Here is a 115,343-nt window from a genome sequence, read left to right on the forward strand (position 1 = left end):
AGGTAGTCCGCCTCCCCGAGGGTGTGGAACAGGCGGTCCGCCGCCGAGGCCGGCGTGCGGGTGCCCGCCTCGACCTCCTCGCACAGCGCACGGGTCAGCGGCCCCAGCGCGTTGAAGTGGGCGCTGCCGGGGAACGGCGAGCCGGGGTGGCGGGTCTGCTCCTGGTCGCGGAACACGGAGTCGTCACCGCTCCTGCCGTACGCGGCGCACAGGTTCTCCACAGCGAGCGCGCCGAACACGGTGCTCACCGTCCAGGTGCGGACCACCGCGTTGAACAGATCGAAGTCGCGGAAGGCGACGAAGGAGGAGTACGCGAGGTCGTCGTGGGCGGCGAGCAGACCGCGCTGCAGGTCCTCCACGTACCGGAACCGCTCGGTCGACCAGTCGCCGTCACGCGCGGCGTCGATCAGCCGTCCGGCGAGCGCGCCCACGATCTCGAGGCTGTGGCCCAGGCCCCGCGAGTAGAGCGGGTCGACGAACCCGGCGGCGTGCGAGGCCAGGCAGTACCGCTCCCCCACGATGTGCCGCGAGGAGTACTGGAGGCGCCCGGCCGAGGTCCACGGGCGCACCGCCTCGGCGTGGCGGAACTGCGGGGCGATGTCGGGGAAGCGGGCGAGGAACGCCTCGAACTCCTGCTGCGGCGGCAGGCCGCCGGCCGGGTGCCGGCGCGGGTCGAGGACCAGGCCGACGCTGCACCGGCGGTTGGCGGACCGGGGCTGGTTGCCGAAGGGGACGACCCAGAGCCAGCCGCCGTCGAAGACGTGGTGCAGGGTGCCCTGGTGCCAGGGGCTCGGCCGGTCGTGGTGGCGCCCGGCCGGCGTCTCGTCGTACGGGGTCACGCCCGTCATGTGGGTGAACAGGCCGCGCGAGCGGTGGCGCAGCCCGGGCGGGTCCTCCCGCAGTCCCAGCGCGCGGGCGACCGGCGCGTCGCGGCCCGCGGCGTCGACCACGTACCGCGCGCCGAACTCCTCGCCGCCGCCGGTGCCCAGGGTCACCCCGGCGCCGGGGTCGACGCGCACCGCGCCGACGCGTGCCCCGCTCCCGATGCGCACCTCGGCCCCGTACCGCCGGGCCAGCTCCAGCAGGTGGGCGTCGATGTCCTCCCGGAAGAGGTGCGGGCCGTCGGGGACGACGGAGGGGTTGACCACCTGGTAGATCTCGCCGGGGTGCTGGCGCAGGCCCTCGCGGTGGTAGACGAAGCCGAGGTTGCGCAGCACACCGCAGTGCGGCGAGACCTCGCGCTGGATGTCCTTGAGGCTGGTCAGGGACTCGAGTTCGGGGATGTCGTAGCGCCGGGCGACGAGACGCAGCAGCGCCGACGCGTACGGGACCATCGACTCGCCCACGGCGAACCCGGGCCGCTGCCTCGCCTCCAGGAGAAGGGTGCGCACGCCGTTGCGGGCCAGCACCGCCGCGAGCAGCGAGCCCGCGAAGCCTCCTCCGACCACGGCGACGTCGTACGCGTACGCCGCGCTCGGGCTGTCCTTGCCGGTCACCTTCACATGCCTCACCGCCGCTGGGCACAAGGAATTCCCTACGTGTTTAATTCTACACACGTTGAGTTTGCCGTAAAGGGGGCGCGAGGGAGGGTGGGGCGGCTCCCGGGCGGGCGGGTGGGAGGCGGAGAGATCGCCGAGGTCAGCCCCGTGGACGGGGCGCGCCCCGGCGGGCGGAGCGGTCGCAGCAGCGCTCGCGGCCCGTCTCGCCCCGTGAGACGATCAGAAGGTGTCTGCGGCAGGCATATCGCGATCACTCTCCTGCGGGTTCGTCACCGGCCACGCGCCGGACGGGCCCCGACGCGAAGGACGATCGTCATGCCCGACGACACAGACGCTGAAGTCGTGATCCGCGCCCTCGCCGAGGTCGGGGTCGACTTCAGCATCCCGAAATCAGCCCTCGTCGACTTCCTGGGGAACGCCGAGTTCACGCCGTATCCGGCGATGTCCGCGGCCCTGCTCAGGACGCTCGACAGCCGCAAGCTGAAGCGCCCGGTCTTCCTCGACGTCATCGTGTTCAACTACGAGCACTCGCCGGGCGAACCCTCGCCCCGCCGGATCGAGGACGTCGACACCGACACCCTGGAAGCCGCGGTCCTCGAAGGCTTCAACAACCGTTACGCGCAGCAGGAATCCGCTTTCTCCGGGCTGCTGAAACCGCTGGACGTGCCACAGCCGCCGGTGCAGCCTCCCCAGACGCTCGCCATGGCCGCCGAGGGCACCGTGAGGACCCAGGAGGGCGTCACCCTCGTCGACACGGACAACCCCCGGGTCGAGGTCACGGCCAGGCTGATCACGGTGAACTCGGAGGCGGCGCACGCGATGGTGCCGCAGGAACTGCTCCGGCAGAACAACGGCTGGCGGTTCACCAACGGGGATGTCCGGCTCTCCGTCAGCAACGGCGAAGCGGACGCCGGTCCGCGGCCCGTCCGGGCCGGATCCCTGAGTGACGGCGCCCTCGCCTGGCCCACCGTGGACGGAACCTTCAGCGGCGCCACCGGGGCGGAGGTCAGGCTGCAGTCCCGGATCCGGGTCGGCTACCGGCCGGTCGACGTCAAACTGCTCATCGAGGGCCCCAAGGGCTTCGCCGCCAACTCGGCCGCGCAGGGCCACATCGCGCTCGACCCGGAGGTGCTCCTCGTCCCCGTCGAGGTCGCGCGCTTCTTCTCCGACGCCGTCCCGGTGTCGAACATCTCGATGACCGGCCAGATGGCGCTGTGGGACCAGGTGCCCGTCATCAACGAGACGACGAACTTCCGGAGCCTCGACGGCAGCACGGGCGAGCTGAGGCTCGCCGAACGCAAGTGGGACGTCTGGCCCGTGCTCGACGGCGAGGGCCTCTACACGCACCTCGGCTGGGTGTCGCCCGACAGCATCTGGGGAAGGGCGAAGATCAGGTTCCGGCTGGTCAACTACATCGACATCAAGACCGACAACGTGCACGCCGCTCCGGTGGCCGGAGAAGGCAAGGACGACAGGCGCCTGCGAGAGAACGACGACACTCTCTCCGCCCACCCGCAGCACATCTCGGACAAGCGGGTGGTCAAGGTGATCTTCATGCACCGGATAGCGCCCCCGGACGCCCCGCAGATCGGCCAGGCCCTCATCGGAACCGGCTGCGTCGGCATCGCCGCCGGAGCGTCGGACAAGTTCGCCGACATCGCCCACGAGATCGGCCATCTGATCACGGGCTCCCAGACGCACACCGACAACATCACGCAGCCGGACAACGTCATGAACGATCCGGGTCCGGGCACCACGATCACGGACACACAGGTCGGGCAGGCACGGGAGTGGGCGAAGAGCTTCGCCGACTTCTGGGCGCACTGACACTCCAGCCATAGATGTGGATCTCCATGGGTGGAGGGCGGCTCGGCGTCGGTGGTGGCCGGCATGTCGTCAGTCCACTCCAGGCCCTAGTCACCGTGGCCGTGATCCGGACGTGGAGTGTGATCGAGTCGTCGGGAAGCTGACGGCGTGAGGCCGGCGGCAGCGCGAGCCGATGGCCGTCGGGATCCATCCGCTCAGCCGCCCACGCCGCCTCCTCCCGGGGCGGCGCGGCGACGGCCGACGGCAGCCGAACCTCGGGATCAACTACTGGCGGCTTCCGGGCCACCTCGGCGTCACCCGTACGGCGGGCGCTGGGCAGACCCCGGACGGGTGGCGGGCGCCGTGAGACGGGCGCGAAGCGGGCGCGAAGCAGACCTTGAGCAGACGCGAAGCCGCTATACACTACATGTATACATGCTGTGTATAGTCCGCCTATGCCTTCATCGACAAGGAAGAGGGGAAAGGCGGCGGCCGGGTTCCGTGCCGCCGTTCTTCTCGCCGCGGCGGCCACACTCCTGCTGCCGCTCACGGGCTGCTCGTCCCTCGACACGACCGCGCCGAGCACCGCCCGCGCCCACGCCGCGACCGACGCCGGTGCCGGCGCCGGTGCCGGTGCCGACGCCAAGAACGCCTTCGGCACCGTCGACTGCCGCCGCGCCAAGTGCGTCGCGCTGACCTTCGACGCCGGACCGAGCGAGAACTCGGCACGGCTGCTCGACATCCTCAAGGAGGAGAAGGTCCCCGCGACCTTCTTCCTGCTCGGCAAACGGCACATCGAGAAGTACCCCGAGCTGGTCACCCGGATGGCCGACGAGGGACACGAGGTCGCGAGCCACACCTGGGACCACAGGATCCTCACCCGGATCGAGCCGGACGAGATACGCGAGGAGCTGAGGCGTCCGAACGACGCGATCGAGCGGCTCACGGGCCGGCGTCCCACCCTCATGCGCCCGCCGCAGGGACGCACGAACGAGACGGTGCACGGGATCTGCCGGGAGATGGGCCTCTCGGAGATCCTCTGGAGCGTGACCGCCAAGGACTACACGACGGACGACTCCGCCCTGATAGAGAAGCGGGTCCTGCAACAGGTCTCGCGGGACGGCATCATCCTGCTGCACGACATCTATCCGGGCACCGTGCCCGCGGTGCCCGGCATCATCGAGGCGCTGAAGGAGCGGGGGTACGTTCTCGTCACGGTCCCGCAGCTGCTGGCCCCGGGCAAGGCCGAACCGGGGAAGGTGTACCGGCCCTGAGCGCGCGCGGGCGCGTCCGTGCCTACGATCGGCCCGTGGCCCACATCCTGCTGGAACGCGCGACGCACCATCCTGTCGAACAGGCCTGGCTGCGCATCACCGACTGGGAGCGGCACGCCGACACGGTCCCGCTGACCTCGACGACCGTCCTCACACCACCGCCGACCCGGGTGGGGACGGTGTTCGTGGCGCGCTCGGGGGTGGGGCGGGCCGGGTTCGACGACCCGATGGAGGTCACCGTGTGGGAGCCGCCGCGGGACGGACGCCCGGGCAGATGCCGGCTCGTCAAGCGCGGCAGGGCGGTGACGGGCTGGGCGGAGCTCACCGCGCACCCGGCCGCCGGAGGGGGCTCACGGGTGGTCTGGTCGGAGGAGCTGCGGGTGCGGTGGCTGCCGGCGTTCTTCGACGGGCCGCTCGCGTGGGCGGCCCGGAGGATGTTCGGACGCGCTGCGGACGACCTCCTGAGCGGCCCCTCGCATCCGTCGTGACCGCTCCCCACCGCCTCGCCCCGCCTCCGCCGTGACGCCCCGGCTCGCCCGGCTCAGGCCACCGAACCGATCCGTCGCGCCCTGCCCTCGGCCGTCCCGTCGTGGTGGATCGGGGTGTGGGCGCCGGTGAGGGAGACACCGCTGCCGCCGCGCCGGTCGGCGACGATCTCCGCCGCGATGGACAGGGCGGTCTCCTCGGGCGTACGGGCACCCAGGTCGAGGCCGATCGGGGACCTCAGCCGGGTCAGCTCCAGCTCGCTCACGCCGACCTCGCGCAGCCGCTCGACGCGGTCCAGGTGGGTCCGGCGGGAGCCCATCGCCCCGACGTAGGCGACGGGCAGGGTGAGCGCGAGCCGCAGCAGCGGGACGTCGAACTTGGCGTCGTGCGTCAGGACGCACAGCACGGTCCGGGCGTCGACCTCCGTGCGCTCCAGGTACGTGTGCGGCCACTCGACGACGATCTCGTCGGCGTCCGGGAAGCGGGCCCGGGTCGCGAAGACCGGACGGGCGTCGCAGACCGTGACGTGGTAGCCGAGGAACGCGCCGACCCTGACCAGCGCCGACGCGAAGTCGATCGCGCCGAAGACGATCATCCGGGGCGGCGGGACCGACGACTCGACCAGCACCGTGAGCGGTGCTCCGCAACGAGAGCCCTGCTCTCCGATCTCCAGGGTCCCGGTGCGCCCAGCGTCCAGGAAGGCACCCGCCTCGCCCACCACCGTCCGGTCCAGCTCGGGATGGCCGCCGAATCCGCCCTCGTACGAGCCGTCGGGGCGGACGAGGAGCGCGCGCCCGAGCAGTTCGGCGGGCCCGGAGACGATCCGGGCGACGGCGGCCGTCTCCCCCGCCGCCGCGGCGGCCAGCGCGGCCGCGGCCACCGGCCGTCCGGGGTCCGAGGCCCGTACCGGGACGACGAGGATGTCGATGACGCCGCCGCAGGTCAGGCCCACCGCGAAGGCGTCCTCGTCGCTGTATCCGAAGCGCTCCGTGACGGCTCTGCCGTCCTGGAGGGCCTGCTCGCACAGCGCGTACACCGCGCCCTCCACGCAGCCGCCGGAGACCGAGCCGATCGCCGTGCCGTCGGCGTCGACGGCCAGGGCGGCGCCCGGCCGGCGGGGCGCGCTGCCTCCGACGGCCACCACGGTGGCCACGGCGAAGTCGCGTCCCTGCCCGACCCACCGGTGCAGCTCCTCGGCGATGTCCAGCATGTCCCGCTCTCCCGTTCTTCCTGTCTTCATTGTGTTCCCCGCCGGCCGCGGAGGAGGCGTCCCGGGCACCCCCGGGGTCACTCCGGGGGCACCCGCGCCCCCGGATCGCTCCCGGAGGCGTCCGCGCGGCTCTAGTGGACGCCCATCCAGCTCTCGATCGGGTTCAGGGCGAAGTACACGAGGAAGACCACCGTGAGGCCCCACATGAACGCCCCGATCTCCCGTGCCTTGCCCTGGGCGACCCTGATGGCGACGTAGCTGATGACGCCGGCCGCGACGCCCGCGGTGATGGAGTACGTGAACGGCATGATCACCACGGTCAGGAAGACCGGTATCGCCGTCGCGCGGTCGGCCCAGTCGACGTGCCGTGCGTTCATCATCATCATGGCGCCGATGACGACGAGCGCGGCGGCGGCCACCTCTCCCGGCACGATCGCCGTGAGCGGGGTGAAGAACAGGCAGGCCGCGAAGAACAGTCCGGTGACGACCGAGGACAGGCCGGTGCGCGCGCCCTCCCCGACACCCGTCGCCGACTCGACGAAGACGGTCTGACCCGACGCCCCGGCGACGCCGCCCACGGCACCGCCCGCCCCGTCGATGAACAGCGCCTTGGACAGCCCCGGCATCCGGCCCTGCCTGTCGGCGAGCCCGGCCTCCGTGCCGACGCCGATGATGGTGGCCATCGCGTCGAAGAACCCGGCGAGGACCAGCGTGAAGACGATCATGCCGACGGTCATCGCGCCCACGTCGCCCCAGCCTCCGAACTCGACGTCCCCGAAGAGCGAGAAGTCCGGCATGGAGACGGCGCCGCCGTGCAGTTCGGGGGCGCCGCTCGCCCACTGGGCGGGGTCGATGACGTCCAGTGCGTTCAGGACGACCGCGAGGACCGTGCCGGAGACGATGCCGATGAGGATGGCGCCGGGGACGTTGCGGGCCTGCAGCATGAAGATCAGCAGCAGGGTCGCCGCGAAGAGCAGGACGGGCCAGCCGGCGAGTTCCCCGGCCGGGCCGAGGCTGACCGGGGTGGCCTTGCCCTGGTGGACGAAGCCCGCCTTGTAGAAGCCGATCAGGGCGACGAACAGGCCGATGCCCATGGTGATGGCGTGTTTCAGGGCCAGCGGGATGGCGTTCATGATCATCTCGCGTAGCCCGGTGACGACGAGCAGCATGATGACGACGCCGTAGAGCACGCACATGCCCATGGCCTGCGGCCAGGTCATGGCCGGTGCCACCTGCGAGGACAGCACCCCGGAGACGGAGAGCCCGGCGGCGAGGGCCAGCGGCACCTTGCCGAAGAAGCCCATGAGGAGCGTGCTGAAGGCGGCGGCGAACGCCGTCGCGGTGATCAGGGCCTGCCGCCCGAGTGTGTCCCCCGCGACGTCCTTGCCGGACAGGATCAGGGGGTTGAGCAGCAGGATGTACGCCATCGCCATGAAGGTCGTGACGCCGCCGCGCACCTCACGCGCGAGCGACGATCCCCGCCGGCTGATGTGGAAGTACCGGTCGAGCCAGGACCGGCCGGCCGGGACACGGCTGCCCGTGCCCGCGTCCTCCGCCGCGGCCTTCGGCTCTAGTGACTGCTGGGTCATGTGGGGCCTACTCCCAAGGTTCAAAGGGACACCCGCGTCGAACCGCCGTGGCGGTAACGGGATTTGGGAAGGTGCTGTGGCCGCACGACCCGGGGGACGGCCCGAGGCGAACGAGGGGATCGACGGTGACACATGGGCGTCGCGTCGGTCATGGTGGTGCTGTGGTGGTGGTGGTGCGTTGGAGCGGTGGTGCTGTGCTGGTGGTGCGGTCGGGCCGGCGCCGGGCTCCCGTATGGACGACGGGGGGGGCCTGCGCCGTGGGTGCCGTCGCCGTGTCCGCGCGGCCCCGCGTCGGCGGGGACGGGCGGGCACGGCCACGGCGGTCCGTCACGCCGTGCCGGTGAGGTGTTCCGGCCGTACCGGCGTCCGGTCGAGCTCCAGACCCGTCGCGTTCCGGATCGCCGCGAGGACGGCCGGGGTGGACGACAGGGTCGGGGCCTCGCCGATGCCGCGCAGCCCGTACGGGGCGTGGTGGTCGGCGAGTTCGAGCACGTCGACGGGGATGGTCGGCGTGTCGAGGATGGTGGGGATCAGGTAGTCGGTGAAGGAGGGGTTGCGCACCTTGGCGGTCTTCGGGTCGACGACGATCTCCTCCATGACCGCGATGCCCAGGCCCTGGGTCGTGCCGCCCTGGATCTGGCCGATCACGGACAGCGGGTTGAGCGCCTTGCCGACGTCCTGGGCGCAGGCCAGTTCGACGACCTTGACGAGCCCCAGTTCGGTGTCCACCTCGACGACGGCGCGGTGCGCGGCGAACGAGTACTGGACGTGGCCGTTGCCCTGGCCGGTCCGCAGGTCGAAGGGTTCCGTGGGGCGGTGCCGCCACTCGGCCTCGATCTCGACGCTCTCGTCCCCCAGGACGTCCGCCAGGCCGGCGAGGACCTCGCCGCCGTCGGTGACGACCTTGCCGCCCTCCAGCAGCAGTTCCGCCGTCGCCCACGCCGGGTGGTAGGTGCCGAACTTGCGGCGGCCGATCTCCAGGACCTTCTCGCGGACCAGCTCGCAGCTGTTCCTCACGGCGCCGCCGGTGACGTACGTCTGGCGTGACGCGGACGTCGAACCGGCGCTGCCCACCCGGGTGTCGGCCGGCTGGATGGTCACCTGGGCGACGCCGAGCTCGGTGCGGGCGATCTGCGCGTGCACGGTGACGCCGCCCTGGCCGACCTCCGCCATCGCGGTGTGCACGGTGGCGACCGGCTCGCCGCCGACGACCTCCATGCGGACCTTGGCGGTCGAGTAGTCGTCGAAGCCCTCGGAGAAGCCGACGTTCTTGATGCCGACCGCGTATCCGACGCCGCGGACGACGCCCTCGCCGTGCGTGGTGTTGGAGAGGCCGCCGGGGAGCTGGCGGACGTCGGCGCCCTCGGAGCTCTCCCACTGCCGCTCCGGTGGCATCGGCATCGCCTTGACGCGGCGCAGGAGTTCGGCGACCGGGGCCGGGGAGTCGACCGGCTGTCCGGTCGGCAGCAGGGTGCCCTGCTCCATGGCGTTGATCCTGCGGAACTCGACCCGGTCCATGCCGACCGCGTCGGCGAGCTTGTCCATCTGCGCCTCGTAGGCGAAGCACGCCTGAACCGCGCCGAAGCCGCGCATGGCGCCGCAGGGCGGGTTGTTGGTGTAGAGGGCGATGGCCTCGATGTCGACGTCGTCGATGACGTACGGTCCCGCCGACAGGGAGGAGGCGTTGCCGACGACCGCGGGGGACGCCGACGCGTAGGCGCCGCCGTCGAGCACGATGCGGCACTTCATGTGGGTCAGCTTGCCGTCGCGGGTGGCGCCGTGCTCGTAGTGGAGTTTCGCGGGGTGGCGGTGGACGTGACCGAAGAACGACTCGAAGCGGTTGTAGACGATCTTGACGGGCTTGCCGGTGCGCAGCGCCAGCAGGCAGGCGTGGATCTGCATCGACAGGTCCTCGCGGCCGCCGAACGCGCCGCCGACCCCGGAGAGCGTCATCCTGATCTTGTCCTCGGGCAGTCCGAGGACGGGCGCGATCTGGCGCAGGTCGGAGTGGAGCCACTGGGTGGCGATGTAGAGGTCGACGCCGCCGTCCTCGGCGGGTACGGCGAGACCGGACTCGGGGCCGAGGAAGGCCTGGTCCTGCATGCCGAAGGTGTAGTCGCCGCGGACGACGAAGTCGGCCCTCGCGGCCGCCTTCCGGGCATCGCCGCGCACGATCGGCTGGCGGTGCACGATGTTGGGGTGCGGGACGTGGTCGATGTGGTGGTCGGTGCGGTTCTCGTGGAGGAGGACCGCGTCGGGCGCGGTCGCGGAGGCCTCGTCGGTGATGACCGGAAGCTCGCGGTACTCCACCCTGATGCGGGCAGCGGCGCGGCGGGCGGTCTCCGGGTGGTCCGCGGCGACGATGGCGACGGGCTCGCCGTGGTGGCGGACCCTGCCGTGCGCGAGGACCGGGGTGTCCTGGATCTCCAGGCCGTAGTGCCGCACCCCGGTCGGCAGGTCGTCGTAGGTCATGACGGCGTGGACGCCGGGCAGGGCGAGGGCCTCGGAGGTGTCGATGGACACGATCTCCGCGTGGGCGACGGTGGAGCGCAGGATCTGGCCCCAGAGCATGTCCTCGTGCCACATGTCGGACGAGTACGCGAACTCGCCGGTGACCTTGAGGGTGCCGTCGGGGCGGAGCGTGGACTCGCCGATGCCGCCCTTGGTCGTGCTGCCCTGCGTGATCCTGGTGGGGGTTCCGGTGGTTGCCATGTCAGACCGCCTCGGACTGCCGGGCGGCCGCGAGGCGGACCGCGTCCATGATCTTCTCGTAGCCGGTGCAGCGGCACAGGTTGCCCGAGAGCGCCTCGCGGATGTCCGCGTCGGTCGGCGTCGGGTTGTGCTCCAGCATCTCGTCGGCGGCGACGAGCAGGCCGGGGGTGCAGAAGCCGCACTGGACGGCGCCGGCGTCGATGAACGCCTGCTGGATGGGCGCCAGTTCGGTGCCCCCACCGGTCTGCGAGTCGGAGCCGCCCTTGGCCTGCCACCGCTGGGCCTCGTCGAGCGAGGTGCCCGCGGAGCCGCAGGCGCCCGTGGCGCAGGAGCGCTGCTGGGCGAAGTCCGCCAGGCCCTCCACCGTGACGACCTCACGCCCCTCGGCCTGGCCGGCCGCGACGAGGCAGGAGCACACCGGGACGCCGTCGAGGCGGACGGTGCAGGAGCCGCACTCGCCCTGCTCGCAGGCGTTCTTGGAGCCGGGCAGGCCCAGGCGCTCGCGCAGGACGTACAGCAGGCTCTCGCCCTCCCACACGTCGTCGGCTTCCTGCGGACGCCCGTTGACCGTGAAATTGACGCGCATCAGGCGACTCCCTCCGTACGGGCGGCCGTGCCGCGGTAGGACTCCCAGGTCCAGGTCAGGGTGCGGCGGGCCATGATGCCGACGGCGTGCCGGCGGTAGCTCGCGGTGCCGCGGACGTCGTCGATCGGGTTGCAGGCGGCGGCGCAGAGGTCCGCGAACTGCCCCGCGACCGACGGGGTGATGATCCGCCCGTTGTCCCAGAAGCCGCCTTCGTCGAGCGCGGCGTTCAGGAAGTCCTCGGCGGCCCTGGCGCGGACGGGGGTCGGCGCGGCGGATCCGATGCCGGTGCGGACCGTACGGGTCCCGGGATGCAGCGCGAGACCGAACGCGCAGACGGCGATGACCATCGCGTTGCGGGTGCCGACCTTGGAGTACTGCTGCGGTCCGTCGGCCTTCTTGATGTGGACGGCCCTGATGAGTTCGTCGGGGGCGAGGGCGTTGCGCTTCACGCCGGTGTAGAACGCGTCGATCGGGATGCGCCGCGAGCCCCGTACGGACTCCACCTCGACCTCGGCGCCTGCCGCGAGGAGCGCCGGGTGGGCGTCGCCCGCCGGGGACGCGGTGCCGAGGTTGCCGCCGACGCCGCCGCGGTTGCGGATCTGCGGGGAGGCCACGGTGTGGGAGGCGAGGGCGAGGCCCGGAAGCTCGGCCCGCAGGTGTTCCATGATCGCGCTGTACGGGACGGAGGCGCCGAGCCGGACGGTGTCCTCGCCGACCTCCCACTCGCTCAGTTCGCCGACGCGGTTCAGGTCGAGGAGGTACTCGGGCCGGCGGTGGTCGAAGTTGATCTCGACCATCACATCGGTGCCACCCGCAATCGGCACAGCGGTGGGGTGCTCGGCCTTCGCGGCGAGCGCCTCCTCCCAGCCGGCTGGGCGAAGGAAGTCCATGATCGGCTCTCTTCTTCGTATGGTGAGTCGCTTCGTTCAAGCCAGATCGTGTGCGGCGGGCCCGGCTCGTTCATGAGTTGTTCACGCGGAACGCCGTCAGTACACAGGGCTGTCCGGCAGCCGAGTCAGTCACTGAAACCATGAAGGAGTTGGCTGGCCAGGGAGGCCATCTTGTAGATTCGTATGAACGGAGGACATCAGTAACCTCCTGGTCTTCCTCCGGGAACGGGCGCCACAGCCGCGTGACCTGGAACACTTCGAGACAAAGAACGGCGGCGACGAGAATGCGGCTGCGCGCACTGCTGGACACCGACGCGCTGGGCCTGCGGCTGCTCGGCGGCGAGGACGAGCTCGACCGCACCGTGCGCGGTGTGATGACCACGGACCTCAAGGACCCGAGCCGCTATCTGTCGGGCGGCGAACTGGTGCTCACGGGCCTGGCCTGGCGGCACGACACCCGCGCGTTCGAACCCTTCGTACGCATTCTCGCAGGCGCGGGGGTCGCCGCGCTCGCCGCCGGTGAGGCGGAGCTGGGCGACATCCCGGAGGATCTGGTCCTGGCCTGCGCCCGGCACCGGCTGCCGCTGTTCGCCGTCAACGAATCGGTGGCGTTCGCGACGATCACCGAGCACGTCGTCCGGCAGGTGTCGGGCGAGCGCGCCGGGGATCTGGCGGCCGTGGTGGACCGGCACCGCCGGATGATGACCTCGGGCCCGGCGGGCGGCGGTCCGGACGTGGTCCTCGACCTGCTCGGATCCGACCTGGACCTGCGTGCCTGGGTCGTCTCCCCCACCGGGCGCCCGATCGCGGGCTCGAAGCTCGCCGGCCCCGCGCTGCCCGAGCCGGTGCGGGCCGAGCTGGCCGCCGAGCACCTCGCGGCGACCCGCTCGGGCCGCCGCGCGCCGCACCGGGTGACGGTGGGAGCCACCACGTACTCGCTGTTCCCGGTCCGCGGCTGGGGGCACCGCCCGCCGGCGGCGGGTGCGGGACGCGCGGCGGAGCCGGTACGGGACATCCGCGAGAGCGTGCTGTCCGACTGGCTGCTGGCCGTGGAGGCGGACGCGGGCGACTGGCCCGAGGAGCGGCTCGACCTGCTGCAGGGCGTCACCCAGCTGATCGCCGTCGAACGGGACCGGCGGGACGCGGCGCGCACGGTGCGCCGGCGGCTGGCCCAGGAGGTGCTGGAGCTGGTACAGACGGGCGCCGCGCCCGCGGAGATCGCGGCCCGGCTGCGGGTCGCCGCGCCGGTGCTGCTGCCGGGGCTGGGCGCCGCGCCGCACTGGCAGGTCGTGGTGGCCGAGGTCGAGTGGGACGGCGGCGGTGTCGAGGGCGGGCCGGTCGCCCAGTCGCTGCTGGAGGAGATCCTCGTCGATCCGACGGCCGCCGGTCCCGAGCCCTCGGACCGGATCGCCGTCGCCCACACGGGTGGCGAGGCGATCGCGCTCGTGCCCCTGCCCGCCGTCTCCTCCGAGCACGACGGCTCGGAGACCGGGCTGCTCGCCGACGCGCTGCTGGCCTCCGTGCGCGCCCCGCTGTCGGCGGGTCTGGACGGCGACGGGCGCCTCACGCTCGGCGTCAGCGCCGCCGTGCACTCCGCGGAGGGGCTGCGCGGCGCCCTGGAGGAGGCCCGGCACGCCCGGCGGGTGGCGGCGGCGCGCCCCGGCCGGGTGTGCGCGGCCGGGCATCAGGAGCTGGCCTCGCACGTGCTGCTGCTGCCGTTCGTGCCCGACGACGTCCGGCGGGCCTTCACCGCGCGGCTCCTTGACCCGCTGCGCGACTACGACCGGCGACACCGCGCGGAGCTGATCCCCACCCTCGGTGCGTTCCTCGACTGCGACGGCTCGTGGACCCGCTGCGCGGCCCGGCTGCATCTGCACGTCAACACGCTGCGCTACCGGGTGGGCCGTATCGAGCAGCTGACGGGCCGCGATCTGTCGCGGCTGGAGGACAAGCTGGACTTCTTCCTGGCCCTGCGGATGAGCTGACGGGCCGCCCGCCGTGCACCGCCCGGAGCGCACGCCCCGGCCCCGCCGGGGAGGTGCCGCGCCGGGGAAGCGGTCACGCGTGAACCGATGATCATGACCGGGCGGGAACGGTCGAACAACCATGACTTTGTGAAATCTTTCACCCAGCCTCTTGGCCGGGCGCCGTGATCCATGCTGAGATGCCAGCACTCAACAGCTCGATGGCGTGCTCGGGGAGGGCAACGTGGCGCATCCCGCCATGTCTGGTACGGGAACGACTGCAGGGGACGATCCACTCCAGACCGCGGTATGGCGGCTGCGCTCACGGGCCTGCTGGGCCGACGCGGCCGCACTGCTCGCGCCACGGGCCGCCGCCGGTGACACCGGCGCGGCGCTGCAGCGCGTGTCGCTGCTCGTCGAACGGTGCCTCTACACCGAACAGGGCTGGGCCGAGGCCGAGGACGCGCTGCGCACGGCCGAGGCGCTGGCCCGGAGCGACGACGAGCGGGGCGCGGCGGCCTGCGAACGCGGGCACCTCGCGTACGCGTCCACGCTGCTGGGCGTGCGCGACCGGGCCGACGAGGCGCGTTCCGCGCTCGGCCGGGCGGCGGCGCTCATCGCGCCGGGAGCGCGAGGACGGGCGCTGCTCGACTTCCGTCGCGGCCTGCTCGCCGAGAACCTGACGCACGCCCCGCAGGCGGCCCGCGCCGCCTACCGCCGGGCCCACGCGGGCGCCACCGCACACGACGACCCGCTGCTGCTCTCCTTCACCTGGCGGCATCTCGCGGGGCTCGCCCTGCGCGACGGCGAACTGGCGGAGGCCCGGCACGGCTTCGCCGAGTCGCTGCGGATCCGCGAGGAGCTGGGTTATCTCGTCGGTACGGCACCGGCGCTGGCCTCCCTCGCCGACGCCGAGACCGACCCGGAGGCGTCCCGGCTGCGCGCCGAGGCGGCCCGGCTGTTCCGGCTCCTGGGCGGCGTGCCGACCTGGCTGGCCCGGCAGGTGACGCCGCCGGCGGCGACGGTGCAGCCCTGAAGGCGGTACGGACACGTGAAGGCGGTACGGCCCCGAAGGCGCGGGCGGCCCGGCCGAGGGCGCGGGTTCACCCACCCGTCCGCGAGGGTAAGGTAAGGCTTACCTGCTACCGATCGTGAAGCGGTGGTCCCGGCATGTCCGTTCCCGTCCTGGCGCAGAGCACCCCGGCGAGTGCGCCCGTGCTCCCCGCCGGCTCACCCCTCGCCGGCGCGTACGCCCGGCTGACCGGGGCGTTCGAGGGTTTGGTCGTCACGGAACTGGGAGCGGCGGCGCCCCTGCCCCGGGGCGAGGGATGGTTCACCGCCGCCGGCCTCGCGGCGGGCGGGGCCGAGCTGGACGCGTTCCTGGCCTGGGACGACGCGCAGGTCGTACGGGACTACGGGCAGCGGGCCCGGCCTGACGTCGTCGCGAGCTTCGGGCTGCACCGGTACGCCTGGCCCGCCTGCCTGCTGATCACGGTGCCGTGGTTCCTGCACCGCCGGGTGCCCCGGTTCCCCGTGGAGCACGTCGCCTTCCAGCGCACGGCCGGCCGGATGGCCGTACGGACCGGCGCGTTCGCCTGCCTGCCGGACGATCCGGCGGCCGCCCTGCCCGGCGCCCGCGTCGTCCCCGGCGAGGAGGCGCTGCGCACCGAGGTGCGGGCAGCCGTGGCCGAGCACCTGGAGCCGGTGCTCGGCGGCTTCGCCCCGCGCATGCGACGACGGGGACGGGCCCTGTGGGGCATGGCGACCGACGAGATCGTCGAGGGCCTCTGGTACGTCGCCCACCTCCTCGGCGAACAGACGCGGGCCAGGCGTGAGCTGGAGCTGCTGCTGCCGGGGGCGACCCGGCCGTACGTGGGCTCGGCGGCGTTCCGCGAGCTGACCGGGCCGGACGGCGGGTCCCTGCCCACCCGCGACCGGGCCAGCTGCTGCCTCTTCTACACCGTGCGCCCCGAGGACACCTGCGCCACCTGCCCCCGCACCTGCGACGCCGACCGGGTCGCCAGGTCGGTGGCGACCGCGGCGGGCTGACCCGCACGGGCGGCCGACCGGGGCGTGCGGGCGGCCGACCGGGCACGCGGACATCACAGGTGACGCACAATTTCCCCACGCGTCGCAGAACGTGTCCGCGCGACCACCCGTACGGGTAGCCTTGTTCGTACTCAACTCTCGTCCCTCGCGCGGCAGTTCGAGCAGATCGTCGCCCTGCGCGCCCCCGTGCACCCACTTGGCGGCCTCTTGCCCCGAAACCCCCTGAGGGCCGACGGGATTGGGCCACTATGGCGGGCGTTACGCCCTATCCCAATGCAAGGGACCCCAGATGAGATTGACCGACATATCGCTGAACTGGCTGCTCCCGGGCGCCGTTCTGCTCCTGGGCATGCTGGCGGCGGTGGCGGTGCTCGCGCGCGGCAAGCGGTCCGGGGAGAGCGCCGCGAGTGCCGACGACTCGTGGGAGCGCAGCGAGGAGCGTCGCAGGCGCAAGGAGGCCGTCTACGGCATCGCCTCCTATGTGCTGCTGTTCTGCTGTGCGGCGGTCGCCGCCGCGCTCTCCTTCCACGGTCTGGTCGGCTTCGGACAGCAGAACCTGGGCCTGACCGGCGGCTGGGAGTACCTGGTCCCGTTCGGTCTGGACGGCGCGGCCATGTTCTGTTCCGTGCTCGCGGTCCGCGAGGCCAGCCACGGTGACGCCGCGCTCGGTTCCCGCATACTCGTGTGGACCTTCGCCGGTGCCGCCGCCTGGTTCAACTGGGTGCACGCGCCCCGGGGCATCGACCACGCGGGCGCCCCGCACTTCTTCGCCGGGATGTCCCTGTCGGCCGCCGTGCTGTTCGACCGCGCGCTGAAGCAGACCCGTCGTGCGGCGCTGCGTGAACAGGGCCTGGTCCCGCGCCCGTTGCCGCAGATCCGCATGGTCCGCTGGCTGCGGGCGCCCCGCGAGACGTACAGCGCCTGGTCGCTGATGCTCCTGGAGAACGTCCGCACCCTCGACGAGGCCGTGGACGAGGTGCGCGAGGACCGGCGCCAGAAGGAGCAGAACCGGCTGCGCCGCCGGGAGCAGGAGCGGGTCGAGCGCGCTCACCTGAAGGCGCTCAGCCGGGGCCACCGGGGCCTGGTCGGCCGCGGCGGGGGACGGCGGATCGAGGTGGAGCGCGCGGACGTCGAGCGCGCGGCCGTGGAGCGCGCCCCGGCCCAGGCCGCCGCGGAGCCTGCCATATCCGCGTCGGCGGAGTCCCTGCCCGTACGCGCCCGGCCCTCCCTGCAGCCGGTCCGCACCGGTACTGAGCCGCTCACCGTCGACCTGACCGCCGAGGACGACACGATGGCTCTGCCCCGGCTCGACTCCCTGGAGCGCAAGCTCAAGGACCTGGAGCAGCAGTTCGGCTAGAACATCCGCCGGTCCCGGCCGCTCAGGGGCGGCCGGGACCGGTGGCGGCCACCGGGCTCCGCCCCGCGGCCGGGGCGGGCGTGCCGTCAGGACGCTTCGGCGGAGAGCTCGAACCAGACCGCCTTGCCCACGGCGTGCGGCCGCACGCCCCAGGCGTCCGCCAGGGACTGCACCAGGACCAGGCCTCTGCCGTGCGTACCGCCGTCGGCGTCCGGTACCCGCAGGATCGGTCTGCGTCCCACGAAGTCCCGCACCTCCACGTGGAGTCCGTGCGGTGAGACGGTCGCCGTCAGGACCGCGTCGTGGTCGGTGTGGATCAGCGCGTTGGTGACGAGCTCGCTGGTCAGCAGCTCGGCCGTGTCGGATTCCCCAGGCTCCCCCCAGTCCCGCAGCAGTTCTCTCATGGCCTTTCTGGCCTCGGCCACGGCCCGCAGGTCGGCCGTGGCGAACCTCTGTCTGAGCTCCCCCTCGCCCGGCCGGTCCGCCGGACTCTCGGCCGCTTCCCGCGCGGTCCGCGCCGTCTGCGCCGAGGAGGCCCCTATGGCCACGGGACCACCTCCTCGTGCCTGCCTGTTCATGTCCCCCGTCCGCACCCCGATGTCGGTTCCCCTTCTGGTCCCTTTGCTCGAACACGTTCACGTTCGCGGTCACGGGATGCATTCCCCGCTTGCACCGCGGCAGTCATCCCGGCTCCGGGTCGGCGCACGGAGAGTCAGGGGCGGGGTACGTTGCGCAGGTTGGAGCGCGCCATCTGCACCATCCGCCCCACGCCCCCGTCCAGCACGATCTTCGACGCGGACAGCGCGAACCCGGTGACCATCTCGGCGCTGATCTTCGGCGGGATGGACAGCGCGTTGGGATCGGTGACGACGTCGACGAGGGCCGGCCCCTTGTGCCTGAACGCCGCCTTCAGCGCGCCCGGGAGGTCCTTGGGCTTCTCCACCCGCACCCCGTAGGCCCCGCAGGCCCGGGCGACGGCGGAGAAGTCAGGGTTCTTGTTCGCGGTCCCATAGGAGGGAAGACCGGCGACGAGCATCTCCAACTCGACCATGCCGAGCGAGGAGTTGTTGAACAGGATCACCTTCACCGGCAGTTCGTACTGCACGAGGGTGAGGAAGTCCCCCATCATCATCGTGAACCCGCCGTCGCCGGACATGGAGACGATCTGCCGCCCCCGGTCGCTGAACTGGGCACCGATCGCCATCGGCAGCGCGTTCGCCATCGAGCCGTGGGAGAACGAGCCGATGATCCGGCGGCGCCCGTTCGGCGAGATGTAGCGGGCCGCCCAGACGTTGCACATACCGGTGTCGACCGTGAACACGGCGTCGTCGTCGGCCATGTCGTCGAGCACCGAGGCGACGTACTCGGGATGGATCGGGACGTGCTTGTCGACCTTCTTCGTGTACGCCTTGACGACGCCCTCGAGCGCGTCGGCGTGCTTCTTCAGCATCCTGTCGAGGAAGCGGCGGTTCTCCTTGGTCCGCACGCGGGGGATCAGACAGCGCAGCGTCTCGCGCGCGTCGCCCCAGACCGCCAGGTCCAGCCTGGAGCGACGGCCCAGGTTCTCGGGCCGCACGTCGATCTGCGCGATCTTCACGTCGTCGGGCAGGAAGGCGTTGTACGGGAAGTCGGTGCCGAGCAGGATCAGCAGATCGCACTCATGGGTGGCCTCGTAGGCGGCACCGTAACCGAGCAGACCGCTCATGCCGACGTCGAATGGATTGTCGTACTGGATCCACTCCTTGCCGCGCAGCGCGTGGCCCACCGGAGCCTTGACCTTCTGGGCGAACTCCATCACCTCGGCGTGCGCTCCGGCCGTGCCGCTTCCGCAGAACAGGGTGACCTTCCCGGCCGCGTCGATCATGTCGACGAGGCGGTCGATCTCGGCGTCGCCGGGCCTGACGGTGGGGCGGGAGGTGACCAGGGCGGTCTCGGCGGCCTTCTCGGGGGCGGGCTCGTCGGCGATGTCGCCGGGGAGGGTGACGACGCTGACCCCGCTGCGGCCCACGGCGTTCTGGATCGCCGTCTGGAGCAGCCTGGGCATCTGCTTCGGGCTGGAGATCATCTCGCTGTAGTGACTGCACTCGGCGAACAGCCGCTCCGGGTGCGTCTCCTGGAAGTACCCGAGGCCGATCTCGCTCGACGGGATGTGCGAGGCGAGCGCGAGGACCGGCGCCATGGAGCGGTGGGCGTCGTACAGGCCGTTGATCAGGTGCAGGTTTCCCGGTCCGCACGAACCCGCGCACGCCGTCAGCCTGCCGGTGATCTGGGCCTCCGCTCCGGCGGCGAAGGCCGCGGTCTCCTCGTGCCGCACGGAGACCCAGTCGATCGCGGAGTTGCGGCGGATGGCGTCGACGACCGGGTTCAGGCTGTCCCCGACGACTCCGTACAGGCGCTTGACGCCGGCCCGGGCGAGGATGTCGACGAACTGCTCCGCTACGTTCTGCTTGGCCATGGCCCGCACTGCCCTTCGGTCTCCGGAGATCCCTTCGGGTTCCATGAATTCACAGCGCGCGCCGTTACGCCTCCCATACGGCCGCAGCCGTGCGGTCGTCCGCGTATCCCTTCACCCGCACCTGGGTGTCCGCCAGGAACGCGGCGAGACCCGGCGGCTCCCCCGTCGACCACCGCCGTGTCAGATGTCCGGCGAGAGCGGGTTCGCCGCGCAGCGGACCGGCCAGACCGCCCGTGCACAGCAGGAGCGTGTCGCCCGGACGGGCCACGGAGGCGCGGAAGCGGAACGGCTCCCGCGGCGGCTCGGGGGCGGGCTCGTACGGGCTCGGTGGCGTCGTGATCTGCAGGTCCATGGTGAGCCGGTCGCCCTCGGGGGTCTCGTGGGGCGGCGAGCCGAAGCCGACCACCGCCGCCCCGGCGACGTCCGCGACGCGTGGCTCGATGTCCTGCCACTCCCCGTCCCGCAGCCGGAACAGGCCACCGGCGCCGACGCCGAAGAAGACCCGGGTACGGCAGTCGGGGTCCGCGGGCAGCAGCAGGCAGCGCAGACCGGCCGCGTACTCCTCGGGGCCGACGCCCCGGTCGGCGGCCCCGGCGCGGAGCTTGCCGAGGCTGCGGTCGGTGAGCCGCTGCAGTCCCGACTTGAGTTCGCCCCGGCGCGCCGCGCGGATGTCGGCGGCCAGCCGGGCGTGGCTGCGGCCCACGGCCCTGCCGATCGACCGGCAGGCCTCGTCGGCCGCCCGGTGCGCGGCGGGAGTGGTCCTGGCCCCGGTCGCCATGGCGACGAGGACCAGCGCGCTGTCCCCGGTGCCGAACCGGGCGGTCAGCAGGGAGTCGCGGCGCGGCTCGCCCCGGTAGCGCGCGGAGTCCCCGCGCACGGAGGCGGCCCGCAGCGTGCAGGCTCCGTAGCGCGCCCCGTCCAGCACGGTGTCGGCGACCAGGTCGCCCAGTCCGTCCGGGTCCGCGGCGGGCAGCGCGGTGGGCTCGGGGTCGTAGGTGGGCGGTCCGCTGCCGACGTGGGCGACGGAGGGCGGGGGCGTCGGCGGCGTGTCCCCCGGCTCCGGTGCCGGCGACGAGGTCCCGGGCGCCTCCTCGGGAGCGGGCGGTGCCTCCTGGGCCGGTGACACGGGCCCCGGCTCCGGCGACCGCCCCCGGAAACCCGGCGGCTTGGGACCGGGCGGGAAGCTCGCGGGCCGCGGCGCCCCGGCGGACGGCGGCTCCCACGGGGCGGCGCGCCGTTCCGGTCCGGCGGCCCGCTGCCCCGGCACGGGCGGGGGCGCGGGCGCGGGCGCGGGCGGGGCAGCGGGCGGGTTCGGGGCTCCCGGCGGCGGAGCCTGCGAAGGTCCCGGCCCGGACGGTCCCGGTGCCGGTGGCCCGGACGGTCCCGGTATCGGTATCGGTGGCGCGGGTGTCCCCGGCGGTGTGCGAGGGGTCTCGCGCGGCGGCGGAGCGGGCTCCCCGCCCACCGTGCCCGCCGCCGACGCGAACCGGTCGTCGAGAGAATCGGCCGCGGCCGCGGGTCCCGTGTCCTCGGTGGAGTCGTCGTACAACTGCCGCCACCAGTCGTCCCCTTGACCGGTGGGCCTCTCCCCCTGCTGGCTCATGTCCCCGATTGTCCACCGCCGGGGCGTCAGGGGAACGGGGCATCGCCAAATTCGCGTCCGCCGGCCGGGCGAACCGGACCACCGGGCGGTCCCACCCCCCACGGGAGAACCGCCCGGCGGCGCCGGAGTGTCCCGGGCCCGGCCCCTGGCACGGGCCCCGGGACACGGTCCGAACGGCCGGCACGCCTGGGCGCCGGCCGGTTCGGCCCGAGGGTGACCGGGTTTCCGGGAACTCCCCTTCGAATCCCGTGAATCCGGCCTGTCGTCGACGGCGCGCCTCGGCACGCCGCCCGTCCGCCGCCCGTCCGCCGACGGGGCGTCATGGACGGGGCGGGAGACGCGTTCCGGCCACCTTGGCAGAGAAGCCGGTGGTGCGGCGATGATGTGCCGAGGCGGGTTCACGCCGTGGCCGTTTCCCGCCACGGCCCGGCCCGGACGGATCCTTCGGGGAGGGGCGTGACCGGGTGCTGGCGGCGATAGGACTGGACGGGACGCACGAGTCGGCCTACCGGGCGCTGGTGTCCGCGGGCGCCGCCGATCTGCCCGACCTGGCGAGACGGCTGGCCCTCGGCGAGGACGACACCGAGCGCGCCCTGCGCCGGCTGGAGCGGGAGGGGCTGGCGGCCCAGTCGACGGCCCGTCCGGGCCGGTGGGTCGCGGCGCCGCCCGGGGTGGCGCTCGGCGCCCTGCTGACCCGTCGGCGGCACGAGCTGGAGCAGGCGGAGCTGGGTGCCGCGCTGCTGGCCGAGGAGTACCGGGCGCGGGCCGTCGAACCGGCCGTGCACGACCTGGTCGAGGTCGTGATCGGAGCGGGCGCGGTCGCCCAGCGCTTCCTGCAGCTCCAGCTCGGCGCGAGCGACGAGGTGTGCGCGCTGGTCACGGGGGACCCGCTGGTGGTCTCCGGGACGGAGAACGACGCGGAGGAGCAGGCGGCGGACCGCGGTGTCCGCTACCGCGTGGTGGTCGAGCGGGCGGTCCTCGGCCTGCCGACCGGGATCACCGAGCTGTCCGCCGCGCTGGGCCGGGACGAGAAGGTGCGCGTCGTGGACACCGTGCCGACCAAGCTGGTGATCGCCGACCGGACGCTCGCGATGGTGCCGCTCACCTCGCACACCGCCGAACCCGCCGCCCTCGTGGTGCACGCGAGCGGGCTGCTGGAGCTGCTGTCCGGACTGTTCGAGTCGGTGTGGCGCGACGCGCTGCCGTTGCGCCTCGCCACCGGGGGCACCGTCCTCGAACAGGGGCCCGACGGTCCCGACGGCACCGACCTGGAGATCCTCTCCCTGCTGCTCGCCGGAATGACCGACGTCAGCGTCGCCAAACAGCTCGGCCTGGGGCTGCGGACCGTACAGCGCCGGGTGAGGCGGCTGATGGAGCTCGCGGGGGTGACGACACGGCTCCAGCTCGGCTGGCACGCGTACGAGAGGGGCTGGGTGGCACGGGAGCGGGCGGACCGCCCGCGGGGGACCGGCCCGTCCGCCTGAACTGCGGTTCCCGCCGCGCTCCTGCACTCTGGGCAGATGGGAGTGTCGGAGCTCCTGCTGGTCGGTCTGGTGATGCTGCTCGGCCTGTGCGGGGTGCTGGTACCCGGCGTACCGGGGTCGTGGCTGGTGTGGGCCGGGGTCCTGTGGTGGGCGCTGACGGACCCGGACCCCCTCTCCTTGGCCCTGCTCGCCGCCACGGCCCTGGTGCTGCTGCTGGCCGGGGCCGTCTGCCGCCGGCTGCCGGCCTGGAACCCGCTGGAGCACGGCGTCCCGTCCCACCTGACCGCGTACGCGGGCTGGGGCGCGCTGCTCGGCTTCTTCGTGCTCCCCGTGATCGGCGCGGTCCCCGGCTTCCTGGGCGGGCTGTACCTCGCCGCCCGGCTGCGTCCGGCCGGTCACCCGGAGGCGATGGACGTGGTGCGGGCCATGATGCGGACCGGAGGCGCGCGGGTGCTGACGGAGCTGTTCGCCTGTCTGCTGGTCCTGGGGGCGTGGCTGGGGGCGACGATCTGGGGCTGACCCGTCACCCGCGGCCGAGGACGCCCTCCAGGGCGAGCAGGGTCTGCTTGCGGTCCAGGCCGCCCGCGTACCCGGTGAGGGAACCGTCCGCGCCGATGACACGGTGGCAGGGGCGCACCACGAGCAGGGGGTTCGCGCCGATCGCGCCGCCGATGGCCCTCACCGCCGCGCGCGGGGCCCCGATCCGGGCGGCCACGGCGCCGTACGTCGTGGTCGCGCCGTACGGCACCTCGTCGAGCGCGGCCCACACCCGCTCCCGGAAGGCGGTGCCTTCGGTGCGCAGCGGGAGCCGGAACTCCTCGAGGTCTCCGGCGAAGTAGGCGGCCAGCTGCTCCCGTGCCTCGCTGAACAGCTCCGGTGCGGGCCGCCAGCCGGGCAGGACCGTACGGCCGCCCTTCTGGCCGGGTACCGACAGGGAGGTCAGCGCGCCGGACTCGTCGGCGGTGAGCAGGAGGCGGCCGACGGGGCTGTCGAGGTGGGTGAAACAGACCGTGGTCTGCGGGCTGGGCGTGGTCATGATCGGTGGGCTTCCCGTTCGGAGTCGCTGTGGACGCTGATGTGGTGGAGGGCGTAGGAGCGCCAGGGGCGCCAGGTGTCCGGTACGTCGTCGCCGGGCGGCGCCGCGTCGGGGTCGCCGAGGGCCCGGGTGCGGATGACGGCGGCGGTGCGCGCGTCCATGCCGGGCAGCGCGAGGAGCGCCGCGTGCGCGGCGTCGCGGTCGGCGCCCGCGTCGAGCCGCAGGGCGCCGTCGGCGAGGGCGGCGGTGAGACGGCCGGCGGTGCCGTCGGGTTCGGCCTCCGCGAGCACGGCCGGTTCGGGGAAGACGTGGGTGAGCGTGCCGCAGGGCGCGTCCAGCGCCTTTCCGTACCGCCGCACCAGCCGTCCGGCCTCCGCACGCCCCACGAGCGCCCGTACGGCCGACTCGTCCGGGTCGGCGGCGCCCGGCGAGCGCAGGCCCGGCCGGGCCGCGACGAGCGGGGCGAGCCGTGGGTCGGCTCCCAGCCGCTCGTCGATCGCGTACGGGTCGGCGTCCAGGTCGAACAGGCGCCGCAGCCGCTGGACGGCGGTGGTCAGGTCGCGCAGGTCGGTGAGGTGGAGCCGCGCCTCCAGCCAGCCGCCGTGATGTCCGGCCGCGGGCCGCCTCGGCGAGCGGACCGGCCCGCCCGGCCGTTCCCCGACCGCGGCGACACCGGTGCCGTACGGGAGGCGCAGGGTGCGCCGGTAGGTGCGGGAGCCGGGCGTGCCGGTCAGCTCCTCCACGCCCGCGACGGCCTCGCGGGCGAGCAGGTCGAAGACGGCGCCGGACTGGTAGGGGCCGCGGTGCGCGAGGCGGAGCGGGATCCCGGCCTCCGGTCCGCCGGCGCGCGGGGCGTCCCGGGCGCCGTCCCGGGGCGCGGCGGCGCGCAGCCCGCTGGGGGTGGCGGCGTAGACCGCCCGGACGGTGTCGTTGAACTGGCGCACGCTGGAGAAACCGGCGGCGAAGGCGATCTCGGTGACCGGCAGGTCCGTGGTCTGCAGCAGGACGCGCGCGGTGTGGGCCCGCTGGGCGCGGGCCAGGGCGACGGGGCCGGCGCCGACCTCGGCGGTGAGCTGGCGCTGCACCTGCCGGGCGCTGTAGCCGAGGCGCACGGCGAGGCCGGCGACGCCCTCGCGGTCGACGACGCCGTCCCCGATCAGACGCATGGCCCGGCCGACGACGTCGGCGCGTACGTTCCACGAGGCGGAGCCGGGCACGGCGTCCGGACGGCACCGCCGGCAGGCCCGGAATCCCGAGGTCTGCGCGGCGGCGGCGGTCGCGTAGTAGCGCACGTTCTGCCGTTTCGGTGTCACGGCGGGGCAGCTGGGGCGGCAGTAGATCCCGGTCGTCTCGACGGCGAAGAAGAACGCGCCGTCGAACCGCCCGTCCCGGCTGCGCACCGCCTCGTACCTGGTCTCTTCGTCATCCACACCCACCAGTGTCCGCCACGCCCGGCGCCCCGGCTGGCGGGTTTCGGACACGGCGCTGCCGCCCCGCCGGTCCGCGGGGCGGCAGGCCATGACCCGGCACCCGCCGGGGCGCGCAGGAGGGACGCCGGGTGGGGACGCCGGGTGGGGTGTCCCCGGCGCGCTCAGCTCCAGCGCCCCCGCTTCACCTCCATCGCCGCGCGGCCCTCCGCGCCCTTGCGCTTCCAGTCGCGGCGGATCTCGGCGCGCAGCCGGGCGTCCGTCTTGGCGACGATCCGCTGGTTCTCGCGCAGCAGCTTGCGGTAGCTGTCGAGGCGGCGTTCGGGCAGGGTGCCGGACTCGACGGCGGCGAGGACCGCGCAGCCGGGTTCCGCGAGATGCGCGCAGTCGTGGAAGCGGCAGCCCCCGGCCAGTTCCTCGATCTCGGCGAAGACCTGTCCCACGCCGCTTCCGGCGTCCCAGAGACCCACCCCTCGCAGACCCGGCGTGTCGATGAGGACACCGCCCCCGGGCAGCACGAGGAGGTTGCGGGTGGTCGTGGTGTGGCGGCCCTTGCCGTCCACGTCACGGATGGCCTGGACGTCCATGACGTCCTCGCCGAGCAGCGCGTTGGCGAGCGTCGACTTGCCCGCGCCGGACTGCCCGAGCAGCACGGACGTGCTCCCGGACAGGACCGCCGCGAGGACGTCGAGGCCCTCCCCCGCGTTGGAGCTGACGGCGAGCACCGGCACTCCGGGTGCCGACGTCTCCACGTCCTGGACGAGATGCCCGAGGGTCGCCGCGTCGGGCACGAGGTCGGCCTTGGTCAGCACGACCACGGGCTGCGCGCCGGACTCCCAGGCCAGGGCGAGGAAGCGTTCGACGCGGCCGAGGTCGAGCTCGGCGGCGAGGGAGACGGCGACGACCGCGTGGTCGACGTTGGCGGCGAGGATCTGCCCCTCGGAGCGCTTGGAGGAGGTGGAGCGCACGAAGGCGGTACGGCGCGGCAGATACGTCCGTACGTACCGCGGGTTCCCGGTGGGCTCGACGGCGACCCAGTCACCGGTGCAGACGACGCGGAGCGGGTCGTGGGGTGTCACGAACGCGGTGTCGGCGCGCACGGCCCTGTCGGCGGTGACGACGTCGCACTGCCCGCGGTCGACCCGCACCACCCGGCCGGCCAGCAGCCCCTCGGCTTCGTAGGGGGCGAACTCGTCGGCCCACGCGTCGTCCCAGCCGTACGGGGCGAGCGGGTGTGCGGAGGTGGGAGTGGTGGGGAAAGCTGAGGAAGTCAAGGGAGACCCTTCACAGGGTGGCCTCGGCGGGCGCGCGCAGGCGCGGAGGAAAGCGGGAAGAGGTCAGCCGGCGGCCACGGAGGTGGACTTGATGAGCTTCGGGATGCGGGCAGCGCCCAGCACAGTGACAGCCATCGGTCAACACCTCCTGATACACGCGCGGCCGGAAGACGGCGCCTCACGGCCACCGCTCGAACGGGTCTCACCCTAGCGGGGGGCGGGGGAAGGGTGTCAAAGCATTTTCCGGGAGACCGCGGGGGGCCGCCTCCCGGCAGGGAAGCGGCCCCTCCCCGGACCCCTGAACAGGCCTCCTCGGGCGGCTACCGGGGGGCCGGCTCGTTCGCCGGGAGGCTGTCCATGAAGGAACTCACCGAGAAGACCGCGTTGCCGGGTCCGGGCGGGCCGTAGCCGGGCGGGGAGGACAGGCCGAAGTCCTCCATCGTGGAGCGGTAGGCCTCCAGCAGCCGGATGTGGTACTCCAGCGGCGCCCCCTGGGGGTTGGCCTTGCCGAGCGGTGTCGTGGGCTCCGGGCACCAGGTGGTGAAGCGGGGTGTGATGCCGTGCGACATGAAGAAGCGCAGGCCCTCGGTGGTGGAGGCGATGGCCTCGTCGACGGTCTTGAAGCCGAAGGGCTCGGCCATCTCGACGCCCGCGACGAAGTTGGGGATGACGTTGCGCGCGCCGAAGACGTCGGCGGAGTCGAGGATGCGCTTGTGCCACTCGTCGCGGCCGACGTACCGCTCCTTGCCGGGGCAGTACATCTTGAACAGGTACTCGTCCCACACCTCGAAGTTGGGGTGGTAGATCTGCACGCCGTAGTCCTTGAAGCGCTGGACGTCCGGCTTGGGCAGGGCCTGGGCGACGACCTTGCCGATCCAGCGGCCGGGGAAGCGCTCCTCGATGGCCTTGGCGTAGTGGCCGTAGAAGTCCGCCTCGTCGCGGCCGGAGACCGTCTTGGTGATCGCGCCGCCGGTGAGGGTGTAGGCGGTGGAGGCCTTCGCCGTGTCGTACCGGTCGATGATCTCCAGGGCCTCCAGCACCTCCTCCACGTCCTTGACGCCCGTGTAGGGCCGCCCGGCCGCCTTGTGCTGGCGCCAGTTGTGGTTGATGTCGCAGTACTGGCACTCCTCCTTGGCGCCGAAGTACTGGCAGACCCGGAAGACCGTGAGGTAGATCAGGTAACCCCACTGGATGGTGGGGGCCACCTCCATCACGGACTTCCCGTTGGAGAGCGTGTGCCGGTAGTACTCGGGCATCGGCGGGACGCCGACGTCGGAGATCCGCTTCCCGTCCAGGTAGAGCCCGAGCATGCCGTCCTCGTCGGAGGCGACGCGGTAGGGCGAGGACGGGTTCACCCGCACGGAGACGACGGTACGCCGCAGGTCGTACGGGCCTCCGGTGAGGATGATCTCCTCGGGCGGGCGGCGCAGCGCGGCCTCGCCCAGTTCGGGCAGGGTGCCGTGGTCGAAGGAGAAGATGAAGTACGACTTCGGCTTGACGTCCCCGCTCTCGTTGTCGCTGAGCGCGGACGCGTCGAAGGCGACCCCGCCCCTGAGCAGGTCCTCCTTGAAGACGGCCTCCCGCGGTACGTGCGGGAAGCGCTCCATCAGATCCTCGACCAGCGCGGTGCGGCTGCCCATCCCGTTCTCCTCGCTCCCACGGCACCGGCCGTCTTCGGGGGACGGCCGGAGCCCGGCTTGTGGGTCCTGTGCTCGACTCCTCACGGTATGCCCCGCCGGGCGGACCGGCCGCGCCGGGCCCCCGCACGGCCGGCTCCCGCGACCGGCTGCCCGCGGCCGGCCCGGGGAAACGCCAGGCCACGCCACCCCTTCCGCTGCGCGGACCTATCCATGAGCATGGAAATGTCGGGTTCGTTCGGGATCACCACAGTCCGGGAACCCGGCTCGGGCGCTGTCGCGCCCGGTGGCACGCGGTGGGTTCTTTCCTCGGAGTGGACATGACGAGCACAGTGTCGATGCAGGGTGTGGAATGGCTCGCCGCGGCGGCGCCGGACCCCCGGGCGTGCAAGCGGGAGTGGGACCGCGGCCACGGCACCGTGCTCCTGGAGGCCGGACGCTACTGGGACGTGCTCAGCGTGCCCGCCCAGCTCGGGCTGCTCACCCTGGACATCCTCTGGCGGGTCCCTGTCGACGTGCCCGGTCCGACACTGATGGACTCCGCCGCGCAGAGAGTGGGCTTCTTCCTGCCTCCCGACCCGGTGAGCCGCTGGGTCGGCTCCGGGATCCGGCACGCCGGGCGGGGCTCCTGGGTCTCGGTGCCGCCGCCCTACCGCCCCGCGGGACTGCTGGAGTGGATCGTCCCGCCCGACGGGACGGGCGCGCTGCACATCCCCGCCACCCTGGAGGGGGCGCTGCGCCGGGCGAACGGCACCCTCGCCGTGCTGGAGCCGGTCATCTGCGAGTAGGCCCGGCCCACGGGCCGCCCAGCATCCGAACGCGACAGCCGACCCGATCACCAGTGCGGTTATGGTCGTCGGCACGCCCCCTCCGCACCGACGGCCGGGGACGGCCGGGCCGCGGTCCGGTGGTCCCCGGCGCGACGACAGCCGGCGGCGGACGGGCGGCACGGGCTTCTCACTTCCAGCGGAGGGACGACAGGGATGACGACCGGGACCCTGACCAACTGGGCGGGCAACATCACCTACTCCGCGCGGGAACTGCACAGCCCGGCGTCGGTCGACGCGGTGCGCGAACTGGTCGCCGACAGCGCGAGGGTCCGGGTGCTGGGCAGCGGGCACTCGTTCAACACGATCGCGGAGCCGGGCCCGGACGGAATACTGCTCTCGCTGGCCGCACTGCCCCCGGCCACGGACGTGGACACCACCGCCCGTACCGTCCGGGTGGCCGGAGGCGTCCGGTACGCGGAGCTCGCCGCCCGTGTCCACCGTCACGGCCTCGCGCTGCACAACATGGCCTCCCTTCCGCACATCTCGGTCGCGGGCTCGGTGGCGACCGGCACCCACGGCTCGGGCACGGCGAACGGCTCACTCGCCTCGGCCGTGCGCGAGGTGGAACTGGTCACGGCCGACGGCTCGCTCCTGACGATCGGCCGGGGCGACGAGCGCTTCGACGGCGCCGTGACCGCACTCGGTGCCCTCGGCGTCGTCACCGCGCTCACCCTCGACCTGGAGCCCGGATACGAGGTCAGCCAGCACGTCTTCACCGAACTGCCGCTGGAGGGGCTCGACTTCGAGACGGTGGCGGCGAGCGCGTACAGCGTCAGCCTGTTCACCGACTGGCGGCGGCCGGGCTTCCGGCAGGTGTGGCTCAAGCGCCGCACCGACCAGCCCCTGCCCGTGTCCCCGTGGGCGGCGCCCGCCACCGAGGCGATGCACCCGGTGCCGGGGATGCCCGCGGTCAACTGCACGGAGCAGTTCGGCGTGCCGGGACCCTGGCACGAGCGGCTTCCGCACTTCCGGGCGGAGTTCACCCCGAGCAGCGGGGCGGAGCTGCAGTCCGAGTACCTGCTGCCGCGTGCGCACGCCCTGGCCGCGCTGCACGCCGTCGACGCGATCCGCGGGGCGATCGCCCCCGTGCTGCGGATCTGCGAGGTGCGGACCGTCGCCGCCGACCGGCAGTGGCTGAGCCCCGCGTACGGACAGGACACCGTCGCCCTCCACTTCACCTGGATCGAGGACACCGAGGCCGTACTGCCCGTGGTGCGGCGGTTGGAGGAGGCGCTGGACCCGTTCGCTCCGAGGCCGCACTGGGGCAAGGTCTTCACCACCCGGCCCGAGGCCGTGCGGGAGCGGTACCCCCGCCTCGGGGACTTCGCGGCGCTGGCCGGGACCCTGGACCCGGCGGGCACGTTCGCCAACGCCTTCGTGCGGGACGCCCTCGGCGCCCCGCGCGGCTGAGTCCCGCCCCACCGGGCCGGGGGACTTCCTCCAGCCCCTTTCCTAAGCCCTTGTCGAAAGGCGGGGCAGGCCATAGCCTTGCGCCGCGCCGTGACCGCTGTGCCCCGGCGCGGGCCGAAGGGGACCGAGGGGGAGTGACGATGAGGCGCGGCACATCACGCGACATCCGCACCGCGAACCGCTACGAGGTGCTGCGCCAGATCATCGCCCGCTCGCCCACGTCGCGGCAGGAACTGGCGGCCGCGACCGGGCTCAGCCTCGCCACGGTCGCCACGCTCGTCGGCGAACTGCTCGACCTCGGCATGCTGACGGAGGTCGGCTTCGAGGACTCGGCGGGCGGGCGGCCGCGCGGCCTGGTCGCGGTCAGCGCCGGGGGCGGCGCCCTGATCGGGGTCGACATCGCGGAGACGTACGTCCGCGTGGAGCTGTTCGACCTCGCGCTGGGCGTGCTGGCCCGCGCCTCACAGGACATGCGCCCGGGCGAGAACCGCCCGGAGCAGGTCGTCGCGCAGGTCGCCGCGGCGATCGGCTCGGTGGTGGCGCAGGCCGGCGTGGAGGGCGCGCGCGTCCTCGGTGTCGGCGTCAGCGTGCCGGGGCAGGTCGACCGGGAACGCGGGGTCTGCGAGTACGCGCCCAACTGGGACTGGCACGACGTCCCGCTGCTCACCCTGCTCTCCGAGCACATCGCCTACCCCCTGCACCTGGACAACCCGCTGCGCGCCTGCGCGGTCGCCGAGCTGTGGTTCGGCGCGGCGCGCGGGCGCGGGGACGCGGTCGTGGTCAACCTCGGCACCGGCGTCGGCGCCGGGCTCGCGCTGGGCGGCGGACTGCACCGCGGGGTCAGCAACAGCGCCGGCGAGTGGGGCCACACCACGCTGGTGCTCGACGGCCGGCCCTGCCACTGCGGCAACCACGGGTGCGTGGAGACGTACGTCGGCGCGCCCGGGATCATGCGGAACCTGCGGGAGTCGAGCCCCGCAAGCCCGCTGCTGCACCCCGAGGACCAGACGGCCACGATCGACGCAATGGCACGCGGGCTGGCCGACCGGGACCCGGTGGCCGTGGCCGTCGTCCGGGAGACGGCGCGCTACCTGGGTGCCGGGATCGCCGACCTGGTGAACCTGCTCAACCCCGAGGTGGTCGTGCTCAGCAGCTGGGTCGCGGCCACGCTCGGCGAGCCGCTGCTGCGCGAGGTGCGCGAGGCCGTCGCCCGGCACGCGCTGCCGCGGCCGCTGGCCGCCACCGAGATCGTCCTCTCCCCCATCCCCACCGACCCGGTGTGCCTGGGAGCCGCCACCTTCGCCCTGGAGGGCGCCCTCCGGTCGGTCGGCCAGCGGCCCGCCGCCAGGCCCGCCGCCCCGGCGCGGGGCCGCACCGCGCCTCCGGCGTGACGCCTCCGGCGCCGCCGGCCCCGTGACGGGACACGCGCACCGTCCCTGCCGTCGTCCCCCGTCCACCGTCCACCGTCCCTCGTCCACCGTCTCCCGGCGCGCTCCCGCGACCCCTTGCCGCGTCCGGCGACGTCCGGCATCCCGAACGCGCGGCAACGCTTCGGACCGGCTTCGTCCAACCCCTTGCCGAAGCATTGTCCGAAGGTTAACGTCCCGCACCGCGACGCCATTTCGGACCACCCGCTCGACGACCGCACCGCAGCCGTACTCGAGACAAGGACGTCAGCATGCCGGCACTGAGCAGCAGCAACTGGGACCGCCGATCCGTACTGCGGGCCACCGCGGGCCTGGCCGCACTGGGCCCGCTGGCCGCCTGCGGCAGCAACAACGGCCGCTCGGGCGGCGGCGGTTCGGGCAAGAGCCTGGTGCAGTACTTCCACGCGTACGGCGAGGCCGGCACCGAGGCGGCCGTGAAGCGCTACGCGAAGGCCTACGACAAGGCGGACGTGACCACGCAGTGGATCACGGGCACCAACTTCGAGAGCAAGCTGTTCGCCTCCCTGCTCACCGGGAACGCCCCCGACGTCTTCGAGTTCCACCCGCAGATCCAGCTCGTCAGAAGCGGCCAGGTGGCCCCGCTGAACGACATCATCGACCCGGTCAAGGACGACTTCAATCCGGCCGACATCGCCTCGCACACCGTCGACGGGAAGACGTACGGCGTCCGGATGATCGACGACCCGCAGTTCTTCTTCTACCGCAGGTCGCTCCTGGAGAAGGCGGGGCTCGAACCGCCGGCCACCCTCGACGAGCTGATCGAGGCCGCCGCCAAGCTCACCACCGGCAAGGTCAAGGGACTGTTCCTCGGCAACGACCTGCACGCGGTCATCAACCCCATGATCTGGTCGGCGGGCGCCGACACCCTCGACGGCAAGAACCGGATCGCCTACCACACGGACGGGGTCAAGGAGGGCCTCACCAAGCTGCGGAAGCTGTTCACCAGCGGCCACCTGCTCCTCGACGCCCCCGCCGACTACTGGGACCCCTCCGCGCTCGACCAGGGCCTGTGCGCCGTCCAGTTCTGCGGCATGTGGGCCATGCCCGTCATGCAGAAGGCACTCGGCGACGACCTCGGCGTCTTCCCCTTCCCCAAGGTCACCGACGCGGGCAGGCCGTCCGTCTACAACGGCGGCTGGTCGATGTTCGTCAACGCCAAGGGCAGACACGTCGACCTGGCCAAGGAATACGTGAAGTGGCTCTGGATCGACCGGAAGAAGTACCAGGAGGACTGGTCGCTCTCGTACGGCTTCCACATACCCCCGCGCACCTCGCTCGCGCGGTCCGCCGACAAGCTCAGGACCGGCCTGCCGGCCGAGGGTGTCCGCCTCTTCGACGAGTTCGGGCACTTCGACAACATCGGCTGGACCCAGACCATGATCACCGCTCTGGAGGACGTCTTCGCCGACTGCGTCCGCAAGGACGGGGACCCGGAGGCCGCGCTCGACAAGGCCGACAAGAAGGTCGGGCGCGAACTCAAGAAGCTGTTCGGATAGACCGGCGGACGGGCAGCCACGACATGTCGACGACCACCTCCCGCGAGGCCGCGCGCACCGCCCCGGCAGGGTCCGCCGCCGCACCTCCGCGGCGGAGGCTGCGGGGCAGCAGCACCCTCGCCTTCTGGCTCTTCACCGGGCCGTTCCTCATCGGACTGGCGATCTTCGTCTACATCCCGATCGGCTGGAGCCTCTGGCTGAGCTTCTTCGAGGCCCGCTTCACGGTCACCCCGAGCAAGTTCGTCGGCCTCGACAACTACCGGCAGATGCTGACGAACGGCAACTTCACCGGCTCCCTCGGCACGTTCACCGTCTTCGCCGCGATCATCGTGCCCGTCACCTGGGCCCTCTCCCTCGGCCTGGCGCTGATGGTGAACCGGCTGCGCTTCATGCGGGCGTTCTTCCGCTCCGTCTTCTTCCTTCCCACCGCCTGCAGCTACGTCGCCGCCTCGCTGATCTGGAAGATGTCCGTCTTCAGCGGGGTCCGGTTCGGCCTGATGAACACCGTCCTCGGCTGGTTCGGAGTCGGGAACATCGCCTGGCTGGCCGACCCCGACCCGCCCTGGTACTGGCTGGTCATCGTCACGGCACGGCTCTGGCTGCAGGCCGGCTTCTACATGATCCTCTTCCTCGCGGCCCTGCAGAACATCCCGCGGGAGCTGTACGAGGCCGCCGCGATCGACGGCGCCCGGCCCGGCTGGCAGACCTTCCGTCACATCACCCTGCCCCAGCTGCGCGCGACCTCGACCGCCGTGATCCTGCTCCTGCTGGTCGCGGCCTACCAGGCCTTCGACGAGTTCTACAACCTCCTGCAGAAGACCACCTGGGGCCGCCCGCCCCTCGTCGAGCTGTACTACACGGCCCTGGGCCAGAACCAGGACTACGGCGCGGGCAGCGCCGGCGCCGTGATCCTGACCCTGCTGATCTGCCTGGTGACCCTGCTCCAGGGCAGGTTCCTGGGCTTCGGCCGGGGGGAGGAGTCCGCATGACGACCGTCGCCGACGACACGAAGACCGGCACCGCGGGGCGCCGAAGGCGCGGGCACGGGCGAGCGGGGCGGGGGCGGCGGCACGGGACCATCGGCTCCGCCGGCCTCTACGTGGCCACCGGCGTCGCGACGCTGCTCTTCCTGGTCCCCTTCTACCTGCTCGTCCGCAACTCCCTGTCCACCGACGCCGAGATCACCGGCGAGGACTGGACGTTCTTCCCCGCCCACCTCCGGTGGGGCAACATCGGCGAACTCTTCGACGACCCTGCCGTGCCGTTCGCCCGGTCCCTGTGGAACTCCGCGGTCGTCGGCGTCCTGCACACCCTCGGCACGCTGCTGGTCTGCTCGCTCGCCGGGTACGGGCTGGCCCGCATCCCGTACAGGCACGCCGACAAGGTGTTCTACGGGGTCCTGGTGACCCTGATGGTGCCCTCAGCCGTCACCTTCGTACCGAGCTTCGTGCTGGTGTCGTCGCTCGGCTGGGTGGACAGCCTCCGCGGTCTCGTCGTCCCCGGCCTCTTCAGCGGTTTCACGTGCTTCCTTTTCCGGCAGTACTTCCTGGGGTTCCCGAAGGAACTGGAGGAGGCGGCACGCGTGGACGGGCTCGGCCACTGGGGCGCGTACTGGCGCATCGTCGTCCCCAACTCGCTGAACTTCTTCGCCGCGATCGCGACGATCACCTTCATCAGCGGCTGGAACGCCTTCCTGTGGCCGCTGGTGATCGGCCAGGACCCGAAGGCGTGGACGGTCCAGGTCGCGCTCTCCTCGTACATGACCAACCAGACCGTCAACTTCCATCTGATCTTCATGGCGACCGCCATCTCCATCCTGCCCCTGGTGTTCGTCTTCCTCTTCCTCCAGCGCTGGCTGGTGCAGGGGATCGCGAAGACGGGCGTCAAGGGCTGAGGCGGGGCCAGAGGCCACCCCGGCTCCGCACGCCCCGTGGCCTCCGCCGCGAGACGACATACGACCTCACTACCTCACGACCTCACGACCCGACCGGGAGACCGATGTCCTTGCGCACCGCCGCCGCCTCCGCCGCTTCCACCCCCGCCTCCACCGCCGCCCCCGCATCCACCTCCGCGACCGACTACGTCGAGGACGTCTCTCCGGGCAGCGGCGCGCTGCCCCCGCGCGCCTGGTACGCGTCCTCGGACGCCGCCTCCCTCTCCCTGAACGGCCGGTGGCGGCTGCGGGTGTCCCCGACCGCCGACGCCGAGGACGACTCCTTCGCCGAGGAGGGGTACGACGCGGGCGACTGGGCCGTGGTGGCCGTGCCCGGCCACTGGGTGCTCCAGGGCGGCGGGGCCTTCGGCTCGCCCGCGTACACCAACCACCTCTATCCGTTCCCCGTCGATCCGCCGCGGGTGCCGACCGAGAATCCGACCGGTGACCATCTGCGGGTCTTCGACCTGCCCGCCGACTGGCCCGCCGACGGCGGCTGCGTGCTCCGCTTCGACGGCGTCGAGTCCTGCGCCCGGGTCTGGCTGAACGGCACGGACGTCGGCGAGTTCAAGGGTTCGCGGCTGCCGCACGAGTTCGCCGTCGGGCATCTGCTGAAGCCGTCCGGCAACGTCCTCGCGGTCCGCGTCCACCAGTGGTCGGCCGGCTCCTACCTGGAGGACCAGGACCAGTGGTGGCTGCCCGGCATCTTCCGCGACGTCACCCTGCTGCACCGCCCGGCGGACGCCGTGCGCGACTTCTTCACGCACGCCTCGTACGACCACACCACCGGAACGGGCACCCTGCGCGTCGACTCCGACGTCGACGGCCGGGTCAGCGTGCCCGCACTGGGCGTCGACGTCGCGACCGGTGAGCCGGTGAGCGTCCCCGTCGAACCGTGGACCGCCGAGACACCCCGGCTGTACGACGGGGTGCTGGCGACCGCCGGCGAGCGGGTGCCGCTGCGGATCGGTTTCCGCACGGTGGTGCTGGAGGACGGGCTGATCAAGGTCAACGGGAAGGCGGCCCTCTTCAAGGGCGTCAACCGGCACGAGTGGCACCCCGAGCGGGGCCGCGCGCTGGACCCGGCGACCATGCGCGAGGACGTGCTGCTGATGAAGCGGCACAACGTCAACGCCGTCCGCACCTCCCACTACCCGCCCCACCCGGCCTTCCTCGACCTGTGCGACGAGTACGGCCTGTGGGTGATCGACGAGTGCGACCTGGAGACCCACGGCTTCGTCGAACAGGGCTGGCGGGACAACCCGGTGGACGACGACCGCTGGACCCCGGCGCTCCTGGACCGCGCGGCCCGCATGGTCGAGCGCGACAAGAACCATCCGTCCGTCGTCCTGTGGTCGCTCGGCAACGAGGCCGGCACCGGACGCGGGCTGACCGCGATGGCCCGGTGGATCCGCGGCCGCGACGGCTCGCGCCTCCTCCACTACGAGGGCGACGCCGACTGCCGTGACACGGACGTGTACTCACGGATGTACCTGCCGCACGCCGAGGTGGCGGAGGTCGGCGCGCACCGGGACGGGGGAGGTCTGCGGCGCCGCACGCTCCCGTTCATCCTGTGCGAGTACGCCCACGCCATGGGCAACGGGCCGGGCGGACTCGCCGACTACCAGCGGCTGTTCGAGGCCCACGACCGGCTCCAGGGCGGCTTCGTCTGGGAGTGGATCGACCACGGCGTCAAGGACGAGCGGTTCGGCTTCGCGTACGGCGGCGACTTCGGGGAGGAGCTGCACGACGGCAACTTCGTCTGCGACGGGCTGCTCTTCCCCGACCGGACGCCCTCCCCCGGTCTGGCCGAGTTCAAGAAGGTCGTCGAACCGGTCCGGATCACGGGCGACCCCGCCGCCGACGGGACGCTGCGGGTCCGCAACCTCCATGACTTCGCCGATCTCTCGGCGCTGGCCTTCGAGTGGTCCTGTCAGGTCGACGGCGAGACCGTCGGGACGGGCACCCTCCCGGTGCCCGCGCTCGCGGCGGGCGAGAGCGGCGAGGTGAAGCTCCCCGCTCCGCCGGACGGCGGCGGGGACGGCGAGACCCGGTGGACCGTACGGGCCCTGCTCGCCGAGGACACCGCGTGGGCGCCCCGGGGCCACGAGGTCGCCTGGGCGCAGTTCCCCGTCGCCGCCCGGCCGCCGGCACGGGCCGTACGGGGCGACGGTCCCGTGCGCGACGGGCGGCTGATCACCCTCGGCCCGGCCGCCTTCGACGCCCGTACGGGCGCGCTGCGGACGATCGGCGGGGTCGGGGTCACGGGGCTGCGCCTTGACGTGTGGCGGGCGCCGACCGACAACGACGAGGGCGCGCCCTGGCAGCCCGACGCCTGCCACGGTCCGCTCTGGCGCCGGCTGGGCCTGCACCGGATGCGGCATCGCCTGGACGGCGTGGACGTGGGCGAGGACGCGCTGACGGTACGGACCCGGGTGGCGCCGGCGGGCTCGGAGGCGGGCCTGAGCACGGTGTACCGGTGGACGTCGGACGGCACCCGGCTGCGGCTGACCGTGTCCGTGGGACCCGAGGGCCACTGGGCGGTACCCCTGCCGCGGCTCGGCATCCGGTTCGGGCTGCCCGCCTCCGCCGACCGCGTGACCTGGTTCGGCGGCGGCCCCGGCGAGGCGTACCCGGACACCGGGTCGGCCTCCAGGATCGGGCGCTGGGAGTCGACGGTGGACCAACTGCAGACGCCGTACGTGCGTCCGCAGGAGAACGGCGCGCGGGCGGACGTGCGGTGGGCGCGGATCGGCGGGCTGCGCGTCGAGGGCGATCCGGCGTTCTGGTTCACCGCGCGCCGGTGGACGACGGAGCAACTGGACGCGGCCCGGCACCGGACGGACCTGTCGGCGGGCGACACGGTGTGGGTCAACCTCGATCACGGCCAGCACGGCATCGGCTCCCAGTCGTGCGGCCCCGGGGTGCAGGACCGGTACCGGCTGACCGCGTCGGCCGCGGAGTTCTCCTTCGTCTTCACGGAGGTCCCTGACTGAGCCCGGCCGTCCCAGGTCCGTTCCCGGCCCGTGCCCGGCCGTTCCAACTCCTCCCCGGCTGTCTCCACGAGGTGGGCGGGGGTCCGGGTGCGGGCGGGCCGGGCGCCGGGACGGTGGGGCGTCAGGAGGGCGGGGCCGGCTCGCGCAGCGTCCGCAGGAGCAGCCAGCCGAGGGCGGGCAGCACGGCCAGCGGGGCGATCGCGGTCCGCAGGGACGTCGCGTCGGCGAGCGTGCCGATGAGCGGGCTCGCGACCCCGCCGACGCTGACGGCGAGTCCCAGGGTCACCCCGCTCGCCGTGCCCACGCGCCCGGGCAGATAGTCCTGACCGAGGGTGATGTGCAGGGAGAACGGCACGTAGAGGCCCGCCGAGGTGAGGGCGACGAACAGGAGGAGCGGCGGGCCGGGGACGAGGACGACACCGGCCACGGCGAGCACGGTCAGGGCGTACGACCACTGGACGACCCTGATCCGGCCGTGACGGTCGGCGAGTCTCGCCCCGGCCACCGTCCCGACGGCTCCGCCGAGGTAGAACACGCACAGCGCGGCCGTACCGGCGGCCGCGCCCCCCGCCGTGCGCTGGGGAACGTACAGGGCGACGAAGCCGCCGAGACCGACGAAGACGACCGACCGGCACACGATGGCTCCGGTCAGGCGGGCGAAGGAGGCCCAGTCGTCCCGGCCGGCGTCGTCCACCGAGTCGGTCTCGTCCCGCGAGTCGACCTCGTCCCCCGAGTCGGTTTCGTCCCCCGAGCCGGGGGTGCACCCCGGACCGGGGGCACCCGTCCGCCCGGGCCCTCCGGTCGCGTCCGCCCCGTCGCCCAGGGCCGTCGCCCGCAGTGCCGCCGCACACAGGACCGCACCGGCGAGGGCGGGGAGGACAAGGAGCGGTGAGGCACGCAGACCGCCGGTGGCGACGACGGCGGCGACGAGGAGCGGGGCGGCGGCGAAACCGAGGTTGCCGCCCAGGGAGAACCAGCCCATCGCGGTGTGACTCCCCCGGGCGGCGACGCGGGCCGCGCGGGCGGCCTCGGGGTGGTGGGCGGCGACACCGATCCCGGAGACGGCGACCACGCCGAGGGTGAGTCCGTAGGAGCCGCCGAGACCGCTCAGGGCCACACCGGCCCCGGCCAGGAGCGTGCTGACCGGGAGCAGCCACGGCATCGCCCACCGGTCGGTGAGCGCGCCGAACAGCGGCTGGACGACCGAGGACAGCAGCGAGGCGGCGAGCACAATGCCGGAGGCGGCGGCATAGGTGTAGGCGCGCTCGGCGACGAAGTACGGCAGCAGGGCCGCCACCGCGCCCTGGTACACGTCCACACAGGCGTGTCCGAGGGAGAGGGGGACGAGAGCGCGGGCCCGGGAGGCGGTCGGCGGCGGTTCCGTCCCGCGGGGCGGGTCAGCGGCGGATCCCGTGCGCCCGCCGGCACGGATGTCCCTCCGCGGCCCGCCCGCCTGTTTCCCGCCCGCCTGTTTCCCGCCCGCTTGTCTCCCACCCGCCTGTATTCCGTCCACCCGTTTCCCGTCCACCCGTTTCCCGTCCACCCGTTTCCCCGTCCCCTCGCTGCCCGTCCCCGCGCGCCCCGTCCGCCCGTGGACCTGTCGTCCCGGCGGCTGCTCGGCACCCCTCGATCGTCACGCCGCCCGGCCCAGTCGCGCTTCCGATAAAGTGCCGACCTGTGTCGAAAATCCGCCACCCCGGCCACGTCGCCCCGTTCGATCACATCGGCGGCGTCCGCCGCTCCCCGAGCGCCCCGACCCACGCACGGACGCTGGCCGCCGGGGACCGCATCGACGCGCACCGCCACGACGACCACCAGATCGTGTACGCGGGCTCGGGTGTGCTGGCCGTGACCACCGAGGCGGGGACGTGGTTCGCGCCGGGGAACCGGGCCATCTGGGTTCCCGCGGGGACCGTGCACGCGCACCGCGCCCACGGTCATCTGGACCTGCACCTGATCGGCCTGAGCCCCGACGAGAACCCGCTCGGACTGGACACCCCCGCGGTGCTGGAGGTCGGCCCGCTGCTGCGGGAGCTGATCCTGGCGTACACCGCCTCCCCGGAGGACACCGGCGCCGCGCGGCGGCGGCTGCGGGCGGTGCTGCGCGACCAGTTGCGCGCCTGTCCGCAGCGGCCCGTTCACCTTCCCGCTCCGACGGACACGCGCCTCGCGGCGGTGTGCGCGTTGATCCACGACCACCCCGGGGACCGCCGTCCGCTCGCCGCGCTCGCCGCCGCGACGGGATGCGGCGAACGCACGCTGAGCCGTCTGTTCCGGTCCGAACTAGGGATGACCTTCCCGCAGTGGCGCACCCAGTCGCGTCTCTACCACGCGCTGCGGATGCTGGCGGACGGCACGCCCGTCACCGCGGTCGCCCACCGCTGCGGGTGGTCGTCGACCAGCGCGTTCATCGACGTCTTCCGCCGCTCGCTCGGCAGTACACCGGGCACCCACTACCGCGGCCGGGGCCTCCCCCTGGATAGCCTGGGCCCCGTCCATTCCGGCTCACGGGGATGAGGGACTGTGGCGCGCGTGGGGCTCACGGCCGACCGGCTGGTGCTGGCGGCGGCCGATCTCGCGGACGAGGTCGGCTTCGAGAACGTCACCGTCTCCGCGCTGGCGCGCCGCTTCGGGGTGAAGGACGCCAGCCTCTACTCGCACGTCAGGAGCCTGCGTGAACTGCGCACGCGGGTGGCGCTGCTGGCGGGCGAGGAGATGATCGACCTGATCGCCGACGCGGTGGCGGGCCGCGCGGGCAAGGACGCGCTGGCCGCCTTCGCGGGCGCCTACCGGGAGTACGCGCTGAGCCGGCCCGGCCGGTACGCGGCGACGCAGATCCAGATCGACCAGGCCCTCGTCACCGGGTCCCGGGGGTTCCACAGGACCGCCGAGATCACCTACGGGATGCTGCGCGCCTACGGCCTCGACGAACCCGACCTCACCGACGCCGTGCGCCTGCTGCGCAGCACCTTCCACGGCTACTGCGCCCTGGAGGCCACGGGCGCCTTCGGCGCTCCCCGCGACACCGGCCAGTCCTGGGACAGGGCGATCGACGCCCTCCACGTCCTGCTCGAACACTGGCCGCGGGCTTAGCCCGGGCGGCCCGCGACGCTCCCTCGGCCCGGAGCCGCTACGGCCGCGGCCAGACCAGTGCCTGGGCGACGACGACCCTCTCACCGTCGAAGGTGACGGCGGGCCCTTCGTGCAGTTCGTAGCCGAGAGCGATCGCCTCGCTGACACGTCGGCAGAACTCGGCGTCGTCCGGGCCGGTCAGGACGCGGTAGACGGGCAGTCCGTCCGGAGGTGTGCTCATGCGGCACAGGCTCTCAGACCCGCTGTGCGGCAGGTGTACCGGGTGCGCGCGACGCCCTGGCGCGGGGGCCGGCCGGATACGTCGGCGCACGGCCCGGCCGGCCGCCTCGGAGCGCCGGGTGGGCCGCGGCCGTACGGACTACCGTCGTCGTATGAACAGCGACGACCGCACCGCCCACGGGTCCCGCCCCCGTTCGTTCGCGGACGCGGTGGCCTCCGGGACGGTCGTCCTGGACGGCGGGCTGGCCCATCGCCTCGAGTCCGCCGGGTACGACCTGGACGGCGACCTGTGGTCGGCCCGGCTCCTCGCGGAGCGGCCCGAGGCGATCACCGAGGCCCATCTCGCCTACTTCCTGGCCGGCGCGGACGTCGCGACCACCGCCAGCTACCAGGCGACGTTCGAGGGCTTCGCGCGGCACGGGACCGGGCCGGCCCGCACGTCCGATTTGCTGCGCCTCAGCGTGGAGTCGGCGCGCGAGGCGGCCGGCCGCGCGCGTACGGCGGGCGGTGTCACGCGCCCCCTGTGGGTGGCCGCGTCGGTCGGCCCGTACGGGGCGATGCTCGCCGACGGATCGGAGTACCGGGGGCGCTACGGGCTGACCGTGGCCGAGCTGGAGCGGTTCCACCGCCCCCGGCTGGAGGCGCTGGCCTCCGCCGCGCCCGACGTCCTCGCCCTGGAGACCGTCCCGGACGCCGACGAGGCGCGGGCCCTGCTGCGGGCGGTGCGGGGGCTAGGCGTGCCCGCATGGCTGTCGTACAGCGTCTCCGGTGACCGTACACGGGCCGGGCAGCCGCTGGAGGAGGCCTTCGCCCCGGCGGCGGACGCCGACGAGGTGCTCGCGGTGGGCGTGAACTGCTGCGCCCCCGCCGATGTGGCCGGCGCCGTGCGGACAGCGGCACGGGTGACGGGCAAGCCGGTCGTCGTCTACCCCAACAGCGGCGAGACCTGGGACGCACGCGCCCGCGCCTGGACGGGCCGCGCCACCTTCACGCCGGACCGGGCCACGGCCTGGCGGCACGCCGGCGCCCGCCTGATCGGCGGGTGCTGCCGGGTGGGTCCGGAGACGATCACGTCGGTCGCGGCGGCACTCGGGCCCCGGTAGTCCGGAGCACCGGGCGATCGGGCCATCGGGCGTCGCGGTGGTCCCGGCGGCGGACGGGCCTGCCGTGGGTCCGCGCGCCGGGTCCCCGGCGGCCTACCCCGCCAGCTGGTCCCCGTCGTCGGCTCCTCTTCGGCGCAGTCTTCGTACCGCCGGGAGGCGGGACGTCGCGCGGATGGCCGCGCCGGGGCGGCGGCCCACGGGTGCGGGCGTACCCGTCCGGGGGGCAGCGGCGGTCCACAGGGCGAGTTCGCGGTCGCGGGGGCCGTGGACCACCGGGTTCTCGGCGGCGTCGAAGACGCGTACGGGATGCGTGGCGTCCCACGCCTGCCAGCCCGGGTCGCCGTCCACGGCGAAGCGGACCCACGCGGAGTGCATCACGTCGGCGAGTTCCCTGGGAGCGCCGGGGCCGGCGAGGCCCGCCGCCTCCGGCCCGTCGGCGGTGTCGAACACGAATCCCAGCTCCAGGGCGTGGCAGGCGCCGAGTCCGGGGACGTTGGACGGCCAGGCGAACTCGTAGACGTACGAGGCCGCCTCACCCGCCCGCGCGTCGGCGAGGCGGTGCAGCGGGACGCGCAGCAGGTGGTCGGTGACCATCTGGCCGACGAGTTCCGAGGTGGGGACGCCGGGGCGGGCGAGGCGGTAGCCGCGCGGGACGTCGGAGCCGCAGTGGCAGCGGGCCATCGCGCCGGCCACGGCCACGGGGCCGAGCCGGTCGAGGCGTTCGAGCAGGCCGGTGGGGGCCAGCCAGAGCCGGTGCTCCTCGGTGGTCCAGCCCATGAGCAGGTCGATGTCGCGCGCGGCGCCCGGCTCGGTCAGCGCGTCCAGCGGATCGCGCGGTACGAGGTCGCCGTCGACGACGATGCCGAAGGCGGGCCCGCCGAGGATGGGCGTGGCGCGGCGACCCACCTCGGCCTGGGCCTGGGCGAGAGCGGTCCGGTCCACCTCGGCGAAGGCGGCGGCCGTCGCCGGGACCTTCAGCCGCGCCGCCATCCGCCGCACCAGCCGCCGCACCTTGTCACGCTCCGTCGACTCGGGCGGCCCGCTCTGCAACACCGCCCGGTGGAACAGGCCCCGCGCGTACGGGCTGGCGAGCAGCGCGCCGATGCTGATGGCGCCCGCGGACTCGCCGAAGACGGTCACCCGGTCCGGGTCCCCGCCGAACCCGGCGATGGACTCCCGCACCCATCTCAGCGCGGCGAGCTGGTCCCGCAGCCCCGCGTTCACCGGAGCGTCCGGGAACAGGCCGTACCCCTCCACGCCCAGGCGGTAGTTGAAGGAGACCATCACGACGCCGTCCCGGGCGAAGGAGCCGCCGTCGTACACCGGGACCGCCGACGAGCCGCGGGTCAGCGCGCCGCCGTGGATCCACACCATGACGGGAAGCCGGGCGCCGGGACCCGGCTCGGGCGTCCACACGTTCAGGTTCAGGCAGTCGTCGCCGGGCACGACCGGGTCCGACAGCAGCCGGGCGAACGCCTCGGAGTACGGCGGCTTGGTAGGTGTCGGCCCGAAGGCTCCCGCGTCGCGCACGCCGTCCCAGGGCTCGGGCGGGACGGGCGGCCGGAAGCGGTTCGGCCCGAAGGGGGGTGCGGCGAACGGGATGCCCCGGAAGACGGCGATCCCCTTCTCGTGGCGGCCGCGTACGGCTCCGTAGGGGGTGGCGACCACGGGGTCACCGGTCGGGCGCTCCATACCGGTCATCTCCTCACCGCTGTCCGCCTGTCCGTCGCACGTCGGGGAAACGCCCCCGGTCCGTCCGGTATTTCGATGGATGATCCCTCTCCAGCATTCCCATGACCGCCCGGTATTCCACGCGGGCGAAGGGGCGGCGATCACCCCGTACGCGTCGCCCGCGGGGCACGCCTCGGACCGCCGGGTTCAGGATGTGCGGGTGCGGTAGTCCTGGGGGCTGACCCCGTAGAGCCGTTTGAAGGCGCTGGAGAGGGCGAACGCGCTGCCGTAGCCGACCTGGCGGGCTACCGCTCCGATGGTGTCCCCGGTGTCGCGCAGCCGGTCCGCGGCGAGGGCGAGCCGCCAGCCGGTCAGGTAGGCCATCGGGGGCTCGCCCACGAGCGTGCGGAAGCGCCGGGCCAGCGCGGCCCGGGAGACCCCGGCCTTCGCGGCCAGCGACGCCACCGTCCAGGGGTGCGCCGGATCGTCCTGGAGGAGGCGCAGCACCGGGCCCACGACGGGGTCGGCGAGCGCCCCGTACCAGGCGGGGGCGGCGGCGTCCGGGCGGGCGAACCATGCCCGCAGCGCGGTGATGACCAGCAGGTCGAGCAACCGGTCGAGGACGACCTCCTGGCCCGGGCCGTCCCGCACGAGCTCGTCGGTGAGCATCGGCGTGAGCGGGCACTCCCAGACGTCGGAGGTGAGCGTCAGCAGCGGGGGCAGTGCGTCGAGCAGCCTGCCGCCGATCTCGCCGCGCAGCGGGTAGGTGCCGATCAGCATGACCGCCGCACCGTCGGCCCGGTCGCCCCAGGTGCGCACCCCGAGGTCCATGCGGCCGTTCAGGGGCCGCCCGTCGGGGTAGCTGCACACGCCGCCCGGCAGGATCACCGCCCGCAGGCCGGTACCGGGGTCGTCGGCGCAGGTGTACGGGTCCGGGCCGCGCGCGATCGCGAGGTCGCCGGCGCGCAGCGGCAGCGGCTCGCCGCCGTCCGGCGTGATCCAGGCGTGCCCGCGGGCCATGACCATCACCGTGAGCGGGGCGCCGTCCTCGACCCGGACGCTCCACGGCGGGTCGAAACACGCGCGGATCATGAAGGCGCCGCAGGCGCGGGGGCCCTCCAGGAGGCCTGCGAGTGCGTCCATGGCGATCAGCGTAGACGGGCGGCCCGGCGGGGCACACGGCGTTGCTCGGGCGGGGGCGGGAAGGTTACTCGGGCGGGGGCGGGAAGCTTCCGTTCGCACCGCTGTTCCCGTTCGCACCGTCCACCCGGCCGTTCGCGCTCCCGTGGTGGTTCCAGTGCCGGCCCGGGTCGCAGGGGTCCTGGTGGCCCACGTGGTCGTGGTTCTCGCCGTACTGGCCATGGGCCTGCGCGTGGCCGTGCGGGTGGGCGGCCTTCGCGTGGGTCCGCAGCCGGGAGGACACGTCCTCCGGGGGGAGGAACCGCGACCAGCGCTCGGGGAACTCCGACGGCATGTCCGGGTCGTCGGGGTCGTTCGGGTCGCCGGAGTAGTACGCGGCGGCGCGGGCCACGTACTCGGCGGCCTGCTCCCGGCGCAACCGCTCGTTGTCGGCGCGGGCGGCGGCGGTCGCGGCGGCCGGCCAGACCCGGTCGATGGCCGCGTTGACCGCGGCGCCGACGAGCACGGCGAAGGCGGAGACGCCGATCCACAGCAGGACGGCGACCGGCGCGGCCAGCGAGCCGTAGATGGTGGGGCCCTCGACCGTGCGGGTCAGGTAGATGCGGAGCAGGAAGCTGCCCAGCACCCACATGGCGAGGGCGACCAGGGCACCCGGCACGTCCTCGATCCACGGCGAGCGCACCGGGACGGACACGTGATAGAGCGTCGTCAGGAAGACGACCGACAGCACGGTGACGACCGGCCAGTACAGGATCTGCACGACGGTCGTCGACCACGGCACGATGTTCACGACCGCGTCCGGACCCGCGACCATCAGGGGCAGCGCGATCGAGCCGATCAGCAGGGCCACGATGAACAGCAGGAACGCCATCAGCCGGGTCTTGACGATCCCCCGGGTGCCGTCGAGGCCGTACATCACGGTGATGGTGTCGATGAAGACGTTCACCGCGCGGGAGCCCGACCACAGGGCGAACAGGAAGCCGATGGAGATGACGTCGGGGCGGCCGCCCTTCATCACGTCGTCGAGGATCGGCTGGGCGATCTGCGTGACCCCCTTGTCGGACAGGACCGTGCGTGAGGCCTCCAGGAGATTCGTCTCCAGGCTGGCGATGGTGTCGGCGCCGGTCCAGTCGTCCACGTAGCCGAGCAGGCCGATCATGCTCAGCAGCAGCGGCGGCACGGACAGCAGGGTGAAGAACGCCGCCTCCGCCGCGAGGCCGAGGATGCGGTACTCCATGCACGAATTGACGGTGTCCTTGAGCAGCAGCCAGGCGGTCCTGCGCTTCGACACGTTCCGGTACAGCGCTCGGGCGCGGTGAAGACGGCCGGACGGCGGCCGTTCAGGTGTTTCTTTTGCCTGGTGCACGTCCTTACCGTATCCGTATGGCAGCCAGCACCCACACCGTGACCAACCAGGCTCCGCCCCTGGTGGGATATGACGTTTTCACCGCCGACCGTGTCCTGGCCGAGGCGGTGGAACGGCATCTCGATCCATCGCTCCTCGACGAGGGGCGCGCGGAACTGTCGGCACTCGGACGCGCGTCCGGTTCCGCGCAGGTGCAGGAATGGGGGGCGCTCGCCAACGAGAACCCGCCCAGACTGCGCACCCACGACCGGTACGGCAACCGGATCGACCAGATCGACTTCCATCCGTCCTGGCACCGGCTGCTCGGCAAGGGCGTGTCGGCGGGCCTGACCGCGGCCTGGGCGCGCCCCGGAGGGCATGTGCGGCGCGCGGCCGGGTTCGTCGTCTGGACACAGGTCGAGGCGGGCAACGGCTGCCCGCTGTCGATGACCCACGCGGCGGTGCCCGCGCTGCGCACCGATCCGGCACTCGCCGCCGAGTGGGAGCCCCGGCTCACGTCGATGGTCTACGACCAGGAGCTGCGGCCCGCCGCGCAGAAACCCGGCGTGATCTTCGGCATGGGGATGACGGAGAAGCAGGGCGGCAGTGACGTACGCGCCAACCGGACGTCCGCGCGGCCGCTCGCCGAGGACGGCACGTACGAGCTGACGGGCCACAAGTGGTTCTGCTCGGCGCCGATGTCCGACGGCTTCCTGGTACTGGCGCAGGCGCCGGGAGGGCTGACGTGCTTCCTGGTGCCGCGGGTGCTGGCGGACGGCACGCGCAACGCGTTCGCGGTCCAGCGGCTCAAGGACAAGCTCGGCAACCGCTCCAACGCCTCCGGCGAGGTCGAGTTCGCCGGGACGTGGGCGCGCCGCGTCGGTGACGAGGGGCGCGGAGTGCGCACCATCATCGAGATGGTCGCGGCGACCCGGCTGGACTGTGTGCTCGGCTCGGCGTCGCTGATGCGGCAGGCCGTCGCGCAGGCCGTGCACCACTGCACGTACCGGGAGGCGTTCGGCGGCAGGCTCCTCGACAAGCCGCTGATGCGCAACGTCCTCGCGGACCTGGCGCTGGAGTCGGAGGCGGCGACGACGCTCGCGATGCGGCTGGCCGCCGCGTACGACGACGGGAGCGAGCAGGAGCGGGCGTTCCTGCGGCTCGCGGTGCCGGCCGCCAAGTACTGGGTGACCAAGCGCTGTACGCCGCTGGTGGTGGAGGCGTCCGAGTGCCTGGGCGGCAACGGGTACGTCGAGGAGTCCGGCATGCCGCGGCTGTTGCGGGAGTCGCCTCTCAACTCCGTGTGGGAGGGCGCGGGCAACGTCCAGGCGCTCGACGTGCTGCGCGCCCTGCAGCGGGAGCCGGAGGCGCTGAATGCGTTCCTCCAGGAGGTCGGTGCGGCGCGCGGGGCGGATCACCGGCTGGACGGCGCGATCAAGAACCTGCTGACCGAACTCGCCGACCTCGACGGCATCGAGGCCAGGGCCCGGCGGCTGGTGGAGCGGATCGCGCTGGTCCTCCAGGGCTCCCTGCTGGTCCGGTACGCGCCGCCGGAGGTCGCGGACGCCTTCTGCGCCTCCCGGCTGGGCGGCGACTGGGGCACGGCGTTCGGCACGCTCCCGCACACGCTCGATCTGGGCTCGGTGGTGGAGCGGGCGCGGCCCGTCGGCTGAGGCCGCCGAGTCGGCGTGTCGCGGGCGGGGGCGCGGGGCGAGCAAGGGCGCGCGGCGGGGGTGGTGCCGCGCCGACACGGCACCACCCCCGCTTCTCGGCCCCGTTCGGGAGCGCGTGCGCCGCACGGGCGGCGCGACCTCAAGTCTCGGCCAGAGCGCGCCGCTTGGCCAGGGTTGCAGAGGGTTGCAACATGTCCGCCGCCGGACGGAGTGGGCCCTTCCGCCCCCGCGTGGCGGCACCATGGGGGCAGCAGTCGACATGGGCCCGGGTCCCGTGGCCGAAAAGGGGCCGCGGGAGGGGGTCGGGCCCTTCAGGAGGACCCAGTGGCGCACTCGCCGTTCGATGTCACACGGCTCGCCGCCACGGACGCCGCGCAGGCGGCCCGCGTGCTCGGCGAGATGCGCAGCGCCACGCTCTCCGGCCGGCGGACCAGGGTGTCGCCCCGGCCGGTGATCGAGGCCTCGTGGGAGCGGATGCTGCGCGGCGGTGTCGACCCCGACCAGGACTTCCGGGCCCGTCTGCTCGGTCCGGACGAGGTGGAGCGACGGCGCCGGACGTCGCGGTTGCGGCATGTGCTGCCGGTGCTGCGCGAGGGTCTGCTGTCGGTCGCGGGGGCGGCGCAGCACATCATGGTCGTCGCGGACGAGGAGGGCCGGCTGCTGTGGCGTGAGGGCAGCCCGTCGGTGCTGCGCAAGGCGGACGGGCACGGTTTCGAGATCGGCGCGGACTGGCGGGAAACCGTGGTCGGAACCAACGGTGTCGGCACCGCGCTGGTGGCCGGCGGGCCCGTCCAGGTGTTCTCCGCCGAGCACTTCGTGCGCTCCCATCTGTCCTGGACGTGCACCGGCGCCCCGATCACGGACCCGCGGGACGGCCGGCTGATCGGGGTCGTGGACGTGAGCGGGCCGCTGGAGACGCTGCATCCGGCCACGCTCGCCCTGGTCGACGCGGTGGCCAAGCTCGCGGAGGCGCGGCTGCGGGAGATGCATCTGACGTCGCTGGAGCGGCTGCGCTCGGTGGCGGCACCGGTGCTGGCGCGGATCGGCGGGCGCGCGCTCGCGGTGGACGGCGACGGGTGGACCGCGGCGGTCACCGGGATGCCGTACACCGGGCGTCTGACACTGTCCGGGCCGCTGGCGCCCGGACAGCGGCGGGTGCCGTCGCTCGGGGTGTGCTCGGTGGAGCCGCTGGCCGGGGGCTGGCTGGTCCGGGTCGCCGAGGACCCGGCCGGGCGCGGGGTGCGGCGGATCGTCCTGGACGTCACCCGTCCGCGCCGCTGTTCGGTGACGGTGTCCGGGAGCGCGGGTGCGTGGACGCACGAACTCAGCCCCCGGCACGCGGAGTTGCTGTTCCTGCTGGCCGCCGTCCATCCGAACGGGCGGACGGCGGCGGGGCTGGCCGGGGACGTGTTCGGCGACCGGGCCCGTACGGTGACCGTGCGGGCCGAGATGTCGCGGGTCCGGCGGTACCTCGGAGCCGTGCTGGAACACCGGCCGTACCGGTTCTGCGAGGACGCCGACGTCGAGGTGCTGCTGCCCGCCCACCCCCTGGACCTGCTGCCCCGGTCCTCGGCGCCGGCGGTGCTCAGGGCGCGGGAGACGCCGGCGGGTCCCGGCGGCCCGGCCGGTGACTCCGCCCCGAACAGGGGCAATTCGCGAGTATCCGACCAGGCCCGGCGTCCCCTGCCGTAACATCCGTCCTGGGCCGCCCCACCCGCTCCTCACTCAACGTCCTGATCATGAGGGGTGGTTGGCCTTCCCCGGGAGGATCCATGAAGCACCGCGGCAGGCACCGCCGACGCAGAAGAGGCCGCGCGCTGCGCGCCACCCTGGCCGGGACGGCTCTGGCGCTGACCGCGGCGGCCACCCTGATCAGCACCTCCCAGGCGGCGGGCGGGGGCAGCCCCGGCGCGCTGCGGCCGATGACCTCCGCCGGGCGGACCGCGCAGCTGCGGCTCGACGAGCACCTGGCCGCACCGGACACGCTGGACACCCTGACCCGGGAGATGGGCGGCAGCGTCGGCGTCTCCGCGGTGCTCGACAGCGCCAACCACCCGATGCGCGGCAAGGACGACTGCGACGACTCCGAGCGGGCCGCACTGCCCGTGGAGCCGTCCGCGACCCGCGCGTACTGCTGGGACGACGCGGACGCGCGGACCCGGCGGTGGCTGCCCCGGTCCGTCACGACCTCCGGCGACGCCGAGACCGACGGCAGGTGGGGCGACGACCGGGTCATCCTCTCCGGCTGGACGCACGACACCGGACCGCGGGGACGGCGGGCCGACGGGCAGCGGGCGGACGGGCAGCGGACCGACGACGGTCTCGCCCGCGTCGCCTTCATCGACGCCAACGACCCGGACCACCTCGCCTACCGCTGGGTCCTGCTGGTCGCCCCCCGCGACGGCGGCAAGGACTTCGGCGCGGTCCGCTCCCGGCTGGGCGGCATGGCCTGGTACCAGGACAAGCTCCTGGTCACGGCGGAGAGCCGCACGGGCCACAAGCGGGCGCTGTACGTCTTCGACATGCGCCGCATCCTGCGGGCGGACACCGACAGCCGCGCGGTCGGCAGGGTGAGCGGCGGTTTCGCCGCCCACGGCTACCGGTACGTGCTGCCCGCGATCGGCTCGTACGACCTGGCGGGCGGCGCCTGTTCGACGGCCGGCGACCGGGGCGTGCCCTGTCCCGCCTCCGTCTCGGTGGACCGGGGCTCGACCCCGGCCAGCCTGGTCGCGAACGAGCGGCTGGGCGCGCGGGACGGTGAGCGGGCCCGCGTCTGGCGCTACTACTTCAGCACCGGCAGCGACCGTACGGGCCTGCTCGGGAAGGACGTGGGCGGCCAGGTCGGCGCCGACGAGGCGTACGAGACGGAGGCGTCCGGCGCCCGGGGCGTGCTCTCGCACACCGTGAGCGGGTCCGCCCACGCCGACTGGTACCTCGCCTCCCCGGCCGGCCCCCACGACCGGCACGGCACGCTCTGGCGGCAGGACGGCGACGGCGCCACGGCGGCGAAGTGCACCGCGGACCAGTCGCACGCCTGCTGGGGCCGCCGCACCGGCTCCCTGTCGTACTGGCCCGCGACCGGCGAGCTGTGGACCCAGACGGACCGGACGGCCGAAACGGGCCGCGCCCTCTACGCGGTGCCCCTCTCCTCGGTCGACGACTCGCTGGACTGACCGCCCGGCGACCGGTGCGCGGACCCGCCTTGGGCCGCGGGGCTCCGGCGTGGTTCCCTGGCCCGCATGAGCAACGTCACTGTGACCACCTGGTCCCTGGAGCAGACGGCGCCGGCCGATCTGCTGCCCGCGGCCGCCCCCGACGGCGACGTCCGGATCGTCCGCTCGCAGGTGCCGTCCCCCGAGTTCAGCCGCTTCCTGTACGCGTCGGTCGGCGGGGACATCCGCTGGACCGACCGGCTCGGCTGGACGTACGCGCGGTGGCAGGAGGTCCTGGGCAGGCCGGGCACGGAGACGTGGGTCGCCTACGACCGGGGCACCCCGGCGGGGTACGTGGAGCTGGAGGCGCAGGACGACGGCGCCGTGGAGATCGTCTACTTCGGGCTGATCCCCGCGTTCCGGGGCCGCCGCATCGGCGGGCACCTGCTGTCGTACGGGGCCGCGCGGGCCTGGGACCTGGCCTCGCGCTGGCCGGGCCGGGCGCAGACCAAGCGGGTCTGGCTGCACACGTGCAGCAAGGACGGCGAGCACGCGATGGACAACTACCTGCGCCGCGGGTTCGCGCTCTTCGACACGAAGGTCGAGGAGGAGCCGGAGACGGCCACGCCCGGCCCCTGGCCCGGCGCCCTGGCCCTCTGAGCCGCGGAGCCGGGGGCCACGGGCTCCTGAGCCGCGAGCCCCTGAGCCGCGAGGACCGCCGGGCCCCCGCCGACCGGGCCGCGCCTGCGCCACGGCGGGGCTCCGGAAACCTCACGGCCATGTGATCCACAACACCCTTGTCTCACTCTACGGGACAAGGGTGTCCACATTCCGGATGACGGTGGACTGGCCCGAGACGGCCGTGCCACGCTTCCGTCATGTCTGGAACTGGAATCGCCTTGGTGAGTCGACGTCACGTCGACTTCGGCCGCGTGTCCAGCGCCATCTGTCCGGCCCGCTGACAGCTCAGCACCGCCGCACTTCCACGCTCTTCCAGCCTTTCCCCCGCCCTGCGCACCGTCGCGCTCTCCGCACGAGTGTGCTGCTCAGAGCCGCTCTCCGCTGCCCGAAGGACATACAGCCATGCCCGCCACCCCTGGGACGCCCGCTCCCGCCACGCCCCGACGCAAGGTTGGACGCCACCGCGGCGAGGGCCAGTGGGGCATGGGCCACCACACGCCGCTCAACGGCGCGGAACAGTTCAAGAAGGACGACGACGGTCTCAATGTGCGGACACGCATTGAGACGATCTACTCGAAGCGCGGCTTCGACTCGATCGACCCCAACGACCTGCGCGGCCGCTTCCGCTGGTGGGGTCTGTACACCCAGCGCCGCCCCGGCATCGACGGCGGCCGCACCGGCCTGCTGGAGCCGGAGGAGCTCGAGGACTCGTACTTCATGCTCCGGGTCCGCGTCACCGGCGGCCGGCTGACCACCGAGCAGCTGCGCGCCATCGGCGAGGTCTCCGAGAACTACGCGCGCGGCACCGCCGACATCACCGACCGGCAGAACATCCAGCTGCACTGGGTGCGCATCGAGGACGTGCCCGCCATCTGGGAGCGGCTGGAGTCCGTCGGCCTGTCCACCACCGAGGCGTGCGGCGACTGCCCGCGCGGCATGCTCGGCTCGCCGGTCGCAGGCGTCGCCGAGGACGAGATCATCGACGGCACGGCCGCGCTGGACGAGATCGCCCGCCGCTTCATCGGCGACCCGCGCTTCTCCAACCTGCCGCGCAAGTACAAGACGGCGGTGAGCGGCTCCCCGCTCCTCGACGTGGCCCACGAGATCAACGACATCTCCTTCGTCGGCGTCGTCCACCCCGAGCACGGCCCGGGCTTCGACCTCTGGGTCGGCGGCGGCCTGTCCACGAACCCCAAGTTCGGTGTGCGGCTGGGCGCCTGGGTGCCCGAGTCGGAGGTGCCCGAGGTCTGGGAGGGCGTCACCTCGATCTTCCGTGACTACGGCTACCGCCGGCTGCGCAACCGCGCCCGCCTGAAGTTCCTGGTCTCCGACTGGGGCGCCGAGAGGTTCCGCGAGGTCCTGGAGAAGGAGTACCTGCACCGCGAGCTCATCGACGGCCCGGCGCCCGAGATGCCCGCGCAGCAGTGGCGCGACCACATCGGCGTGCACCGGCAGAAGGACGGCCGCTATTACGTCGGCTTCGCCCCGCGCGTCGGCCGCATGGACGGTTCGCTGCTCGGCAAGGTCGCCGAGATCGCGGAGAACCACGGCTCCGGCCGGGTCTCCACCACGGTCGAGCAGAAGATGATCATCCTGGACGTGCCGGAGGACCGGGTCACCTCGCTCACCGAGAGCCTGGAGGCGCTGGACCTGCGGGTCACCCCCTCCACCTTCCGGCGCGGCACCATGGCCTGCACCGGCATCGAGTTCTGCAAGCTGGCGATCGTCGAGACCAAGGAGCGCGGCAGCGACCTCATCGACGAACTGGAGCGCCGCCTGCCCGGCTTCGACGAGCCGATCACCATCAACATCAACGGCTGCCCCAACGCCTGCGCCCGCATCCAGACCGCGGACATCGGCCTCAAGGGCCAGCTCGTCACCGACGCCTCCGGTGAGCAGGTCGGCGGCTACCAGGTGAGCCTCGGCGGCGCGCTCGGACTCGACCCGTCGTTCGGCCGCAAGGTCCGCGGCCTGAAGGTCACCTCGGACGAGCTGCCCGACTACGTCGAGCGCGTCCTCAAGCGCTTCCAGGCGGAGCGCGAGGACGGCGAGCGGTTCGCCACCTGGGCCGCCCGCGCCTCGGAGGAGGCGCTGTCATGAGCGAGCGTGCGGCTCCGTTCCACTGCCCGTACTGCGGCGACGAGGACCTGCGCCCGGGCGAGCAGGGGCATGGCGCGTGGGAGTGCGGGGCGTGCAACCGGGCCTTCCAGCTGAAGTTCCTCGGGCTGCTCGCCCGGGGGCTTCAGCCCAACAGCGTTGGAGGGAACGAGACATGACGGCCGTTCAGGCGGACGCCGAGGACACCGAGCACGGGACCGGACGCGACGCGGAGCTGAAGGCGCTCGCCGAGCGGACCGGCCGCGACCTGGAGGACGCCTCCGCGTCGGAGATCCTCCGGTGGGCGGCGGACACGTTCGGCGGGAAATTCTGCGTCACCTCCTCCATGGAGGACGCCGTGGTCGCGCATCTCGCCTCCCGCGCGCTCCCCGGCGTGGACGTCGTCTTCCTCGACACGGGCTACCACTTCCCGGAGACCATCGGCACCCGGGACGCGGTCGAGGCCGTGATGGACGTGAACGTCATCACGCTCACCCCGCGCCAGAGCGTCGCCGAGCAGGACGCGCAGTACGGCCCGAGGCTGCACGACCGCGACCCCGACCTGTGCTGCGCGCTGCGCAAGGTCAAGCCGCTGGAGGAGGGCCTGGCCTCGTACGAGGCGTGGGCGACCGGTCTGCGCCGCGACGAGTCCCCGACCCGGGCGAACACCCCGGTCGTCGGCTGGGACGAGAAGCGGCGGAAGGTGAAGATCTCCCCCATCGCGCGGTGGTCACAGGAAGATGTGGCAGCGTACGTCGCCGAGCACGGCGTTCTCACCAACCCGCTGCTGATGGACGGCTATGCCTCCGTGGGCTGCGCGCCCTGCACCCGCCGGGTGCTGGAGGGCGAGGACGCACGCGCCGGACGCTGGGCCGGCCGCTCCAAGACCGAGTGCGGGCTGCACGGATGACGACGACCACCGAGAACCCACTGAAATCCCGGGAGAAGCACGTGACGACCGGAGCCACCGTCTGGCTCACGGGTCTGCCGAGTGCCGGCAAGACCACCATCGCCTCCGAGCTGGCGGGCCGGCTGCGCGAGGAGGGCCACCGCGTCGAGGTGCTCGACGGCGACGAGATCCGCACGTTCCTCACCGCGGGCCTCGGCTTCAGCCGCGAGGACCGGCACACCAACGTGCAGCGCATCGGCTTCCTCGCCGACCTCCTCGCCCGCAACGGCGTCAAGGTGCTCGTGCCGGTGATCGCGCCGTACGCCGACAGCCGCGAGGCGGTCCGCGAGCGGCACGCGGCGAGCGGCGCCGCGTACCTGGAGGTGCACGTCGCGACGCCGGTCGAGGTGTGCAGCGAGCGGGACGTGAAGGGGCTGTACGCCAAGCAGGCGGCGGGCGAGATCTCCGGGCTGACCGGGGTCGACGACCCGTACGAGGCGCCCCAGTCGCCCGACCTGCGCATCGAGTCGCACACCCAGACCGTGCAGGAGTCCGCGGCGGCGCTGCACACGCTGCTCACCGAGAGGGGCGTCCTGTGAGCTACGCACGCGTGGCCGCCGGGCCGCGGACGACGACGATGCCCGCACCCGTGCGCCGCGCGGGCGGGGAAGCGAACGGAAGGGATACGGCATGACGACCACCGTCACCACCGTCTCCGAGGAGACCTCCTGCCCCTACGCGCTGTCGCACCTGGACGCGCTGGAGTCGGAGGCCGTGCACATCTTCCGCGAGGTCGCGGGCGAGTTCGAGCGGCCGGTGATCCTCTTCTCCGGCGGCAAGGACTCGATCCTCATGCTGCACCTCGCGCTGAAGGCGTTCGCTCCGGCGCCCGTGCCGTTCTCGCTGCTGCACGTGGACACCGGGCACAACTTCCCCGAGGTCCTCGACTACCGCGACCGCGCCGTCGCCGCCCACGGGCTGCGGCTGCACGTCGCCTCCGTACAGGACTACATCGACCGCGGGGCCCTGCGCGAGCGGCCCGACGGCACCCGCAACCCGCTGCAGATCGTCCCGCTCACCGAGAAGATCCAGAGCGAGCGCTTCGACGCCGTCTTCGGCGGAGGCCGCCGCGACGAGGAGAAGGCCCGCGCCAAGGAGCGCGTCTTCTCCCTGCGCGACGAGTTCTCCCAGTGGGACCCGCGCCGCCAGCGCCCCGAGCTGTGGCAGCTCTACAACGGCCGCCACGCCCCCGGCGAGCACGTCCGCGTCTTCCCGCTGTCCAACTGGACCGAGCTGGACGTCTGGCAGTACATCGCCCGGGAGAAGATCGAGCTCCCGCAGATCTACTTCGCCCACGAGCGCGAGGTCTTCCAGCGCTCCGGCATGTGGCTGACCGCGGGCGACTGGGGCGGCCCCAAGGCGACCGAGACGGTCGAGAAGCGGCAGGTCCGCTACCGCACCGTCGGCGACATGTCCTGCACCGGCGCCGTCGACTCCGACGCCGACACCATCGAGAAGGTGATCGCCGAGATCGCCGCCTCCCGCCTCACCGAACGCGGCGCCACCCGGGCCGACGACAAGCTCTCCGAGGCCGCGATGGAAGACCGCAAGCGCGAGGGGTACTTCTAGCCATGACCAGCACCATCAGCACCTCGGAGCAGCTCGCCGAGCTGGCGGAGACGACGCTGCTGCGGTTCGCGACGGCCGGTTCCGTCGACGACGGCAAGTCGACCCTGGTGGGCCGGCTGCTGCACGACTCCAAGTCGGTGCTCACCGACCAGCTGGAGGCCGTGGAGCGCGCCTCGCTCAGCCGCGGCCAGGAGGCCCCCGACCTCGCCCTGCTCACCGACGGCCTGCGCGCCGAACGCGAACAGGGCATCACGATCGACGTCGCCTACCGCTACTTCGCCACCCCGCGGCGCCGTTTCATCCTCGCCGACACCCCCGGCCACGTGCAGTACACCCGCAACATGGTCACCGGCGCCTCCACCGCCGACCTGGCCGTCGTGCTCGTCGACGCCCGCAACGGCGTCATCGAGCAGACCCGCCGGCACGCCGCCGTCGCCGCCCTGCTGCGCGTCCCGCACGTCGTCCTCGCCGTCAACAAGATGGACCTGGTCGAGTACCGGGAGTCCGTCTTCGCGGCGATCGCCGAGGAGTTCACGGCGTACGCGAGCGAGCTGGGCGTCCCCGAGATCACCGCCATCCCGATCTCCGCACTCGCCGGGGACAACGTGGTGGAGCCGTCCTCGAACATGGACTGGTACGGCGGCCCGACGGTCCTGGAGCACCTGGAGACCGTGCCGGTCAGCCACGACCTGGCGCACTGCCACGCGCGGCTGCCCGTGCAGTACGTGATCCGGCCGCGGACCGCCGAGCACCCCGACTACCGCGGCTACGCGGGCCAGATCGCGGCCGGTACCTTCCGGGTCGGCGAGAGCGTGACCGTGCTGCCGTCCGGCCGCTCGTCGCGGATCTCCGGGATCGACCTGCTGGGCGTCCCGGTCGACGCGGCCTGGACCCCGCAGTCGGTGACGCTGCTGCTCGAGGACGACATCGACATCTCGCGCGGCGACCTGATCGTCCCGAGCAAGGACGCGCCGCCGACCACGCAGGACGTCGAGGCGACCGTCTGCCACGTCGCCGACGCGCCGCTGACCGTCGGCCACCGGGTGCTGCTCAAGCACGGCACGCGCACCGTCAAGGCGATCGTCAAGGACATCCCGTCCCGGCTCACCCTCGACGACCTGTCGCTGCACCCGCACCCGGGGCAGCTCGTCGCCAACGACATCGGCCGCGTGAAGATCCGTACCGCCGAGCCGCTGCCGGTCGACTCGTACGCCGACTCACGGCGCACCGGCGCCTTCATCCTGATCGACCCGGCCGACGGCACCACGCTGACGGCCGGCATGGTCGGCGAGTCCTTCGCCGCTCCGGAGCCCGTCAAGGACGAGGGCGACGAGGACGGCTGGGACTTCTGACATGAGTCACGAGGACTTCTACGCGACGTTCGCGAAGGAGGGCGGCCGGATCGGGAGCGGTGCCCTCGGCAGCGGGACCGGCGGGGTCGCGCGATGTGCGTGAGGACGTACGCGCACCGCTCGCGCGCCCTCACCCCCCGCCCGCACAGACGAAGACCTGCCGACTTCCCGGCCACGACCCGAGGGTCGTGACCGCCGGGCCAACGAGAGGAACCCCTCCCGTGCCTGCCATTCGCTCCCGCCTCCCGCGCCGCGGCGTGGTCGCCGCCCTCGTTCTGCCACTGCTGGCGCTGACCGCCTGCGGCTACGGCTCCCAGGCCTCCGACGGCTCCTCCGGCAAGGAGCGGATCGCCGCCGGGGCCGAGAAGATCGACGGTCTCGACTCCGTGAAGATCGGCTACTTCGGGAACCTGACCCACGGCACCGCGCTGGTGGGCCGCCAGGAGGGCCTGTTCCAGAAGGAGCTGGGCGGCACGAAGGCCGAGTACGCGACCTTCAACGCCGGCCCGTCCGAGATCGAGGCGCTCAACTCGGGCTCCATCGACATCGGCTGGATCGGCCCCTCGCCCTCGATCAACGGCTACACCAAGTCCGCGGGCAAGAACCTGCGGATCATCGGCGGTTCGGCGTCCGGCGGCGTGAAGCTGGTGGTCGACCCGGAGAAGATCAAGTCCCTGAAGGACGTCAAGGGCAAGAGGATCGCGACGCCGCAGCTCGGCAACACGCAGGACGTCGCGTTCCTCAACTGGATCGCGGAGCAGGGCTGGAAGGTCGACGCGAACAGCGGCAAGGGCGACGTCTCGGTGGTCCGCACGGACAACAAGATCACCCCGGACGCCTACAAGTCCGGTTCCATCGACGGCGCCTGGGTTCCGGAGCCGACCGCGTCCAAGCTGGTCGCCGAGGGCGCCGAGGTGCTGCTCGACGAGTCGGCGCTGTGGCCCGACGAGAAGTTCGTGATCACGAACATCATCGTGTCGCAGAAGTTCCTCGAGGAGCACCCGAAGGTCGTCGAGGCGGTCCTGCGTGGCTCGGTGAAGACCAACGCCTGGATCGGCGCCAACCCCGGCAAGGCGAAGGCCGCGGCGAACGCGCGGCTCAAGGCCGACGTCGGCAAGGCCCTGCCCGCCGACGTCCTGGACCCGGCCTGGAAGTCCATCCGGTTCACCGACGACCCGCTGGCCTCCACCCTCGGCAGCGAGGCGGACCACGCGGTCAAGGCGGGCCTCCTGGAGAAGCCCCGGCTCAAGGGCATCTACGACCTCGGGCCGCTGAACAAGGTGCTCCAGGCACAGGGCGAGAGCACGGTCGACGACGCCGGTCTCGGCGCCGAGTAAGCCCGAAAAGCCACCACGTTGAGTCCCCAGGAGGTGACGACCATGGCAACCGCCCTCGCCAAGGCCGCCGACACCGAGGTGTCGGCGCGGCACGCCGCGCGGATCGAGCACGTCTCCAAGTCCTTCGCCACACCCGGCGGAGCGCAGCTCGTCCTCGACGACGTCTCGCTCGACGTCGCGCCGGGCGAGTTCGTCACCCTCCTGGGGGCCTCCGGCTGCGGGAAGTCGACGCTGCTCAACCTGGTCGCGGGACTGGACGCCCCGACCGCCGGCGCCATCACGACCGACGGCCGGCCGGCGCTGATGTTCCAGGAGCACGCGCTGTTCCCGTGGCTGACCGCCGGCAAGAACATCGAACTGGCCCTGAAGCTGCGGGGCGTCGCCAAGCAGGAGCGGCGCGAGAAGGCCGAGGAACTGCTGGAACTCGTACGGCTGAAGGGCGCGTACGGAAAGCGGGTGCACGAGCTGTCGGGCGGTATGCGGCAGCGGGTCGCGATGGCCCGCGCGCTCGGCCAGGACAGCAGGCTGCTGCTGATGGACGAGCCGTTCGCCGCGCTCGACGCCATCACTCGCGACGTGCTGCACGACGAGCTGACCCGTATCTGGCGGGAGACCGGGGTGTCCGTCCTGTTCGTCACGCACAACGTGCGCGAGGCGGTGCGGCTCGCGCAGCGGGTCGTGCTGTTGTCCTCCCGTCCCGGGCGGATCGCGCGCGAGTGGACGGTGGGCATCCCGCAGCCGCGCCGCATCGAGGACACCGACGTGGCCGAGCTGTCCGTCGAGATCACCGAACAACTCCGTGGGGAGATCCGCCGTCATGGCCAGCACTGAGACAACGCCGGAGGATTCCCCGAAGGAGGTGCGGGGCGCCAAGGACGGCCATGACCTGGCGGGTCTGGAGGCGGGGCTCGACGCGCTGGACACGGTCCAGACGAGCCGCACCCCCTTCCGGCAGACGCTCACGCAGAAGATCCTGCCCCCCGTCGTGGCGGTGGCGCTGGTGGTCGTGGTGTGGCAGGCGCTGATCTCGTTCAAGGTCGTCGACGATCCGACGAAGCTGCCGTCGCCGTCGGACGTGTGGGGCGAGGTGGAGAACGCCTGGCTCCAGGGCACCCTGCTCGACTACATCTGGACCAGTGTGTCGCGCGGGCTGTCCGGCTTCGTGCTGGCCCTCGCGATCGGCACGCCGCTGGGTCTGCTGGTGGCGCGGGTGAGGTTCGTGCGCGCGGCCATCGGGCCCATCCTGTCGGGTCTGCAGTCGCTGCCGTCGGTGGCGTGGGTGCCGCCGGCCGTCATCTGGCTCGGTCTCAAGCCGTCGATGATGTACGCGGTGATCCTGCTCGGCGCCGTGCCCTCGATCGCCAACGGCCTGGTGTCCGGCATCGACCAGGTGTCGCCGCTGTTCCTGCGGGCGGGCCGCACCCTGGGCGCGACGGGGCTGCGCGGGACGTACCACATCGTGATGCCGGCGGCGCTGCCCGGCTATCTCGCGGGGCTGAAGCAGGGCTGGGCGTTCTCCTGGCGTTCGCTGATGGCCGCCGAGATCATCGCCTCGTCGCCCGATCTCGGCGTCGGCCTCGGCCAGTTGCTGGAGAACGGCCGTAACGCCAGTTCGATGTCCATGGTCTTCCTCGCCATCCTGCTCATTCTGATCGTCGGTATCGCCATCGACCTGCTGATCTTCAGTCCGCTGGAGCGGTGGGTGCTGCGCAGCCGCGGTCTCCTCGTGAAGAGCTGATCCCCATGCGCGTCCGGACTCCTCGCCCCGTCCTCCTGGTCATCGCCCACGGCAGCCGCGACCCGCGCCATGCCGCGACCGTGCACGCCCTGGTGCGGCGGGTGCGGGCCGAGCGGCCGGGACTGCGCGTGGAGACCGGCTTCCTCGACTTCAACGTCCCGTCGGTGCACGGGGTGCTGGAGTCGCTGGACGCGGAGGGCGTACGGGACGTGGTGGCGCTGCCGCTGCTGCTGACCCGCGCCTTCCACGCCAAGTCGGACATCCCGGCCGTGCTGCGGCAGGCGCCGTCGCGGCTGCGGATCCGGCAGGCGGAGGTGCTCGGCCCGTCGCCGCTGCTGACATCGGCGCTGGAGCGGCGGCTGTACGAGGCGGGGCTGTCCCCCGCCGACAAGTCCTCGACCGGGGTCGTACTGGCCTCGGCGGGGTCCAGTGACCCGGAGGCGATCGCAGTGATCGCAGAAATCGCGCGGGAGTGGCGGCACACCGGTTGGTGCGCCGTGCGGCCTGCGTTCGCCTCCGCATCCCTTCCGCGCACCGAGGACGCGGTGCGCGAGCTGCGCGCCCTCGGGTGCGCGCGCGTCGCGGTCGCGCCCTATGTGCTGGCGCCCGGCTTCCTGCCGGACCGCATCGCGCGGGGCGCGGCCGGCGCGGACGTGCTGGCCGATGTCCTCGGCCCGGCGCCGGAGGTGGCCCGGGTCGTCCTCGACCGGTACGACGAGGCGCGTTCCCCGGCGCTGACGGCGCTGGGGGCGTAGGCTCCCCCAGCGCCGCCGTTCCTCCAGCCTCCGGCGTCGGTACCGCGCGCCGGTTCCTTGTGCTCAGTCGAACGACAGGCCGCCGGTCCGGGTCCGCTTCAGTTCGAAGAAGTCCGGGTGCGCGGCCAGGACGCGGAAGCTGTCGAAGAGTTCGGCCGCCTCCGGGCCGCGCGGAACGGCCCGCAGTACGGGCCCGAACCACACCGTGCCGTCGACGTGGATCGTGGGCGTGCCCACGTAGCCGTCGGAGCCGGGCTCCTTGCCCGCGTCGTGGCTGCGGCGCACGGCGTCGTCGTACGCGGGGTCGTGGGCGGCCGAGGCGAGCTCGGGCGGCAGTCCCAGCTCCGCGAGGGACGCGGCGATCACGGCGTCGAAGTCGTCCTCGCCCCGCTCGTGGATCCGCCGGCCGAAGGCCGTGTACAGATCACGCAGCACCTTGTCGCCGTGCCGGCCGGCGGCGGCCACCGCGACCCGCACGGGCCCGATCGACTTGTCGACGAGTTCCCGGTACCACTCGGGCAGTTCGTTGCCGATGTTGTGCAGATACAGGCTCATCGCGTGGAAGCGGAGGTCGAGCGGGCGTTCGCGCTCGACCTCGAGCAGCCAGCGGGAGGTGATCCAGGCGAAGGGGCAGGCGGGGTCGAAGTAGAAGTCGACGCGGGTGGGCGGGACGGAGCCGAGGGGCGCTACGTTCGTCATGCCGCCGACGCTAGCCGCCCGGTGGTACGCGACCGCGGTCCAATTCGCTCTCGTCTCACTGGTCCACTTTCCGGGTGACGCCCTGCTTCGGGTCGCGCCCGCTCGACGCCAGGGCGCGGTCGAGGACGGGGGCGTCGTCGGGGACGGGCACCTTCTCGGCGAAGCCGTCGTACTGCCGGTAGATGTCGCCGTGCGTCTCGACGACGTCGAGGACGAAGCGGGCCGCGCCGTCAGAGACGCGGAGTTCCTGGCCGGTGGCCACGGCGACGTCCCAGCCGTGCACCGCCATCTCCTTCACGATCATGGAGGCGACGTCGGCCGCGGGCGCCTTCCCCCCGCCGAAGTCGATCTCGCCCTCCCACACCGCCGGGTCGTCCCAGGCGGCGACGGCCCGCTCCAGCCGCCGGGCGTAGGCGTCCGCCCAGTCCGCCTCTGCCGTGAAGTCCCGCCCGGTCAGCTCCTCGGGGAGCGCCGCGCGGCGGGCGCGGTGCTCCAGGCCGTGGGAGGTGTAGAGGACCCAGTGGTTCACCAGGGCGCGCACGTCCCAGTCGCCGCAGTGCGTGGGATCGGCCAGCTGCCCGGCGGTGACCCCGCGGGCCACCCGGGCGGCCTCGGCGGCGCATTCCACCATGTACGGGTGCACGTTCTTGTACGTCGTGTCCATGCCTCCACGCTAGGAACCCGGCGCCGGGACCTCTTGAAGAAACGCGACAGGGTCCCGGCGGCCGCCGCGGGGCCGGATCAGCCCTCGGTCAGGTCCACGAGCTTGGTGACGGTGTTCCAGTTGCGGCTGGTGGCGACGGTGCCCTTGAGCAGGGCGGGCCGGGAGAGGACCGGCGCCAGTTTCGAGACGCCGAGGCCCTGGGGTGCGTAGAGGTAGAGGACGCGGTCGCCGAGACGGAACTCCTCCGGGAGGAACGCCGCCCGGTCGACGCCGGCGAAGCGCTCCTCGCCGACCGGCCCGGAGAAGTACGTGGCGTGCAGCTGCTTGGCCTCCAGCTCGGCGGCGGGGAACGGGCAGGCGTCCCGGACGGCCTTCAGATAGGCGTGGTCGCGGACCAGGACGCCGACGGCGAACCCGAAGTGCTTCTCCAGGGTCCGGCCCAGCTCGGCCGCGAGCGAGTCCTCGTCGCCGTGGGCGCTGCCGAAGACCGCGTTGCCGCTCTGCAGGTAGGTGCTCACCCCGTCGTACCCCAAGTCCTGCATCAGGGCCCTCAGTTCGGCCATCGGAACCTTCTTGGCCCCGCCCACGTTGATTCCTCGCAGCAGCGCCGCGTACCTGGTCGTCATCCGCTCACCCTAGAAGGACCGCGCCCCTGATGCCCGGTGGTCGCGGTCCCCGATATGTGTAAGGGGCCGCTGTCCTCCGCATGGCTGATACCGACCGGGCCAGGGGGATGACTCCCCCGCGGGAGGGTTCACCGGGAGGCAGGAGGGAACCGGCTCCCGCGCGCCATACCTTCATGGAGGGAGGTGACGGCGTGGGGCTGTCACCCGGGACGAGGGGGCTGGCCCATCATGGTGAGCGGAAGGACGAGGGTGCGCGGCATCGCCGCCCGGGCGGGCGGCTGGAGCGCCCGGCACCGATGGGCTGCCGTCGGTATCTGGGTGCTGTTCGTCGTGCTGGCGATGGGTGTGGGTTCGGCCGTGGGCCGCGCCGACGTGAACGAGAGCGACCAGCTCAAGGGCGAGACCCACACGGCCGCCCGCATCATCGAGGACGCGGGGATCGAGGAGCCGGCCGGGGAGTCGGTGCTGGTCCAGGCGAAGGGCTCGGACCTGAAGGCCACCGACGCCGAGTTCCGCTCGGCGGTCGCCGCGGTCGTCGACGCCGTCGAGGGCACGGGCGAGGTCACCGACGTGACCTCGCCGTACGACACGAAGACGATATCCGAGGACGGCCGCAGCGCACTGGTGCAGTTCGACATGCGCGGCGACTCGGACACCGCGGGCGAGCGCGTCGAGCCGGTGCTGAACGCCGTCGAGGGGGTGCAGAAGAAGCACGACGGGCTGCGGATCGAGGAGATCGGCGGCGCCAGCATGATGAAGACGTTCGACGACGCGTTCGGCGACGACTTCCAGAAGGCCGAGTACTCCGCGGTCCCGGTGGCGCTGGGCATTCTGCTGATCGCCTTCGGCGCGCTGGTCGCGGCGCTGCTGCCGGTGGCGCTCGCGGTCACCGCGATCATGGCGACGATGGGCCTGATGGGCATCGTCAGCCATCTGCAGCCGATGAGCGACACGGCGAACTCCGTGATGCTGCTGGTGGGGCTGGCCGTCGGCGTCGACTACTGCCTGTTCTATCTGCGGCGTGAGCGCGAGGAGCGCGCGGCGGGCCGGGACGCGGAGACCGCCCTGCGGATCGCCGCCGCCACCAGCGGCCGTGCCATCGTCGTCTCCGGTGTCACCGTGTGCGTGGCCATGGCCGGAATGCTCTTCACCGGTCTCGCCGAGTTCGAGGCGATGGGCCTGGCCTCGCTGATGGTCGTGGCGGTCGCCATGGTCGGTTCCGTCACGGTGCTTCCGGCGCTGCTGTCCCTGCTCGGCGAGCGGGTCGAGAAGGGCCGCCTCCCCTTCCTGCACCCCGACAAGCGGCGCGCGAAGCGGGGCGGCAACGGGGAGAGCCGGTTCTGGAGCGCGGTCCTGCGGGTCGTGCTCGCCAAGCCGGCCGTCGCCCTGGCCGTCGCCGCCGGCGCACTGCTGGCCATCGCCGCCCCCGCGCTCGGCATGAAGACGCAGAACCTCACCCTGGACCAGGAGTTCGGCGACTCGCTGCCGATCGTCGGCACCTACAACCGGGTCAACGACGCGTTCCCCGGCGGTTCCGAGCCGGCCGAGGTCGTCGTCAAGGCGGACGACATCAACGCCTCGGACGTGAAGTCGGCGCTGGCGGACTTCCGTGACCGGGCGATCAGTTCGGGTGCCTCACGCGGCCCGGTCGACATCAAGGTGCACGACGAGCAGAACGTCGCCTTCGTGTACGTACCGCTGGTGGGCGGATCGGACCAGGACAAGGCGGAGAAGAGCCTGGAGCTGCTGCGCGACGAGGTACGGCCGGACACGCTCGGCAAGGTCGAAGGGGTGGAGGCGCCGGTCACCGGGCAGGTCGCCGGGTCGCACGACTTCAACGACCAGCTGGTCGGCTCGGTCGTGCCGGTCTTCGCCTTCGTCGTGGTCTTCGCCTTCCTGCTGATGCTCCTGTCGTTCCGCTCGCTGACGGTCGCGATCACGTCGATCGTCCTCAACCTGCTGTCCGTGGGCGCCGCCTACGGCATCCTGGTCGCCGTCTTCCAGCACGGCTGGGGCGCCTCGCTGGTGGGCGCGGAGGGTGTGGGAGCCATCGTCACCTGGCTGCCGCTGTTCCTCTTCGTGATCCTGTTCGGGCTCTCGATGGACTACCACGTCTTCGTGGTCTCGCGGATCCGTGAGGCGCGGCTGCGGGGACGCAGCACCGAGGAGGCCATCCGGCACGGTGTGGTGACCACGGCCGGGGTCGTGACGAGCGCCGCCGTCATCATGGTCGCCGTCTTCGCGATCTTCGGGACGCTGTCCATGCAGTCCATGAAGCAGATGGGCGTGGGCCTGGCGGCAGCGGTGCTGATCGACGCGACGGTCATCCGCGGTGTGCTGCTGCCGGCCGTGATGGCCCTGCTGGGCGAGCGGAACTGGTACCTGCCCAAGTGGCTGCACCGGCTCCCCGACCTCACGCACGACGAGCCGGAGCCGCCCGCGGCGCCGCGCCCGCCGATGGTCGACGAGGGCGAGCCCGCACGGGTGTGATCCACCGGTGAACGGACGACGGGGCCGGGGTGCCGTACGCACCCCGGCCCCGTCGTCGTGTGTCACGCGGCGGTGGCCACGTCCTGCCGCTCGCGCTCGAAGGAGTCGATGGTGCGCGTGAAGTCGCGCGTCGACAGCAGCAGCTTGTAGATGATGGCGAGCTCGAAGACCAGCAGCAGAGCGCCCGAGACGATCGTCGCCTCGATCACCGAGTCGAGGAAGGGGCCGATCATGAAGACGCCCATCTGGAACTCGATGCCGCTGATCAGGTGCGTGCGGATGCGGTGCCGCAGCAGGAACGACCGGAAGCGCAGGTAGGAGGGGAAGCGGTGGCGGAACTCCTGGTGCAGGTCGATGACCTGGGCCTGCTTGGCGGACGCCGTGGCCTCGCCCTCGGCGCCCCCCTCGGTGCCGGCGCCTGGCTCCGTGACGGTGCCCTCGGCGGTGGCGGTGCCCATGACGGTGTCGGTGCCTTCGGCGGTGGCGGTCCGGGTCATGGCCACCTTGCGCAGGTCCTGCTCGATGTCCGCCTCGGGGTTCTCGCGCAGCAGGTCCTCCATGAAGGCCAGCTCTTCCTGGTTCGCCGCGCGGCGGGCCTCCCGCATGCGTGCCTTGATCTGCTTGCGCATGGTGTGGCGGATCTTGAAGATTTCCAGGGAGTTGATGTAGCGCAGGGTGTCCAGGCCCACCACGGCGAGGGCGAGCCAGATGTAGATCGTCTCGCCGGTGCGGTGGAACTGGCCGGCCATGAGCGCGACCGAACACACCATCACGCGGATACGGTCGAAGACGAAGTCGAGCCAGGCGCCGAACACGGATCCCTGTCCGGTGAGGCGGGCGACCTTTCCGTCCATGCAGTCGAGGATGAAGCTGAAGTGGTAGATGACGCCACCGGCGATCAGCCAGCGCCAGTCACCGAACGCGAAACAGACCGACGAGGCCAGTCCGAGCAGGAACGCGCCCCAGGTGATCTGGTTCGGGGTGATCCTCGTACGCCTCGCGACAAGTCTGACCAGCGGTGTCGCCACCGGGTCGACGAGCATCACCGTCCACCACGCATCGCGCTTCTTCTCCGTGATACGGCGCACCTCTGCGAGTGGCGGAATGTCTCGGCGTATGGATCGCATGGTCAACTTCCTGGCGTTCGATGTGAGTTCATCTCACGTTAGGAAAGAGTCCGGTAAGGGAACAAGATCCCGCCCGTGCAACCTTCTGCGGGGGTCAGATGTCCAACCACCGAGCCAAGTCGATGCCTTTTTCGGACCCTGGCCGTGTTATCGGAGCGTTACCGAATGACCTGACCGTTATCCAAAGAGCGCCAGGGCTTCACCGTTTCCGTGGAACCGTGACCCCGCTGAATTCCACAGGACGCGGACAGTGACGCAGACCGGGCCGCGAGGCCGCTCCCACCAGGGGTTCACCCGGCGCGACACCGCTCAGCGCTGATAGCGGGCCAGGACGAGATTTCCGTCCTTCTCCAGGCGTTCGCGCAGCTCATCCAGTCCGATCGCGCCGCTGTAGTACTCCTGGAAGGCGGGGGTGGCGACCTTGTCCTTCCACTCCGGGTAGCCGCGGACGGACTGGGCGGGGGCCGGCCGGAGGTGTCCGGCGAGCGCGGTGCCCGTCGCCCAGTCGTTCTCGGTGGTGTGCAGCGCGGGGTCTTTCAAAGCCTGTGTGCCGGTGGGCAGCATCCAGTCGCCGAGCGCCAGCCGGACCATGTTCTTCGGCCGCAGCAGGAAGTCGAGGAACTCGGCGGCCTCCTTCTTGTGGGGGCTGTCCTCGGCGATGGACAGGGTCTGCGGGCTGACGCCCTGGCTGAGGCCGTCGGCGCCGGCCGGGGCGGGCAGCACCTGCCAGTCGAAGCCCTCGGGTGCCTGCTGGACGATCTGCTGGCGGTAGGAGAAGCCGAGCGGCACCATCGCGTACTTGCCGGCGAAGAACCCGGGCAGGGTGTCGGAGCCGCCCATGCCGAGCGTGGCGCCCGAGGCGCTCGCGTCCTGGTTGACCTCGTCGTGGACGGTGCGCGGGACCACGGCGTCCGCGTCGGTGAAGCGGACCTCCACCTTGCCATCCCCGTCCCGGTGGAAGAGCTGCCCGCCGGTGGACAGGGAGAGGTTCAGCGTCGCCGAGACGGGTTCCTTCAGCGGCCAGGCGACGCCGTACCGGCCGTGTCCGCTCAGCTGTCCGGCGATGCGCCGGAACTCCTCCCAGCTCCAGGGGCGCTGCGGGGTGGGCACGCGGACGCCCGCCTCGCGCAGCAGGTCGGCGTTGGCGATCAGGACGCGCGGCTCCTGGAGGAACGGCACGCCGTAGATCCCGTCCCCGAAGGTGGCCGTGGCCCAACTGCGCTCGGGGATGCCGGACTTGAGCCGGGACGGCAGCAGGCCGTGCAGGTCGGCGAGGTAGCCCCCGTACGCGAAGTCGGCGAGGTCGTCCGAGGCGTCGTGGATGATGTCGGGTGCCTCACCGCCCTCGAAGGAGGTGAGCAGCTGGTCGTGCACGCTGTCCCAGCTCCCCTGCACGTACTTCACCCGTACGTCAGGGTGCGTGGCGTTCCACTCGCGCACCAGCTCCTTGTTGGCCGCGACCGACTCCTGCTGCCAGGCCAGGGACTGGAAGCGCAGGGTGATCACCCCGTCCGGCTCACCGCCGCCGGCCGTGCACCCGGCGAGCAGCAGGCCGAACACCGCCAGAAACGCCGCCCATGACCTCATCAGCTCTTCACCGCCCCGGCGAGCATCCCGCCCGTGATCCGCTTCTGGATGAGCGCGAAGACGACCAGCGACGGCAGCGTCGCCAGGAACGCCGCCGCGGCCAGCGGCCCGAGGTCCGCCACGCCCTCCGCGCCGATGAAGTGCGTGAGCACGACCGGCAGCGTCTGGTTCTCCGGGGTCTTGAGCAGCACGAGCGCGAAGAAGAACTCGTTCCACGCGCTGATGAAGGCGAACAGTGCCGTCGCCACGATGCCGGGCGCGAGCAGCGGCGCCGTGACGAAGACCAGGATCCGGACCCGGCCCGCGCCGTCCACCGCGGCGGCCTCCTCCAGCTCGACGGGCACCGCCCGCACGTACCCCACCAGCATCCACAGCGCGAACGGCAGCGCCCACACCACGTACACCAGGACCAGTCCCGGCAGTGAGTCGATCAGCCGGAGGTTCTTGAGGACCAGGAACAGCGGAATGATCACCAGCACGAAGGGGAACGCCTGGCTGACCACGACCCACCCGGTGGCGGCCCTGGCCAGAAGGGTCCGCCGGCGCGCCATGACGTACGCCATCGGCGTCGCGATCAGTACGGCGACGAGCGCCGCGCCGAGCGCCGCCAGCAGGGAGTTGAGCCCGGCGCGCAGCAGCGGCTGCTCGTCGAAGGCCTGCCGGAAGTTGGCGAGGGTGGGGTCCTCGGGGATCCAGGTGGGATGCAGGTCGGCCAGCTCCCGTGCCGGTCTGAAGGCGGTGGAGATCAGCCAGAGGAAGGGAAAGGCGAGGAAGACGAGGTAGGCGGCGAGTGCGAGGTACTGGCCCGTGCGGGCCCTCTTCCCGGTCTTCACGTGTTCTCGTCCCCCCTCAGCCGGCCCACGAGTCGCACGGCGAGGATCACGGAGATCACCGCGACCATCACACAGCCCATCGCCGCCGCGTATCCGAACTGCCCGTAGCGGAAGGCCTCCTCGTAGGCGAAGAGCATGGGCAGCCGGGTGCGCCCGCCCGGTCCGCCGTTGGTGAGCACGTAGACCAGCGCGAAGGAGTTGAAGTTCCAGATGAGGTTGAGCGCAGTGATGGCGAAGGCGACCGGTCGGAGCGCGGGCCAGGTGACCGTCCGAAAGCGGCGCCAGGCTCCGGCGCCGTCCACCGCGGCCGCCTCGTGCAGTTCGCGCGGTGTGTTCTGCAGTCCGGCGAGCAGGGCGACCGTGGTCTGCGGCATGCCCGCCCAGACGCCGACGACGATCACCGCCGGCAGGGCGGTGCCGAGGCCGGACAGCCAGTCCCGCCCGTCGCCGAGGCCCAGGTCGCGGACCGTCTCGTTCAGGATGCCGGCGTCCGGGTTGTAGACGAGCCGCCACATGATGCCGACGACGACCTCGGGCATCGCCCAGGGGATGACCGCCAGTGCCCGCGCGAGCCCGCGCAGTCTCAGGTCCTGGTCGAGCAGGAGGGCGAGTCCGAGTGCGAGCAGGAACTGCGGCACGGTCACCGCGGCCGCCCACAGCAGACCGACCCGGAACGACTCCCAGAACAGCGTGTCGTGCAGCAGGTCCTGGAAGTTGAGAACCCCGGTCCACCGCGTCGGCTCGGTCCGCCCGGACTGGGAGTCGGTGAAGGCCAGCGCGATCCCGTAGAGCAGCGGTCCGACGCTGAGCACCAGGATCGGGATGAGCGCGGGCAGGACCAGGAACCACGCGCCGTGGTCGGCGGGGCGGCGGCCTCCGCCCGCTGCCGGTCCCTTGCGCACCGGCCGCGTCGTCGGGGGCGCCCCTGTCACGTGATCGGCTCCTTCAGGCGGCTCGGACGGTACGGGTCTGCCTGCGCGGGTGCTCACGGTCCGGTCTCCCGGCCCGGACCCCCGTCATGGTCCTGACGGACCGGCACGGCGTCAAGGCAGCGCACAAGCCCTTTCGCCGCTCCCTTCGCCCGGCGCGACCAGTGCGAATGCGACACTGGCCGCCGTGGGGCGTGATCACGGCGCCCGGAACACACGGGCCGCGAGGTCCGTGGGATCCCTGGGAGGAGAAGGATGGACGAGGCGAGCGCGCGGGACGTACTGGCCGCGGCGGACGTGCTGCCGGGCCGCGCGCGGGACGCACGGCTCCTCGCTCTGGGCGAGAACGCGGTGTTCGCGGCCTCGGACCTGGTCGTCAAGGTGGGGCGCGGCGCCGAGCTCCTCGACCGGGCCCGCCGGGAGGTGGACATCGCGGACTGGCTCGCCGACGCGGGCGTCCCCGCGGTGCGCGCGGCCCGCCCCGAGGCGCTGCTGGTGAACGGCCACCCGGTGACCGTCTGGCACCGGCTGCACGAGGCCGTACGCCCCGCCGGACCGGGTGACCTGGCCGGGCTGCTGCGTGTGGTGCACGCACTGCCCTCCCCCTCCTTCGCACTGCCGCCCCGCGAGCTGCTGGACGGCGTGGAGCGCTGGCTGCGCCTCGCGGGTGACGCGATCGACCCCGCGGACGCGGAGTATCTGCGCGAGCGCCGCGACGGGTTCGCGGCGGCCGCGGCGGGGCTGACCCCGCATCTGCCGCCCGGCCCGATCCACGGCGACGCGCTCCCCCGCAACGTCCACGTCGGACCGGACGGCCCGGTTTTGGTCGACCTGGAGACCTTCTCCGCCGATCTCCGCGAGCACGACCTGGTGGTGATGGCCCTCTCCCGCGACCGCTACGGACTCCCGGCCGACGCCTACGACGCGTTCACCCGGGGGTACGGCTGGGACGTGCGCGAGTGGGACGGCTGCGGTGTGCTGCGCGGCGCCCGGGAGACCGCGAGCTGCGCCTGGGTCGCGCAGCACGCGCCGAGCAACCCGAAGGCGCGTGCCGAGTTCGGGCGGCGGGTGGCGTCGCTGCGGGACGGTGACGAGACGGTGCGCTGGTACCCGTTCTGACCGGCCCGCGCGTCCCGGACCCCGGCCCGTCGGTCCCGCGGGTGCGGTGCCGCGGGGTCCCCGGGTACGGGTGTCGGGTCCCTCGGGGCGTGCCGGTGCTCAGACCGTCTGGTCGGCCAGGTTCCTCAGCGGCCACACGCCGTCCACCACCGCTGTCGTGTCCCCCTTGCGGCGCAGGAAGCTCTGGAAGTCCGCCGCCCATTGCGCGTACCACTCGATCTGACGGCGGTGCAGGTCCGCCGGGCCGAGGGCCGCGACCTTCGGGTGGCGGCCGGCTATCGCCCCGGCGAGCCGGGCGGCGGCCAGCGCGTCCGCCGAGGCGTCGTGCGCGGCGTCGAGCAGGACCCCGTACTCCGTGCAGACCGCTTCGAGGTTGCGCTTGCCCCTGCGGTAGCGGTCCACGGAGCGGTCGATGGTGTAGGGATCGATGACCGGCGCGGGCTCCGCCCCGCCGAGCCGCTCGCGCAGGGACGGCAGCCTGTATCTGCGCAGTTCGGCGGAGAGCAGGGTCAGGTCGAAGGCGGCGTTGTACGCGACGACCGGGACGCCCGTGTTCCAGTACCCGGTGAGGACGCCGGCGATGGCGTCGGCGACCTGGTCGGCGGGGCGGCCCTCGGCCGCCGCCCGCTCGTTGGTGATGCCGTGGACCGCGACCGCGTCCGCCGGGATCTCCACCCCCGGATCGGCCAGCCACTCGCGGTGCCCGACCGGCTCGCCGTCCCTGACCTCGATCACGGCCCCCGTGACGATGCGCGCCTCGCGCGGATCCGTGCCGGTCGTCTCCAGGTCGAAGCCGATCAGCAGCTCCCGGTGCCAGCCCATGGCGGCCCCCCTTCTTCGTGGTGCGTTCCCCCGATGACCAACACGATCGCACGGGCCACTGACAATCCGACGGGCGCGTTCCGCTTGTGCGTGGGAGGGGCGTGCGGACCGGGGATCAGGAGACGGGCCGCGAGTCCGCCCAGGCCTGCTCGAACTCTTCGCGGTATGTCGGGAAAAGTCCCTCGTCGTGGTGCTCGTCCGGCTTGACCACCCGTCCGCCGCCGCGCAGCACCAGCACCGGCGCCTCCATGCCGCGCGTCCTGCGCAGATAGGACTGCACGACCGCTATGCCGTCCGAGCCGTCCCCGTCGACGAGGTAGGCGGTGAAGCGGGGGGTCTCGTCGAAGACCTGGATCGCGAAGGCGTCCGGGTCGCGCAGCCGGGCCCGGACCCGGCGCATGTGCAGGATGTTCATCTCGACGGCGCGGCTCAGCTCGCCGCGTTTGATGCCGAGTTCGCGCTCGCGCCGCTTCACCGCGCTGGAGGCGGGGTTGAGGAAGAGCAGCCGCGCCCGGCACCCGGCCTCGGCGAGCCGTACGAGCCGGCGTCCGGAGAAGTTCTGCACGAGCAGGTTCAGGCCGATGCCGATGGCGTCGAGCCTGCGGGCGCCGCCGAAGATGTCCTCGGCGGGGAACTGCCGCAGCAGCCGGACACGGTCCGAGTGCACGCCGACGACGTCCGCGTACCGGTCGCCGACCAGGTCCTCGACCGCGTCGACGCGCAGTCTGCGCGCGGACGGCACGTCACTGCCCGCGCCGAGTATCTCCAGCAGCCGCGCCGACGCCCGCTCGGCCTGTCCCAGGACCGCCTCGGACAGCGCCCGGTTGCGGGAGACCACGTTCCGGGTGACCTCCAGCTCGTCCAGGGCGAGTTCGACGTCCCGGCGCTCGTCGAAGTACGGCTCGAAGCACGGCCAGTGCTGCACCATCAGTTCGCGCAGCTGCGGCAGGGTCAGGAAGCTCAGCACGTTGTCGTCGGCCGGGTCCAGCAGGTACCCCTTGCGGCGGCTGACCTCACGGACGGCGACCGCCCGCTGCACCCACTCCTGGCCTGCCGGTCCGGCCGCGGCGACCACCCACTCGTCGCCGTGGACGGGTTCGTAGATCGGTCGCAGAACAGCGGCCACGACGGCGCGCAGCCGCTGTTCGACGAGGTTGAGCCAGATGTAGGCGCGGCCGGCCCGCTGGGCGCGGGTGCGTACCTCGTGCCAGGCGTCGGCGCCCCAGTCCAGTTCCGGGCCGATGGAGCCCATCTCCATCGGCCGTGCCAGGGACACCGCACCGGGCGGGACCTCTGTGGAGTTCCCCTCGTGACCCTCGTCACCAGGGGGCAGCTCCAGCCCTCCCGAGCCCACCCGCGCACCGCCTTCCGCTCCCCCGAGCTCTCCCGTGGGGCCAGGCCCACTCAACGATCAAGGAAGGGTACTCCGGGAGCGTCCGGCGGTGCAGCCCGATGGACAGGGTGGTTTCCCGACCTCAGTTCTCCGGGCGGCCGTTCTGGTCGGCGAGCCCCGGGGGCGTGAGCGGATTCATGGCGGTCACGTCACGCGGCGCGATCGAGAATCCCTGCCAGTGGACCGGCATCGGCTGCTGGTCCTCGTCCCGGGCGATGTGGTGGAAGCCGACGTTCACCCAGGCCACCGGGTGCGAGAGGGTCTGGCCGTCGACCCACTTGTCGACGGACTTCCCCGCGCCGCTGCCGCAGTTGCGCAGGTTGTTGCTCGCGAACTGCTCGCACTTCTTGTACTGCGTGAAGTAGATGTCGTGCTTCGTGAAGCTGCGGCCGGGGTACTTGGTCGTCGGCCCGGGGACGAACTCGTAGGAACGCGCGTGGTTGTCGGCGTTCTTGCCGGTGTTGCTGACGACCCGCCACCAGCGCATGTTCTTGGCGTCGCCCGCGAGTTCCTTGGTGACCTTGGTCCTGGTGGTCTTCGCGGTGGGGCCCTGGTCGCGCGAGGTCGGCGCGCTGACCTTGGAGTCGTACTGCTCGACCTTGCTCTTGGTGGAGCCGTCGAGGCCGAAGTTGAGCCGCCAGAAGACGTTGTGGCTGTGGCTGGTGGCGTAGGCCTTGGCGCCCTTGCCGAGGGGCCAGCCGCGGCCGTCGCCCGCGTCGTAGTCGCCGGGCGAGAGGCTGCCGGTGGCGCCGACGTTCATGTGGATCGTGCCGTCGTCCTGGAAGCGCCACTCGGTGATGTACTCGTACCAGCCGGTCTGGTTGACCGTGTAGACGAGCAGGTCCTTGCCCTGGGTCTGCCAGACCTTGTTCGCGGTGTCGCCCTGCATCCGGTAGGCATGGCCACGCGAACGGGTGGTCGTACACAGGCCCTTGACGCTCGGGTGCTGGGGGTCCCAGGCGTCCGGGACCTTGACCGTCTTGATGGTGCCGCCGGGGCACTCGCCGGGGGCCATCTCCATCAGGCCCTGGCCGAACCCGGCGCCGGTGAGGTCGTCGTACTCGGCGTCGCCGCTGTCGTACGGCACGTGGATCTGGGCGAGCTTGGCGCTGGTGAGGATCTTGATCGGGGCGGCCTCGCCCTTGGGCTGGTACGAGATGTCCTCCAGGACCAGCCCGGCCTCGCTCTCGTAGTGCCAGCACATCCGCCAGGTGGTGCCGCTGTCGAGCTTCTGTTCGATCTTGTACGCCGAGCTGCAGTCGGCGGCGGCCGCGGACGCCGCCCTGGACGACGTCGTGGCCTGGGCGGTGGCCGGTCCGGCGGCGGCCGCGGCCCCGACGGTCAGGGCGGCCACCGACAGGCCCACCGTCGCCCGGCTGCGGGCACGGCTGATTCTGTTCACGCGCATGAGGAACTGACTCCCTTGCGAAAGCGGGAAGGAGAGAAGTGGAAGAGGCCGAAGGCGGTGGCGGGCTCGCTCAGCCGAGCTTGCCGACCTTGCGGGCGCTGAGGTCGATCACCAGGTCACGGCTGTCGATCCAGGGCCCGTTCTTGACCTTCGGGAACAGCCGCACACACCGGTGCTTGCCGCAGTCGGCGAGAGCGGCGGGCGTGGCGCTGGTGGCCCGGTAGACCATGCTGTTGAGCATGAGCTGGTCGGGTGTGGTGAGCGCCTTGCCGGTGGCGTCCTTGTAGTCGGCCTTCAGACCGGCCCCGAGCGGGTCGCCGATCAGCAGCCGCGCCGCCTCGACCGTCTCGTCGCGGCTGATGGGCGGCTGGACACCGTGCTGGGTGCCGGTCTCCTCCACCTTCCCGGTGTCGAGGTTGACGGTCCGGGTGACGAGCGTGTCGTCCTTGTAGTCGTAGTACGACACGTCCGCGCGGCGTGGCGCGTTCGGGTCGTCGAGTTCGTCCTCCTCGGGCTCGGCGAGTCCGACGCCGAGCCGCTGCGGCCCCCGCTCGCCCTCGACGTTCTCACTGGACGTCAGCAGCGACCGGTTGAGGGCGATGCGCTCGACGCGCTTCAGCTCGTCGTCGGTCAGCGGGTCGCGGCCGTTGCCCTTCTCGCCCTCGGCGGGCGCCTCCTCGACCACACCGGGCTCCGCCGCGGCCCGCGCGCCGCCCGCCTGCCCGCTGCCGGCCGCTCCCGTGGCGGCCGAGCCGCCCTGTCCTCCGCCCGAGTCGTCGGCCCCGGCCGACCCCGGAAGGGTCACCGCCGCCATCACGGCGGTTCCCGCCACCGCGATGGCGGCACCTGCCACCACCTTGCCCAGGTGACGGCGCATCATCTCGCGCACATTTCCCCCTACTCCCTGTCTCCCCGGGAGTCACTTGAGTCCCACTGGTCCGGCACACCGCCGACCCCCACGGATGCGGCATACCGCTGATGCACTGGTCGTCGGGTAAGAGGGGTGTAAGTCCTAGGTGGTTCCCTCACTTTCGGGGACACTCGGGCGGTAGCCGCCCCCACGGGCCCAGCACTACTGGGAGAGTCCTATCCATGCAGGTCTGGCCTGGAGATGCGTATCCGCTCGGCGCCACGTACGACGGCGCCGGCACCAATTTCGCGGTCTTTTCGGAGGCCGCCGAACGAATCGAGCTGTGTCTGCTGCACGACGACGGCTCGGAGACCGCGGTGGAGCTGCGCGAGACCGACGCGTTCGTGCGCCACGCGTATCTGCCCGGGATCATGCCGGGACAGAGGTACGGCTTCCGTGTGCACGGGCCGTACGCGCCGGCGCGCGGACAGCGCTCGAACTCCGCGAAACTGCTCCTCGATCCGTACGCGCGTGCGATCAGTGGCAGCATCGCCTGGGGCGAGGAGGTGTACGGCTACCACTTCGGCTCACCCGACAAGCGCAACGACCTCGACTCGGCGCCGCACACCATGAGCTCCGTCGTGGTGAACCCGTACTTCGACTGGGGCGATGACCGCCGCCCCGGCACGGAGTACCACCACACGGTGATCTACGAGGCCCACGTCAAGGGCCTCACGATGCGCCATCCGGCACTCCCCGACGAACTGCGCGGCACCTACGCCGGGCTCGCCCATCCCGCGGTCATCGAACATCTGACCGAGCTGGGGGTGACCGCGCTCGAACTGATGCCGGTCCACCAGTTCGTCAACGACCACCGGCTGGTCGACTCGGGCCTCAACAACTACTGGGGCTACAACACGATCGGGTTCTTCGCCCCGCACAACGCCTACGCCTCCTGGGGCGACCGCGGCCAGCAGGTCCTGGAGTTCAAGTCGGCCGTCCGGGCGCTGCACGAGGCCGGTATCGAGGTCATCCTGGACGTGGTCTACAACCACACGGCCGAAGGCAACCACCTGGGCCCCACGCTCTCCTTCCGGGGCCTCGACAACGCGTCGTACTACCGCCTGACGGACGACCCGCGCTACTACATGGACACCACGGGGACCGGGAACTCGCTCCTCATGCGGTCCCCGCACGTCCTGCAGCTGATCATGGACTCGCTGCGCTACTGGGTCACCGAGATGCACGTGGACGGCTTCCGCTTCGACCTCGCGGCGACGCTGGCCCGGCAGTTCCACGAGGTGGACCGGCTGTCGTCGTTCTTCGACCTGGTGCAGCAGGACCCGGTGGTCTCCCAGGTGAAACTGATCGCGGAGCCCTGGGACGTCGGGGAGGGCGGTTACCAGGTCGGCAACTTCCCGCCGCTGTGGACGGAGTGGAACGGCAAGTACCGCGACACGGTCCGGGACATGTGGCGCGGCGAACCCCGCACCCTCGCGGAGTTCGCGTCCCGGCTGACCGGGTCGTCCGACCTCTACCAGGACGACGGCCGACGGCCCCTGGCCTCGATCAACTTCGTCACCTGCCACGACGGCTTCACCCTGCACGACCTCGTCGCCTACAACGACAAGCACAACGAGGCGAACGGCGAGGACAACCGCGACGGGGAGAGCCACAACCGCTCCTGGAACTGCGGGGCCGAGGGCGCCACCGAGGACGAGGGCGTCCTGGCCCTGCGGGCACGTCAGCTGCGCAACTTCATCGCGACGCTGATGCTCTCCCAGGGCGTGCCGATGCTCAGCCACGGCGACGAGTTCGCCCGCTCCCAGGGCGGCAACAACAACGCCTACTGCCAGGACAACGAGCTGGCATGGGTGCCCTGGGCGTCGGACGACCCGGACCTGCTCGACTTCACGCGCACCATGGTGTGGCTGCGGCGCGACCATCCCGTCTTCCGGCGGCGCCGGTTCTTCCACGGGCGGCCGGTGCAGGGCACGCACGACGAGCTGTCGGACATCGCCTGGTTCACTCCTTCGGGTGAGGAGATGACCCAGCAGGACTGGGACTCGGCGCACGCCCGGGCGCTGACCGTCTTCCTCAACGGCAACGCCATCTCGGAACCCGGCCCGCGCGGCGACCGCATCGTGGACGACTCGTTCCTGCTGATGTTCAACGCCTCCCCCGAGTCCCTGGACTTCGTGGTGCCGGTCGACCACGGGCGGCAGTGGCAGGTGGAGGTCGACACGGCGTGCCCCGAGGGGGTGACGCCGGGGACGGGCGCGAAGGTCCAGGCGGGCGACCGGCTGACCCTGGTCGACCGCAGTCTCACGGTGCTGCGAAGGCCCGCCTAGCGGGCCCCTGCGGGGCGGGGACGGCTGCGCGGCGCCCGTCCCCGCCCCGCACGCGCGCGTGCGCCGCTTCCCGGGCGCACGCGCGTGTCGGTGACAGGAAAGGGCGCGAGACGGGTACGTAGGTTCCCATGACGCCTGAGCGCCCCGACCCGGTGATCACGCCCCCGACGGCCCCCGGCCCGTCTCCCGGCGCGGTCCCGTCCGCCACGTACCGGCTGCAGCTCCAGCCGGACTTCCCCTTCTCCGCCGCCGAGGCCGCGGTGCCCTATCTGGCCTCGCTCGGCGTCTCGCACCTGCATCTGTCGCCGGTCCTGGAGGCCGTGCCGGGGTCCACCCACGGATACGACGTCGTGGACCACGCGCGCGTACGGGCCGAGCTGGGCGGCGAGGAGGGGCTGCGGTCGCTGTCCCGCGCCGCGCGCCGCCACGGCCTCGGTCTCGTCGTGGACATCGTCCCCAACCACATGGCGATGGCCCCGCGGCACAACCGCGCCCTGTGGGAAGTGCTGCGCGAGGGCCCCGGCTCGCCGTACGCCCGCTGGTTCGACATCGACTGGGCCGCCCAGGGCGGGCGGCTGCTGCTGCCGGTGCTCGGCGGCCCCCTCGGCTCCCAGATCGGGGATCTGCGCCCCGACGGGGACGTCCTGCGCTACCACGACCACGTGTTCCCACTCCGCCCGGGCACCGGAGGGCTGCCCCTGCCCCGGCTGCTGGACGCCCAGTGGTACCGCCTCGCCTGGTGGCGGCTGGCCCGTACCGAGCTGAACTACCGGCGGTTCTTCAGCATCTCGGAGCTCATCGGGGTGCGCGTCGAGGACCCGGAGGTGTTCACGGCGACACACGCCACGATCCTCCGGATGCTCGACGAGGGCGTGGTCGACGGGCTGCGGATCGACCACCCGGACGGGCTCGCCGACCCGGACGCCTATCTGCGCCGGCTGCACGAGGCGACCGGCGGACGCTGGACGGTCGTCGAGAAGATCCTCGCGGACGGCGAGCCGCTGCCCGCGGCCTGGCCCGTCGCGGGCACCACCGGCTACGACGCCCTGCGCCACGTCGACGGACTGTTCACGGACCCTGCGGGCGCCGCCGGGCTCCTCGCCCGGTACCGGGATTTCGCCGCCCCGCCGCACGACCGGGGCGGCCACTGGGAGGCGACGGTGCGCCGCGCCGCGTACCAGGTCCTCACACGGGAACTGGCCGCCGAGACGGAACGCCTGACCCGCACCGCGAGCCGGCTGTGCGACACGTCCCCGGACCCCGCGCTGCGCGACCGGTCGCCCTGGGCGCTGCGCACCGCCCTCGTGGAACTCCTCGTCCGCATGGAGGTCTACCGGCCGTACACCACCGGGGACGTCTCGGCGGTCGTCACCCGGGCGGCGGCCGACGAGGCGCGCCGGGCCTTCGCGGTGCCCGAGGAGGCCGACGCCGTGGACGCCTTACGGGACCTGCTGACCGGCCGGGGCGGGGACGGTCCCGCGTACGCCGAGCTGCTGGCCCGCTTCGCGCAGACCTCGTCGGCCCTGCGGGCCAAGTCCGTGGAGGACACCGCGTTCTACCGCTACACCCCGCTGCTGTCGGCGAACGAGGTGGGCGGCGATCCGGGGAGCCCCGCCGTGTCCCCGGAGGACTTCCACGCCTACTGCGCGCGCGTGCAGCGCGACTGGCCGGCCACCGGGACGGCGCTGTCGACGCACGACACGAAGCGCAGCGCCGACGTCCGCGCGGCCGTCGCCCTGCTCACCCAGTGCCCCGGGCGATGGGGTGACCTCCTGGACGAGGTGACCCGTGAGGGCCCCGGTGCGCCGGACGGCCAGGTGGCATGGGCCGCGTGGCAGACCGTGTTCGGGCTCGGGCCCGCCGACGCGGACCGTGTCCGGGAGGCCCTGCTGAAGCACGTCCGGGAGGCCGGGCTGCACACCTCCTGGACCGAGGGGGACGCCGCCTACGAGGAGGCGGTGGCCGCGTTCGTCGCGGCCGGGCCGTGCGGGCCGCCCGGACGGCGCGTGGCCGGGTTCAGACAGGAGCTGGCGCCGCACGTCCGGGCGAACGTGCTGGGGGCCGCGCTGGTCCAGCTGACGATGCCGGGCGTGCCGGACGTCTACCAGGGCACGGAGGGTGAGTACCGGGCGCTGGTCGACCCGGACAACCGCGCGCCGTTCTCGCCGCCGACGGCGTCCGCCCCCGCGGCGTCGCCGCCAGGAGACCTGACGTCGCGCAAGGCCGAACTGACCGCCACGGCCCTGCGGCTGCGCCGCCGTCGACCGGACGTCTTCGGGTCTTCGGCCACGTACGCCCCCCTGTCCGCCGAGGGCGCGGCGGCCGGGCACTGCGTGGCGTTCGCCCGCAGCGGGGAGGTGGTCACCGCCGTCACGCGGCTGTCGCTGCGGCTCGCGGAGGCGGGCGGCTGGCGAGACACCCGCCTCGCCCTGCCACCGGGCCGCTGGGCCGACCTGCTGACGCCGGGGCGGAAGTTCAGCGGGCACGCGCGCGTGGAGGAACTCTTCGAGCGGTTGCCGGTGGCGCTGCTGGAGCGGGTCGCCGATGACCCGGGTCTTCCGGGCTGATCACGAGGGTCGCGGGGGCACGCGCGTACGGGTGAGGGGAACGCCGTCCGTACGCGCGTGTCGCGGGGTTCCGTGCCGACCGTCAGTCCGACAGCGCGAACACCGCCCCCGTCTCCGCCTCCATCGTGCAGGCGTTCGGGTAGGTCTTCTGGTACTCCGTGCGGCGGCCGTTCCACTCGCCCTGGGCCGTCACCGTCACCGGCGCGTAGATCATCGAGCAGTACACCTCCTTCTTCGCGGGGATGCGGCCGACGTCGCCCTGGGCGGCCCCGAGTTCGTCGCAGGCCTCGGCGGCGTGGGCGTGGCCCTGGGGCGGGTCGCAGAGCAGGAGGGTGCCGTGGCTGTCGCCGGCGCGGTTGTCCTCCCCCTGGGTGACCGTGACGTAGAGCCAGTTCTCCGAGTCCGCCGCCGAGGGGGACGCCGCCAGGGCGGGGGCGGCGCCCGCCAGCAGGAGGGCGGCCGCCGCGAGGCCCGTGCGCAGTGTGTGCGTGGTGTTCGTCATTCCAGATGCATCGGCACGGCGGCGCCCGAACCCCAGCCGGTCTCACCCGAACGATGGCGCACCGGCGCGTGCCGCACGGCGAGCCGGAACGCGGCGAGCACCACGCACGCCTGGTACTCGGCCTGGCGGGCGACGGGGATCCAGCGCGCCCCGTAGCCGTCGCGGTAGTGCGCGCACCAGGCGTCGATGAGCCGGTCGAGTTCGGGCAGCACGCCGCCGGCGTCGTCCCCCGCCGTGGTCACGGTCTGGCGCAGCAGTCCGGCCGTGCGCAGGGCCACGCGGCGGGCGGAGATGGCCAGGGCGGTCAGCCGGGCGGTGTCGAACGGCGGCAGGGGGCGTGCCGTGCCGAAGCGGGTGTCGGGGTCCCACGAGTCGGCGAGTCCGGGGCCGACCAGTAAATAGTCGTCCACCGGTGCCAGCAGGGCGGCCACGTCCGGCGCGTCGGCGAGGTGCGGGCGCATCCGCGCGAGGATGTCCTTCAGAAGCCGTGTGTCGCGGCGCAGCGCGCGGCTGACGGAGCGCAGGACCGCGTCGGTGTCGGCGGGCTGCGACGGGTCCTCCACGGCGGCCACGCCCCACATGGGCGACTCGACGATCGCGGTCACCGTGCCGTACGGGTGGGGGTGGAACCAGGTGGACTCGACGGCGGCCTCGGTGATCGCGGCGGCCATGTCCTTCTTGACCGGCGGCGGGATCCGGTAGACGGCGGGGCCGAGCGCCGGCCAGTACAGGGTGTCGTAGGGGCCCAGTTCGCGTGGGATGCCGAGCCGTGCGGCGGTGTGCGCGACACGCTGGGAGAGGCCGGGCAGGTCGCGGGTCAGCTCGACGAACCCGCCTCCGACGTCGACGCCGTGCAGGGAGCACTGCAGGAAGGGCCGCAGTTCGTCCTGGAGGGCGAGCAGGACGCGGGTCTCGGGCAGCCGCGCCGCGCCGGCCCCGTCGGGGAGCCACTCCGGCTGTTCGAGGAAGCCGGGGCGGAAGAAGTTACGGAAGTAGTGGCCGAGGGTGTACGGGCCGCCGAGCCAGCGCTCGTTGCGGCGGGAGCCGTCCGGGTCGAGGCAGAGCAGCAGGTTCCAGGTGACGTCGGCGCCTTCGCACAGCCGGGGGTCGGCGAGGGCGCGCTCGGCCAGGCGCAGGACCGTGGCGCCGCCCACGGGTTCGTTGGCGTGCGGTCCGGCGACGACGAGGGCCTGGCGGCTGCCGTGGCCGACGGACAGGAGCCACAGAGGGATGCCGGCCCGGGAGGTCCCGACACGGCGCAGCCGGGCGTCTCGCGGATGGCGGGCGACGAGCGCGGCCGCCCGGACGCCCAGCTCGTCCACGGACGGGTAGCGCAGGAGTGGCGGCAGGGCACACCTCCACTCTGCGGTTCGGCCGGTTCACCTGTTGTGCGGGGTGTACGCACAGTGAGTCACGGATCGCGGGGGTACGTCAACACTCCTCACAAGTGGGAAATCAGCGAACAAGGCGCGTGAAACGGTGCGTAAGGCCCAGGCCAGGGGATCAGCCCTGGACGAGCCGGTACGCGGTCCGCCCGAAGCCGACCTGATCGCCCTCGCGTATGACCGCGGCGCCGATCACCCGCCGCCCGTTCACGGTCGTGCCGTTGGTGGAACCGAGGTCGCGCAGCACCCACAGGCCGCCCTGGCGGCTCAGTTCGGCGTGCACGCGGGAGACCGTCTCGTGGTTGAGGCGCAGTCCGCTCGACGGGTCGCGGCCGATCCGCAGCGGGTAGGGGTCGCCCGGGTGAGGGAGCATCAGCTTCGGCAGCCGCTCGGCCTGCCAGGCCCCGCGCAGCCGCACGGTGAACCCGGAGACGGCTTCGACGGTGCCGAACAGCAGCTTCGACCAGCGGCTCTCCCGCGGCAGGTCGGCGGTGAGCGCGACCAGCTCGTCGGACCTGCGGGCGGTGAGCGCCACCTCCATGCGCCGCACGAACGTGTCGTGCGTCAGACGTCCGAGGGCGACGCCGTCCCGCAGCGCCTTCAGCACGAGGTCGCGTTCCGCGTCGGACGGGCGCGGTGCGTACGTGTGGAATTCGAAGGACGACGTCACGGGGGTGATTGTCGGGCAGCGGCGCGCGCCTGTCCAGAAACCCGGGGAGACCGCCACCGCCCCGGCGCGGGCCCGCGTTGCGGCAAAAGGGTGGATCGGAACGCGATTCGATCTCGCGTGGCGCACCATGGACGGGCCGGGGACTCTCGTCCGGTCCGGGCCGGATCAGCCCGGCCCGGTCTGGACGGGAGTCCCTACGCCACCGCGAGCAGACAAGGGGGAACCGTCCGTGCAGTTCGAGGTGTGGGCACCGCAGGCCGGCCGGGTGACGCTCCATCACGAGGGCGCCACGCGCGCGCTGGAGCACGATCCGGATCGGGCGGGATGGTGGACGGGCGAGGCGGAGGCCCGGGACGGGACGCGCTACGGGTTCGCCGTGGACGACGGGCCGGTGCTGCCCGACCCCCGCTCGCGCCGGCAGCCGGACGGCCCGGACGGACTCAGCGCCGTCGTCGACCACGGGGCGTACGCCTGGCGCGCCGAGTGGCCGGGGCTCGCTCTGCCGGGCGCCGTGCTGTACGAGCTGCACGTGGGGACGTACACGCGCGAGGGCACGCTGGACGCGGCCGCCGAGCGGCTCGGGCACCTCGCGGAACTGGGCGTCACCCACGTCGAGTTGATGCCCCTGTGCCCCTTCCCCGGGCGGCACGGATGGGGGTACGAGGGCGTCTCGCTGTGGGCCGTGCACGAGCCGTACGGCGGCCCCGGGGCCCTGAAGCGCTTCGTCGACCGGGCGCACGAACTGGGCCTCGGCGTCGTCCTCGACGTGGTGCACAACCACCTGGGTCCGTCCGGCAATCACCTGCCCGCCTTCGGGCCGTACTTCACGGACACCCACCAGACCCCCTGGGGCGCCGCCGTGAACCTGGACGCTCCCGGTTCGGACGAGGTGCGCGCGTACCTCGTGGGCAGTGCGCTGGCCTGGCTGCGGGACTACCGGATCGACGGGCTCCGTCTGGACGCGGTGCACGCGCTGCGGGACACGCGCGCGTGCCACTTCCTCGAGGAGCTGTCGACGGCCGTGGACAGCCTCGCCGCGGAACTGGGCCGGCCGCTCTTCCTGATCGGTGAGTCGGACCTGAACGACCCGCGGCTCATCACGCCCCGCGAGGAGGGCGGACTCGGACTGCACGCCCAGTGGAACGACGACTTCCACCACGCCCTGCACGCCGCGCTGACCGGTGACGGCCAGGGCTACTACGCGGACTTCGCGCGGGATCCGTCGGCGGCGCTCGCGAAGACGCTGACGGGCGGGTTCTTCCACGACGGCACGTACTCGAGCTTCCGCGGGCGCTCGCACGGGCGCCCCCTGGACCGTACGCGCGTCTCGGCGCACCGGCTGCTGGGGTACACGCAGACCCACGACCAGGTCGGCAACCGCGCCCAGGGCGACCGGCTCGCGGCCTCCCTCTCCCCCGGGCTGCTGGCCTGCGCCGCCGCGCTGACCCTGACCGCGCCCTTCACGCCGATGCTGTTCATGGGCGAGGAGTGGGCCGCGGGGACGCCCTGGCAGTTCTTCACGGACCACACGGACCCGGAGCTCGCCGAGGCGGTGCGGCGGGGCAGGCGCCGGGAGTTCGCGGAGCACGGCTGGGCCGAGGAGGACGTACCGGACCCGCAGGACCCGGCGACCCGGGAGCGGTCCTGTCTCGACTGGTCGGAGCCGGAGCCCGGCTCGGCGGACGGCCGGCACGCGCGCGTGCTGGCCTGGTACCGCGAACTGATCGCGCTGCGCCGGCGGCAGGCCGACCTCCGCGACCCCGACATCGCGGCGGTGAAGGCGGCCTACGACGAGCGGGCCCGCTGGTTCGCGTTCCGGCGCGGTGACGTGCGGGTGCTCGTGAACCTCGGCAAGAGCGCGGCGGCCATCCCCCTCGGTGCCCGCCACGCGCGCGTGCTCGCCGCGTGGGAACCGGTCGAGGCGCCCGGCGCGGACGGCGTGGTGCACGTACCGGGCGAGTCGTGCGTGGTGCTCGGGCAGGTCTGAGGGCTCATGCGGGGAGAGGCGTGGACGGCCCGGACCGGGTGTGTCAGTCGTCGCCCGGCAGTTCCGTGACCCGTTCCAGCAGGATCGGCTCCCAGGCCCGGCGCAGCCGCGTCCGCAGCAGCGGCAGCGGGCTGTCGTCGAGGCCCCGGAGCCGGTCGGCGAGCCGGATCAGCGCGTCGCAGCGGGACAGCCACAGGCCGCGCAGGCACGGCCGGGCCCCGTACCCGGCGAGCGTGGCCGCCCGGACGGCCGCGGGGGCGCCGACGGCGATCGCGAGCCCGGCGATGTCCTCGGCGGGGTCCCCGACGACGGCGTCGGACCAGCCGAGCACCCCGCGCACCCGCCCGTCGGCGCTCACGAGGAGCCGTCCGCCCCGCAGCGCGTGGTGCACGAGGACCGCGCCGGCGGGCTGCGCGGCGAGCTGGTCGGCGGCCTGCGCGGTGAGCTGCCCCAGCCTCGCCGGGTCGAACTCGTCGGCGAGGCCGAGCTGCCCGGCGGCACGGTCCGCCGCGGCCCGCAGTCGTGCCGGCGACCGGGGCGCGAGCCGCGGGACGCCGAGCGCCTCGGCCTTGCCCACGGGGACCTCGCGCAGTCCGGTCAGCAGGGCGGCCAGGTCGGCCTCCCCGAGGGCGGAGACGGCCCGCTCCTCACCGGTGCGGCCGGGCAGCGCGGTGTCCAGCGTGCAGGCCAGCCCGCGCGCCCACTCCCCGTGCGCGACGCTCACCGGGAGGGCGACCCCGGCGTGCGGGCGGACCGCGTCGCGCAGCCGCAGCTCGCGGCCGAGCCGCACGGAGGCGTCCCGGTCCGGGGCGAGCCGCAGCACGTGCCGGCCGCCGACCCGCCAGACGCTCAGATCCCGCACGAGAGGCCGGACGTCGGGTCCCCCCGGCTGCCCGGCCCCGGCGTCGGGCAGCAGGGAGCCAACCAGTCGGCGGACGGTGTCCTGTGTCGGTGCGGGTGCCTGGGTCATGGTCGCGCCCTCGTCCTTCGGGTGCGGGGCGGAAGCGTGCGGGCGTCGCGGGGCTGTCAGTCGACGATCACCAGCTCCCGGGACGTGGTGTTGAGCCGCCGCCCGCCGCCCTCGGTCACCGTGACGATGTCCTCGATGCGCACGCCGAAGCGGCCCGGCAGATAGATGCCGGGCTCCACGGAGAAGCACATCCCCGGCACGAGGGGCTGCTCCTCGCCCTCGATCATGTACGGCGGTTCGTGCGTGGTCACGCCGATGCCGTGACCGGTGCGGTGGATGAAGTACTCGCCGTACCCGGCGTCGGTGATGACCGCCCGCGCGACCCGGTCGACGTCCTGGCAGGCGATGCCCGGCCGCACGGCTCGGCAGGCCTCCTCCTGGGCCCGGCGGACGATGTCGTGGACCTCGCGCTCCTCGGCGTCCGGCTCGCCGACGTGGACCGTGCGGGAGGTGTCGGAACCGTAGCCGTGCAGCAGGCCGCCGAAGTCCAGGACGACCATGTCGCCGCGTTCGATGACCCGCTCGCCGGCCTCGTGGTGGGGGTTGGCGCCGTTCGGCCCGGAGCCGACGACCGTGAAATCCACCTGGGAGTGCCCGAAGCGGCGCAGCAGGTCCGCGAGGTCGGCGGCGACGTCCGTCTCACGGCGTCCGGCGAAGCGGACCGTGCGGATCTCCTCGTACGTGGCGTCCGCGGCGGCGCCCGCCGCGGCGAGCCGTTCCAGCTCCGCCGCGTCCTTGACGGCCCGCAGCATGGGCAGAGCCTCGGTGAGCGGCACGTAGTCGGTGTGCGGCAGCGTCCGGCGCAGGCCGAGCAGGTGCAGGGCCCAGGTGTTGTCGCTGATGCCGAAGCGGCCGGACGCGCCGACGAGGGCCGCGGTCGCCGCGTAGGGGTCCTTGCCGTCGGTCCAGTCGTGCAGGGTGAGCGCCGGGGCGCCCGCCGCTCCGGCCGCGTCCGGGGCCTCCAGGGTGGGCACGACGAGCGCCGGGTCACGTCCGGGGGCCAGCACCAGCAGGGTGAGCCGCTCGGTGTCCGCGGGCGGCGCGTACCCGGTGAGCCAGACCATGTCGGGGCCGGGTGCGACCAGTACGCCGTCGAGCCCGGCGTCGGCGGCCGCCTCGGCGGCGCGGCGCATCCGGGCCTCGTAGTCCGCCGCCGTGAAGGGCTCGGGTGTGAAGGGTGCGGGCGTGCCGGTCATCCGTGCGTGCCTCCGTCGGTCCGGGTGTGCCAGGGCTCTACGGGCAGCATCCTCCCCCTCCGGCCCGACGCGCGCGAGCCGATTGCGGACGGTGCCGCTCCGGGGCGGCCCCCCGCTCTCAGGTGGCGACTCCGGGGATCGTGGACAGGTGCCGCCGGGTGCCGCCCGCGCCGCGCACGGTCAGCATGACGGGGCTCCCGGGGCGCGCGGCCGCGACCTGCCGCGCGAGGCCCGCCGCGGAGCGGACGGGTCTCCCGCCGACCGCGAGCAGGACGTCGCCGCGGGCCAGTCCCGCCGCGTGGGCGGGGCCGGGGACGTGCACACCGACCACCAGGGCGCCCGTCCGGCTCCCGGGGGCGTCCACCGCCTCGATCCCGAGTGTCGGCAGCCCCCGCTCCCGCGCGGGCGCCGTGCTCCCCGGCTCCCCCGGGGCCGCCGCGTCGCCGGCCTCCGCGCGCCCGTGGAGACCGGCCTGCCAGACGCCCGCCCACGTCCGCGCGGCCCCGCCCGGGTCGATCAGCGAGATGCCCACGGTGCCGAGCCCGACCCCGCACAGCACCAGGGCCGTGCCGGCGACGATGCCGAGCACCGTCCTCAGCAGCCGCCTGCCGCGCCGCCGCGCGGCCCGCGGGCACGGCGGGTCGCCGGGGCCGGACGGGTCCGTGGACCGGTGGAAGTCCGCCGGGGGCCGGCCCGGCAGCGGCTTGGGACGCAACGCGGTCTGTTCCATGATCGCCTCCGGGGACGGTCTACCCGGCCCCCGCGCACGCCACGATTCCTCCGAGGCTCACGAACGAGTGAGATTGCCCCACGCGTTCGGACGGGGGAGGGCGGGAGGCCGGTCCGGGAGGAAGCCGTGCGCGCGCCGGGCGAGGTCGGCGGGGCCGTAGCGGTGGCAGTCCCGGTGCCACTTCAGGATGCCGGACAGCCAGTTCCGCAGTTGTCCCACGTAGCCCTCCATGACCTCGCGGGCCTCCGGCGGCAGCTTGAAGTCGTCGTAGAGGACGGGCAGTTCGTGGGCGGCCACGTGCTGGAACTGCCGCATGCGCTGGGTCATCAGGTCGTGGACGATCCCGAGCCCGGTCGGATAGTCGCAGCCGAAGAAGTTCTGCACGACGAGGATGCCGTTGTGGAGCTCACCCTCGTACTCGATCTCCTTCTGGTACGAGAAGACGTCGTTCAGCAGCGCCGCGTAGTCCATGGCGGCGTTCTCCAGCGACCGGACGGGGCCGCTGCGGTAGACCTCGGGCGGGACTCCGGGGGCGTGGCCGAGCCGGCACAGGCCCATGGTGAGCTCGGAGCCGAAGGTGTGGCGGCGCATCTCCAGGTAGTCGACCGGGTCGGGGACGCGGCCCTGGAGCTGGTTGGAGAGCTCCCACAGCCAGCTCTCCGTCATGACGTCCACCGCGTACCGCAGGGTGTGCCGGGCGTCCGGGGTCATCGTGGCGGTCGTGCGCCGCCACAGGTCGGCGAGGGAGCGCTCCATGGCGTTCGCGGGCGGGGGCGCCTCCCCGCCGTCGACGGGCATGCACGCCGACAGCCGGGCCGTGCAGAGCCGGGCAGCCGCGAGGTCGCGGCGGTGTCCGAAGACGAGGGGGTAGTAGTCGTCGCCGTAGGTGCCCCAGACCAGCCACTGGGAGCTGAGGTCGAGGGCGTCCTCGGTGGCGTCGGGGTGGATGCCGGCCGCGCACAGCGGCAGGTCGTAGGCGGCGAGTTTGTCCTCGTCCCAGACGCCCTCGCCGAGGATGCCCATCTCGTGCGACCAGCCGGTGATGCGGTGGCGGGCGCCGTCCAGGTGCGGGCTGAGCGTCAACTCGAACGGCATCTCGAAGTCGGGCAGGAGGGACGGCCCGACCTTCCGGAACGGGACGTGCGTGTACGGGCGCAGCCGCTGTGCTCCCGCCTCGGAGAGCAGCGCGGCGACGTCGGCGGCGGACGTGCCGAAGCCGGGGACGGCGAACGGCCGGGCGGCCGTCAGCGCGCCCTCGTTCATGTAGCGGCTGGAGCGCAGGTGCCACTCGTGGCCGCCGGTCTGCCAGTCCTGCAGCCCCCGGGTGTACGCGGCCACGGCCGCGGCCTCGTCCGGTGTCAGGCCCTTCTCCAGCGCGACGGCGGGGACCTCGGTGAGCGCCGTGTGCTCGAACTGGTGGAGGCGGGAGGTGAGGATGTCGTTGACGGTGTCGGCGGCCTGCTGCGTCGTGCAGCCGAAGAAGGTCTCCAGGACGAGGACGCCGTTGCTCAGCTCCCCCTCGTCCTCGACCTCCCGCTGGTACGAGAACAGGTCGTTGCGCAGGTGGACGGCGTCGGAGAACGTCTCCATCAGCACCCGCAGCGGGCGGCTGCGGGAGACGGACTCGGGCACCTCCGCGGTCGCGTACTCGACGAGTCCCGCGGACCAGGGCGCGCCGCCCACCTTGCGGCGCATCTCGATGTACTCGACGGGGTTGGCGATCCGCCCCTCGTTGATGTTGGACAGCTCCCACAGCGACTCGTTGAGCAGGTGCTCGGTGGAGACCGCGAACCGCCTGCGCCAGTCCAGGGACATCGACGGGACCGTACGCGCCCAGAGGTCGGCGAGCCCGGCCTCGACCGGGTTGCGCGGCTCCGGTACGGGAGTCGCCAGGTCCAGCGGCATGAAGAGCGGCAGCCGGTCCAGATGGGCCTTGCCGCCGTCCCGGTCCTGGCCGCGTTTGAACGTCTCCAGAAAGTGGTCGTCGAAGAAGAACACCCAGACGTACCAGTCGGTGATCAGCGAGAGCGCGGGACCGTCGCAGTCGGGGTGCGTGTACGCGCACAACAGCCCGTAGTCGTGGGCGTCGAGGTCGGACCGCTCCCAGATGCCGGAGCCCTCCAGCATGCCCATCTCGCGCGCCCAGCCGGCCGAGTGCGCGCGGGCCTGTTCGACGTGCGGGTTCAGCCGCGCGGGATACGGCATGTAGAAGTGCGGGAGTTCGAACGGCTGCGTCATGGCCGGGCCCTACCCGTTGCCCGGGCGGTGCATCCGGGTGGCCGGACATGATCACACCATCGCGTGAAATCCGCCGGTTCGGGAACGGCCGGCGGCGCGGGTCATGGCCTGACCTGGATCAGGGCGTGGCTGCCGCTCGTACGCCAGCGCTGTTCCCCGGCGGCGGCGAGCGCCGCCTCGGTCGGGGCGGTGAGGCCGGTGATCACGTCGGACTTCAGGGTGCGCAGGGCGGCCACCGGGCCGGGGAAGTACGCGGTGGTCCCCTCGAAGGGGGTCGTCGGCGGCCAGAGCCGGTCGCCCACCAGGCGGCGGTAGTTGAGGTCGCCCTTCATCACGGTCAGGGTCGCCCCGGCGAACTCCCTGCGGAGGTCGTCCGGCATGTCGGCGTAGGGCAGCGGGGCGCAGAAGAAGGCGTGCGCCCCGACCGTGAGGGTGCCGTCGGCCATGGCGTCCCACAGCCGCCGGCCCGCCCGGCCGGCCTCCGCCCCGGCGTCGGCGAGGTGGCGCAGGGCGTCGACCACGTCGGCGGTGGTGGCGTCGGAGACGTAGTACGGGTGGGGCTTGACGTGCAGGACGGCGCGCTCGACGTGCCGGTGCCGCAGGAGGTGGTCGACGAGGAGCAGGTCGGGAACGAGTTCGCGCCCGGCGTTGTCGGCGACCAGGGCCAGCGTGCGGCCGCCGCCCGCGCCATCGCCGGTCAGCAGGGACCGGAGCGCCTCGCTGTCGTCCGCGACGAGGGGTGAGCCGTCGTCGGCGGCGCCGCCGGAGGTCAGCCGGAAACCGAGATCGGCCCGGTTGCCCCAGAGGGAGCCGTGCAGCAGCGCCCGCCACTGTTCCTCCTCGGGGAGGCGGGCCGTCCGGTCGAGCGCGGCGAGTTCCCCGGCGGCCTCGGGGGTGCGCAGCTCGGCGAGCTTGAACGGGCGGAACGGGTCGACGCCCTGCCAGGGGCCGGGGGTGAAGTAGCCGACCGCTTCGAGGAGCCGGCGGTAGAAGTAGCTCTCCGCCCACAGGAAGGGCGCGGCGAACCACGAGGCGCCGAAGTGGTCCCTCCCCCACGCGTCCCACCGCTCACGGTCGGCGGCGCCCTCGGCGAGCGGCTCGATCGTCCCCCCGGTGGCGCTGTCGAGCAGGGCTCCGAGGGCACGGCGCTGCCCGGGTCCGTAGGGGAACGCGTCCTCGACCTTGCGGATGAGCGCGGGGTGCCGCTCGGCGAGCACGCTGTGCGGGAAGGAACGCGGGTCGTCGCCGCGGATGACGGGGGCTTCGGGCAGGACGGGGACTTCGGGCATCGTCGGGCGTTCCTCCGGGCCGGGACGGAGCGGGCGGGCCCGGGAACAGTAGCCTCCGCGCCCCGCCGACGGCGCCGCCCCGTGCTCGGGCGGCGCCGCCGGCGTGACGGTGTGCGGTGGGGCGGGTCAGTTGACGTAGACGGCGCCGCCCGCCTGGTCGGCGTCGGTGACGGGGGCGTACTTCGCGGTGAAGTAGCCGTTGGCGAAGCACAGGGACGAGCCGGAGTACTTGGTGAAGTGCTGGTCGGTGAAGGTGATGCTGTTGTCGGTGTTGCTCGCCGTGCCGGTCAGGCCCGGTCCCCGGTAGACGCAGGTGATGCTGCCGAGCAGGGTGCGGAGCTTGACGGTGGTCTGGACGGTCGAGCCGCTGGGCGGGCTGACCGTGAGCGTGCCGCCGGAGGTCACGGTGGCGCTGTACGGCAGGTTGTCGACGACGATGCTGGTGACGCCGAGGACCCCGGCGACGTTGCTGGTGCAGTTGGCGAAGGAGTGACCGGTGACCGACTCGGTGGCCGTGCCGGGGGCGGCCGGGTTGTCGGTGACGGTGGCGTTGAAGGCCGACGTGGAGCAGGAGACGCCGCTCGTGCCGGTGCTGCTGGAGTAGAGGGTGGCCGTGGTGCCGCTCGCCAGCGAGGCGTTGAGGACGTCGCCGGTGGCGACGGCGGTCCCGCCGGCGCTGCCGGTGGTGAGGACCGCCGCGTCGGCCGCGGAGGCGGGGGCGATGGCCGGGACCGTGAGGGCCGCGGCGGCGCCGACGAGGGCGAGGAGGGTTCGCATGCGCATGGGGTGCCTTCTCTCCTGGTGGGGGTGTGCGGAGCGTGCTCCCCCGGCCGGGGGCGCTCCGAAGGAGGCGCGGTGAGCGTGAACTCTTGCGAGGGAGCACCCCGCGGCCGTCGCGGTCGGACCGGACGCCTTCTCCGTGCGTGGCGGTCCGCCGCGGCGGCGGGGCGACCGTGCGCGGCCGCCCTGAGGAGGGCGGCCGTGCCGGTGCCGCGGGGGTGGGGGGTGAGATGGTGCGAAGGCGCGCCGCGCGGCCGAGAACGTCGCCCCTGCCTCGGCCGGGGCGGATGGGCCCCGGGCCGAGCCCCGCCGAGAGGGGGCTCGCAAGGGTGGTGGCCGCGCTGCGCCGCGCTCGGGTCCGGCGCCACGGATCCGAGCGGAACAAGGGGAGTTGTAGACCCGCGTTCGCGGCGACGTCAATGTCCTGGACGGAAGTTGACGCATCGACAGGCCATATGGCCGGTATCGGCGCACGGTCGGCGCACAACCGACACCCTTTTCCCACAACTCCCTTGACCGCTCATGTAACCGCCGGTAACTTCCCCTCATGGTTGTTACTGCGGCGTAACGTGAAAGCCCTTGCTCCGCCGGGAGGTGCGGGGGCGTACGCCGCGGTCGCTGTCCGCGCCAGGACAACACGCCACTGAACCCCATTCGCAGTGATTTGCCAGGGAGCAGACATGGCCTCGTCCTCCGACGCCTCGGCGTCCACCGGCGACACCCCCGAGAACACAGCAAGCGTTTCCGACGGTACCGGCGCCCCCGCCGAGCCGGCCGCGAGACGCGGACGCGTACGGCTGCGCCGCACCGCGGTGATGGCCGTGCCCGCCACCGCGATCGCCGCCGGACTGATGATCCTCACCGCCCAGGGTGCCCTGGGCGTGCAGTTCGCGATCTCCGGCATGGCGTTCACGGTCACCGCGACGGACCTGAACGGCACCGGCTTCGAGCAGTTCGGCGCCCTCGACACCATGGCCGAGGACAGCCCGAACGCCGGTGACACCGGCGGCCAGGTCCTCGTCGTCACCTCGGCGATCAAGGAGGCGACCCTCACCAAGCTGTGCCAGAGCGTCGACCTCGGCGGCACCAACCTGCTCATCACCGCCGGCAGCGGCTCGACCCCGGTACGGGCGAGTCATCTCACCACCGACTCCACCGAGCTGTCGGGCAACGCGAGCTTCGACAACATCGAGATCGGCAACGACGCGAGCACCCTGGACAAGGCCGGCGTGCAGGGCCCGAAGGGCGTCTTCAGCCAGCAGGCCGACACCGTCCACATCGCCAACCTGCGGCAGACGAACTACGCGACCACGGCCGCCGTGTTCAAACTGCCCGGCCTCAAGCTCCGCTTCAGCGACCAGGGCTGCTGATGGCGGTACTCGGCCGGCCCCGGACCGGCTTCAGGCAGTGGCGTGCGCGCCGCCCCTTCTGGGGCGGTCTGCTGCTCACCCTCGGCGGGGCGGAGATCCTGCTCACCGAGAAGGCCTCGCTGAAGGTCGTCATGCACATCGGCATGCAGGGCGTGGCGGGCTATCTGCTGCCCACCCTGATGGTGGTCTGCGGGCTGCTGACCCTCTTCAACCCCGCCCAGCGGCTGTTCTACTCGATCCTCGGCATCCTGCTGTCGCTGGGCACCTGGCTGACCTCCAACCTGGGGGGTTTCCTGATCGGGCTGCTCCTAGGAGCCGTGGGAAGCTGCATGATCTTCGGCTGGCTCCCCGACCAGGAACCCCGCGTCGGCCTGCTGCGCCGGCTGCGCGCACGCTCCGCGCACTCCCCCCGGCGCACCGCCTGACGAGGACCGCCCCGCCTCGGCACCCGTCCCCGGAAGCGGAGGCGGGGCGGGCCCCTTGCGATGGCGCGCACGGAAGTTGCGCCCGTACGCAGTGCGGGTCACGCGGTCTCGTGGCGGAACGTCTCCGCGGCGTAGCGTGACTGGCCGTACTGACGTCCGAGTGCCAGGGAGAGAGTCCTGATGGGATACGCAAGCCCCTTAGCGATAGACGTGACCGGCAGCGACATCCACGGCGAGGCCTCCCGGATCCGTGAGCGGGGACCGGCCGCCCTCGTCGAGCTCCCGGGCGGCGTACGCGCGTGGGCGGTGAGCAGTCCCGAGCTGATCAAGCGGCTGCTGACCGATCCGCGGGTCTCGAAGGACCCCCGGCAGCACTGGCCGGCGTGGATCGACGGCGAGATCTCCCCGGAGTGGCCGCTGTTCACCTGGGTCGCGGTGCAGAACATGTTCACCGCGTACGGCAGTGACCACAAGCGGCTGCGGACCCTGGTCTCCAAGGCGTTCACCGCCCGCCGGACGTCGGCGCTGCGGCCGCGGATCGAGGAGATCACCGCGGATCTGCTGGACCGGCTCGCGCAGGCGGGCCGGGACGGCGGCGTCGTCGACCTGCGCGAGGGCTTCTGCTACCCGCTGCCGATCCAGGTGATCAGCGAACTGTTCGGCCTCCCGGAGGAGAAGGGCTCGGAGCTGCGGGCCGTCGTGGACGGTGTCTTCCGCACCTCCGCCACACCGGAGGAGGTCACCGGCAACTACGCCCGGCTCTACGCCGTCATGGGTGAACTCGTCGCCCTCAAGCGGGAGTCACCCGGCGACGACCTGACGTCGGCCCTCATCGCGGCGCGCGAGGAAGAGGGCGACACCCGGCTGAGCGAGCAGGAGCTGCTGGACACCCTGATCCTGATGATCAGCGCCGGGCACGAGACGACCGTCAACCTCATCGACAACGCGATCCACGCCCTGCTCACCCACCCGGAGCAGCTCGCCCACCTGGGCGCCGGCCGGGCCTCGTGGCAGGACGTGGTCGAGGAGACGCTGCGGGTGCAGTCGCCCGTCGCCAGCCTCCCGCTCAGGTACGCGGTGGACGACCTGCCGCTGGGCGAGCTGGACGGCCCCGAGGACGTGGTGATCGGCAAGGGCGAGGCGATCCTCGTCGCGTACGCCGCCTCCGGACGCAGTCCCGAGCGGTACGGCAAGGACGCCGACCGGTTCGACCTGACGCGGGTCGACAAGGAGCACCTGGCGTTCGGTCACGGGGTGCACCACTGCCTCGGCGCCCCGCTGGGCCGGCTGGAGGCGGGCATCGCCCTGCCGGCGCTCTTCGAGCGGTTCCCGGACCTCCGGCTCGCCGCCGGGGAGGGGGAGCTGCGGCCGGTGGAGTCGTTCATCTCCAACGGCCACGGCTCCCTGCCGGTGCGGGTCAGCTGATCACTCCCCGCGCCACCAGGCCCTCAGCCGGGCCCAGGTGCCCCGCGGAGCGCCGGTGACCGGGGCGTGCCCCGGTGCCGGCGCCGCGGGCGCCGGTGCCGGGCGCGCGTGCGGCATCGGTCCGAAGCCCGCGCCGGGCGCCCTGCCCGCGCCGGCCTCGCCGGCCCCGTCGGTGCCGGGGCGCGTCACGGGGGCGGGCGGGAAGACGACCGGGAGCGAGGCGAGCGCCCGGTGGAAGGGACCGGGACGCCAGACCAGCTCCTCCGGCCGGACCGCGAGTTCCACGTCGGGGAGGCGGTCGAGGAGTTTCTCCACGGCGACCGCCGCGATCAGCCGTGCCGGGCTCTGCGCGGGGCAGTTGTGCGGTCCGGCGCTCCAGGCCAGATGGGCGCGGTTGGCTGCACGCCGGCCGGCCCGCAGCGCCGGGTCGGTGTTGGCGGCGGCGAGACTGATCACGAGCGGGTCGCCCGCGCGCAGCACCGCCCCCTCGTACATCACGTCGCGGACGGGGAAGTGCACGGCGTAGTTGGCCATCGGCGGGTCCGCCCACAGCACCTCGTCGAGGGCGTCCTCGACCGGCAGGCTGCCGCCGGACAGGCTGCCCGCGAACCGGTCGTCCGACAGCAGCAGCCGCAGGCTGTTGGCGATCAGGTTCTGCTCGGGCTCGGTCCCGGCGCCCATCAGCAGGACGAGGCTGTGGATCATCTCCTCGTCCGTGAGCCGCGCGGGGTGCGCCATCATCCAGGACGTGACGTCGTGCCCCGGCCGGCTCCGCTTCAGCGCGACCAGGTCCAGCAGCGTGCTGGTCAGCAGCGCGTTCGCCTTCTCGGCGTCCACTCCGTCGAAGATTCCCGACATGCCCTCGACGAGCCGTGTCCCCAGCTCGGCGGGGCACCCGAACAGGTGGTTGAAGACCAGCAGCGGCAGCACCTGCGCGTACGCGCCGAGCAGATCCGCCCGGCCGGCCGCCGCGAACCGGTCCACGAGGGTGTCGGCGCTGCGTTCCACGTAGCCGCGCAGGGTGTTCGGTTCGACCAGCGCCAGACTGTCGGTGATCGCCCCGCGCAGCCGCCGGTGCTCCTCGCCGTCCGTGAACAGGGCGTTGGGCCGGTACATCATCATCGGCACGACGGGGCTGTCCACGGGGACGGTGCCGTCGGCGAGGTCCCTCCAGCGGCGCGGGTCCTTGGAGAAGGTCTCGGGGCTGCGCAGCACGTGCAGCGCGGCGTCGTACCCGGTGACGAGCGTGGCCCTGACCCCGGGCGCCAGTTCGACGGGACCGGTGGGGCCCGCGGCGCGCAGCCGCCGGTAGACGGCGGCCGGATCGGCGGCGAACTCGGGCCCGTACAGGGACTCGGGGGCGGTGCCGTGCGCGGGCTCGTTCGCGCGTCCGTGCGCCGGGCAGCCCGGTGGGGGTACGGAGGTCACGCGTGCTCCAGTTCGCTGGTGTCACCGGCCGCGCCGGCTCCGGGGGCGTCCGCGGCTTCGCCGCTTCGGGTCAGGAGGTGCTCGACGAGGGCGATCAGCGCCTCGGTGGACGAGGTGCGGTCCCGGGCGTCGCAGCGCACGAGCGGGGTGCCGGGGAGCAGGTCGAGGGCCTCGCGGACCTCGTCGAGGCCGTGCTCCCGCGCGTCCTCGAACTCGTTGAGGGCCACCGCGTACGGCAGGCCCAGCTCCTCCAGTACGCCCATGACCTCGAAGGACTGCCCCAGCCGCCGGGTGTCCGCCAGGACGAGCGCGCCGAGGGCTCCCCGGGTCATGTCCTTCCACAGTTCCGTGAAGCGCTGCTGGCCCGGGGTGCCGAAGACGTACAGCACCAGGGAGTCGTTGAGGGTGAGGCGGCCGAAGTCGAGGGCCACCGTGGTGGTGGTCTTGTCCCGGGTGCCGGCGAGGTCGTCGACGAGGGCCCCGGCCTCGGTCATGACCTCCTCGGTGCGCAGCGGCCGGATCTCGGAGAGCGCGCCGACGAACGTGGTCTTGCCGACGGCGAAGTGGCCGACGACGAGCAGTTTGACGGCGGTGCGGACCGTCGGCCGGAGGTAGACGTCTTCAGAGGCGGGCGCGGAGCCCATCGAGCACCTCCTGGAGGATGTGGATGTCGGACGGCCGGGCCGCCGGGATGGGCGCGCGGGTGACGATGTGTCCGCTGTCCATGAGGTCGGCGATCAGCACCTTGGTGACGCTGACCGGCAGCGACAGATGGCCGGCCACCTCGGCGACCGACAGCGCGCCCGGCCGGCACAGTTCCATCAGCCGGCGCTTCTCCGGGCTCAGCCCGCCGAGCGGCAGGTCGTCGGCGGCGATCAGCAGCGTGACCAGGTCGAGGGTGTTGCGGGTCGGGTGGGCGCGGCCTCCCGTGACCACGTACGACCGCACCAGCCTCTCCGGGGGGCGGCGCCGCGGCGTCATGCCGGGCTGCCGGTGTCCTGCCGGGCCGGACTGGTCAGCTCCCTGCCGAGCCGGTCGACCAGCTTGTGCATGCGGTAGGTGACCGCCTCCATGTCCACGTTCTCGGTGGTGGACACGGCGAGATAGGCGCCCTCGCCCGCGGCGACCAGGAAGACGTAGCCGTGCGCGAACTCGATCAGCGTCTGCCGCCACGGGGTGTGCGCGCTGCCGCAGAACTCGGCGGTGCTGCGGCTGATCGACTGCACGCCGGACAGACCGGCCGCCAGCCGCTCGGCGTCGTCGCGGCCGATGTCCGCGGAGTGGGCCCGCAGCATGCCGTCGGCGGAGAGCAGGATCGCGTGCAGTGCCTCCGGGACCTGCAGCACGTCGTCGAGCATCCACCCCAGCTCGTTGGTCGTGGGGGCGATCATCCCTGTGTGTTCCTCTCGTTCTCGTGGGGGGTTGCGCGCGCGTCCTCGTGCCGGGGCCCGGGCGTACGTCCGTCGGGGGCCTCCTCGGCGGCGCGGCCGGAGCGGGTGCCGCGCGCGAAGGCGCCCATCCGGCGGGCGTTCTCCTCGGCGGAGCGGCCGCCGGCCTCCTCGGCCGGCACGGGCGCGGCCTCGGTGGGCGCCGCCGCCCGGGGCGTACGGCGCCGTCGCTTCGGCAGGCCTCCGGCGGTGGTCGCCTCCGTGAGGGGATCCGCCATCGCCCGCGCCATCGCCTCCGTGGTCGCCTCCGCGGGCAGGGGCTCGACGGGCGCGGACCCGGCGGCCGGACGAGCGGGCGTGGCCGTACGCGCGTGCTCCGGCGTACGGGCGTGCTCCGCGGTACGGGGCTGCTCCGCGGTGCGGGGCGCGGCGGGCGCCGGCACCGCGCGCACCGGTTCCGCGTGCGTGAGCAGGGCGTTCGGCAGGAAGACCACCGCGCGGACACCCCCGTACGGCGAGCGGGTGTCCGCCGAGACGGTGAACCCGTACCGCGCGGCGAGCACGCCGGTGACGGCGAAGCCGAACTGGGGCGGGTCGTCGAGGCGGGTGACGTCCACCGGGTGCCTGCCGGACAGCAGGGTGGCGGCGCGCTCGGTCGCCTGGCCGTCCATGCCGACGCCCGCGTCGTCGATCACGACACAGGCACCGTTGTGCACGGACTGGACGGTGACCTCGACGCCGGTGTTCGGCTGCGAGTGGCGGGCCGCGTTGTCCAGCAGCTCGGCGACCGCGAGGACCACGGGCTCCACCGCCCGGCTCTCGACGGCGAGGTCCACCTGCCCGTTGACACGGATGCGCCGGTAGTCGCGGATGCAGGAGATCGCGCCCCGCACGACCTCGATCAGCGGCGACGTGGCGCGCTGCCGTCCCGGCCAGGAACCGCACAGCACGGCGATGGCCTGCGCACGCCGCCCGAACTGGGCGTTGGTGTGGTCGATCTCCAGCAGGTCGCGGAGCACGTCGGGGTGGTCGTGCCGGTCCTGCATCTCCGAGATGGACACCTGCTGCTCGTTGGCGAGGGCCTGGATCGAACGCATCGACGCCTTGAGGGCGGCCTTCGCGGACTGGTCGGCGCGGGCCTGCGCGTGCCGCACCGTTCCGGAGAACCGCTCCAGCACGCCGTCGAGGCATCTGCCGAAATCGGTGCCGGCGAACCGGGGGTCCAGCGGGCCGGTGCCCGGTACGGGCGGGCGGGTGCCGTCCCCGCGGCCGGGCACCCGGTGCGGGGCGTCCTCGAGGGCGGGCAGCCGGGCCGTGAGCAGATGCCGTACCTCCTCCTCGCGGGCGCGCAGGCCATCGGCGAGTTCGGCGGTGCGGCGGCGCTGGAGCGCGGTGATGCCGCGCTGTCGGATCAGCAGCACGGTGACGGCGAGCAGGGTCGCGAGCAGTACGGCGGCCAGGCACAAGAACGCCACGTCCGGTATTTGTTCGGTCATGAAGTCCTCTGGGACGAACGGAAGTTGACGGAGCGCCCGACGGTAACCGGTTCTCCGGCGCGCCCACTTGCGCTCGCACGCACAGAAGTTGCCCCCAGACGCAGCACCGCACGGAGGAAACGATCCGGCTGCATTAGGCTGACGCCCAGTGATCGACACGTAACTGCCGTACCCCGTAAAGAAGTTGAGGATTCAGCCATCAAAGCCGGTCAGAACACGACTGCGACGAAGCCGACTGTGGCGAAGCCGACCGCGCGGCCGACCGCGGGGGGCTACTCCGTGCAATCACTGGGCACCGGCGCCGTGAGCCCGCACGAGCGCACCGACTTCTGGAGCGAGCACGTCGCCTCGTATCAGACGCGGATGGACTTCCGGTACGCCGAGTCGGAGTCGTTCCGCGGCGAGATGACCCGCCAGCGCAGCGGCACCTACCAGCTCGTCACCTGGGAGTGCGATCCGGTCGAGTACGTCCGCACACCGGGACTGGTACGCCAGGACCCCGAGGACGGCTACCGGTTCCTGCTGCCGTTCTCCGGTGAGCTGCTGCTGCGCCAGGACGACCGGGAGGCCCGGCTGGCACCGGGCGCGGGCAGCCTCCTGACCCTGAGCGCGCCCTGCCGGGTGCTCAACGGCCAGAGCGTCAGCGGGGCCATCCTGTCGATCCCGGCCCAGGAGATCGACGGCCCGCTGAACCTCAAGGCGCCGCTGGCCACCGGCATCGACCTCACCACGGGCCTGGGCCGGGTGGTGAACACCATGATCCTCAGCGCGTACCAGGAACGGGAGGACCTCACCACGGCCCAGTTCGACGCCGTCCTCGACCGGGTCGTCGAGCTGCTGTGCATGCTCGCCACCGGCGACGACCGGCCCGACGCCCCGGGGCACCTGACCGAGGTCGAGGCGATGGTCCGACGCCATGTCCGCGACCACGCCGCCGACCCCGGCCTGACCGGTACGTCGATGGCCCGCGCCCTCGGCTGGTCCCTGCGGCAGATACAGCTGGCGCTGCAACGCGTCGGCACGACCCCCCGCGACCTGATCCGCGAGGAACGCCTCCGGCTGGTCCGTGACCGGCTGCGCTGCGCCGACTGCGAGAACCTGACGATCACGGACCTCGCCTACGCCTCCGGTTTCTCCTCCGCCAGTGCCCTGAGCACGGCCTTCCGCCAGCGCTTCGGAGTGAGCCCCCGCGAGATGCGGGGCGCGGCGGCGGGCTGACGACCGGCGCGGCCGGGGGGCGGCCGCCCCGCGCGCGCCCACCCGGTGCGCCGGGCGGTGTTCACCGGTCGGCCGCCGGGTCCGGGGGATCCGGGTCCGCCGGGATCAGCACCGTCCGCAGTCCGCCCTGGCCGAGATGGAGCAGCCCTCTGCCGGGCCGCACCGGATACCCCACCGCGCTCCGGGCGATCCGGCAGCCGATGAGGTCTCCCGACGTGGAGTCCTGCGGCGACAGCAGCAGCCCGCGCCGGGCCTTCTTCGCCTCGACCTGCCAGCCGGAGAACCCCGAGCAGACCTCCTCCTCGTCGCCGCCGATCACCAGGGCGAGACCCCGCTCGGCGCCCCGCTGGAGCAGGCGCTTGAGGGAGGGCCCGGCATCGCAGTCCCGCAGGACCTCCGCGTCGTCGGCGAGGACCACGACCGGGTGCTCCACGGACGCCGACTCGGTCACCTGCTCGAACTCGGCCCCGGGGAGGTCGGCCCCGGTGAAGACCCGCAGCACCCCCGGCCTGCCCACCAGCTCCCGCAGTGGTGAGGGGCGCGGGGCGGCGACGACCAGGCGCGTCCCCCGCAGGAGGAGGGAACGGGCCAGGGTCAGCAGCGCGGTCGACCGGCCCGAGCGCGGCGGCCCGGCGACGACGAAGGCCGGGACGCCGGCCCCGAGGTCGGGACCGTACGCCGTGAGCTCGTCCCCGCCGACACCGGCCAGCGCCCACAGCGGGCTGCGGGAGGCCTCCGGATCGCGAAGCCTCAACGCCTCGTCGAACGAGATGCGGCCGGGGAGCGCGTCGACGCGGAACGGGAGCGGTTCGCGGGGGACGCCGGTGCCGCGGGCCGCCGCGCCGATCGCGGCGAGCGCCTCGGCCTGCGCCTGGTCCGCCGGATCCGCCGCCAGGAGCGCGAACTGGGTCTCCGTGCCCCGGCCCGCGCGCAGCGCCCGGCCGGCCGGCATCCGCTCCGGGACGCCCGCCGACTTCACCCCGAGCAGCGCGTAGTCGCCACCGTCCACCAGCCGCAGCGCGTACTTGTCCTCGGTCAGGAAGGCCATCCGCCCCGAGAGCAGCTGCCGGTCCCCCGTGACCACCAGGTGGATGCCGGCGCTCGCGCCCTCCCGCATCAGGACGTGCACCTCGTCCGTGAGCCGCCCGTGGTCGTACTCGCCGAAGGTGGACAGCCAGCCCTCCCAGCCGTCCAGGAACACGACCAGGTGGGGCAGCCGCGCCCGTGGTCCGGCACCGGCCCGCTGCTCGGAGACACCGGCGAACGCCTGCTCGGCCAGCACGTCCTGACGCCGCCTGAGCTCGTCCGTCAGCCGGGACACCAGCCGGGCGGCGCGCTCGGCCTCACGGCGGGTGACCAGGGCCCCGCAGTGCGGGAGCGCGGCCAGCGGGGCGAGCCCGTTGTGGCCGCAGTCGATCCCGTAGAGGTGCACGTCGGCCGGGGAGTGGGCGCGGGCCAGCGCTCCGGCGATCGTGCGCAGCGCCTGGGAACGGCCCGACCCGGACGCGCCGGCGATCAGCAGGTGACGGAAGCGCGCGAAGTCGATGGTGACCGGGCGGCGCCGCTGCTCCTCGGGCAGGTCCTCGATCCCGAACGGCACCGGGGACAGCGCGCCGGGAGCCGGCTCGGCCCCCTCGGCTCGGACGGCGCCGACGCCGTCGATGCCGCCGCTGCCGCCGCTGCCGCCGCTGCCGTCGATGTCGTCGATGTCGTCGATGTCGTCGAGCGACAGCACCTCGGGCAACGGCGGCGTCAGGGGGCTGTGCTGCGGGGGGACGCCGAGAGCCGTCCGCGCGTCACGGACGGCGTCGACGAGCACGCCGAGATCGGAGACGACCGCGTCCCCGTCCGGCTCCACGCTCGGCCGCACGAGGGCGGCCCTCCCCAGGGCCTGCCAGGTCAGAGGCGCGGTCCACGGGGCGCCCTGAGCCGCGCCCGCGGTGCCGGGCCGGCGCCCGCCGACCCGGCCGGCCTGGAAGGGGATGAGCGTGGAGTGCCCGAGACGGGCGTAGCCGCGGCCGGGCGCCGACCTCGGGATCCGCGCGGCCTCGGGCGAGTCGACGATGTCCTGGGACTCGGCGCCGTCGGTGACGCGCAGTGCGATGCGCAGATTGGTGTTGGCCCGGATCTCCGCGGAGACGACGCCGCTGGGCCGCTGGGTGGCGAGCACCAGGTGGACGCCGAGGGACCTGCCCCGCTGCGCCACGTTGAGCACTCCGGAGACGAAGTCGGGCAGGTCGCGGACGATGGAGGCGATCTCGTCGACGACGACGACCAGCCGGGGCAGGGGCTCCAGATCACCACGGCCGTCACGCGCGAAACGCTGGTACTCCTCGATGTCCCTGGCGTCCGCCACCGCCACCAGGCGCTCGCGGCGTCGCAGCTCGGCACCGAACGAGTCGAGCACCCGCTGGACGAGGTAGCGGTCGAGGTCGGTCACCATGCCGACCGTGTGCGGGAGGCGGACACACTCCTTGAACGCCGATCCGCCCCGGTAGTCGACGAGCACGAAGGTGAGGTCCGCGGGAGAGTTGGCGAGGGCGAGCGAGGCGATGAACGTCTGCAGCAGCTCCGTCTTCCCGGAGCCCGCCGTGCCCGCGACGAGCGCGTGCGGTCCGTCCCGGCGCAGATCGACGCCGAACGGGCCGTCGTAGGTCTCGCCGATGACCGCGAAGGTCGACGGCCCGCCCGCCGTCCAGCGCTCGGCGACGGCCCGGGCGGTGGGAGGTTCGAGCCGGAGCACGTCGAGCAGGCGGGTCCGCTCCGGCAGGGCCGAGTAGCCGGTCCCGCCACTGGCGTCCCGGAGGGGGGCCAGCGAGCGGGCCAGCCGCGCACACCACGCCGGGGAGACGAGATCGGGGCGTACGTCCCGGTGCCGGGGCCCCTCGGCGGAGTCCACGCGCAGGCGCAGTACCGGCCGCGGGTCGTCGTGCGCGTGTTGTCCGGGGGGCCGGGTGGTGGCGCGCCGGGGTGCGGGGACCGAAGGGGCGCCGTGAGGTTCGGCGGAGACGACGGCCCGGCACTCGTCGGGCAGGAAGCGTTCCTCCTCGTCCAGGCAGAGCAGGTGGATCCCCACCGACGGCCCCTCGCGCAGCAGTTGCACCACTCCGGGGAAGGAACGCAGCCGCCGGAACCCGTCGCAGACCACGACGATGCCGGGCGCGGAGGCGGGGACGTCGCCGCCGGCCTCCCGGTCCCGCTTGCGTTCGTGGAGGAATCGGACGAGTTCGCCGATGCGGGCCCCGACGGTCTCCGCGTCCGTGCCGACGGCGGCGTTCGCGTCGACGCCGCCGGCGGGGCGGGCGTGCGGGAGCCACTTCAGCCAGTCCCAGGAGTCGTGCGCGCCCTTCACCGTCAGGACGTGCACCGCGACGTCGAGCGGACTGTGCAGCCCGGCGATCTGGGCCACCGCCCAGCGCCCCAGCGCCCGGGCCGAGTCACCGGGACCCGCCAGGCCGATCACGCCGAGCTCCCCCAGCGGCAGGGTGACGGGCAGATCCACGTCGTCCGGGCCGGTGCCGACGCGCAGCAGCAAGTGGTCGCGGTCGCCGGGGCGGCGCTCCCACAGCCGGGCCCGGGGGCCGGTGGTGAGGGAGAGGACGGCGGCCGGGGAAGGAGCGGCGTTCCGGTGCTTCATGAGCTCCGCGCGCCGCGCGTCCCGGGTTTCCCTCTGCTGGGTCCTTTCCTGTTCCCGGTACCTCGGGCCGAGGTACCGGGCGACCACTACGGTCACCGGGCCCAGCAGCGACCCCAGCAGGTACCAGCGGTCGAGGGCCGACCCGAGGATCGCGGCGGTGACCAGGACGAACATCGCCAATACCCAGGGCGCGGAGTCCCAGAAGGGACGCCGCAGGCGGTCCAGGGAGGAGTCCCGGACCTCCACCGGCGGGCCACCGCGGCGCTGCTCCGGCGAAGGCAGCCGCCGGGGGCGCTCGAACTCGAAGCCCGCGCCGTCCTCCGAGGGCCGCAGGACGGCGTCGGGGGGCGTGTAGGCGACCAGTTCCAGCAGGGTCCCCGCGATGGCGAGTTGCGCGTCGAGGGGCCACTCGGCCTGTACGGGGCCGCCGCCGTCGGTGCGTCCCTCGGCGAACTCTCCCAGGGACAGTCCATCCAGCGTGATCCGGTCGCCGTCCTGATGCGCGCACACCGCGCACCCGCCGTCCGGTCGGACGGTGACGGTCAGGGCCCGCTCGGCCAGTTCGGGGTCGTCGACGCGTACGTGGGCGGCCGGGCCGCTTCCGATGTCGGTGCGGCCGAGCCCGAGCCGGTGCACGGCCCCCGCGTCCGGGCCGCCGCTCACCCGCAGTTCGACGATGCCCGTGACCTCGCCGGGCAGGCACCCCGCGGGAGTGTGCAGGCTGACCACGGCACCCTCCGTGAGCGGGGACCGCGCCAGGGAGGCGGACGGGTCGACGGCACGGCCGCCGACGTACACCGGCGGTGTGCTCGTGGCGCGTGCCCCGGTGAGCCTGCTCTCCAGGGCGCGGGCGACCTCGTCCACGGGTGACTCGGGGTCGGCGTCGAGGACGACGTCGGCCGCGCTCCCGTCGCGGGGGTCGACGACCGTGAGGGTGAGTCGCACGGCAGGCTCTTCCTGTCAGTTCCGCGGGGAACGGTCGGCGCTCAGCTCGTCGAAGGGGCACTCGTCGGCCTCCCCCGGACGGAAGGCGATGGCCAGGTCGGCCCGCCACTGGCCGCCGCGGAAGCGGACGGTGCGCAGCGCGAGGGAGTGTTCGTCGCCCTCCCGGGCGATGAAGACCTCGTTGTAGCCGTTCTCCTCGTTCGAGTGGACGCTCGCCAGCGCCGGGGCGCCCGCGATGCGGGTCGTCCAGGGCCGCTCCCGGTCGATGAGGCGTTCCGACGCGAGGAAGCCCAGGTGCGTGTGGCCGTGCAGCACGAGCGCCGTGTGCGCCTCGGCCAGGGCCAGCTTGGCCTGGCCCGCGTTGACGACACCGGCGTACGGCGCCACCTCCACGGAGGGGACCGGGGAGAGGGGATGGTGGACGACGGCCAGGTTGACGCAGCCGGTCTCCTTCTTGAGGCGCCTGAGCACGGGGTGGGCGACGACGCCGGGGTCGTGGCGTTCGAGCTGGCCCATGAGGTCGCTGACCCGGGTGCCGTCCTCGGACTCGGCGAGTTCCGCGATGAGCCGCCGTACCCGGTCGCGGTCGTCGTTGCGGGCCGGTTCGCCGCCCGACTCGGCCGAGCCCAGGAGGGCGACCCGCAGGCAGGCGTCCGGGTAGCGCACGTAGAGCCGCCGGGCGTCGTGGTCCTCCTCGTCCAGGTCCGGGTGCGGGTAGGCGCGGAAGGTCCCGGAGAACCACTCGTGCCGGGCGCCGGGCCGCGCGTCGAGGCACCGGTCCCAGGACACGTCGTGGTTGCCGCCCACGAGCAGCACCCGGGGATCGTCCGCGCGCAGGTCGGGGTGGGGGGCCAGCATCCCCGTCAGCCGGTGCAGCCAGTCGAGGGCCCGCTGCCCGTACGCGTCCACGGGACGGTCGACGAGGTCCCCGGAGACGATCACCACGTGCGGGGCCCTGCCCTGCTCACCGAGGTGCCGGACATGCTCCAGATAGCTCTCCAGCGGCGTGCCCTCCCCGGTGAGCCGGGCCAGCGCGGCGCCCGCCTGCGTGCGGTCCTTCTGGTCGACGTTGGAGCGCAGGCTGCCGCCGAAGTGCAGGTCGGACACGTGGTGCACGCGCAGCACCTCGGGCAGGTGGTGGGCGAGCACGGGATCCTCGGCCACCGGCCGCAGCATCTTCGTCGTGTGCGCGTCGCGGTCGTCGGGGCCGAGGGGGAGCCCGGCGTCGCGCCAGCGTTCCCGCCGGACGGCGGCCCGGTGCGTCGCGGACAGGCCGTTGTGGAACCACTGGTCGATGTACAGGTGCAGGGGGTGGTCGGCCTCCTCACCGGCCCGCCGGGAGAGCGCGGCCGGGTCGGCGCGCAGGTCCGGATCGGCCTCGGCGGTCTGCAGGACGAGCTCCAGCAGGAACGGGGTGAGCAGCCAGCCGGGCTGGTCCGCGCGCAGCCGGGCCACCACGCCCGGCGCCCACTCCGGGGCCCGGGCCGCCATGAGCGCGGCCTCCTCGTCCGTCACCGACGGCGGGGTCCGGACGTCCTTGAGGGCGTCGGCCCCCAGGTGCGGGGCGAGCAGTTCGTGCTCGGCCGGGGTGGCGAAGACGACCGGGGTGACGCCCTGCTCCCGCAGCCGCCCGAGTCCCGCGGCCAGCGTGGCGGGGTCCACCGCGCGTCCGCTCGACGGGCCGACGGCCGGCTCGTCGACGAGCACCACCTCCGCCCCGTCGAGCCGCGGCCGGCCCGCTTCGGTACTGGTCAGGCAGGTCAGCCCGGACCTGCGCACCAGGTTCTCGTTGCGCAGGTCGACGAGCCGGGTGCTTCCCTCGGGGCGGGCCCGCAGCACGGCGTTGGCGAGCCAGCTCTTGCCGGAGCGCCTGGGCATGACGACCAGCCAGCACACGTCGTTGGGCGCGTACCCCTCCACCAGCGGTACCGCCCACGCGGGCACGTGCGTGCCGGGGAACCTGATGTCGAGCTCCGGGTCGAACGCCCGGCTCGGCCGGTAGTGGCTCATCGCTGCTCCTCCGCGTCGGCCAGTTCCTGGTGGGCGAGGTCGATCCAGTCGAAGAAGGGCCGGTCGGGCAGCCACTTGTCCTTGGCGAGCAGCAGACCGACGTCGCGCAACTGCCGTCCCTGGGCCGCGGTCAGGGCGCGGGGCTGCGGGGCGCCCCGCGCGTCGAGCAGGGCCTGCCGGCCGGCGGGCGGGATCTCGCTCCACCGGGAGCGGAAGACGTCGGCCTTGTTCACGAGCAGTTCCCGTTCGATCAGTGATCCGAGCTCGCCGGGGTCGTCGAGCGCGAGCGTGTTCCCGGCGCGCGCGGCGCGTACCAGCGCGTCGCCGACCACCTGCAGGTAGAAGGGCCAGGGCCCGACGTCCCGGAGGATGCGGTCGGCGGTGGCGGGCGGGATGGCCACGCTCTCGTTCTCCGCGGTGCCGACCAGGAACTCGCGGGCGTGCGCCTCGGCCAGCGGGCCCAGCGAGAAGTGGTTGACGTCGTTGCCGAAACTCGAACCGGGGGCCGCCAGCGCGTGGTGCAGGGCGTCGCTCCAGTCCTTGTAGGTGCCGCAGTAGACGAGCCACGCTCCGGCCTGGCCGAGGTCGCGCAGCCAGGACACGGCCGTCGGCTCGTAGCCCGTGAGCCGCCCGACCTCGTCGAGCAGGAGGACGAGCCGGGAGGAGCCGCTGCCCTGGGCGGCCCGGTCCATCAGTTCGTCGGCGGGCCGGTCCGCTCCCGCGAGCGAGGGCACGAGCCGTACGGCGAGTTCGTCCTGCGTCCCGCCCGGGGCCCGGTTGGCCAGGGTCACGACCTTCTGCACGTTGCCCACGCCGTCGGAGCGCATCCGCTCCTGGAGCGCCTTGACGATCCACGACTTGCCGGCCCGGCGCGGACCCAGCAGCGCGGCGGGCGTGCCGTCGCGGAGGTTGCGGTCCAGCCAGGCGAACACGTCCTCCCGGCCCACCGGCCTGCCCTCCGGCCCGAGGGAGAACCGGTCCGCCGCCAGCGCGCTGCTCTGGATCCGGAAGGGCCGGCGCACCAGCGGGACACCGGCGTTGCGCTGCCGGGCCGCGTTCGCCGTCTCCTGGATCCGGTCCGGCAGCGCGATCTGCACCTCCACGCCGCTGCCCGCGAACAGGGCCCGTCCGGGTCCGGCGAAGGGCGGCAGCCGGTGCGCCGCGAGCCCGGCACGCTCGTAGCCGGCGGGACCGGCCTGTCGCAGTACCAGGGTGGTGGCGTCCGCGAAACCGCGCTGGATGTCGAACACCTCCTCGCCGCCGGTGACGACGGGGCAGATGCCGGTCCGGGTGTCCCGCAGCAGCCGGAACAGGTCCCTGAGGCAGCTGTCGTTCGCGGTCCTGACCGCCCAGTCGCGGAACTCCCGCCAGCCGTCGAGCAGCAGGACGAGGTACGGCGGAGGGTTCCCCGCCCCGCGCTCGCGCCGGTACTCGTGCAAGGTCCTGACCCCGGTGCGCGCGAAGAGCTCCTGGCGGCTGCGGACGGTGTCGACGAGCTTGTCGACGAGCCGCCGCATCCGTTCCGTCTCGTCGAGCGTCACCACGGCACCGCAGTGGTCCAGTTCGGTGAGTCCGGCGAGGGCTCCGGCGGAGTCGATGGCGTAGAGGTGGACGTCCTCGACGCCGTACTGCTCGGCGACGGCGGCGGCGAGGGTCAGCAGCAGCTGGGTCCGTCCGCTGCCCGCGTCGCCCGGGACGAGCAGCGGCCCGTCGTGCCGGAGGTCCCAGGCGGCCTGTTCGAAGCCCTGGGCGCCGGGCGCGTCGCGCAGCCCGAAGACGACCGGTGTCCGCGCCCCCGGCCGGGGCCGGACGGGCCACGGGGTGTCCTGCCCGGCGGCGGTCTCGGTCAGCCGGACCGACGGCGGCAGCGGCGGCGGCCACGGGACGTGCGGTGCGGGCGGAGTGTCCAGGGTCTCCGCGGCCCGCGCGGTGGCGTCGACGAGCGCGGCGAACGGGTCGCCGCCCGTGGCCCCGCCGCCGGAGGCTCTGTCCGCCCGCGGTTCCGTGGCTCCCGTCCAGTCCGTGAGGCGGATGCTGAGGGTGTCGTGCCCGGCGGCGGCCGGTTCCTCCGACGGCTCCTCCAGGTGTGCGCGGCGTACGAGGTCCAGCGCGCCGGACGCCCGGCGTACGTAGGCGAGTCGCGGCTCTCCCCTGGGCAGCCGGGCGGCGGCCGGGGTGCCGATGAGCAGCTCGCTGTCGGCGGGATCGGCGAGCCGCAGGACGATCCTGAGGGGAGCGAAGGCGAGCTCGTCCGGGGTCAGCGCGTCGGACGGGCGGCGGGTCGCGAGGATCACGTGAATGCCGAGACCGGGGCCCCGGCGGATGGCGTCGATCAGCCCGGGGACGAACTCCGGTACGTCTTCGCGCAGGTGGGCGAGGTCGCAGACCACGAGCACCAGCCGGGCCAGGGCGGGCAGCTCCGCGCCGGACGACCGGATCACGGTGTACTGCTCGAAGTCCCGTGCCCCTGCCTCCTTCATCAGCTTCCGGCGCCTTCGCACCTCGGCGGTGAGGGCGGTCAGTCCACGTGCGGCGGCGTACGGGTCGAGCGCGGTGTGCACGCCCACCGTGTGCGGCAGCCCGGCCACCGGGGCGAACGCCTCGCCCCCGTCGTGGTGGACGAAGAGCAGGTTCAGCTCGTCGGGGCGGTTGGCCACGGCCAGCGAGGCCAGCCAGGCGCACAGCAGTTCCTCCGTCCCGGAGCCGGCGGTCCCGGCCATCAGGGCGTGCGGGCCGTCGGCGAGCAGGTCGAGGACGAGGGGGCGGCCGGCCGAACCGCCCAGCACGGCCGCCGCGGAGCGCGGGGTGCCCTGCCACCGGTCGGCGATGCGCTCGGCGGTCGGGGGGTCCAGGTCGAGCAGGTCGAGGAGGTGTTCGGCCGGGGGCGCCTCGGGGTCCGCGGGGGCTGCCCGCAGGGGGGCGACCAGCCGGGCCAGCGCGTCGAGTTGGGCGGGGGGCATGGTGTCGGGGGTGCAGCGCGGGCTGCCCACGTCCGGTTCCCGCTCCCTCTGATAGGTCCAGAATCCTTCGGCGCCCGCCACGAATCGGGGCCCGTGCGGGTTGAACAGCTTCCGTTCGTCCTCGGCGACATGGATGACGCACACGCCGACGTCCCGGCCCGCGCGCAGCGTCTCCGCCGCCCAGGGCGCCGCGTTCAGCGCCGCCGGGTCGTCGAGGACGATCACCAGAGCGGTGTGGTCCGCGGGCAGGACCGCCTCCCGCTCGCGGCGCAGCCGTTCGTGGATGATCAGAGCGGCCTCGTCGAGCTGTCTGAGGTGGCCGGCGGGCTCGCGGCTGATCCGTGGCCGCGGGCCTCCCCGGGCCATCAGCCCGTCGGGCGGCAGCCAGCGGGCGAACTGCCAGGCGTCCCGGCCCGATTCATCGGTGAGGACCCTGACCGCGACGTCGGACGGCGAGTGCAGGAAGGCCAGTTGGGCCACGATCCAGCCGGCGAGCCCGCGGGCGACACGGCGGTCGCCCACGAGGCCCAGGCCGTCGGGCGCGATGGTCAAGAAGTGCGTGCTGCCATTGCCCTGGCCGACGTGGAACAACAGCGCTCGTAGCGAGTCCAGGTGGCCGGAGTCGCGCTCCCACAGCAGGGTCTTCGGGCCGAAGACGGCGCCTGGCAGGTTCTTGGGCCCGCCGAAGTACCAGGTGATGGCCGCCCGGTCCGGGCTGGGTTCCCCGCCGCTCACCACGGTGGGTTCCCGGCCGCGCACGACGCGCCGGTACAGCGACCGGACCGGATTGCGGCGCGCGGGGGGCGCCGCGGGCGTCCGCACGCCGGCGGCGTCCTCCCGTTCCGCCGCGGCGCCCTCCGGCTCCGCCGCGGCTCCGCCCGTCGCCGCCTGCCGGTCGAACGCCAGGGTCCCGGCCTGCGCCGGGGACACGTACAGGTCGCTGAACCGGGCGAACTTCTCCGCGTCCAGCTCCGGGGTGAACGCGCCCGTGGGAGGCGCGCCGAGGAAGACCCGGCAGCCGTCGTACAGCGGTACGCGCGCCAGCGGGAGGTCCGGCGCAAGCCGCTCCCCCTCGCTCGTGAAGAGGTCGGTCGCTGTCCGGCGTCGGTCGAGGCTTTCGGTCTCCGCCCGGCGCCGGTCGAGGCGGGCGAGGAGCCGCTCCGCCACCACGCTCACGCGCACCGCGTCACCGACTTCCAGGACGACGTCCTGCTCGGCCCCGCCCGGTAACACGGCCGTGAGCCGCCATCGCCCGATCCCGGCCGCCGGGCGCGCGGGGCCGGGGGCCCGGGAGACGGCCGACCACGACGGCGGCCGCTCCACCCGGGGCTTCGGAACGGGCCGGGCGCGTCCGGGAGGCGCCGAGCGCGGCGCGGCGCCGACGCCCAGCAGCGGGGCGGTCACCCTGCCGTCCTGGTCGAGGTCGACGGCGTATCCCGCGCCGGGCAGGTCCGGCAGGTGCGTGCCGACGAGGATGCGCGGCCCTGTCCGCCCGCACCGGGCGGCGAGCCGGGCGAGTCGCCGCGCCTCCTCGGGCGAGGGCTCGGTACCGATGAGGATGACGTCGGTCGTGGCGGCGGGGTCCTCGGGGCGGGGCGCCCAGCCGGTGAGCACCGCCGCCGGATCCGGGCGGCCGCTCCCGCCGTCCGCCCACGCGGTCGCGGCGGCCGGCGACGCGAACAGGGCGGCGAGGTCGGGCAGGACGTCGACCCGGTCCGGGAACAGTGATCCGGCCTCGTGCCCCGTACCGACGCAGGTGATCCGGACCCGGCTCGACCACTCGGTCGTCGCCAGTTCGGCGGCGACCGCTTCGAGCAGCGTGCCCCTGAGCCGCGCCGGACCCGTCACGGCCCCCAGCCCCGTACCGGCGTCGAGGTTGAGGAGCAGCCTCAGATCGCCGTCCCGGCCCACGGCCACCACGTGGGCGTGAGCGGCGGTGTCGGCCGCGAGGTCGCCGTCCTCGTACGCCCGCGCGCCCTCCCGGCCGAGGAACCACCGGCGGGGGTCGTCGCCCGCCCGCCAGTGGCCGGGCGGCGGACCGGCCGGGGGGTCGGCCACCTCGACGACGATCTCCTCGCCCCAGAGCCAGACCCCGCCGAGTCTCGGCAGCAGGAAGGCGGATCCGGTGAGGGAGCGCAGGGCCCGCTCCAGCAGCCGCGCTCCCGTCGGGTCGGTGCGCGTCAGCAGGCCGTCGGCCACGCTCGCACCGGGCCGGGGGCCGTACGCGTGGCGCGACCGGGTCGCTGACGGGGTGGAGCGTGGCATGACACATCCTCGGGGACCGGCGGAGCGGCGACGCGGGTTCGGCGGGGGCGGGGCGGGTTCGGGGAGGCCGGGGCGGTCAGCGTTCCGCGGGCGCGCCGGCGTCCCTGGGCGCCGGAAGCGCGACCGCCTGGTCCTGGAACTGCTGGAGACCTGCCCGGAACTCCGCGGTCCAGTCGGCCGTCTCCGACTCCATGTGTCCCCGGATCTTGCCGATGAGGGAGCCGATGAGGCTCATCCTGCGCTCGATCACGGCCTGTTCGGGCTCGCCCGTCGTGTCGCGGAGCAGCTCCGCCGACCAGGCCAGCCGGAACTCGTTCAGCTCGCCGCGCAGCGACTGGGCCGCCGTGATGTCCCGCATCCAGGCCGTGGAGAGGCCGAAGAAGTAGTCGAAGCCCTTGCAGCCGGCCGCCGCGGCCAGGAAGACGTAACCCCAGCTCTGGATGTCCGTGCCCGTGGCCGCGCCGGCCAGGGGGATCACCGTGCCGGTGGTCGCGAGCAGGATCATCAGGCCGCGGATGACACGGGACCCGCGCCGCTTCAGCCGTTTGTCCGCGAGGTACCACTCGACGGCGTCCTCGGCCTCCTGCTCGGCCCAGGCGCGCAGCGACCGCAGCGCCTCCAGCCTTTCGAGCGGCGTGCTCGTGGCCAGTGCCGGAAAGGGCCTGCTCCGCAGGTCCCTCTTGGCCCGACCGCCGCCGCCCGACTCGACAGCCCCCGTACTACCCGTCAACTCACCCTCCCCAGCAGGGATTTTGGGTACGAGGGTAGCCGAGCCCCCGGCGGCTGCCGAACGTCTTCGGGGGGCCGCCGTGTCAGCCCGCCTCGGGCCGCAGACGCAGGGAGATCGAGTTGATGCAGTACCGCTGGTCGGTGGGGGTGGCGTACCCCTCGCCCTTGAACACATGGCCGAGGTGGGAGCCGCAGCGGGCGCAGCGGACCTCGGTGCGGACCATGCCGTGGGAGCGGTCGTCGATCAGTTCGACCGCATCGGTGTCCTTGGGGTCGAAGAAGGACGGCCAGCCGCAGTGCGACTCGAACTTCGTCCCGGAGGTGAAGAGTTCGGCGCCGCACGCGCGACAGGAGTAGACGCCCTCGGTCTTGGTGTCGGTGTACTCACCGGTGAACGCCGGCTCCGTGCCCGCCTTGCGCAGCACCGTGTACTCGGCGGGCGACAGCTCCGCCCGCCACTGCTCGTCCGGCTTCTCGACGTCGTACGACATAACGTTCAGCACCCCACTT

General features: G+C 73.1%; 91 protein-coding genes (1 of these 91 cut by a window edge). 43 read left to right on the forward strand and 48 right to left on the reverse strand.

The genetic code is table 11. The features are described from left to right. Window positions 1-1,496, reverse strand: partial view of an FAD-dependent oxidoreductase gene (locus ACFY93_RS05550; RefSeq protein ID WP_391353813.1) — the 5' portion only. It extends 181 nt beyond the left edge of the window; the window shows 1,496 of its 1,677 coding nt (coding positions 1-1,496); the start codon lies at window positions 1,494-1,496; the stop codon falls past the left edge of the window. 318 nt (window positions 1,497-1,814) lie between these two features. Between ACFY93_RS05550 and ACFY93_RS05555 the strand changes: the two genes are divergently transcribed. The 3 genes from ACFY93_RS05555 to ACFY93_RS05565 all read left to right on the forward strand — a co-directional run bounded on the left by ACFY93_RS05555 (window position 1,815) and on the right by ACFY93_RS05565 (window position 5,067). Further along, the gene (locus ACFY93_RS05555) at window positions 1,815-3,326 is read left to right on the forward strand and encodes a hypothetical protein (RefSeq protein ID WP_391353815.1); all 1,512 of its coding nucleotides are present in this window, start codon (window positions 1,815-1,817) and stop codon (window positions 3,324-3,326) included. 434 nt (window positions 3,327-3,760) lie between these two features. Continuing rightward, entirely contained in the window at window positions 3,761-4,579 is an 819-nt protein-coding gene (locus ACFY93_RS05560) for a polysaccharide deacetylase family protein (protein WP_391353816.1), read from the forward strand. A gap of 35 nt (window positions 4,580-4,614) precedes the next feature. Further along, the gene (locus ACFY93_RS05565; protein WP_391353818.1) at window positions 4,615-5,067 is read left to right on the forward strand and encodes an SRPBCC family protein; all 453 of its coding nucleotides are present in this window, start codon (window positions 4,615-4,617) and stop codon (window positions 5,065-5,067) included. Window positions 5,068-5,120: 53 nt separating this feature from the next. Here ACFY93_RS05565 and ACFY93_RS05570 read toward each other — a convergent pair whose 3' ends face one another. The 5 genes from ACFY93_RS05570 to ACFY93_RS05590 all read right to left on the reverse strand — a co-directional run bounded on the left by ACFY93_RS05570 (window position 5,121) and on the right by ACFY93_RS05590 (window position 12,052). Beyond that, the gene (locus ACFY93_RS05570; protein WP_391354142.1) at window positions 5,121-6,275 is read right to left on the reverse strand and encodes an XdhC family protein; all 1,155 of its coding nucleotides are present in this window, start codon (window positions 6,273-6,275) and stop codon (window positions 5,121-5,123) included. A 131-nt stretch (window positions 6,276-6,406) separates the two neighbouring features. Then, a complete protein-coding gene (locus ACFY93_RS05575) occupies window positions 6,407-7,864 on the reverse strand; it encodes a solute carrier family 23 protein (RefSeq protein ID WP_391353819.1) in 1,458 nt (485 codons plus the stop codon). A 327-nt stretch (window positions 7,865-8,191) separates the two neighbouring features. Continuing rightward, window positions 8,192-10,576 carry a molybdopterin cofactor-binding domain-containing protein gene (locus ACFY93_RS05580; protein ID WP_391353820.1) on the reverse strand — a complete coding sequence of 795 codons (2,385 nt, stop codon included), beginning with the start codon at window positions 10,574-10,576 and terminating at the stop codon, window positions 8,192-8,194. Between the two features lies 1 nt (window position 10,577). After that, window positions 10,578-11,162, reverse strand: a complete 585-nt coding sequence (locus ACFY93_RS05585) for a 2Fe-2S iron-sulfur cluster-binding protein (protein WP_391353822.1) — start codon at window positions 11,160-11,162, stop codon at window positions 10,578-10,580. Beyond that, window positions 11,162-12,052 (reverse strand): FAD binding domain-containing protein, encoded by an 891-nt coding sequence (locus tag ACFY93_RS05590; protein WP_391353824.1) that lies wholly within the window; start codon window positions 12,050-12,052, stop codon window positions 11,162-11,164. The genes ACFY93_RS05585 and ACFY93_RS05590 overlap by 1 nt, the downstream gene beginning before the upstream one ends. 284 nt (window positions 12,053-12,336) lie before the next feature. Between ACFY93_RS05590 and ACFY93_RS05595 the strand changes: the two genes are divergently transcribed. The 4 genes from ACFY93_RS05595 (at window position 12,337) to ACFY93_RS05610 (ending at window position 17,422) form a co-directional block, all read left to right on the forward strand. Then, a complete protein-coding gene (locus tag ACFY93_RS05595) occupies window positions 12,337-14,037 on the forward strand; it encodes a PucR family transcriptional regulator ligand-binding domain-containing protein (RefSeq protein ID WP_391353826.1) in 1,701 nt (566 codons plus the stop codon). 223 nt (window positions 14,038-14,260) lie between these two features. Then, window positions 14,261-15,052 (forward strand): hypothetical protein, encoded by a 792-nt coding sequence (locus tag ACFY93_RS05600; RefSeq protein WP_391353828.1) that lies wholly within the window; start codon window positions 14,261-14,263, stop codon window positions 15,050-15,052. Between the two features lie 134 nt (window positions 15,053-15,186). Next, a complete protein-coding gene (locus ACFY93_RS05605; RefSeq protein WP_391353830.1) occupies window positions 15,187-16,065 on the forward strand; it encodes a (2Fe-2S)-binding protein in 879 nt (292 codons plus the stop codon). Between the two features lie 289 nt (window positions 16,066-16,354). Continuing rightward, the gene (locus tag ACFY93_RS05610) at window positions 16,355-17,422 is read left to right on the forward strand and encodes a DUF2637 domain-containing protein (RefSeq protein WP_391353831.1); all 1,068 of its coding nucleotides are present in this window, start codon (window positions 16,355-16,357) and stop codon (window positions 17,420-17,422) included. An 86-nt stretch (window positions 17,423-17,508) separates the two neighbouring features. On the opposite strand, the gene ACFY93_RS05615 is transcribed toward ACFY93_RS05610, so the two are convergent. From ACFY93_RS05615 to ACFY93_RS05625, 3 genes are all read right to left on the reverse strand, one after another. Beyond that, window positions 17,509-17,970, reverse strand: a complete 462-nt coding sequence (locus tag ACFY93_RS05615) for an ATP-binding protein (RefSeq protein ID WP_391353833.1) — start codon at window positions 17,968-17,970, stop codon at window positions 17,509-17,511. 164 nt (window positions 17,971-18,134) lie between these two features. Continuing rightward, window positions 18,135-19,877 carry a pyruvate dehydrogenase gene (locus ACFY93_RS05620; RefSeq protein ID WP_391353835.1) on the reverse strand — a complete coding sequence of 581 codons (1,743 nt, stop codon included), beginning with the start codon at window positions 19,875-19,877 and terminating at the stop codon, window positions 18,135-18,137. Between the two features lie 64 nt (window positions 19,878-19,941). After that, complete coding sequence (locus ACFY93_RS05625; RefSeq protein WP_391353837.1) at window positions 19,942-21,480, reverse strand: protein phosphatase 2C domain-containing protein; 1,539 nt, start codon at window positions 21,478-21,480, stop codon at window positions 19,942-19,944. 464 nt (window positions 21,481-21,944) lie between these two features. On the opposite strand from ACFY93_RS05625, the gene ACFY93_RS05630 reads away from it, so the two are divergent. Beyond that, entirely contained in the window at window positions 21,945-22,964 is a 1,020-nt protein-coding gene (locus ACFY93_RS05630) for a winged helix-turn-helix transcriptional regulator (RefSeq protein ID WP_391353839.1), read from the forward strand. Window positions 22,965-23,000: 36 nt separating this feature from the next. Next, window positions 23,001-23,483, forward strand: coding sequence for a DUF456 family protein (locus ACFY93_RS05635; protein WP_391353841.1), 483 nt, complete (start codon window positions 23,001-23,003; stop codon window positions 23,481-23,483). Between the two features lie 4 nt (window positions 23,484-23,487). Here ACFY93_RS05635 and ACFY93_RS05640 read toward each other — a convergent pair whose 3' ends face one another. From ACFY93_RS05640 to ACFY93_RS05655, 4 genes are all read right to left on the reverse strand, one after another. After that, window positions 23,488-24,000, reverse strand: coding sequence for a methylated-DNA--[protein]-cysteine S-methyltransferase (locus tag ACFY93_RS05640; RefSeq protein ID WP_391353842.1), 513 nt, complete (start codon window positions 23,998-24,000; stop codon window positions 23,488-23,490). Next, window positions 23,997-25,430 carry an AlkA N-terminal domain-containing protein gene (locus tag ACFY93_RS05645; protein ID WP_391353843.1) on the reverse strand — a complete coding sequence of 478 codons (1,434 nt, stop codon included), beginning with the start codon at window positions 25,428-25,430 and terminating at the stop codon, window positions 23,997-23,999. The genes ACFY93_RS05640 and ACFY93_RS05645 overlap by 4 nt, the downstream gene beginning before the upstream one ends. A gap of 161 nt (window positions 25,431-25,591) precedes the next feature. After that, complete coding sequence (gene rsgA, locus ACFY93_RS05650) at window positions 25,592-26,701, reverse strand: ribosome small subunit-dependent GTPase A (RefSeq protein WP_391353845.1); 1,110 nt, start codon at window positions 26,699-26,701, stop codon at window positions 25,592-25,594. Window positions 26,702-27,021: 320 nt separating this feature from the next. Beyond that, complete coding sequence (locus tag ACFY93_RS05655; protein ID WP_391353847.1) at window positions 27,022-28,341, reverse strand: radical SAM protein; 1,320 nt, start codon at window positions 28,339-28,341, stop codon at window positions 27,022-27,024. A 317-nt stretch (window positions 28,342-28,658) separates the two neighbouring features. Here ACFY93_RS05655 and ACFY93_RS05660 point away from each other — a divergent pair, with 317 nt between their 5' ends. The 7 genes from ACFY93_RS05660 to ACFY93_RS05690 all read left to right on the forward strand — a co-directional run bounded on the left by ACFY93_RS05660 (window position 28,659) and on the right by ACFY93_RS05690 (window position 38,451). Then, window positions 28,659-29,126 carry a hypothetical protein gene (locus tag ACFY93_RS05660; protein ID WP_391353849.1) on the forward strand — a complete coding sequence of 156 codons (468 nt, stop codon included), beginning with the start codon at window positions 28,659-28,661 and terminating at the stop codon, window positions 29,124-29,126. A gap of 195 nt (window positions 29,127-29,321) precedes the next feature. After that, window positions 29,322-30,578 carry an FAD-binding protein gene (locus ACFY93_RS05665; protein WP_391353850.1) on the forward strand — a complete coding sequence of 419 codons (1,257 nt, stop codon included), beginning with the start codon at window positions 29,322-29,324 and terminating at the stop codon, window positions 30,576-30,578. 140 nt (window positions 30,579-30,718) lie between these two features. Beyond that, on the forward strand, window positions 30,719-31,969 hold the full coding sequence (locus ACFY93_RS05670; protein ID WP_391353852.1) for an ROK family protein: 1,251 nt from the start codon (window positions 30,719-30,721) through the stop codon (window positions 31,967-31,969). Window positions 31,970-32,256: 287 nt separating this feature from the next. Continuing rightward, a complete protein-coding gene (locus tag ACFY93_RS05675) occupies window positions 32,257-33,522 on the forward strand; it encodes an extracellular solute-binding protein (RefSeq protein WP_391353854.1) in 1,266 nt (421 codons plus the stop codon). 23 nt (window positions 33,523-33,545) lie between these two features. Then, on the forward strand, window positions 33,546-34,511 hold the full coding sequence (locus ACFY93_RS05680) for an ABC transporter permease subunit (protein WP_391353856.1): 966 nt from the start codon (window positions 33,546-33,548) through the stop codon (window positions 34,509-34,511). After that, window positions 34,508-35,416, forward strand: coding sequence for an ABC transporter permease subunit (locus ACFY93_RS05685; protein ID WP_391353858.1), 909 nt, complete (start codon window positions 34,508-34,510; stop codon window positions 35,414-35,416). Before ACFY93_RS05680 ends, ACFY93_RS05685 begins: the two co-directional genes overlap by 4 nt. Before the next feature lie 104 nt (window positions 35,417-35,520). Then, window positions 35,521-38,451, forward strand: a complete 2,931-nt coding sequence (locus ACFY93_RS05690; protein WP_391353860.1) for a glycoside hydrolase family 2 TIM barrel-domain containing protein — start codon at window positions 35,521-35,523, stop codon at window positions 38,449-38,451. Window positions 38,452-38,572: 121 nt separating this feature from the next. Here ACFY93_RS05690 and ACFY93_RS05695 read toward each other — a convergent pair whose 3' ends face one another. After that, window positions 38,573-39,769, reverse strand: a complete 1,197-nt coding sequence (locus ACFY93_RS05695; RefSeq protein ID WP_391353862.1) for an MFS transporter — start codon at window positions 39,767-39,769, stop codon at window positions 38,573-38,575. 368 nt (window positions 39,770-40,137) lie between these two features. Here ACFY93_RS05695 and ACFY93_RS05700 point away from each other — a divergent pair, with 368 nt between their 5' ends. Together ACFY93_RS05700 and ACFY93_RS05705 are read left to right on the forward strand one after the other, a co-directional pair. Beyond that, the gene (locus ACFY93_RS05700) at window positions 40,138-40,968 is read left to right on the forward strand and encodes a helix-turn-helix domain-containing protein (RefSeq protein ID WP_391354144.1); all 831 of its coding nucleotides are present in this window, start codon (window positions 40,138-40,140) and stop codon (window positions 40,966-40,968) included. A gap of 6 nt (window positions 40,969-40,974) precedes the next feature. Then, complete coding sequence (locus tag ACFY93_RS05705) at window positions 40,975-41,544, forward strand: WHG domain-containing protein (protein ID WP_391353863.1); 570 nt, start codon at window positions 40,975-40,977, stop codon at window positions 41,542-41,544. Between the two features lie 37 nt (window positions 41,545-41,581). Here ACFY93_RS05705 and ACFY93_RS05710 read toward each other — a convergent pair whose 3' ends face one another. Beyond that, window positions 41,582-41,764 carry a DUF1737 domain-containing protein gene (locus ACFY93_RS05710; protein ID WP_391353865.1) on the reverse strand — a complete coding sequence of 61 codons (183 nt, stop codon included), beginning with the start codon at window positions 41,762-41,764 and terminating at the stop codon, window positions 41,582-41,584. 151 nt (window positions 41,765-41,915) lie between these two features. Between ACFY93_RS05710 and mmuM the strand changes: the two genes are divergently transcribed. Then, entirely contained in the window at window positions 41,916-42,866 is a 951-nt protein-coding gene (gene mmuM, locus ACFY93_RS05715; RefSeq protein WP_391353867.1) for a homocysteine S-methyltransferase, read from the forward strand. Between the two features lie 93 nt (window positions 42,867-42,959). Here mmuM and ACFY93_RS05720 read toward each other — a convergent pair whose 3' ends face one another. From ACFY93_RS05720 to ACFY93_RS05730, 3 genes are all read right to left on the reverse strand, one after another. After that, entirely contained in the window at window positions 42,960-44,558 is a 1,599-nt protein-coding gene (locus tag ACFY93_RS05720; RefSeq protein WP_391353868.1) for a carboxylesterase family protein, read from the reverse strand. A gap of 186 nt (window positions 44,559-44,744) precedes the next feature. Further along, complete coding sequence (locus tag ACFY93_RS05725; protein WP_391353870.1) at window positions 44,745-45,680, reverse strand: cupin domain-containing protein; 936 nt, start codon at window positions 45,678-45,680, stop codon at window positions 44,745-44,747. A 64-nt stretch (window positions 45,681-45,744) separates the two neighbouring features. Then, window positions 45,745-47,043 carry a YhjD/YihY/BrkB family envelope integrity protein gene (locus ACFY93_RS05730; protein ID WP_391353871.1) on the reverse strand — a complete coding sequence of 433 codons (1,299 nt, stop codon included), beginning with the start codon at window positions 47,041-47,043 and terminating at the stop codon, window positions 45,745-45,747. Window positions 47,044-47,060: 17 nt separating this feature from the next. On the opposite strand from ACFY93_RS05730, the gene ACFY93_RS05735 reads away from it, so the two are divergent. The 15 genes from ACFY93_RS05735 to ACFY93_RS05805 all read left to right on the forward strand — a co-directional run bounded on the left by ACFY93_RS05735 (window position 47,061) and on the right by ACFY93_RS05805 (window position 62,325). Then, on the forward strand, window positions 47,061-48,695 hold the full coding sequence (locus ACFY93_RS05735; protein WP_391353872.1) for an acyl-CoA dehydrogenase family protein: 1,635 nt from the start codon (window positions 47,061-47,063) through the stop codon (window positions 48,693-48,695). Between the two features lie 324 nt (window positions 48,696-49,019). Further along, the gene (locus tag ACFY93_RS05740) at window positions 49,020-50,387 is read left to right on the forward strand and encodes a GAF domain-containing protein (protein ID WP_391353874.1); all 1,368 of its coding nucleotides are present in this window, start codon (window positions 49,020-49,022) and stop codon (window positions 50,385-50,387) included. 80 nt (window positions 50,388-50,467) lie between these two features. Then, on the forward strand, window positions 50,468-51,868 hold the full coding sequence (locus ACFY93_RS05745; protein ID WP_391353875.1) for a hypothetical protein: 1,401 nt from the start codon (window positions 50,468-50,470) through the stop codon (window positions 51,866-51,868). A gap of 66 nt (window positions 51,869-51,934) precedes the next feature. Continuing rightward, complete coding sequence (locus tag ACFY93_RS05750) at window positions 51,935-52,507, forward strand: GNAT family N-acetyltransferase (RefSeq protein ID WP_391353876.1); 573 nt, start codon at window positions 51,935-51,937, stop codon at window positions 52,505-52,507. Window positions 52,508-52,725: 218 nt separating this feature from the next. Next, window positions 52,726-52,809 (forward strand): putative leader peptide, encoded by an 84-nt coding sequence (locus ACFY93_RS05755; RefSeq protein WP_391354146.1) that lies wholly within the window; start codon window positions 52,726-52,728, stop codon window positions 52,807-52,809. Between the two features lie 121 nt (window positions 52,810-52,930). Beyond that, entirely contained in the window at window positions 52,931-54,628 is a 1,698-nt protein-coding gene (locus ACFY93_RS05760) for a nitrite/sulfite reductase (protein WP_391353877.1), read from the forward strand. Then, the gene (locus tag ACFY93_RS05765; RefSeq protein ID WP_391353879.1) at window positions 54,625-54,804 is read left to right on the forward strand and encodes a hypothetical protein; all 180 of its coding nucleotides are present in this window, start codon (window positions 54,625-54,627) and stop codon (window positions 54,802-54,804) included. The genes ACFY93_RS05760 and ACFY93_RS05765 overlap by 4 nt, the downstream gene beginning before the upstream one ends. Then, window positions 54,801-55,535 carry a phosphoadenylyl-sulfate reductase gene (locus ACFY93_RS05770; protein WP_391353880.1) on the forward strand — a complete coding sequence of 245 codons (735 nt, stop codon included), beginning with the start codon at window positions 54,801-54,803 and terminating at the stop codon, window positions 55,533-55,535. The genes ACFY93_RS05765 and ACFY93_RS05770 overlap by 4 nt, the downstream gene beginning before the upstream one ends. A 41-nt stretch (window positions 55,536-55,576) precedes the next feature. Beyond that, window positions 55,577-56,113: an adenylyl-sulfate kinase gene (cysC, locus tag ACFY93_RS05775; protein WP_391353881.1), complete on the forward strand. Its 537-nt coding sequence runs from the start codon at window positions 55,577-55,579 to the stop codon at window positions 56,111-56,113. A 91-nt stretch (window positions 56,114-56,204) separates the two neighbouring features. Then, a complete protein-coding gene (gene cysD / locus ACFY93_RS05780) occupies window positions 56,205-57,143 on the forward strand; it encodes a sulfate adenylyltransferase subunit CysD (RefSeq protein ID WP_391353882.1) in 939 nt (312 codons plus the stop codon). A gap of 2 nt (window positions 57,144-57,145) precedes the next feature. Further along, complete coding sequence (locus tag ACFY93_RS05785; protein WP_391353884.1) at window positions 57,146-58,495, forward strand: GTP-binding protein; 1,350 nt, start codon at window positions 57,146-57,148, stop codon at window positions 58,493-58,495. A gap of 221 nt (window positions 58,496-58,716) precedes the next feature. Beyond that, window positions 58,717-59,832: an aliphatic sulfonate ABC transporter substrate-binding protein gene (locus ACFY93_RS05790; RefSeq protein ID WP_391353886.1), complete on the forward strand. Its 1,116-nt coding sequence runs from the start codon at window positions 58,717-58,719 to the stop codon at window positions 59,830-59,832. Between the two features lie 42 nt (window positions 59,833-59,874). Continuing rightward, window positions 59,875-60,663, forward strand: a complete 789-nt coding sequence (locus ACFY93_RS05795) for an ATP-binding cassette domain-containing protein (RefSeq protein ID WP_391353888.1) — start codon at window positions 59,875-59,877, stop codon at window positions 60,661-60,663. Then, window positions 60,650-61,570, forward strand: coding sequence for an ABC transporter permease subunit (locus tag ACFY93_RS05800; protein ID WP_391353889.1), 921 nt, complete (start codon window positions 60,650-60,652; stop codon window positions 61,568-61,570). The genes ACFY93_RS05795 and ACFY93_RS05800 overlap by 14 nt, the downstream gene beginning before the upstream one ends. 5 nt (window positions 61,571-61,575) lie before the next feature. Further along, window positions 61,576-62,325: a CbiX/SirB N-terminal domain-containing protein gene (locus tag ACFY93_RS05805; protein ID WP_391353890.1), complete on the forward strand. Its 750-nt coding sequence runs from the start codon at window positions 61,576-61,578 to the stop codon at window positions 62,323-62,325. Window positions 62,326-62,388: 63 nt separating this feature from the next. Here ACFY93_RS05805 and ACFY93_RS05810 read toward each other — a convergent pair whose 3' ends face one another. From ACFY93_RS05810 to ACFY93_RS05820, 3 genes are all read right to left on the reverse strand, one after another. After that, the gene (locus ACFY93_RS05810; protein WP_391353892.1) at window positions 62,389-63,024 is read right to left on the reverse strand and encodes a DsbA family protein; all 636 of its coding nucleotides are present in this window, start codon (window positions 63,022-63,024) and stop codon (window positions 62,389-62,391) included. A gap of 55 nt (window positions 63,025-63,079) precedes the next feature. Beyond that, entirely contained in the window at window positions 63,080-63,688 is a 609-nt protein-coding gene (locus tag ACFY93_RS05815) for a TIGR03086 family metal-binding protein (protein ID WP_391353894.1), read from the reverse strand. A 77-nt stretch (window positions 63,689-63,765) separates the two neighbouring features. Further along, a complete protein-coding gene (locus ACFY93_RS05820) occupies window positions 63,766-64,314 on the reverse strand; it encodes a DUF1697 domain-containing protein (protein WP_391353896.1) in 549 nt (182 codons plus the stop codon). Window positions 64,315-64,542: 228 nt separating this feature from the next. Here ACFY93_RS05820 and ACFY93_RS05825 point away from each other — a divergent pair, with 228 nt between their 5' ends. Further along, a complete protein-coding gene (locus ACFY93_RS05825) occupies window positions 64,543-66,804 on the forward strand; it encodes an MMPL family transporter (RefSeq protein WP_391353898.1) in 2,262 nt (753 codons plus the stop codon). A gap of 62 nt (window positions 66,805-66,866) precedes the next feature. Here the strand turns inward: ACFY93_RS05825 and ACFY93_RS05830 are convergent, their stop codons facing one another. The 4 genes from ACFY93_RS05830 to ACFY93_RS05845 form a co-directional block, all read right to left on the reverse strand. Next, on the reverse strand, window positions 66,867-67,931 hold the full coding sequence (locus ACFY93_RS05830) for a CDP-alcohol phosphatidyltransferase family protein (protein ID WP_391353900.1): 1,065 nt from the start codon (window positions 67,929-67,931) through the stop codon (window positions 66,867-66,869). 309 nt (window positions 67,932-68,240) lie between these two features. After that, window positions 68,241-69,518, reverse strand: a complete 1,278-nt coding sequence (locus tag ACFY93_RS05835; RefSeq protein ID WP_391353902.1) for an extracellular solute-binding protein — start codon at window positions 69,516-69,518, stop codon at window positions 68,241-68,243. Further along, window positions 69,518-70,351, reverse strand: coding sequence for an ABC transporter permease subunit (locus ACFY93_RS05840; protein WP_391353904.1), 834 nt, complete (start codon window positions 70,349-70,351; stop codon window positions 69,518-69,520). Before ACFY93_RS05840 ends, ACFY93_RS05835 begins: the two co-directional genes overlap by 1 nt. Next, a complete protein-coding gene (locus tag ACFY93_RS05845) occupies window positions 70,348-71,283 on the reverse strand; it encodes an ABC transporter permease subunit (RefSeq protein ID WP_391353905.1) in 936 nt (311 codons plus the stop codon). Before ACFY93_RS05845 ends, ACFY93_RS05840 begins: the two co-directional genes overlap by 4 nt. Before the next feature lie 252 nt (window positions 71,284-71,535). Here ACFY93_RS05845 and ACFY93_RS05850 point away from each other — a divergent pair, with 252 nt between their 5' ends. Continuing rightward, the gene (locus ACFY93_RS05850) at window positions 71,536-72,399 is read left to right on the forward strand and encodes a phosphotransferase (RefSeq protein WP_391353907.1); all 864 of its coding nucleotides are present in this window, start codon (window positions 71,536-71,538) and stop codon (window positions 72,397-72,399) included. Window positions 72,400-72,498: 99 nt separating this feature from the next. On the opposite strand, the gene ACFY93_RS05855 is transcribed toward ACFY93_RS05850, so the two are convergent. The 4 genes from ACFY93_RS05855 to ACFY93_RS05870 form a co-directional block, all read right to left on the reverse strand. Continuing rightward, entirely contained in the window at window positions 72,499-73,221 is a 723-nt protein-coding gene (locus tag ACFY93_RS05855; protein WP_391353909.1) for an exonuclease domain-containing protein, read from the reverse strand. A gap of 115 nt (window positions 73,222-73,336) precedes the next feature. Next, on the reverse strand, window positions 73,337-74,575 hold the full coding sequence (locus tag ACFY93_RS05860; protein ID WP_391353912.1) for an SAV2148 family HEPN domain-containing protein: 1,239 nt from the start codon (window positions 74,573-74,575) through the stop codon (window positions 73,337-73,339). Between the two features lie 121 nt (window positions 74,576-74,696). Next, window positions 74,697-76,022, reverse strand: coding sequence for a copper amine oxidase (locus ACFY93_RS05865; RefSeq protein WP_391353914.1), 1,326 nt, complete (start codon window positions 76,020-76,022; stop codon window positions 74,697-74,699). A 70-nt stretch (window positions 76,023-76,092) separates the two neighbouring features. Then, window positions 76,093-76,899, reverse strand: a complete 807-nt coding sequence (locus ACFY93_RS05870) for a Tat pathway signal sequence domain protein (RefSeq protein WP_391354148.1) — start codon at window positions 76,897-76,899, stop codon at window positions 76,093-76,095. 215 nt (window positions 76,900-77,114) lie between these two features. On the opposite strand from ACFY93_RS05870, the gene glgX reads away from it, so the two are divergent. Next, on the forward strand, window positions 77,115-79,223 hold the full coding sequence (glgX, locus tag ACFY93_RS05875) for a glycogen debranching protein GlgX (protein ID WP_391353916.1): 2,109 nt from the start codon (window positions 77,115-77,117) through the stop codon (window positions 79,221-79,223). A 128-nt stretch (window positions 79,224-79,351) separates the two neighbouring features. Further along, a complete protein-coding gene (gene treY, locus ACFY93_RS05880; RefSeq protein ID WP_391353917.1) occupies window positions 79,352-81,790 on the forward strand; it encodes a malto-oligosyltrehalose synthase in 2,439 nt (812 codons plus the stop codon). 82 nt (window positions 81,791-81,872) lie between these two features. Here the strand turns inward: treY and ACFY93_RS05885 are convergent, their stop codons facing one another. From ACFY93_RS05885 to ACFY93_RS05895, 3 genes are all read right to left on the reverse strand, one after another. Continuing rightward, window positions 81,873-82,292, reverse strand: coding sequence for an SSI family serine proteinase inhibitor (locus tag ACFY93_RS05885; RefSeq protein WP_391353919.1), 420 nt, complete (start codon window positions 82,290-82,292; stop codon window positions 81,873-81,875). Continuing rightward, complete coding sequence (locus ACFY93_RS05890) at window positions 82,289-83,614, reverse strand: M14 family zinc carboxypeptidase (protein WP_391353921.1); 1,326 nt, start codon at window positions 83,612-83,614, stop codon at window positions 82,289-82,291. Before ACFY93_RS05890 ends, ACFY93_RS05885 begins: the two co-directional genes overlap by 4 nt. A gap of 181 nt (window positions 83,615-83,795) precedes the next feature. Next, entirely contained in the window at window positions 83,796-84,347 is a 552-nt protein-coding gene (locus ACFY93_RS05895) for an FHA domain-containing protein (RefSeq protein ID WP_391353922.1), read from the reverse strand. A 229-nt stretch (window positions 84,348-84,576) separates the two neighbouring features. Between ACFY93_RS05895 and treZ the strand changes: the two genes are divergently transcribed. Further along, complete coding sequence (treZ, locus tag ACFY93_RS05900) at window positions 84,577-86,334, forward strand: malto-oligosyltrehalose trehalohydrolase (protein WP_391353924.1); 1,758 nt, start codon at window positions 84,577-84,579, stop codon at window positions 86,332-86,334. 43 nt (window positions 86,335-86,377) lie between these two features. On the opposite strand, the gene ACFY93_RS05905 is transcribed toward treZ, so the two are convergent. From ACFY93_RS05905 to ACFY93_RS05930, 6 genes are all read right to left on the reverse strand, one after another. Next, window positions 86,378-87,304, reverse strand: coding sequence for a phosphotransferase (locus tag ACFY93_RS05905; protein WP_391353925.1), 927 nt, complete (start codon window positions 87,302-87,304; stop codon window positions 86,378-86,380). Window positions 87,305-87,360: 56 nt separating this feature from the next. Continuing rightward, a complete protein-coding gene (locus ACFY93_RS05910; protein ID WP_391353926.1) occupies window positions 87,361-88,500 on the reverse strand; it encodes a M24 family metallopeptidase in 1,140 nt (379 codons plus the stop codon). Between the two features lie 118 nt (window positions 88,501-88,618). Next, on the reverse strand, window positions 88,619-89,230 hold the full coding sequence (locus ACFY93_RS05915) for a PDZ domain-containing protein (protein ID WP_391353928.1): 612 nt from the start codon (window positions 89,228-89,230) through the stop codon (window positions 88,619-88,621). A 57-nt stretch (window positions 89,231-89,287) separates the two neighbouring features. Further along, window positions 89,288-91,468 carry a germacradienol/geosmin synthase Cyc2 gene (gene cyc2, locus ACFY93_RS05920; RefSeq protein ID WP_391353929.1) on the reverse strand — a complete coding sequence of 727 codons (2,181 nt, stop codon included), beginning with the start codon at window positions 91,466-91,468 and terminating at the stop codon, window positions 89,288-89,290. A 101-nt stretch (window positions 91,469-91,569) separates the two neighbouring features. Then, window positions 91,570-92,757: an ARMT1-like domain-containing protein gene (locus ACFY93_RS05925; RefSeq protein ID WP_391353931.1), complete on the reverse strand. Its 1,188-nt coding sequence runs from the start codon at window positions 92,755-92,757 to the stop codon at window positions 91,570-91,572. 126 nt (window positions 92,758-92,883) lie between these two features. Then, on the reverse strand, window positions 92,884-93,540 hold the full coding sequence (locus ACFY93_RS05930; protein WP_391353933.1) for a Tat pathway signal sequence domain protein: 657 nt from the start codon (window positions 93,538-93,540) through the stop codon (window positions 92,884-92,886). A gap of 677 nt (window positions 93,541-94,217) precedes the next feature. Here ACFY93_RS05930 and ACFY93_RS05935 point away from each other — a divergent pair. The 3 genes from ACFY93_RS05935 to ACFY93_RS05945 all read left to right on the forward strand — a co-directional run bounded on the left by ACFY93_RS05935 (window position 94,218) and on the right by ACFY93_RS05945 (window position 96,757). Continuing rightward, on the forward strand, window positions 94,218-94,907 hold the full coding sequence (locus ACFY93_RS05935; protein WP_391353934.1) for a DUF6230 family protein: 690 nt from the start codon (window positions 94,218-94,220) through the stop codon (window positions 94,905-94,907). Continuing rightward, window positions 94,907-95,332, forward strand: a complete 426-nt coding sequence (locus ACFY93_RS05940) for a DUF6114 domain-containing protein (protein WP_391353935.1) — start codon at window positions 94,907-94,909, stop codon at window positions 95,330-95,332. Before ACFY93_RS05935 ends, ACFY93_RS05940 begins: the two co-directional genes overlap by 1 nt. A gap of 180 nt (window positions 95,333-95,512) precedes the next feature. Beyond that, complete coding sequence (locus ACFY93_RS05945; RefSeq protein ID WP_391353936.1) at window positions 95,513-96,757, forward strand: cytochrome P450; 1,245 nt, start codon at window positions 95,513-95,515, stop codon at window positions 96,755-96,757. On the opposite strand, the gene ACFY93_RS05950 is transcribed toward ACFY93_RS05945, so the two are convergent. From ACFY93_RS05950 to ACFY93_RS05970, 5 genes are all read right to left on the reverse strand, one after another. Beyond that, window positions 96,758-98,107, reverse strand: coding sequence for a cytochrome P450 (locus ACFY93_RS05950; protein ID WP_391354150.1), 1,350 nt, complete (start codon window positions 98,105-98,107; stop codon window positions 96,758-96,760). Window positions 98,108-98,181: 74 nt separating this feature from the next. After that, window positions 98,182-98,829 (reverse strand): ATP/GTP-binding protein, encoded by a 648-nt coding sequence (locus ACFY93_RS05955; RefSeq protein ID WP_391353937.1) that lies wholly within the window; start codon window positions 98,827-98,829, stop codon window positions 98,182-98,184. After that, window positions 98,807-99,166, reverse strand: a complete 360-nt coding sequence (locus ACFY93_RS05960; RefSeq protein ID WP_391353938.1) for a DUF742 domain-containing protein — start codon at window positions 99,164-99,166, stop codon at window positions 98,807-98,809. Before ACFY93_RS05960 ends, ACFY93_RS05955 begins: the two co-directional genes overlap by 23 nt. Then, window positions 99,163-99,576 (reverse strand): roadblock/LC7 domain-containing protein, encoded by a 414-nt coding sequence (locus tag ACFY93_RS05965; RefSeq protein WP_391353939.1) that lies wholly within the window; start codon window positions 99,574-99,576, stop codon window positions 99,163-99,165. Before ACFY93_RS05965 ends, ACFY93_RS05960 begins: the two co-directional genes overlap by 4 nt. Next, on the reverse strand, window positions 99,573-101,069 hold the full coding sequence (locus tag ACFY93_RS05970; RefSeq protein WP_391353940.1) for an ATP-binding protein: 1,497 nt from the start codon (window positions 101,067-101,069) through the stop codon (window positions 99,573-99,575). Before ACFY93_RS05970 ends, ACFY93_RS05965 begins: the two co-directional genes overlap by 4 nt. 237 nt (window positions 101,070-101,306) lie before the next feature. On the opposite strand from ACFY93_RS05970, the gene ACFY93_RS05975 reads away from it, so the two are divergent. Continuing rightward, window positions 101,307-102,287, forward strand: a complete 981-nt coding sequence (locus tag ACFY93_RS05975) for a helix-turn-helix domain-containing protein (RefSeq protein ID WP_391353941.1) — start codon at window positions 101,307-101,309, stop codon at window positions 102,285-102,287. A gap of 61 nt (window positions 102,288-102,348) precedes the next feature. On the opposite strand, the gene ACFY93_RS05980 is transcribed toward ACFY93_RS05975, so the two are convergent. The 5 genes from ACFY93_RS05980 to msrB form a co-directional block, all read right to left on the reverse strand. Further along, the gene (locus ACFY93_RS05980; RefSeq protein ID WP_391353942.1) at window positions 102,349-106,869 is read right to left on the reverse strand and encodes an FtsK/SpoIIIE domain-containing protein; all 4,521 of its coding nucleotides are present in this window, start codon (window positions 106,867-106,869) and stop codon (window positions 102,349-102,351) included. Between the two features lie 15 nt (window positions 106,870-106,884). Continuing rightward, window positions 106,885-108,879 carry a metallophosphoesterase gene (locus tag ACFY93_RS05985; protein WP_391353943.1) on the reverse strand — a complete coding sequence of 665 codons (1,995 nt, stop codon included), beginning with the start codon at window positions 108,877-108,879 and terminating at the stop codon, window positions 106,885-106,887. Further along, a complete protein-coding gene (locus tag ACFY93_RS05990) occupies window positions 108,876-114,104 on the reverse strand; it encodes an FtsK/SpoIIIE domain-containing protein (protein WP_391353944.1) in 5,229 nt (1,742 codons plus the stop codon). The genes ACFY93_RS05985 and ACFY93_RS05990 overlap by 4 nt, the downstream gene beginning before the upstream one ends. A gap of 76 nt (window positions 114,105-114,180) precedes the next feature. Next, window positions 114,181-114,834, reverse strand: a complete 654-nt coding sequence (locus ACFY93_RS05995) for an SLATT domain-containing protein (protein WP_391353945.1) — start codon at window positions 114,832-114,834, stop codon at window positions 114,181-114,183. Between the two features lie 82 nt (window positions 114,835-114,916). Further along, window positions 114,917-115,324 (reverse strand): peptide-methionine (R)-S-oxide reductase MsrB, encoded by a 408-nt coding sequence (msrB, locus tag ACFY93_RS06000; RefSeq protein WP_391353947.1) that lies wholly within the window; start codon window positions 115,322-115,324, stop codon window positions 114,917-114,919. Between the last annotated feature and the right edge of the window lie 19 nt (window positions 115,325-115,343).

This window comes from Streptomyces sp. NPDC008313 (assembly GCF_042956125.1).
Taxonomy (GTDB): Bacteria; Actinomycetota; Actinomycetes; order Streptomycetales; family Streptomycetaceae; genus Streptomyces.

Coding starts and splice junctions, on each gene's coding strand:
- cysD (WP_391353882.1), top strand. CDS start 56,205: ATGACGACCACCGTCACCACCGTCTCCGAGGAGACCTCCTGCCCCTAC.
- ACFY93_RS05850 (WP_391353907.1), top strand. CDS start 71,536: ATGGACGAGGCGAGCGCGCGGGACGTACTGGCCGCGGCGGACGTGCTG.
- ACFY93_RS05575 (WP_391353819.1), bottom strand. CDS start 7,864: ATGACCCAGCAGTCACTAGAGCCGAAGGCCGCGGCGGAGGACGCGGGC.
- ACFY93_RS05755 (WP_391354146.1), top strand. CDS start 52,726: ATGTCTGGAACTGGAATCGCCTTGGTGAGTCGACGTCACGTCGACTTC.
- ACFY93_RS05665 (WP_391353850.1), top strand. CDS start 29,322: ATGACGACCGGGACCCTGACCAACTGGGCGGGCAACATCACCTACTCC.
- ACFY93_RS05795 (WP_391353888.1), top strand. CDS start 59,875: ATGGCAACCGCCCTCGCCAAGGCCGCCGACACCGAGGTGTCGGCGCGG.
- ACFY93_RS05690 (WP_391353860.1), top strand. CDS start 35,521: ATGTCCTTGCGCACCGCCGCCGCCTCCGCCGCTTCCACCCCCGCCTCC.
- ACFY93_RS05990 (WP_391353944.1), bottom strand. CDS start 114,104: ATGCCACGCTCCACCCCGTCAGCGACCCGGTCGCGCCACGCGTACGGC.
- ACFY93_RS05930 (WP_391353933.1), bottom strand. CDS start 93,540: ATGCGCATGCGAACCCTCCTCGCCCTCGTCGGCGCCGCCGCGGCCCTC.
- ACFY93_RS05725 (WP_391353870.1), bottom strand. CDS start 45,680: ATGGACGCACTCGCAGGCCTCCTGGAGGGCCCCCGCGCCTGCGGCGCC.
- ACFY93_RS05685 (WP_391353858.1), top strand. CDS start 34,508: ATGACGACCGTCGCCGACGACACGAAGACCGGCACCGCGGGGCGCCGA.
- ACFY93_RS05555 (WP_391353815.1), top strand. CDS start 1,815: ATGCCCGACGACACAGACGCTGAAGTCGTGATCCGCGCCCTCGCCGAG.
- ACFY93_RS05835 (WP_391353902.1), bottom strand. CDS start 69,518: ATGAGGTCATGGGCGGCGTTTCTGGCGGTGTTCGGCCTGCTGCTCGCC.
- ACFY93_RS05985 (WP_391353943.1), bottom strand. CDS start 108,879: ATGAGCCACTACCGGCCGAGCCGGGCGTTCGACCCGGAGCTCGACATC.
- ACFY93_RS05905 (WP_391353925.1), bottom strand. CDS start 87,304: ATGACCCAGGCACCCGCACCGACACAGGACACCGTCCGCCGACTGGTT.
- ACFY93_RS05655 (WP_391353847.1), bottom strand. CDS start 28,341: ATGGGCAGCCGCACCGCGCTGGTCGAGGATCTGATGGAGCGCTTCCCG.
- ACFY93_RS05915 (WP_391353928.1), bottom strand. CDS start 89,230: ATGGAACAGACCGCGTTGCGTCCCAAGCCGCTGCCGGGCCGGCCCCCG.
- ACFY93_RS05910 (WP_391353926.1), bottom strand. CDS start 88,500: ATGACCGGCACGCCCGCACCCTTCACACCCGAGCCCTTCACGGCGGCG.
- ACFY93_RS05635 (WP_391353841.1), top strand. CDS start 23,001: ATGGGAGTGTCGGAGCTCCTGCTGGTCGGTCTGGTGATGCTGCTCGGC.
- ACFY93_RS05710 (WP_391353865.1), bottom strand. CDS start 41,764: ATGAGCACACCTCCGGACGGACTGCCCGTCTACCGCGTCCTGACCGGC.
- msrB (WP_391353947.1), bottom strand. CDS start 115,324: ATGTCGTACGACGTCGAGAAGCCGGACGAGCAGTGGCGGGCGGAGCTG.
- ACFY93_RS05595 (WP_391353826.1), top strand. CDS start 12,337: ATGCGGCTGCGCGCACTGCTGGACACCGACGCGCTGGGCCTGCGGCTG.
- ACFY93_RS05870 (WP_391354148.1), bottom strand. CDS start 76,899: ATGCGCCGTCACCTGGGCAAGGTGGTGGCAGGTGCCGCCATCGCGGTG.
- ACFY93_RS05670 (WP_391353852.1), top strand. CDS start 30,719: ATGAGGCGCGGCACATCACGCGACATCCGCACCGCGAACCGCTACGAG.
- ACFY93_RS05590 (WP_391353824.1), bottom strand. CDS start 12,052: ATGGACTTCCTTCGCCCAGCCGGCTGGGAGGAGGCGCTCGCCGCGAAG.
- ACFY93_RS05805 (WP_391353890.1), top strand. CDS start 61,576: ATGCGCGTCCGGACTCCTCGCCCCGTCCTCCTGGTCATCGCCCACGGC.
- ACFY93_RS05885 (WP_391353919.1), bottom strand. CDS start 82,292: ATGACGAACACCACGCACACACTGCGCACGGGCCTCGCGGCGGCCGCC.
- ACFY93_RS05970 (WP_391353940.1), bottom strand. CDS start 101,069: ATGACCGAACAAATACCGGACGTGGCGTTCTTGTGCCTGGCCGCCGTA.
- ACFY93_RS05560 (WP_391353816.1), top strand. CDS start 3,761: ATGCCTTCATCGACAAGGAAGAGGGGAAAGGCGGCGGCCGGGTTCCGT.
- cyc2 (WP_391353929.1), bottom strand. CDS start 91,468: ATGACGCAGCCGTTCGAACTCCCGCACTTCTACATGCCGTATCCCGCG.
- ACFY93_RS05570 (WP_391354142.1), bottom strand. CDS start 6,275: ATGCTGGACATCGCCGAGGAGCTGCACCGGTGGGTCGGGCAGGGACGC.
- mmuM (WP_391353867.1), top strand. CDS start 41,916: ATGAACAGCGACGACCGCACCGCCCACGGGTCCCGCCCCCGTTCGTTC.
- ACFY93_RS05770 (WP_391353880.1), top strand. CDS start 54,801: ATGACGGCCGTTCAGGCGGACGCCGAGGACACCGAGCACGGGACCGGA.
- ACFY93_RS05785 (WP_391353884.1), top strand. CDS start 57,146: ATGACCAGCACCATCAGCACCTCGGAGCAGCTCGCCGAGCTGGCGGAG.
- ACFY93_RS05620 (WP_391353835.1), bottom strand. CDS start 19,877: ATGGCCAAGCAGAACGTAGCGGAGCAGTTCGTCGACATCCTCGCCCGG.
- ACFY93_RS05680 (WP_391353856.1), top strand. CDS start 33,546: ATGTCGACGACCACCTCCCGCGAGGCCGCGCGCACCGCCCCGGCAGGG.
- ACFY93_RS05605 (WP_391353830.1), top strand. CDS start 15,187: ATGTCCGTTCCCGTCCTGGCGCAGAGCACCCCGGCGAGTGCGCCCGTG.
- ACFY93_RS05610 (WP_391353831.1), top strand. CDS start 16,355: ATGAGATTGACCGACATATCGCTGAACTGGCTGCTCCCGGGCGCCGTT.
- ACFY93_RS05765 (WP_391353879.1), top strand. CDS start 54,625: ATGAGCGAGCGTGCGGCTCCGTTCCACTGCCCGTACTGCGGCGACGAG.
- ACFY93_RS05580 (WP_391353820.1), bottom strand. CDS start 10,576: ATGGCAACCACCGGAACCCCCACCAGGATCACGCAGGGCAGCACGACC.
- ACFY93_RS05960 (WP_391353938.1), bottom strand. CDS start 99,166: ATGACGCCGCGGCGCCGCCCCCCGGAGAGGCTGGTGCGGTCGTACGTG.
- ACFY93_RS05640 (WP_391353842.1), bottom strand. CDS start 24,000: ATGACCACGCCCAGCCCGCAGACCACGGTCTGTTTCACCCACCTCGAC.
- ACFY93_RS05825 (WP_391353898.1), top strand. CDS start 64,543: ATGGTGAGCGGAAGGACGAGGGTGCGCGGCATCGCCGCCCGGGCGGGC.
- ACFY93_RS05935 (WP_391353934.1), top strand. CDS start 94,218: ATGGCCTCGTCCTCCGACGCCTCGGCGTCCACCGGCGACACCCCCGAG.
- ACFY93_RS05965 (WP_391353939.1), bottom strand. CDS start 99,576: ATGATCGCCCCCACGACCAACGAGCTGGGGTGGATGCTCGACGACGTG.
- ACFY93_RS05660 (WP_391353849.1), top strand. CDS start 28,659: ATGACGAGCACAGTGTCGATGCAGGGTGTGGAATGGCTCGCCGCGGCG.
- ACFY93_RS05625 (WP_391353837.1), bottom strand. CDS start 21,480: ATGAGCCAGCAGGGGGAGAGGCCCACCGGTCAAGGGGACGACTGGTGG.
- ACFY93_RS05800 (WP_391353889.1), top strand. CDS start 60,650: ATGGCCAGCACTGAGACAACGCCGGAGGATTCCCCGAAGGAGGTGCGG.
- ACFY93_RS05855 (WP_391353909.1), bottom strand. CDS start 73,221: ATGGGCTGGCACCGGGAGCTGCTGATCGGCTTCGACCTGGAGACGACC.
- ACFY93_RS05585 (WP_391353822.1), bottom strand. CDS start 11,162: ATGCGCGTCAATTTCACGGTCAACGGGCGTCCGCAGGAAGCCGACGAC.
- ACFY93_RS05945 (WP_391353936.1), top strand. CDS start 95,513: ATGGGATACGCAAGCCCCTTAGCGATAGACGTGACCGGCAGCGACATC.
- ACFY93_RS05760 (WP_391353877.1), top strand. CDS start 52,931: ATGCCCGCCACCCCTGGGACGCCCGCTCCCGCCACGCCCCGACGCAAG.
- ACFY93_RS05675 (WP_391353854.1), top strand. CDS start 32,257: ATGCCGGCACTGAGCAGCAGCAACTGGGACCGCCGATCCGTACTGCGG.
- ACFY93_RS05720 (WP_391353868.1), bottom strand. CDS start 44,558: ATGGAGCGCCCGACCGGTGACCCCGTGGTCGCCACCCCCTACGGAGCC.
- ACFY93_RS05925 (WP_391353931.1), bottom strand. CDS start 92,757: ATGCCCGAAGTCCCCGTCCTGCCCGAAGCCCCCGTCATCCGCGGCGAC.
- ACFY93_RS05750 (WP_391353876.1), top strand. CDS start 51,935: ATGAGCAACGTCACTGTGACCACCTGGTCCCTGGAGCAGACGGCGCCG.
- ACFY93_RS05745 (WP_391353875.1), top strand. CDS start 50,468: ATGAAGCACCGCGGCAGGCACCGCCGACGCAGAAGAGGCCGCGCGCTG.
- glgX (WP_391353916.1), top strand. CDS start 77,115: ATGCAGGTCTGGCCTGGAGATGCGTATCCGCTCGGCGCCACGTACGAC.
- ACFY93_RS05735 (WP_391353872.1), top strand. CDS start 47,061: ATGGCAGCCAGCACCCACACCGTGACCAACCAGGCTCCGCCCCTGGTG.
- ACFY93_RS05865 (WP_391353914.1), bottom strand. CDS start 76,022: ATGCGCGTGAACAGAATCAGCCGTGCCCGCAGCCGGGCGACGGTGGGC.
- ACFY93_RS05830 (WP_391353900.1), bottom strand. CDS start 67,931: ATGCGATCCATACGCCGAGACATTCCGCCACTCGCAGAGGTGCGCCGT.
- ACFY93_RS05815 (WP_391353894.1), bottom strand. CDS start 63,688: ATGGACACGACGTACAAGAACGTGCACCCGTACATGGTGGAATGCGCC.
- treY (WP_391353917.1), top strand. CDS start 79,352: ATGACGCCTGAGCGCCCCGACCCGGTGATCACGCCCCCGACGGCCCCC.
- ACFY93_RS05820 (WP_391353896.1), bottom strand. CDS start 64,314: ATGACGACCAGGTACGCGGCGCTGCTGCGAGGAATCAACGTGGGCGGG.
- ACFY93_RS05955 (WP_391353937.1), bottom strand. CDS start 98,829: ATGGGCTCCGCGCCCGCCTCTGAAGACGTCTACCTCCGGCCGACGGTC.
- ACFY93_RS05810 (WP_391353892.1), bottom strand. CDS start 63,024: ATGACGAACGTAGCGCCCCTCGGCTCCGTCCCGCCCACCCGCGTCGAC.
- ACFY93_RS05940 (WP_391353935.1), top strand. CDS start 94,907: ATGGCGGTACTCGGCCGGCCCCGGACCGGCTTCAGGCAGTGGCGTGCG.